107 protein-coding genes (1 of these 107 running past the window's edge) are annotated in these 113,015 nt (G+C 72.1%); 64 read left to right on the top strand and 43 right to left on the bottom strand.

Annotated features, from left to right (window positions below; translation table 11 throughout):
• From IEZ13_RS00525 to IEZ13_RS00515, 3 genes are all read left to right on the top strand, one after another.
• On the top strand, window positions 1–1,390 hold the 3' portion of the coding sequence (locus IEZ13_RS00525; RefSeq protein WP_229794374.1) for an alpha/beta fold hydrolase. 83 nt of this gene lie to the left of the window's left edge; 1,390 of the gene's 1,473 nt are visible here — the last part of the coding sequence; the start codon falls outside the window, past its left edge; the stop codon is at window positions 1,388–1,390.
• An 82-nt stretch (window positions 1,391–1,472) separates the two neighbouring features.
• Entirely contained in the window at window positions 1,473–3,269 is a 1,797-nt protein-coding gene (gene ggt / locus IEZ13_RS00520; RefSeq protein WP_183215514.1) for a gamma-glutamyltransferase, read from the top strand.
• 29 nt (window positions 3,270–3,298) lie between these two features.
• A complete protein-coding gene (locus IEZ13_RS00515) occupies window positions 3,299–3,928 on the top strand; it encodes a hypothetical protein (RefSeq protein WP_183215512.1) in 630 nt (209 codons plus the stop codon).
• A 3-nt stretch (window positions 3,929–3,931) separates the two neighbouring features.
• Here the strand turns inward: IEZ13_RS00515 and IEZ13_RS00510 are convergent, their stop codons facing one another.
• The 5 genes from IEZ13_RS00510 to IEZ13_RS00490 all read right to left on the bottom strand — a co-directional run bounded on the left by IEZ13_RS00510 (window position 3,932) and on the right by IEZ13_RS00490 (window position 10,235).
• The gene (locus IEZ13_RS00510) at window positions 3,932–5,914 is read right to left on the bottom strand and encodes a sensor histidine kinase (RefSeq protein WP_229794373.1); all 1,983 of its coding nucleotides are present in this window, start codon (window positions 5,912–5,914) and stop codon (window positions 3,932–3,934) included.
• Window positions 5,915–6,285: 371 nt separating this feature from the next.
• The gene (trmB, locus tag IEZ13_RS00505) at window positions 6,286–6,903 is read right to left on the bottom strand and encodes a tRNA (guanosine(46)-N7)-methyltransferase TrmB (protein WP_221244907.1); all 618 of its coding nucleotides are present in this window, start codon (window positions 6,901–6,903) and stop codon (window positions 6,286–6,288) included.
• A 452-nt stretch (window positions 6,904–7,355) separates the two neighbouring features.
• Window positions 7,356–8,321, bottom strand: a complete 966-nt coding sequence (locus IEZ13_RS00500; RefSeq protein WP_183215506.1) for a TolB-like translocation protein — start codon at window positions 8,319–8,321, stop codon at window positions 7,356–7,358.
• Window positions 8,322–8,447: 126 nt separating this feature from the next.
• Window positions 8,448–9,356: a DMT family transporter gene (locus IEZ13_RS00495; RefSeq protein WP_183215504.1), complete on the bottom strand. Its 909-nt coding sequence runs from the start codon at window positions 9,354–9,356 to the stop codon at window positions 8,448–8,450.
• A gap of 213 nt (window positions 9,357–9,569) precedes the next feature.
• Complete coding sequence (locus IEZ13_RS00490) at window positions 9,570–10,235, bottom strand: hypothetical protein (RefSeq protein ID WP_183215502.1); 666 nt, start codon at window positions 10,233–10,235, stop codon at window positions 9,570–9,572.
• 144 nt (window positions 10,236–10,379) lie between these two features.
• On the opposite strand from IEZ13_RS00490, the gene IEZ13_RS00485 reads away from it, so the two are divergent.
• Complete coding sequence (locus IEZ13_RS00485; protein WP_183215500.1) at window positions 10,380–10,529, top strand: hypothetical protein; 150 nt, start codon at window positions 10,380–10,382, stop codon at window positions 10,527–10,529.
• The gene (locus IEZ13_RS00480) at window positions 10,526–10,984 is read left to right on the top strand and encodes a GNAT family N-acetyltransferase (protein WP_229794372.1); all 459 of its coding nucleotides are present in this window, start codon (window positions 10,526–10,528) and stop codon (window positions 10,982–10,984) included. The genes IEZ13_RS00485 and IEZ13_RS00480 overlap by 4 nt, the downstream gene beginning before the upstream one ends.
• Before the next feature lie 8 nt (window positions 10,985–10,992).
• Here the strand turns inward: IEZ13_RS00480 and IEZ13_RS00475 are convergent, their stop codons facing one another.
• On the bottom strand, window positions 10,993–11,898 hold the full coding sequence (locus IEZ13_RS00475) for a proteasome assembly chaperone family protein (RefSeq protein ID WP_183215498.1): 906 nt from the start codon (window positions 11,896–11,898) through the stop codon (window positions 10,993–10,995).
• Between the two features lie 272 nt (window positions 11,899–12,170).
• On the opposite strand from IEZ13_RS00475, the gene IEZ13_RS00470 reads away from it, so the two are divergent.
• From IEZ13_RS00470 to IEZ13_RS00450, 5 genes are read left to right on the top strand one after another with little or no spacing between them, the layout of a single operon-like run.
• Entirely contained in the window at window positions 12,171–12,776 is a 606-nt protein-coding gene (locus tag IEZ13_RS00470) for an EcsC family protein (RefSeq protein WP_183217127.1), read from the top strand.
• Window positions 12,777–12,807: 31 nt separating this feature from the next.
• Window positions 12,808–13,410 carry a fibronectin type III domain-containing protein gene (locus IEZ13_RS00465; protein WP_183215496.1) on the top strand — a complete coding sequence of 201 codons (603 nt, stop codon included), beginning with the start codon at window positions 12,808–12,810 and terminating at the stop codon, window positions 13,408–13,410.
• Between the two features lie 34 nt (window positions 13,411–13,444).
• The gene (locus tag IEZ13_RS00460; RefSeq protein WP_183215494.1) at window positions 13,445–15,019 is read left to right on the top strand and encodes a Na+/H+ antiporter; all 1,575 of its coding nucleotides are present in this window, start codon (window positions 13,445–13,447) and stop codon (window positions 15,017–15,019) included.
• Window positions 15,016–15,279 carry a UBP-type zinc finger domain-containing protein gene (locus tag IEZ13_RS00455; RefSeq protein ID WP_183215492.1) on the top strand — a complete coding sequence of 88 codons (264 nt, stop codon included), beginning with the start codon at window positions 15,016–15,018 and terminating at the stop codon, window positions 15,277–15,279. Before IEZ13_RS00460 ends, IEZ13_RS00455 begins: the two co-directional genes overlap by 4 nt.
• Window positions 15,276–16,181 carry a ketopantoate reductase family protein gene (locus tag IEZ13_RS00450; protein WP_183215490.1) on the top strand — a complete coding sequence of 302 codons (906 nt, stop codon included), beginning with the start codon at window positions 15,276–15,278 and terminating at the stop codon, window positions 16,179–16,181. The genes IEZ13_RS00455 and IEZ13_RS00450 overlap by 4 nt, the downstream gene beginning before the upstream one ends.
• A 25-nt stretch (window positions 16,182–16,206) precedes the next feature.
• Here the strand turns inward: IEZ13_RS00450 and IEZ13_RS00445 are convergent, their stop codons facing one another.
• A complete protein-coding gene (locus IEZ13_RS00445) occupies window positions 16,207–17,460 on the bottom strand; it encodes a glycosyltransferase family 4 protein (RefSeq protein ID WP_372441821.1) in 1,254 nt (417 codons plus the stop codon).
• 14 nt (window positions 17,461–17,474) lie between these two features.
• Window positions 17,475–19,361, bottom strand: a complete 1,887-nt coding sequence (locus tag IEZ13_RS00440; protein ID WP_183215488.1) for an amylo-alpha-1,6-glucosidase — start codon at window positions 19,359–19,361, stop codon at window positions 17,475–17,477.
• A gap of 183 nt (window positions 19,362–19,544) precedes the next feature.
• Here IEZ13_RS00440 and glgX point away from each other — a divergent pair, with 183 nt between their 5' ends.
• The 8 genes from glgX to IEZ13_RS00400 all read left to right on the top strand — a co-directional run bounded on the left by glgX (window position 19,545) and on the right by IEZ13_RS00400 (window position 31,930).
• A complete protein-coding gene (gene glgX / locus IEZ13_RS00435; protein WP_183215486.1) occupies window positions 19,545–21,656 on the top strand; it encodes a glycogen debranching protein GlgX in 2,112 nt (703 codons plus the stop codon).
• Window positions 21,656–23,932, top strand: coding sequence for a malto-oligosyltrehalose synthase (gene treY / locus IEZ13_RS00430; protein ID WP_183215484.1), 2,277 nt, complete (start codon window positions 21,656–21,658; stop codon window positions 23,930–23,932). Before glgX ends, treY begins: the two co-directional genes overlap by 1 nt.
• A complete protein-coding gene (treZ, locus tag IEZ13_RS00425) occupies window positions 23,929–25,656 on the top strand; it encodes a malto-oligosyltrehalose trehalohydrolase (RefSeq protein WP_183215482.1) in 1,728 nt (575 codons plus the stop codon). The genes treY and treZ overlap by 4 nt, the downstream gene beginning before the upstream one ends.
• A 135-nt stretch (window positions 25,657–25,791) precedes the next feature.
• Window positions 25,792–26,043, top strand: a complete 252-nt coding sequence (gene yidD / locus IEZ13_RS00420) for a membrane protein insertion efficiency factor YidD (protein ID WP_183217123.1) — start codon at window positions 25,792–25,794, stop codon at window positions 26,041–26,043.
• 46 nt (window positions 26,044–26,089) lie between these two features.
• Window positions 26,090–27,256 carry a transporter substrate-binding domain-containing protein gene (locus tag IEZ13_RS00415; protein ID WP_183215480.1) on the top strand — a complete coding sequence of 389 codons (1,167 nt, stop codon included), beginning with the start codon at window positions 26,090–26,092 and terminating at the stop codon, window positions 27,254–27,256.
• Complete coding sequence (locus IEZ13_RS00410; RefSeq protein ID WP_183215479.1) at window positions 27,253–28,293, top strand: hypothetical protein; 1,041 nt, start codon at window positions 27,253–27,255, stop codon at window positions 28,291–28,293. Before IEZ13_RS00415 ends, IEZ13_RS00410 begins: the two co-directional genes overlap by 4 nt.
• 81 nt (window positions 28,294–28,374) lie before the next feature.
• Window positions 28,375–29,097, top strand: a complete 723-nt coding sequence (locus tag IEZ13_RS00405) for a PP2C family protein-serine/threonine phosphatase (RefSeq protein WP_183215477.1) — start codon at window positions 28,375–28,377, stop codon at window positions 29,095–29,097.
• Window positions 29,098–29,125: 28 nt separating this feature from the next.
• Window positions 29,126–31,930, top strand: a complete 2,805-nt coding sequence (locus tag IEZ13_RS00400) for a bifunctional diguanylate cyclase/phosphodiesterase (RefSeq protein WP_183215475.1) — start codon at window positions 29,126–29,128, stop codon at window positions 31,928–31,930.
• Between the two features lie 1,354 nt (window positions 31,931–33,284).
• On the opposite strand, the gene IEZ13_RS00395 is transcribed toward IEZ13_RS00400, so the two are convergent.
• On the bottom strand, window positions 33,285–36,005 hold the full coding sequence (locus IEZ13_RS00395) for an ATP-dependent RNA helicase (RefSeq protein ID WP_229794444.1): 2,721 nt from the start codon (window positions 36,003–36,005) through the stop codon (window positions 33,285–33,287).
• Window positions 36,006–36,264: 259 nt separating this feature from the next.
• Between IEZ13_RS00395 and uraD the strand changes: the two genes are divergently transcribed.
• The 7 genes from uraD (at window position 36,265) to IEZ13_RS46250 (ending at window position 42,838) form a co-directional block, all read left to right on the top strand.
• Entirely contained in the window at window positions 36,265–36,771 is a 507-nt protein-coding gene (gene uraD / locus IEZ13_RS00390; protein WP_183215471.1) for a 2-oxo-4-hydroxy-4-carboxy-5-ureidoimidazoline decarboxylase, read from the top strand.
• Window positions 36,761–37,120: a hydroxyisourate hydrolase gene (gene uraH, locus IEZ13_RS00385; protein WP_183215469.1), complete on the top strand. Its 360-nt coding sequence runs from the start codon at window positions 36,761–36,763 to the stop codon at window positions 37,118–37,120. Before uraD ends, uraH begins: the two co-directional genes overlap by 11 nt.
• 3 nt (window positions 37,121–37,123) lie before the next feature.
• Window positions 37,124–37,993, top strand: coding sequence for a factor-independent urate hydroxylase (pucL, locus tag IEZ13_RS00380; protein ID WP_183215467.1), 870 nt, complete (start codon window positions 37,124–37,126; stop codon window positions 37,991–37,993).
• Window positions 37,990–39,342, top strand: a complete 1,353-nt coding sequence (locus tag IEZ13_RS00375; RefSeq protein WP_183215465.1) for an 8-oxoguanine deaminase — start codon at window positions 37,990–37,992, stop codon at window positions 39,340–39,342. Before pucL ends, IEZ13_RS00375 begins: the two co-directional genes overlap by 4 nt.
• A 106-nt stretch (window positions 39,343–39,448) precedes the next feature.
• Complete coding sequence (aceB, locus tag IEZ13_RS00370) at window positions 39,449–40,996, top strand: malate synthase A (protein ID WP_183215463.1); 1,548 nt, start codon at window positions 39,449–39,451, stop codon at window positions 40,994–40,996.
• Window positions 40,997–41,253: 257 nt separating this feature from the next.
• Entirely contained in the window at window positions 41,254–42,390 is a 1,137-nt protein-coding gene (locus IEZ13_RS00365) for a DUF6986 family protein (RefSeq protein WP_183215461.1), read from the top strand.
• Between the two features lie 304 nt (window positions 42,391–42,694).
• Window positions 42,695–42,838, top strand: a complete 144-nt coding sequence (locus tag IEZ13_RS46250) for a hypothetical protein (protein WP_229794370.1) — start codon at window positions 42,695–42,697, stop codon at window positions 42,836–42,838.
• Here IEZ13_RS46250 and IEZ13_RS00355 read toward each other — a convergent pair.
• On the bottom strand, window positions 42,829–43,254 hold the full coding sequence (locus tag IEZ13_RS00355; RefSeq protein WP_183215457.1) for a glutaredoxin family protein: 426 nt from the start codon (window positions 43,252–43,254) through the stop codon (window positions 42,829–42,831). The genes IEZ13_RS46250 and IEZ13_RS00355 overlap by 10 nt on opposite strands.
• 93 nt (window positions 43,255–43,347) lie before the next feature.
• On the opposite strand from IEZ13_RS00355, the gene allB reads away from it, so the two are divergent.
• The 4 genes from allB to IEZ13_RS00335 are packed head-to-tail and all read left to right on the top strand — an operon-like array spanning window position 43,348 to window position 47,852.
• On the top strand, window positions 43,348–44,664 hold the full coding sequence (gene allB, locus IEZ13_RS00350; RefSeq protein ID WP_183215455.1) for an allantoinase AllB: 1,317 nt from the start codon (window positions 43,348–43,350) through the stop codon (window positions 44,662–44,664).
• On the top strand, window positions 44,664–45,635 hold the full coding sequence (gene alc, locus IEZ13_RS00345; protein ID WP_183215453.1) for an allantoicase: 972 nt from the start codon (window positions 44,664–44,666) through the stop codon (window positions 45,633–45,635). Before allB ends, alc begins: the two co-directional genes overlap by 1 nt.
• Window positions 45,632–46,753: a phosphotransferase gene (locus IEZ13_RS00340; protein ID WP_183215451.1), complete on the top strand. Its 1,122-nt coding sequence runs from the start codon at window positions 45,632–45,634 to the stop codon at window positions 46,751–46,753. The genes alc and IEZ13_RS00340 overlap by 4 nt, the downstream gene beginning before the upstream one ends.
• 19 nt (window positions 46,754–46,772) lie before the next feature.
• On the top strand, window positions 46,773–47,852 hold the full coding sequence (locus IEZ13_RS00335; protein WP_183215449.1) for a protein-L-isoaspartate O-methyltransferase family protein: 1,080 nt from the start codon (window positions 46,773–46,775) through the stop codon (window positions 47,850–47,852).
• Here the strand turns inward: IEZ13_RS00335 and IEZ13_RS00330 are convergent.
• The 3 genes from IEZ13_RS00330 to IEZ13_RS00320 form a co-directional block, all read right to left on the bottom strand.
• Window positions 47,828–48,475 (bottom strand): response regulator transcription factor, encoded by a 648-nt coding sequence (locus tag IEZ13_RS00330; protein ID WP_183215447.1) that lies wholly within the window; start codon window positions 48,473–48,475, stop codon window positions 47,828–47,830. The two genes, IEZ13_RS00335 and IEZ13_RS00330, sit on opposite strands and share 25 nt — an antisense overlap.
• Window positions 48,472–49,749: a sensor histidine kinase gene (locus IEZ13_RS00325; RefSeq protein WP_229794369.1), complete on the bottom strand. Its 1,278-nt coding sequence runs from the start codon at window positions 49,747–49,749 to the stop codon at window positions 48,472–48,474. The genes IEZ13_RS00330 and IEZ13_RS00325 overlap by 4 nt, the downstream gene beginning before the upstream one ends.
• Before the next feature lie 75 nt (window positions 49,750–49,824).
• Window positions 49,825–51,408, bottom strand: a complete 1,584-nt coding sequence (locus IEZ13_RS00320; RefSeq protein WP_183215445.1) for a phospholipase D family protein — start codon at window positions 51,406–51,408, stop codon at window positions 49,825–49,827.
• A 100-nt stretch (window positions 51,409–51,508) separates the two neighbouring features.
• Between IEZ13_RS00320 and IEZ13_RS47400 the strand changes: the two genes are divergently transcribed.
• A complete protein-coding gene (locus tag IEZ13_RS47400) occupies window positions 51,509–51,634 on the top strand; it encodes a hypothetical protein (protein ID WP_260178649.1) in 126 nt (41 codons plus the stop codon).
• Here IEZ13_RS47400 and IEZ13_RS00315 read toward each other — a convergent pair.
• A complete protein-coding gene (locus tag IEZ13_RS00315) occupies window positions 51,609–52,289 on the bottom strand; it encodes a class I SAM-dependent methyltransferase (protein ID WP_229794368.1) in 681 nt (226 codons plus the stop codon). The genes IEZ13_RS47400 and IEZ13_RS00315 overlap by 26 nt on opposite strands.
• The gene (locus tag IEZ13_RS00310) at window positions 52,277–53,473 is read right to left on the bottom strand and encodes an aminopeptidase (protein WP_183215443.1); all 1,197 of its coding nucleotides are present in this window, start codon (window positions 53,471–53,473) and stop codon (window positions 52,277–52,279) included. Before IEZ13_RS00310 ends, IEZ13_RS00315 begins: the two co-directional genes overlap by 13 nt.
• A 436-nt stretch (window positions 53,474–53,909) precedes the next feature.
• On the opposite strand from IEZ13_RS00310, the gene IEZ13_RS00305 reads away from it, so the two are divergent.
• Complete coding sequence (locus tag IEZ13_RS00305; protein WP_183215441.1) at window positions 53,910–55,415, top strand: sensor histidine kinase; 1,506 nt, start codon at window positions 53,910–53,912, stop codon at window positions 55,413–55,415.
• A 38-nt stretch (window positions 55,416–55,453) separates the two neighbouring features.
• Here IEZ13_RS00305 and IEZ13_RS00300 read toward each other — a convergent pair whose 3' ends face one another.
• Complete coding sequence (locus IEZ13_RS00300) at window positions 55,454–55,894, bottom strand: MarR family winged helix-turn-helix transcriptional regulator (protein ID WP_183215439.1); 441 nt, start codon at window positions 55,892–55,894, stop codon at window positions 55,454–55,456.
• Window positions 55,895–55,963: 69 nt separating this feature from the next.
• Here IEZ13_RS00300 and IEZ13_RS00295 point away from each other — a divergent pair, with 69 nt between their 5' ends.
• A complete protein-coding gene (locus IEZ13_RS00295; RefSeq protein ID WP_183215437.1) occupies window positions 55,964–56,428 on the top strand; it encodes a GNAT family N-acetyltransferase in 465 nt (154 codons plus the stop codon).
• A gap of 33 nt (window positions 56,429–56,461) precedes the next feature.
• On the opposite strand, the gene IEZ13_RS47805 is transcribed toward IEZ13_RS00295, so the two are convergent.
• The 4 genes from IEZ13_RS47805 to IEZ13_RS00275 form a co-directional block, all read right to left on the bottom strand.
• Complete coding sequence (locus tag IEZ13_RS47805) at window positions 56,462–57,076, bottom strand: Clp protease N-terminal domain-containing protein (protein ID WP_183215436.1); 615 nt, start codon at window positions 57,074–57,076, stop codon at window positions 56,462–56,464.
• Between the two features lies 1 nt (window position 57,077).
• Window positions 57,078–57,314 (bottom strand): helix-turn-helix domain-containing protein, encoded by a 237-nt coding sequence (locus IEZ13_RS00285; protein ID WP_183215434.1) that lies wholly within the window; start codon window positions 57,312–57,314, stop codon window positions 57,078–57,080.
• Window positions 57,315–57,429: 115 nt separating this feature from the next.
• Window positions 57,430–58,146: a VOC family protein gene (locus IEZ13_RS00280; RefSeq protein ID WP_229794367.1), complete on the bottom strand. Its 717-nt coding sequence runs from the start codon at window positions 58,144–58,146 to the stop codon at window positions 57,430–57,432.
• Window positions 58,147–58,531: 385 nt separating this feature from the next.
• Window positions 58,532–60,691: an ATP-binding SpoIIE family protein phosphatase gene (locus IEZ13_RS00275; protein ID WP_183215430.1), complete on the bottom strand. Its 2,160-nt coding sequence runs from the start codon at window positions 60,689–60,691 to the stop codon at window positions 58,532–58,534.
• Window positions 60,692–60,880: 189 nt separating this feature from the next.
• Between IEZ13_RS00275 and IEZ13_RS00270 the strand changes: the two genes are divergently transcribed.
• Together IEZ13_RS00270 and IEZ13_RS00265 are read left to right on the top strand one after the other, a co-directional pair.
• Complete coding sequence (locus IEZ13_RS00270; RefSeq protein ID WP_183215428.1) at window positions 60,881–61,720, top strand: cellulose binding domain-containing protein; 840 nt, start codon at window positions 60,881–60,883, stop codon at window positions 61,718–61,720.
• A 108-nt stretch (window positions 61,721–61,828) separates the two neighbouring features.
• Window positions 61,829–63,421, top strand: a complete 1,593-nt coding sequence (locus IEZ13_RS00265; RefSeq protein ID WP_183215426.1) for a mechanosensitive ion channel family protein — start codon at window positions 61,829–61,831, stop codon at window positions 63,419–63,421.
• A gap of 127 nt (window positions 63,422–63,548) precedes the next feature.
• Here IEZ13_RS00265 and IEZ13_RS00260 read toward each other — a convergent pair whose 3' ends face one another.
• Window positions 63,549–63,905 carry a DUF6401 family natural product biosynthesis protein gene (locus IEZ13_RS00260; protein ID WP_183215424.1) on the bottom strand — a complete coding sequence of 119 codons (357 nt, stop codon included), beginning with the start codon at window positions 63,903–63,905 and terminating at the stop codon, window positions 63,549–63,551.
• A gap of 110 nt (window positions 63,906–64,015) precedes the next feature.
• Here IEZ13_RS00260 and IEZ13_RS00255 point away from each other — a divergent pair, with 110 nt between their 5' ends.
• On the top strand, window positions 64,016–64,450 hold the full coding sequence (locus IEZ13_RS00255) for a hypothetical protein (RefSeq protein ID WP_229794366.1): 435 nt from the start codon (window positions 64,016–64,018) through the stop codon (window positions 64,448–64,450).
• Here IEZ13_RS00255 and IEZ13_RS00250 read toward each other — a convergent pair.
• A complete protein-coding gene (locus IEZ13_RS00250; protein WP_183215422.1) occupies window positions 64,438–64,647 on the bottom strand; it encodes a hypothetical protein in 210 nt (69 codons plus the stop codon). The genes IEZ13_RS00255 and IEZ13_RS00250 overlap by 13 nt on opposite strands.
• Window positions 64,648–64,726: 79 nt before the next feature.
• On the opposite strand from IEZ13_RS00250, the gene IEZ13_RS00245 reads away from it, so the two are divergent.
• Window positions 64,727–65,527, top strand: coding sequence for a hypothetical protein (locus IEZ13_RS00245; protein WP_183215420.1), 801 nt, complete (start codon window positions 64,727–64,729; stop codon window positions 65,525–65,527).
• 48 nt (window positions 65,528–65,575) lie between these two features.
• Here IEZ13_RS00245 and IEZ13_RS00240 read toward each other — a convergent pair whose 3' ends face one another.
• The 3 genes from IEZ13_RS00240 to IEZ13_RS00230 form a co-directional block, all read right to left on the bottom strand.
• Window positions 65,576–66,040, bottom strand: coding sequence for an SRPBCC family protein (locus IEZ13_RS00240; protein WP_183215418.1), 465 nt, complete (start codon window positions 66,038–66,040; stop codon window positions 65,576–65,578).
• Complete coding sequence (locus tag IEZ13_RS00235) at window positions 66,037–66,327, bottom strand: DUF2795 domain-containing protein (RefSeq protein WP_229794365.1); 291 nt, start codon at window positions 66,325–66,327, stop codon at window positions 66,037–66,039. The genes IEZ13_RS00240 and IEZ13_RS00235 overlap by 4 nt, the downstream gene beginning before the upstream one ends.
• 108 nt (window positions 66,328–66,435) lie before the next feature.
• Window positions 66,436–67,353 (bottom strand): YihY/virulence factor BrkB family protein, encoded by a 918-nt coding sequence (locus tag IEZ13_RS00230; protein WP_221244903.1) that lies wholly within the window; start codon window positions 67,351–67,353, stop codon window positions 66,436–66,438.
• Between the two features lie 91 nt (window positions 67,354–67,444).
• Here IEZ13_RS00230 and IEZ13_RS00225 point away from each other — a divergent pair, with 91 nt between their 5' ends.
• Window positions 67,445–69,016: a phytoene desaturase family protein gene (locus IEZ13_RS00225; RefSeq protein WP_183215412.1), complete on the top strand. Its 1,572-nt coding sequence runs from the start codon at window positions 67,445–67,447 to the stop codon at window positions 69,014–69,016.
• On the opposite strand, the gene IEZ13_RS00220 is transcribed toward IEZ13_RS00225, so the two are convergent.
• Entirely contained in the window at window positions 69,007–69,435 is a 429-nt protein-coding gene (locus tag IEZ13_RS00220) for an SRPBCC family protein (protein ID WP_306421485.1), read from the bottom strand. The two genes, IEZ13_RS00225 and IEZ13_RS00220, sit on opposite strands and share 10 nt — an antisense overlap.
• Window positions 69,436–69,557: 122 nt before the next feature.
• On the opposite strand from IEZ13_RS00220, the gene IEZ13_RS00215 reads away from it, so the two are divergent.
• From IEZ13_RS00215 to IEZ13_RS00195, 5 genes are all read left to right on the top strand, one after another.
• Entirely contained in the window at window positions 69,558–70,688 is a 1,131-nt protein-coding gene (locus IEZ13_RS00215; protein WP_372441822.1) for a glycosyltransferase, read from the top strand.
• Between the two features lie 82 nt (window positions 70,689–70,770).
• On the top strand, window positions 70,771–71,664 hold the full coding sequence (locus tag IEZ13_RS00210) for an ABC transporter ATP-binding protein (protein ID WP_183215406.1): 894 nt from the start codon (window positions 70,771–70,773) through the stop codon (window positions 71,662–71,664).
• A 5-nt stretch (window positions 71,665–71,669) separates the two neighbouring features.
• Window positions 71,670–72,410, top strand: a complete 741-nt coding sequence (locus tag IEZ13_RS00205; RefSeq protein ID WP_183215404.1) for an ABC transporter permease — start codon at window positions 71,670–71,672, stop codon at window positions 72,408–72,410.
• 15 nt (window positions 72,411–72,425) lie between these two features.
• A complete protein-coding gene (locus IEZ13_RS00200; protein WP_183215403.1) occupies window positions 72,426–73,661 on the top strand; it encodes a sensor histidine kinase in 1,236 nt (411 codons plus the stop codon).
• On the top strand, window positions 73,658–74,284 hold the full coding sequence (locus IEZ13_RS00195; RefSeq protein ID WP_183215401.1) for a response regulator: 627 nt from the start codon (window positions 73,658–73,660) through the stop codon (window positions 74,282–74,284). The genes IEZ13_RS00200 and IEZ13_RS00195 overlap by 4 nt, the downstream gene beginning before the upstream one ends.
• Before the next feature lie 101 nt (window positions 74,285–74,385).
• On the opposite strand, the gene IEZ13_RS00190 is transcribed toward IEZ13_RS00195, so the two are convergent.
• Both IEZ13_RS00190 and IEZ13_RS00185 read right to left on the bottom strand, forming a co-directional pair.
• Window positions 74,386–74,802 (bottom strand): VOC family protein, encoded by a 417-nt coding sequence (locus IEZ13_RS00190; protein WP_183215399.1) that lies wholly within the window; start codon window positions 74,800–74,802, stop codon window positions 74,386–74,388.
• Entirely contained in the window at window positions 74,795–75,676 is an 882-nt protein-coding gene (locus IEZ13_RS00185) for a helix-turn-helix domain-containing protein (protein ID WP_183215397.1), read from the bottom strand. The genes IEZ13_RS00190 and IEZ13_RS00185 overlap by 8 nt, the downstream gene beginning before the upstream one ends.
• Window positions 75,677–75,720: 44 nt before the next feature.
• Between IEZ13_RS00185 and IEZ13_RS00180 the strand changes: the two genes are divergently transcribed.
• Complete coding sequence (locus IEZ13_RS00180) at window positions 75,721–76,833, top strand: FAD-dependent monooxygenase (protein ID WP_183215395.1); 1,113 nt, start codon at window positions 75,721–75,723, stop codon at window positions 76,831–76,833.
• A 75-nt stretch (window positions 76,834–76,908) separates the two neighbouring features.
• Here IEZ13_RS00180 and IEZ13_RS00175 read toward each other — a convergent pair whose 3' ends face one another.
• Window positions 76,909–77,412 (bottom strand): hypothetical protein, encoded by a 504-nt coding sequence (locus IEZ13_RS00175; RefSeq protein WP_183215393.1) that lies wholly within the window; start codon window positions 77,410–77,412, stop codon window positions 76,909–76,911.
• Between the two features lie 416 nt (window positions 77,413–77,828).
• Window positions 77,829–78,884: a methyltransferase domain-containing protein gene (locus tag IEZ13_RS00170; RefSeq protein ID WP_183215391.1), complete on the bottom strand. Its 1,056-nt coding sequence runs from the start codon at window positions 78,882–78,884 to the stop codon at window positions 77,829–77,831.
• A 96-nt stretch (window positions 78,885–78,980) separates the two neighbouring features.
• Here IEZ13_RS00170 and IEZ13_RS00165 point away from each other — a divergent pair, with 96 nt between their 5' ends.
• The 3 genes from IEZ13_RS00165 (at window position 78,981) to IEZ13_RS00155 (ending at window position 83,352) form a co-directional block, all read left to right on the top strand.
• Complete coding sequence (locus IEZ13_RS00165; protein WP_183215389.1) at window positions 78,981–81,554, top strand: ATP-binding protein; 2,574 nt, start codon at window positions 78,981–78,983, stop codon at window positions 81,552–81,554.
• Window positions 81,555–81,558: 4 nt separating this feature from the next.
• Complete coding sequence (locus IEZ13_RS00160; RefSeq protein WP_229794364.1) at window positions 81,559–82,233, top strand: MBL fold metallo-hydrolase; 675 nt, start codon at window positions 81,559–81,561, stop codon at window positions 82,231–82,233.
• Between the two features lie 78 nt (window positions 82,234–82,311).
• Window positions 82,312–83,352, top strand: a complete 1,041-nt coding sequence (locus IEZ13_RS00155; RefSeq protein WP_183215387.1) for a LacI family DNA-binding transcriptional regulator — start codon at window positions 82,312–82,314, stop codon at window positions 83,350–83,352.
• Between the two features lie 38 nt (window positions 83,353–83,390).
• Here IEZ13_RS00155 and IEZ13_RS00150 read toward each other — a convergent pair whose 3' ends face one another.
• The 3 genes from IEZ13_RS00150 to IEZ13_RS47395 all read right to left on the bottom strand — a co-directional run bounded on the left by IEZ13_RS00150 (window position 83,391) and on the right by IEZ13_RS47395 (window position 86,933).
• Window positions 83,391–84,545 carry an LCP family protein gene (locus IEZ13_RS00150; protein ID WP_229794363.1) on the bottom strand — a complete coding sequence of 385 codons (1,155 nt, stop codon included), beginning with the start codon at window positions 84,543–84,545 and terminating at the stop codon, window positions 83,391–83,393.
• Between the two features lie 611 nt (window positions 84,546–85,156).
• Window positions 85,157–86,791: a RecQ family ATP-dependent DNA helicase gene (locus IEZ13_RS00145; RefSeq protein WP_183215383.1), complete on the bottom strand. Its 1,635-nt coding sequence runs from the start codon at window positions 86,789–86,791 to the stop codon at window positions 85,157–85,159.
• 16 nt (window positions 86,792–86,807) lie between these two features.
• Window positions 86,808–86,933 carry a hypothetical protein gene (locus IEZ13_RS47395; RefSeq protein WP_260178646.1) on the bottom strand — a complete coding sequence of 42 codons (126 nt, stop codon included), beginning with the start codon at window positions 86,931–86,933 and terminating at the stop codon, window positions 86,808–86,810.
• Between the two features lie 118 nt (window positions 86,934–87,051).
• On the opposite strand from IEZ13_RS47395, the gene IEZ13_RS00140 reads away from it, so the two are divergent.
• The 8 genes from IEZ13_RS00140 (at window position 87,052) to IEZ13_RS00105 (ending at window position 92,819) form a co-directional block, all read left to right on the top strand.
• Window positions 87,052–88,614 (top strand): glycoside hydrolase family 3 protein, encoded by a 1,563-nt coding sequence (locus IEZ13_RS00140; protein ID WP_183215381.1) that lies wholly within the window; start codon window positions 87,052–87,054, stop codon window positions 88,612–88,614.
• 38 nt (window positions 88,615–88,652) lie between these two features.
• Window positions 88,653–88,979, top strand: a complete 327-nt coding sequence (locus IEZ13_RS00135) for a hypothetical protein (protein ID WP_183215380.1) — start codon at window positions 88,653–88,655, stop codon at window positions 88,977–88,979.
• 44 nt (window positions 88,980–89,023) lie between these two features.
• Window positions 89,024–89,851, top strand: a complete 828-nt coding sequence (locus IEZ13_RS00130) for a DUF1206 domain-containing protein (protein WP_183215378.1) — start codon at window positions 89,024–89,026, stop codon at window positions 89,849–89,851.
• Between the two features lie 77 nt (window positions 89,852–89,928).
• On the top strand, window positions 89,929–91,098 hold the full coding sequence (locus tag IEZ13_RS00125; RefSeq protein WP_372441823.1) for a mechanosensitive ion channel family protein: 1,170 nt from the start codon (window positions 89,929–89,931) through the stop codon (window positions 91,096–91,098).
• Between the two features lie 92 nt (window positions 91,099–91,190).
• Window positions 91,191–91,601, top strand: coding sequence for a phage holin family protein (locus IEZ13_RS00120; RefSeq protein WP_183215376.1), 411 nt, complete (start codon window positions 91,191–91,193; stop codon window positions 91,599–91,601).
• Entirely contained in the window at window positions 91,598–91,990 is a 393-nt protein-coding gene (locus tag IEZ13_RS00115) for a DUF3618 domain-containing protein (protein WP_183215374.1), read from the top strand. The genes IEZ13_RS00120 and IEZ13_RS00115 overlap by 4 nt, the downstream gene beginning before the upstream one ends.
• Window positions 91,990–92,262: a DUF4235 domain-containing protein gene (locus IEZ13_RS00110; RefSeq protein WP_183215372.1), complete on the top strand. Its 273-nt coding sequence runs from the start codon at window positions 91,990–91,992 to the stop codon at window positions 92,260–92,262. The genes IEZ13_RS00115 and IEZ13_RS00110 overlap by 1 nt, the downstream gene beginning before the upstream one ends.
• A 353-nt stretch (window positions 92,263–92,615) precedes the next feature.
• The gene (locus IEZ13_RS00105) at window positions 92,616–92,819 is read left to right on the top strand and encodes a cold-shock protein (protein WP_011905669.1); all 204 of its coding nucleotides are present in this window, start codon (window positions 92,616–92,618) and stop codon (window positions 92,817–92,819) included.
• 107 nt (window positions 92,820–92,926) lie between these two features.
• Here IEZ13_RS00105 and IEZ13_RS00100 read toward each other — a convergent pair whose 3' ends face one another.
• Window positions 92,927–93,166 carry a hypothetical protein gene (locus tag IEZ13_RS00100; protein WP_183215370.1) on the bottom strand — a complete coding sequence of 80 codons (240 nt, stop codon included), beginning with the start codon at window positions 93,164–93,166 and terminating at the stop codon, window positions 92,927–92,929.
• Window positions 93,160–94,137 (bottom strand): aldo/keto reductase, encoded by a 978-nt coding sequence (locus IEZ13_RS00095; RefSeq protein ID WP_183215368.1) that lies wholly within the window; start codon window positions 94,135–94,137, stop codon window positions 93,160–93,162. The genes IEZ13_RS00100 and IEZ13_RS00095 overlap by 7 nt, the downstream gene beginning before the upstream one ends.
• A 64-nt stretch (window positions 94,138–94,201) precedes the next feature.
• On the opposite strand from IEZ13_RS00095, the gene IEZ13_RS00090 reads away from it, so the two are divergent.
• Both IEZ13_RS00090 and IEZ13_RS00085 read left to right on the top strand, forming a co-directional pair.
• On the top strand, window positions 94,202–94,942 hold the full coding sequence (locus IEZ13_RS00090; RefSeq protein WP_183215366.1) for a trans-aconitate 2-methyltransferase: 741 nt from the start codon (window positions 94,202–94,204) through the stop codon (window positions 94,940–94,942).
• A 12-nt stretch (window positions 94,943–94,954) separates the two neighbouring features.
• Entirely contained in the window at window positions 94,955–95,977 is a 1,023-nt protein-coding gene (locus IEZ13_RS00085; protein WP_183215364.1) for an adenosine deaminase, read from the top strand.
• On the opposite strand, the gene IEZ13_RS00080 is transcribed toward IEZ13_RS00085, so the two are convergent.
• The 4 genes from IEZ13_RS00080 to IEZ13_RS00065 all read right to left on the bottom strand — a co-directional run bounded on the left by IEZ13_RS00080 (window position 95,968) and on the right by IEZ13_RS00065 (window position 100,713).
• Window positions 95,968–96,114, bottom strand: a complete 147-nt coding sequence (locus IEZ13_RS00080; protein ID WP_183215361.1) for a hypothetical protein — start codon at window positions 96,112–96,114, stop codon at window positions 95,968–95,970. The genes IEZ13_RS00085 and IEZ13_RS00080 overlap by 10 nt on opposite strands.
• A gap of 26 nt (window positions 96,115–96,140) precedes the next feature.
• The gene (locus tag IEZ13_RS00075) at window positions 96,141–98,381 is read right to left on the bottom strand and encodes an RICIN domain-containing protein (RefSeq protein ID WP_183215359.1); all 2,241 of its coding nucleotides are present in this window, start codon (window positions 98,379–98,381) and stop codon (window positions 96,141–96,143) included.
• Window positions 98,382–98,599: 218 nt separating this feature from the next.
• Window positions 98,600–100,021 (bottom strand): HAMP domain-containing sensor histidine kinase, encoded by a 1,422-nt coding sequence (locus IEZ13_RS00070; RefSeq protein WP_183217111.1) that lies wholly within the window; start codon window positions 100,019–100,021, stop codon window positions 98,600–98,602.
• 2 nt (window positions 100,022–100,023) lie between these two features.
• On the bottom strand, window positions 100,024–100,713 hold the full coding sequence (locus IEZ13_RS00065) for a response regulator transcription factor (RefSeq protein WP_043525920.1): 690 nt from the start codon (window positions 100,711–100,713) through the stop codon (window positions 100,024–100,026).
• A 97-nt stretch (window positions 100,714–100,810) separates the two neighbouring features.
• Between IEZ13_RS00065 and IEZ13_RS00060 the strand changes: the two genes are divergently transcribed.
• From IEZ13_RS00060 to IEZ13_RS00050, 3 genes are all read left to right on the top strand, one after another.
• Window positions 100,811–101,728: an ADP-ribosylglycohydrolase family protein gene (locus IEZ13_RS00060; RefSeq protein ID WP_183215357.1), complete on the top strand. Its 918-nt coding sequence runs from the start codon at window positions 100,811–100,813 to the stop codon at window positions 101,726–101,728.
• A 99-nt stretch (window positions 101,729–101,827) separates the two neighbouring features.
• Window positions 101,828–103,825, top strand: a complete 1,998-nt coding sequence (thrS, locus tag IEZ13_RS00055) for a threonine--tRNA ligase (protein ID WP_183215355.1) — start codon at window positions 101,828–101,830, stop codon at window positions 103,823–103,825.
• A gap of 122 nt (window positions 103,826–103,947) precedes the next feature.
• Window positions 103,948–104,424 carry an HIT family protein gene (locus IEZ13_RS00050; protein WP_183217109.1) on the top strand — a complete coding sequence of 159 codons (477 nt, stop codon included), beginning with the start codon at window positions 103,948–103,950 and terminating at the stop codon, window positions 104,422–104,424.
• Here IEZ13_RS00050 and IEZ13_RS00045 read toward each other — a convergent pair.
• Window positions 104,395–104,976: a TetR/AcrR family transcriptional regulator gene (locus IEZ13_RS00045; RefSeq protein WP_183215353.1), complete on the bottom strand. Its 582-nt coding sequence runs from the start codon at window positions 104,974–104,976 to the stop codon at window positions 104,395–104,397. The two genes, IEZ13_RS00050 and IEZ13_RS00045, sit on opposite strands and share 30 nt — an antisense overlap.
• A gap of 54 nt (window positions 104,977–105,030) precedes the next feature.
• On the opposite strand from IEZ13_RS00045, the gene IEZ13_RS00040 reads away from it, so the two are divergent.
• On the top strand, window positions 105,031–106,200 hold the full coding sequence (locus IEZ13_RS00040; RefSeq protein ID WP_183215351.1) for an FAD-dependent monooxygenase: 1,170 nt from the start codon (window positions 105,031–105,033) through the stop codon (window positions 106,198–106,200).
• Here the strand turns inward: IEZ13_RS00040 and IEZ13_RS00035 are convergent.
• Window positions 106,193–108,355 (bottom strand): elongation factor G-like protein EF-G2, encoded by a 2,163-nt coding sequence (locus IEZ13_RS00035; RefSeq protein ID WP_183215348.1) that lies wholly within the window; start codon window positions 108,353–108,355, stop codon window positions 106,193–106,195. The two genes, IEZ13_RS00040 and IEZ13_RS00035, sit on opposite strands and share 8 nt — an antisense overlap.
• A gap of 176 nt (window positions 108,356–108,531) precedes the next feature.
• On the opposite strand from IEZ13_RS00035, the gene pgsA reads away from it, so the two are divergent.
• Genes pgsA through IEZ13_RS00015 form a run of 4 tightly spaced genes read left to right on the top strand, consistent with a single transcriptional unit; the run spans window position 108,532 to window position 111,706 of the window.
• Window positions 108,532–109,152: a phosphatidylinositol phosphate synthase gene (pgsA, locus tag IEZ13_RS00030; protein WP_183215346.1), complete on the top strand. Its 621-nt coding sequence runs from the start codon at window positions 108,532–108,534 to the stop codon at window positions 109,150–109,152.
• Complete coding sequence (locus IEZ13_RS00025; protein ID WP_183215344.1) at window positions 109,149–110,015, top strand: phosphatidylinositol mannoside acyltransferase; 867 nt, start codon at window positions 109,149–109,151, stop codon at window positions 110,013–110,015. Before pgsA ends, IEZ13_RS00025 begins: the two co-directional genes overlap by 4 nt.
• Window positions 110,016–110,023: 8 nt before the next feature.
• Window positions 110,024–111,160, top strand: coding sequence for a glycosyltransferase family 4 protein (locus IEZ13_RS00020; RefSeq protein ID WP_183215342.1), 1,137 nt, complete (start codon window positions 110,024–110,026; stop codon window positions 111,158–111,160).
• 30 nt (window positions 111,161–111,190) lie between these two features.
• Window positions 111,191–111,706 (top strand): hypothetical protein, encoded by a 516-nt coding sequence (locus tag IEZ13_RS00015; RefSeq protein ID WP_183215340.1) that lies wholly within the window; start codon window positions 111,191–111,193, stop codon window positions 111,704–111,706.
• A 202-nt stretch (window positions 111,707–111,908) separates the two neighbouring features.
• Here the strand turns inward: IEZ13_RS00015 and pdxS are convergent, their stop codons facing one another.
• Together pdxS and IEZ13_RS00005 are read right to left on the bottom strand one after the other, a co-directional pair.
• A complete protein-coding gene (gene pdxS / locus IEZ13_RS00010) occupies window positions 111,909–112,805 on the bottom strand; it encodes a pyridoxal 5'-phosphate synthase lyase subunit PdxS (RefSeq protein WP_183215338.1) in 897 nt (298 codons plus the stop codon).
• A 96-nt stretch (window positions 112,806–112,901) separates the two neighbouring features.
• Window positions 112,902–113,006, bottom strand: coding sequence for a hypothetical protein (locus tag IEZ13_RS00005; protein WP_268240069.1), 105 nt, complete (start codon window positions 113,004–113,006; stop codon window positions 112,902–112,904).
• Between the last annotated feature and the right edge of the window lie 9 nt (window positions 113,007–113,015).

Here is a 113,015-nt window from a genome sequence, read left to right as displayed (position 1 = left end):
CCGCCGGGCGCCGGGCGCCGAGGCGCCGATCGTCTGGAAACCGTGCCCCGGGGACGCCACGGTGCAGTGCGGCACCATCCGCGTACCGGTCGACTGGTCCGCGCCGTCCGGCCCCCGCCTCGACATCGCCCTGGCCCGCAGCCCGGCCACCGACCAGGCCACCCGGGTCGGGACGCTGCTGGTCAACCCCGGCGGCCCCGGCGTCTCGGCGGCCAACCTGGTCCTGGACCACGACTACTTCGGCGCCGACGTGCGCCGCCGCTTCGACATCGTCGGGGTCGACCCGCGCGGCGCCGGCCGCAGCGCCCCGATCCTCTGCGACCAGGCGCTGGTCGACCGGAAGCCGGCGCCCCTGTTCACCACCGAGGCCCAGTTCCGGCAGGCCGGCGAGTACAACCGCCGGCTGGCCGCCGACTGCGCGAGCCGCAGCGGGGCGGTCTACCGGCACGCCGACTCGATCAGCGTGGTCCACGACATGGAGGCCGTCCGGACCGCCCTCGGTGAGCAGCGGATCAGCTTCTACGGCGCCTCCTACGGCAGCCTGCTCGGCCTGCTCTACGCCGAGCGCTATCCGGACCGGCTGCGCGCGCTGGTGCTGGACAGCGTGATGGACCACAGCGCCGGGTTGGACGCCTTCCTCACTCAGACCGCGGATGCCGTGCAGGCCGCCTTCGACCAGTTCGTGGCCTGGTGCGCCCGGGACACCATGTGTGTGCTGCGCGGCCGGGACATCAAGCTGATCTGGGCGGAACTGATGCGGCGGGCCACGGCCGGCAAGCTGGTCGACCCGTACGACCCGCCGGCCCGGATCGGCGCCTGGGAACTCATCTCGGCGGCGTTCAGCGCGTTCTACGACCCGCAGTGGTACTCGTTCGCGTACTACCTGAAAGACGCGTACGAGCCCGCGCCGGCGGCCGGTGCGCCCGTCCTGGAGTCGGCCGACCTCACCCCGCACAGCTTCGGGGCGGTCATGTGCCAGGACTGGTGGCTGCCGGTCGACGGGTTCACCGCCTACCAGGGCCGGATGCGGGCGCTGGCGGTCCGGGCCCCGCAGATGCTCGCCTCGCCGCTCGCGCTGAGGGCCCTGGGCGGCTGCCTCGGCCGCGAGGCCCCGGTCAACCCGCAACGGCCGATCCCGCCCGTCCCCGGGCCGGTCCTGGTGGTCAACTCCCGGTACGACCCGGCCACCGCGTACGTCTGGGCGCAGCAGGTCACCCGGCAGCTCGGCCCGGCCGCCCGGCTGCTCACCTACCAGGGGTGGGGGCATGTGGCGTACACGCACAGCCCGTGTGTCAGCGGCGCGGTCGATCGTTACCTGATCGGGCTGACCATGCCCGCGTCCGGCGCGTCCTGCCCGGCGATCGAGCCGAAACCGTTCGGCGTCGGATGAGGAGTCGGCCGATCGGTTGTGCGCCGCGCCGATCCCCGGTAGGCAGGGATAGATGGCCGACGTTGTCCAATCTGGAGGGCCGATGCGGATCCTGCCCGCGCTGACAGCGCTGTCCCTGACCACCCTGGGGTTCGTGGTCACGTCCCCACCGGCCCTGGCCGGCGGTGGCACACCGGTCAAGGAGCCGACCGCGATCGGCTACGGAGGCGCGGTCGCCACGGTCGACGCCACCGCCACCGCGGTCGGCCTCGACGTGCTGCGGCGCGGCGGCAACGCGGTGGACGCCGCGGTCGCGGCCGCCGCCACGCTCGGCGTCACCGAGCCGTTCTCGTCCGGCATCGGCGGCGGCGGATTCTTCGTCTACTACGACGCCCGGAAACGGGCCGTGTTCACGATCGACGGGCGGGAGACCGCGCCGGCCACGGCGACCGACAAGTACTTCATCGACCCGGCGGACGGGCTGCCGTACGACTTCAACGAGGCCCGGGTGAGCGGGCTCTCCGCGGGCGCGCCCGGCACCCTGGCCACCTGGGAGGAGGCGCTGGACCGCTGGGGCACCCGCTCGCTGGCCGCCTCCCTGCGGCCCGCCGCCCGGGTCGCCGAGCAGGGCTTCGAGGTCGACGCCACGTTCCGTCAGCATGTCGCAGACAACGCCGCGGCGTTCGGCCAGTTCACCTCGAGCCGGGAGCTCTACCTGCCGGGCGGGGCGCCGCCCGCGGTCGGCACGATCCAGCGCAATCCCGACCTGGCGGCCACCTACCGGCTGATCGGGGAGTTGGGCACCGGCGTCTTCTACCGGGGCGCGGTCGCCGGCGACATCGTCGGGACGGTCCAGCACCCGCCGGTCGCGGCCGACCCGTGGGGCGCCTGGGCGTACCCGATCCGGCCCGGCGTGCTCACCAGGGCCGACCTGGCCGGCTACCGGCTGCGGTTCCCGGCTCCGACCCGCTCCGACTACCGCGGGCTCACCGTCTACGGCATGTCCACGCCGTCCAGCGGCGGCACGGCGGTCGGCGAGGCGCTCAACATCATCGAGGCCGGGCTGCCCACGTCGGCGACCGCCACCGACAGACTGCACTACTACCTGGAGGCCTCGGCGCTCGCCTTCGCCGACCGGAACCGGCACGTCGGGGCGTACACCGAAGGATCGGTCTTGAAGAAGTTGATCTCCGACCGGTGGGCCGAGCAGCGGGCCTGCGAGATCGACCGCACGACGGCCCTGGTCAAGCCGGTCGCGCCGGGCGACCTCAACGGCTCCGGCTGCGCCACCGCCACCGCGGGCGGCGCCGTCGAGGAGGGGCAGAGCACCACCAACCTGACCGTCGCCGACCGCTGGGGCAACGTCGTCGAGTACACCTTCACCATCGAGGCGACCGGCGGCAACACCATGGTCGTGCCCGGGCGCGGCTTCATCCTCAACAACGAGCTGACCGACTTCAACTTCGCGCCCACCCAGGGCACGGCGCCCGACCCCAACCTGCCCGGCCCGGGCAAGCGGCCGCGCAGTTCGATGTCGCCGACCATCGTTCTCAAAGACGGCAAGCCGTTCCTGGCGCTCGGCTCGCCCGGCGGCGCCACCATCATCACCACCGTGCTCCAGGTGCTGGTCAACCGGCTCGACCTGGGCATGACCCTGCCGGAGGCGATGGCCGCGCCGCGCGGCTCGCAGCGCAACAGCGCCGGCATCCAGGCCGAGGCGGCGTTCCGCAACCAGTACGGTCCGGTGCTCACCCCGCTCGGCCACACGTTCGCCGCGGACGTGGCCGAACTCGGGGCGGCCACCGCGATCGAGTTCACCCGGGGCGGCGGCTTCATCGCCACCGCCGAACCCACCCGCCGGGGCGGCGGCGCGGCCGCGGTGGTCCACCCGAAGCGCTGACCGGCGGAGCATGGGGGAGGATCGGCCCCATGCTCTGTGCGAAGTGCGGCGCGCCGCCGTCCCTGGACGGTGGCGCGCACCGGTGCGTCCGGGTGAACGAGGGTGAGCTGGAGACGTTCGCCGTGGCCGGCCGCCGGGTGATCCGGTTCGCGGTGACCTACATGATCGTGGCGGTGGCCACCGCCGTGCTGGCCTCGGTCGGGGCGGACGCGCTGGTGCGGGGTGCCACCGACCCGACCGGGGTGGGCCCGATGGGCTTCATGGTGGTCTTCGCCATGATCGCCGGGTTCCTCGCGCTGGTCTGCCTCATCGGACTGGTGGTCTGCACCATCGTCTGGATCGTCAGCGCCCACCGGGTCACCGACGCCGGCCCCGGCATCGCCGGCTACAGCGCCCTGTTCCTCACCCTCGCGCTGATCACCGCCAGCTACGTGCTGTCCGGGCTGCCGAACGCGTACGCCGTCACCGGTCTGCGCTTCGGCGGCCTGATCGTGCTGATCATCGGGGTGGTGCTGACCCGCAACCGGATCCGGCGGCTCACCGACATGCCGATCCCGTCCGGCAAGAAGTCGCTGATCACCGAGGAGGACTGGAAGGCGTCCGAGTGGGACCCGGAGGTCCAGCGGGAGATCGAGCGCCGGGGCCGCCCGACCGAGTAGGGCCTACTCCGTCAACGGCAGCCGGACCAGCACCGTCGTACCGGTGCCGTCGCCGGTCAACTCGACGCTGCCGTGATGCTTCTCCACCACGGCCCGGCTCAGCGTCAGGCCCAGGACACTGCCCGGCAGGGTACGGTCGTGGCCGCGCGCCGTCCGGAAGTGCCCGGTGAACATCTGCTCCCGCTCGGCCCGCGTCACGTCGGCGGCGGAGTCCGAGACGGCCAGCTCGGCGTCCCGCCCGGTGCTGCGCAGCGACACCGCCACATGACCGCCGTCCGGGCTGAACCGGACCGCGCTGCTCAGCAGGTTCTCCACGATGTGCCGCAGCCGGTCCCGGTCACCCGGCACGATCAGCTCACCCGGCAGGTCGGCGTCGATCACCACCGGCGCGCCGTCGATCGCGGTCCGGGTCCGGTCGACCACCTCCCGCACCACGGCGGCCAGATCCATCGGGACACGCCGTACGTCCGCATGCCCCGCGTTCAGCGCCGACAGCTCCAGCAGCTCGTTGATGATCTCCCGTAGCAGGTTGGTGTTCCGTTCAATCACCTCGAGCAGGCCCGGCCCGTCCCGGACCAGGGTCGCCTCGTCCGCCGACCGCAGCAGCCCGGTGTAGGTGCTGATCGACGTCAACGGCGTGCGCAGCTCGTGCCCGATCAGCGCCAGGTACTCGTTCTTGCTCCGGGTCAGCTGCCGTTGCAGGTCCTCCGCCCGGCGCCGCTCCACGAACTGCCCCAGATGCGCGGCGATCCCGGACATCAGCGCGACCAGCTCCTCCTCCGGATCCTCCACCGAGTCGGCGAAGACGGTCAGCACCCCGATCGGCCCGGTCCCGTGGTGCACCGGGATCGCCAGCGCGGTGTGCAGCAGGCCCGCCGAGGTGTCCGGCGAGATCAGGCTCTGCGGCTGGCCCACGTCCCGCATCCACAGCGGCTTGTCCACCTGCCAGGCGCGACCGGCCAGGCCCTGCCCGTACGCCAGCCGCTCCGGCACCGAGATGTCCGACGGCCGGCCCGGGGCGCTCCACCGGGCCGCCGCCCGGATCGTCCCGTCGCCGACCATCCACAGTTCGGCGTGCACCCAGTCCAGGGTGGCGACCACCGCCTCCAGCACCCGCGGCCCGGCCGCCTCGATGCTCGGCGCCTCCGCGAGAGCCGTCGTGACGGCCAGCTCACAGCTGCGGAACCGTTCCGCCCGCCGCTGCCGGGTCACGTCCTGTACCGCCTGCACCGCCCCCAGCACCCGCCCGTCCAGGCCGTGGATCGGCTGCGCGTCCATCAGGAAGTACCGGGTCCGGCGGCCCCGCCCCTGCGCGGCGATCGGAGCATCCCGCACCCGCTCCCCGCGCAGCGCCCGGAACAGCCCCAGATCGTCCCGTTGCAGCGGCACCCCCGAGATGTCGGCCAGCCCGGTGACGTCCTCGATCGGCGAATCGCCCCAGAGCCGGCGCATCCGCTCGTTCGCGAACACCACCCGGCCCTCGGCGTCGCACGCGGTCACCCCGTCGTGCAGGCTGTCCAGCACCGCGTCCAGGAACCGGTGCTGCCGCTCCAGCTCGTGGCGCGCCAGCCGCTCGCCGATCAGCAGCGTCGCCACCTCGGCCGCCTCGGCCACCGCCGTCACCTGCTCCGGCGTCCACTTCCGCGGCCGGTGGTCGTAGGCGCAGCACACCCCGAGAACCAGCCCCAGCCGGTCGTACACCGGACAGCCCAGGTAGGCGCCGTCGTCCCAGACGATCACCCCGTCCGGCACCCGCTCGTCCCGGCGGGCGTCCTCGATGATCAGGGGCTCGCCACCGCACACCACGATCCCGCCGAGCGAGTCCTCCAGCCGGGTGTCGGTCACGTCCGCCCAGTCCGTCGAGACGCCCCAACTGCCGTACAGCCTCAGCCGATCCTCTTCGATGAACTGGATGCAGGCGCTCGGCGCGTTCGCGGCCCGCGCCGTCAGGGCCGCCAGCTGATCCGCGGACCCGCTGGTCAGCACCCCCCGGTGCAGGGCGGCCGGAAAGAACTCGGCCCGGCTCCCGTCGACCGCCGGCTCCCGCGAGGGGTCAGCGGCCGCCGGCGGAGTGGAATGCCCGCCGGCGGCCGATCCCCCGATCGGCGGGTCCGGCCGCCCCTCACTCGGAACCGCCGGACACGCTGCCTGGGACGCGGTCGGTCGAGGATCGGCCGGACTCGCCCCGGGAGGTTCGGCCGCGTGCGCGAGTGCCGCAGCTTCCGCCGCCTGCGCCCTTCCGGACCGCCCGGCGCCGCCGGGGACATCTCGCCGCATGGCCGACCTCCACCCTCAGCGTAGATGCGCGAAAGGGTTGAAACCGGCAAATCCTCACCGGCCGCGAGCAGAGCGCCGGTTCAGCTCCGCTCGTACCGGAGATCGCTGATAGGCCGGCCCGCGACGGCCCCGCGCCTCTCGAACTTGGTCTCCGGCCGCCCGTGCGGCATGGCCGCGAGGCGCCGCAACCCCGGATCCGCGTCGAGCGTCTCCGCCATGGCCACCGCGTACTCGGGCCAGTCGGTGGCGCAGTGGAACACCCCACCCGGCCGGAGCCGCTCCCGGAGCAAGGCGACGTTCCCCGGCTGGATCAGCCGTCGCTTGTGATGCCGCGCCTTGGGCCACGGATCCGGGAAGAACACGTGCACCGCATCCAGCGTCCCCGGCGCGATCCGGTGCACCAACTGCATGGCGTCACCGCACGCCACCCGGACGTTGGTCAGCCCGAGATCACGGCTGAGCGCCAGCAGGTTCCCGATCCCCGGCGTGTGCACCTCGACCCCGAGATAGCCCCGCCCCGGATCCGCCGCCGCCATGGCCGCGGTGGCATCCCCCATCCCGAACCCGATCTCCAGCACCACCGGAATCTCCCGCCCGAACAGCGCGACGAGATCCAGCGGAGACCGGTCCCCGTCCTCGACGGTCATCCCGTACCGCGGCCACAGAGCCGCATGCGCGTCCGCGTGACGGCTGCTCATCCGCTCACGGCGCGGATGAAAGGTGCGAATCGGCCTGGCTGCGTCGGTCCCGGTCTCACTCATGGCGGCCCACGATAAAACGCCGACCCCGCCAACCCGAAATCAAACCTGACCGGGCGGCTGGCGCCGCACGGTCCACCGGGGCGGGCTCGCGGGCGCCGCGGTTCACCGGGCCGTCACGCGGCTCCGGCGGGTGCGCTCTGCTCGCCGGCCGGCCGGGGTTGGCCTGGCGAGCGCGCACGAAACAGCGTTTGTGTGCGGCGACTGACGCTATGACGCGGGTGCGGCCGCACCCGGGGGTCGCTGTGTGCGGCCGGCGGGGTGCCGGTGAGAGCGAGTGGGCAGCTCAGCCCGGCGGGCGCGGCACCTGCCTGCGTGGCAGGTGCTCGCGCGGTGCCGCGGTTCTCCCGGAAGTGCGGTTGGGGTGGGCTTTCGGCGTACGGATGAACGGGTCAGCGGGGCAGCGGCTGGACGCTGGGCTGGGAGCCGGTGCGGATCGGGGTTCGGGCGCCGGTGGCCAGGCCGAGGAGGGTGACCCAGGAGCCGCCGTTGGTCTGGCTGGTGATGACGGCGCGGGCGCTGTCGATGTAGGCGAGCTCCCGGTCCATGGCGCTGCCGACGGTGCGCTTGGCGCCGGTGGCGGTGTCGTATTCGATGACGTGGACCGGCTTGCTCTCGGCGGGGGTCTCGCCTTCCTGGTAGGCGGTCCAGGAGAGCTTCGCGCCGTCCGCGCGCCAGCTCGGCACGACGGCGAAGCCGCTGTTCTGGAGGCTGCCGCCACCGTAGGCCGCGACCGTCTTCTCGTCGCCGCCGGCGACCGTGCCGATGGTGAGGCAGGAGTCGTAGACGGACTCGCAGTCACCGCCGCGGAAGGCGACCCGGGTTCCGTCGGGTGACCAGGCGACCGCGTCGTCGGTGCGGAGCCGTTCGTTCAGGGAGCCGGTGGCCCTCGTGGTGGCGGTGGGCTCGGCCGGCAGATCCTCGGTACGGCAGTCGCGCGGGAACAGCACCTCGGGCTTGGCGGCCGCGGCGCCGGCGGCGATCCGGTACACGCCGGGGCCGCCGGAGCAGGACAGCGACGCGAAGGCGATCCACCTACCGTCCGGCGACCAGGACGGGCCGGCCGCCGGGCGGGTGGTGAGGCGGCGCTGCCCGGTGCCGTCCGCCTTCATGGTCCAGAGCCGGCCGCTCTTCAGGTAGGCGAGCTGCTGCCCGTTCGGCGACCAGCGGGGCCGGGCGTGACCGCCGCCGGTGGTGAGCCGCTTCTCGGTGGCGCCCTTGCTGACGTAGACGTCGCCGCCGCGCACGTAGGCGACCAGGCTCGGCAGTGTCGTCGCCGCCTCCGCCGCCACGGGCTGGAAGAGCGAGCCGCCCAGTCCGATCGCCGCCGCCAGCGCCACGCTTCCGAGCTTCTTCATGGCCGAACGTCCCCCCGAGATCCGCCAGTTTCCGCTTACACCAGGGGTAATCGTCGCAACCGGGCTGCACCTAAGCGGTTACCGCGCGGATACCTGGAAAAATTTTGCCCGATCTGGTGGAACCCGTCAGTCCGCGTCGAGGTAGAGGGTGGCCACCGCGCCGAGCAGCAGCAGCCCGCCCACGATGGTGGCGCCGCCGAGCGGCTCGTCGATCAGGACGACGGCGAGCAGTGCGGCGGTGAGCGGCTCGAGCAGGGTGACCACCACGGCCACGCTGCCGGCGATGCGGCGCAGCCCGGTGTAGAACAGCGCGTACGCCAGTGCCGTGGTGACCGCCCCGGCGTAGACGAGCAGCGCGACCGGGGTGGCCCGCGGGGTGAAGGACAGCCCTTCGACCGCGGCGAGCGGCAGCAGGCTGATCGCGCCGATCACGCAGGACAGGGTGGTGAGGGTCAGCGGCTCGACGCCCTGGGTGGTGTGCCGGCTGACGGCGGTGGACGCCGCGTAGACGACGCCGGACCCGATCGCGGCGAGAAGCCCGTAACCGGCCGCGGTGGCGGCGCCCGGTTCGACGGTGGCGCCGGCGATCAGCACGAGGCCGGCGATCGCGGCCACCGAGGCGCCGAGGGCGGCGGCGCCGGGCCGCTGCCGGGTGCGCAATGTCTCCCATGCGCTCAGCAGCACGGGAGCGATCCCGAGGCTGACCACGGTGGCGATGCTGACCCCGCCGAGACGGACGGCCACGAAGTAGAGGGCCTGATAGGCGGCGAGCCCGACCCCGGCCACGGTGATCGCGAGCGGCGCCGCCCGGAACGCGGCCACGATCCGGTGGCGGCCCGCCAGGCCGATGAGCAGCAGGACGGCGGCCGCGACGGCGAGCCGGTAGAAGCCGATGGCCAGGGCGCCGAGGCCGGTGCGCTCGGCGACGACCTGGACGACGACGCCGGTGGTGCCCCAGAGGACGCCGGCGGCGGAGACCTGCAACAGGCTCAGCCGGGCACCCGGGACGCGGGACGAGAGAGTGGTGGTGAACACATGCGCTCCGTGCGGAAGTGAGTCGTCAAGGGCCGGCGACGGAGCGCAAGGCGAGACAGCCGGTCAAGCAGGACTTGACCGGCGTGGCGGCGCTCCGGTCAGGAGCGCGGCGGCGGTAGGACGCCGGGGAAGGGACTCACGCCCGGCAGCCTAACGCCACATCGGCGGGCGCCGTTGCCCGGTGTGGGGGAGCACACCGGGCAACGGCACCGGTCAGGCGGCCGGAGCGGCGGTGGCGGCCCACATCGCGGTGAAGGCGGCCGCCTCGCCGGCGAGCCAGCTCTCGACGTCGGCCGGACGGGCCGCCGCGTCGATGCGGTGGGCGACACCCCGTCGCAGATCGACCAGGACCGGCTCGGCGTTGGGCAGGATCTGGTCCATGTGGCGGGCCATGAGGTGCAGCATCGCGGTCGCGGCCTCCGCGCTCGGCGGCTCCTCGTCGAAGTGCAGCCGGACGGCCTCGCGCCGGCCGTCGGCATAGCGCAGGCCGAAATGTGGGTTGATCTTCACGGCCAGGGGCCCGACCGTGGCGATGGCGTCGCGGGTCTGCGCCAGATCGACCCGCTCCGGGTCGCCGAGCGACGCCAGGTAGGTGCGGGCGCCGGCGCGCAACGCCTCGTAGAGCGGCTTCCAGCGGTCCTTCACCACGTCGACGACGCCGCCGAGGTAGCTGCCGCCGGTGCGGAACGCGATGTCCGCCTTCAGTGCCTTGACGAGCTGGCCGTGCGGGTTGAAACCGCTCCGCCGCTCCCGCTGCCGGCGCAGGCCGCCGACGAAGGTGGCCTTCGCCGGGCCGGTGCGGGAGACATAGCGCGTGAAGCCGAGCATCGTCGCATAGGGAGGGATCACGGGCACGGGGGTGGTGGTCGAGATCGTCATGTCGTCTCCTCACTCGCGCTGCGGAAATCCGCCGAAGATCCGCAGCTCAGGTCCCCTCTTTCGTGCATACATTCTAATCGACGGGTACGACATTCCCAACGCGGAAGGACGACGATGGACCACTCTGGAGCACGGGTTCGAGAGATGCGCCGAAGGCTGCGCGAGAAGGGTCCGGAGTGGACCCGCGGGCCGGACGTCGCGGGCCCACCGCGCTGCCGGGCGGTCCGGCTCCCCGCCGAACCGGTCGAGCCGGACTTCGACGCCTTCCAGCCGTTCAGCGAGGAGGACCGGTGATCCGGCTCCGTCGGCCGGCGGACCTGAAGCGCTGCGTGGCCGCCCTGCGCGCGGTTCACGAGGCGGACCGCTATCCGCTGAACTGGCCGGCCGATCCGCTCCGCTGGCTGGCCCCGGAGATCGAGCTGTGCTCGTGGGTGGCGACCGGCGCGGACGGCGAGGTGCTGGGTCACGTGGCCGTCCACCGGGAGGCCGAGCTCTCCCGGCTCTTCGTCGTCCCGGCCGCCCGCCGCCGTTCGCTGGCCGGGCGGTTGGTCGGCGCCGTCCGGGAGTGGGCCGCCGGCAACGGGCGCACGCTCACGCTGAACGTTCTGGAGGACGAGCGGCGAACCGGGCCGGCCGCCTTCTACGAGGCGACCGGTTGGCGTCACACCCACACCACCGTCGCGGACTGGACCGGACCCGACGGCCACCCGGTTCGGCTGCGGCACTACGTGATCGGGCCCGATCGGTGATCCGCCGGTCAGTTGTCGTCGCGGCCCTGCTCGGCGAGGAAGCGTTCCAGCTCCGCGCCGAGTTCCTCCGCGGTCGGCAGCGGCGTGTCCGAGCCGGCCAGCAGATTGCCCTGACGGCCGCGGACGAAGGCGTCGTACTGTGCCTCCAGCGAGGCGACCAGACGGGTGGCCTGCTCGTCGTCGGCGATCTGCTTGTCCACCTCGACGCGGACCAGCTTGGCGGACTCCCGCAGCTCACCGGTCGGCAGGGCCAGGCCGGTGTTCGCCGACACCGAGTCGAGCAGCAGCTCCGCGGCCGCCGGATAGGTGGTCTGGGCCAGATAGTGCGGGACGTGGGCGGCGTAGCCCAGCGCGTCGTGGCCGGAGTTGCCGAGCCGGAACTCGAGAAGGTTGCCGACACTGGCCGGCACCTGGACCCGCTGCAACCACGACTCGTGCTCGCCGAGCAGGCGCTTGTCGGTGGCGTGCGCCGTGACGCCGACCGGGCGGGTGTGCGGGACGGCCATCGGGATGGCGTTGAGGCCGACCGTGACCTTGACGCCGAGACGGTCGATCAGGCCGGTCACCGCGGCGATGAAACGCTCCCACTGGAGGTCCGGCTCGGGGCCCGCGAGCATCAGGAACGGTGTGCCCAACCGGTCCTTGACCAGGTGCAGGGCGAGGACCGGGTCGTCGTAGCTGGTGAAGTGGTCGGCCTCGAAGATCATCGGAGGGCGCCGGGACCGGTAGTCCAGCAGCTGGTCCAGGTCGAACGTGGCGACGACCTCGCTCTCCAGCTGCTCCAGCAGATTGTCGCGGGCCAGCTGGATGGCGCTGCCCGCGTCGACGAAACCGGTGAGCGCCTGGATGAGCACCGGGCCGTCCAGAGCCGGCAGGTCACCGGTCACCTCATAGAGCCCGTGTGGGTCGAGCACGCTGCGATCCTCTCTCGAAGCACGCGCCCGCTGACGCGGGCTTCTCCCTGCCAACCTCGGGCCGGCGTTTCTCATTCCGGCCCCTCGCATCATCTCGTACGCCGTACGCGCGCCGCACAGCTGTGACGGTGAACACCCGCACCGCGGGGGGACGTGCACGCACCCCGCACAATGGGTCCCCAGATCCCTTCCTCGCCCCCCTCGGAGTGATCTTGACTCGACCGCAGTCCTCCCCCTCGACCACCACCCCGCCCGGGACCCTGTGGACCCGGATGAAGGCCGACCCGCAGTACGCGCCCGAGCATCTCGCCCTGGAGGCGATCCGCCGGCTCGGCCCGGAGGCCGCCGACTGGCACGCCCGGATGCGCGCCGACCGCCCCGAGCTGGAGCCGGAGCAACTGGCCGGGCTCGCCGTCCGGCACTTCACCAACCTGGCCCGCGTCTCCGGGGCGGTGTCCGGCGCTACCGGCCTGCCCGGAGCGGTCCTCGACGTCGGTGTGCTCGCCTGGACCCAGGCCCGGATGGTGCTGCACATCGCGGCCGCCTACGGCGCCGACCCGGCGGCCCCGGAGCGCGCCACCGACCTGCTCGTGCTCCAGCGGGTGCACCGGCTGGCCGAGACCGCCCGGACCGCGCTCGGCGTCGCGGCCGGACGGGAGCGCGCCAGCCGGATCTTCACCGGTGACTCCGGGCGGCCGCTCGCCGGCGTACTGGTCACCCTGGGCGTGAAACTCGCCCGGATGGCCGGGCTCAAGGCCGCGAAGCGGCTGTTCGCCAAGATGATCCCGGGCGCCGGCATGATCCTCGGCACGTGGGTGAACTCGGCGGCCACCAAGGACCTGGCCCGGCGCGCGGGGGAGTATTACCGCAAGCCCTAAGGTTCTGCTCCGGCGGCCCGAAAGTGCTGTCGTGCTGGGATACCGGAAGTCCGCCGTCGCCCTGTCCACCGTCGTGCTGCCGCTGCTGATCGCGGGATGCTCCGCCTCGTCGGGCAAGCGGGCCGGGGCGGACGAGACGACCTCCGGGGTCGGCACCAGCTGGATCCTGGTGGACCAGGGCCAGGCGACGCCGGCGCCGAGCACCACGCCCGGCACGGCCTCGCCGACCCCGTCGGCCACCCTGCCGCCGCTGCCCACGGCGTCGCCGAGCGCGAGCGGCAGCGCCACACCGGGCTGTACGCCGCGGAACCACTCCACCCCGATCGAGGGGCTGGCCGTCACGCCGTCCAGCACCAGCGCGGTGGTCACCTGGTACCACCCGGGCGGCTCGAACATCGTCGACTACCGGGTCACCGCGATCAGCCAGGACCTGGTCAGCGGCGTGCAGCCGGAGATCGGCTGGACCCGCAGCGCCCCGGCGAAGTGCGGTGAGGTCAGCGCCACGGTGACCGGCCTGCAGCCGAAGAGCCACTACGTCTTCTCGGTCGACGCGGTGCTGAGGGCGGACGACCTGCAGCGGGAGGGCACCTACACCCGGACGGTCGCCCGTTCCTACGTGGTCACCACCACGTAGGGGCGCTGGCCGGTGACTCTCTAAGCTTCCCGGCATGGAGAGCATCGTCGACACGGTCGTCCTGGTGGCGATCTCGGTGGTCGGTGCGGCCCTGGCCCGCCGGCTGGGCTTCGTGGCGCCGCTGGTCCTGCTGGTCGCCGGGCTGGGCCTGTCCTACGTGCCCGGCTTCCCGGACGCGCACCTGGAACCGGAGCTGGTGCTGATCGGGATCCTGCCCCCGCTGCTGTACGTGGCGGCGCTGCAGACCTCGGTCCCCGCGTTCCGGCTGGCGCTGCGGCCGATCCTGCTGCTCGCGGTCGGTCTCGTGGTCGTGACCGCGCTGGTGGTGGGCTTCCTCGTACATCTGCTTCTGCCCGCCGTGCCGCTCGCCGCGTGCGTCGCGCTCGGGGCGATCGTCGCCCCGCCGGACGCGGTCTCCGCGACCGCGATCGCCCGCCGGGTCGGCCTGCCACGCCCGGTCGTCACCATCCTCGAGGGCGAGAGCCTGCTCAACGACGCGACCGCGCTCGTCATGGTGCGGGTCTCGGTCGGCGCGCTGATGGGCACCGCGATCGGGTTCTGGGAGATCACCGCCGCGGTGAGCCGCGCGGCCGGCGGCGGGCTGCTGATCGGCCTGGCGTTCGCGGTGGCGGCGGCCTGGCTGCACCGGAAGGTCGAGGACGCGCTGCTCGACGACGCGGTGGCGCTGCTCACCCCGTTCGTCGTGGTGATCGTCGCGGAGAGGCTGCACACGTCCAGCGTGGTGGCCGTCGTCGTCGCCGGGCTCTACCTCGGGCACCGCATCCCCTACCTGCTGTCGCCCACCTCACGATTGCAGATGGACGCGGTCTGGCGGCTGATCGTCTTCCTGCTGGAGGGCGTGGTCTTCCTCCTGGTCGGCCTGCAACTGCGCGACGTGCTCAGCGCCATCGAGACCGACACGGCCACCACCGTCAAGGTCACCGCCGTGGTGTTCGGGGCGCTGCTGGTGATCCGCTTCCTGTGGATCTACCCGGCCACCTATCTGGCCCGGCTCATCCCACGGATCCGCAACCGGGAGGACCGGCCGCCGGCGACCGTGCCCACCGTGATCGCCTGGGCCGGGATGCGCGGCGTGGTGACCCTGGCCGCCGCCCAGACGCTGCCGGAGCCGGGCGTCGACGACGTTCCGGTCTACCCACGTGAGCTGTTCGTCTTCGTGGCCTTCGCGATCATCGTGCTCACCCTGCTGGTGCAGGGCACCACCCTGCCGTGGCTGGCCCGCCGCCTCGGCGTCCGGGAGGACAGCAGCGCCGAGGACGCGCTGGCCGAGGCCGGCGTGCAGCACGCGGCCGGGCGGGCCGCGCTGGAGGCGCTGGAGGAACACGCCGACGGCGCGCCCGAGTCGGTGGTGGAGCGGCTGCGCGGGCTGGTGGAGAACCGTGGCAACAACGCGTGGGAGCGGCTCGGCAGCCAGGAGCGGGAAACCCCGTCGGCGGCGTACGGTCGGCTGCGGCGAGAGATGATCAGTGCCGAGCGGCACGTCTTCAAGACCGCCCGGAACGAGGGGCGGATCCCCGAGGAGGTGCTGGTCCGCGCCCAGCGTGAGCTCGACCTGGAAGAGTCCCAGCTGCAACGGAGTGACGATTGACCTGCCAGCATCTCAAGGAGGCGGTGGAACCCGCACCGCTCAGCGGCTATCCGGACGGCTGTCCCCAGTGCGTGGCCGCCGGCTTCCAGAACTGGGTGCACCTGCGGCTCTGCCTGGGCTGCGGGATGGTCGCCTGCTGTGACTCGTCGCCGCGGCGGCACATGTCGGCGCACCACGCCGCCGAGGGCCATCCGGTGATGCGGTCCTTCGAGCCCGGCGAGTCCTGGCGCTGGTGCTACGAGGACGAGCAGCTCGGATGAGGATCCTGGTCGTCGGCGCCGGGGCCACCGGCGGCTACTTCGGCGGCCGGCTCGCGCAGGCCGGACGGGACGTCACCTTCCTGGTCCGGCCGGGCCGTGCCGGGCGGCTGGCCGGGCGCGGCCTGCGGATCAAGGACCCGGACGGCGAGACGGTCCTGCACCCGCGGGCCGTCACCGCGCCGGACGGCGTCTACGACCTGGTCCTTGTCGCGGTCAAGAGCTACTCGCTGGACCTCGCCCTGTCCGGCGCCGCGCCCGGCATCGGCCGGCACACCGTGATCGTGCCGCTGCTCAACGGCATGCGGCACATCGGCGCCCTGGTCCAGCGCTTCGGCGCCGACCGCGCCTGGGGCGGTGTCTGCATGATCCACGCGACGCTCGACGAGGACGGCGACGTGGTCCGGATGAACGGGCCGCACCGGCTGTCGTTCGGGCCGCTGGACGGCGACGACGAGCGCGTCCCGGCGGTCACCGGCGTCCTCACCGGCGCCGGCTTCGACGCCCGGGCGTCAGCCACGATCGTGGCTGAGCTGTGGGAGAAGTGGGTCCTGCTGGCCACTCTCGGGGCGGCCACCACCCTGCTGCGCGGCTCGATCGGGGCGATCAACACGGCCCCCGGCGGGCGCGCCTTCCTGACCGCGCTGGCCGCCGAGACGGCCGCTGTCGCGGCGGCCGCCGGGCACCCGCTGCGGCCCCGGGCGGTCGCCATGCTGGAGGCCGTCATCGCCACGACCGAGCCGACCACCTCGTCGATGTACCGCGACCTGATCCAGGGCCTGCCGGTCGAGGGCGACGCCATCGTCGGTGACCTGGTCGCCGAGGCGGAGCGGCACGGCGGGCCGGTGCCGCTGCTCGCCGCCGCGCACACCGGTCTCGCCGTCTACACGGCCGCCCACCGCTGACCTCCGGCCGGGAGCCGGGCGGGGCTCAGCTGTGGGAGTGGGCGGCGGTGGGGGAGGGGATGCGGGCCAGCACGGACTCCGCCTCGCGGGTCACCTGGCCGGCGTCCTGGATGCGGGCCAGCTCGTAGACGTCCACGGTGCGGGCCGCGATGGAGGGCCAGTTGAAGTCCTCGTGGACCCGCTCGTGGGCGCGGAGCGCCAGGGCCCGGGCGTACTCGCGGTCGGCCAGCACCGAGCCGGCCGCCCAGGCCAGAGCGGCCGGGTCGTTCGGGGCGAACTTCACCCCGGTCACGCCGTGCTCGACGATCTCGGCGAGGCCACCGGTGTCGGCGGCCGCGACCGGGGTGCCGGCGGCGGCCGCCTCCAGGGCCACCATCCCGAACGGCTCGTAGATGCTCGGCACCACGTAGCAGTCGGAGGCGCCCATCAGCGCGGTCAGCTCGTGCCCGTCGAGGAAGCCGGCGAACGTCACCTCCGGATGGTCGGCGGCGAGATCCTCCAGCTCGGCCCGGTACGGCCCGTCGCCGGCGATCACCACCCGCAGGCCGGGGAACCGGTCCCGTAGCTCGGGCACGGCGGACAGCAGGTGCTGCACGCCCTTCTCGTAGACCAGCCGGCCGGCGCAGCTGACCAGCGGTCCGGAGCCGGCGTACCGGGCGCGGGCGGCGGCCACCGCGCGCGGCCGGGCCCGCCAGCGCAGCGCGTCGACCCCGTTGAAGACCACGTCGGTACGGTCCGGGTTCACCCCGAACAGGCGGCCGACCTCACGTTTCATGTACGCCGAGCAGACGATCGCCCGGGCCGCGCCGGTCGCCAGCCAGCGTTCGATGTCGTCGATGGTGTGGTTGTGGGCCTCCGGGAGCCAGCCCTGGTGACGGCCCGACTCGGTGGCGTGGACGGTGGCGACCAGCGGCACGTCCAGGTGGTCGCTCACGGTCATCGCGGCGTGCGTCACCAGCCAGTCGTGGGCGTGCACCACGTCGTACCGGCCGGTGCGGGTGGCGCGCAGCGCGGACCGGGTCAGCGTGTGGTTGAAGGCGACCGCCCAGGCCAGCGGGTTCCCGTCGACCACCTCGAAGCCCGGCGGGTCGTCCGGGGCGCGGACCACGCGGACGCCCTCGGCGTACTCCTCCAGGAGCGTGCCCGGCGTGTGCCGGGTGACGACCGTGACCTCGTGCCCGGCCCGGACCAGCGTGGTGGCGAGCGCGTGCACGTGCCGGCCCAGCCCACCCACCAACAGTGGCGGGTACTCCCAGCTCAGCATCATGATCCGAAGCACCGGTGCCACCTCCCTCACATCAGGTACCGCTGTTTCACTCGTAGCACCTCGGCGACCGATCGCGCGGAGAAAAGGCAGCCGGTGGCCCGGTGGGGCGAGTCCCCTTCGGCGGTGTCGCCGAGCGAGCCGACGCCCGTCTCGCGGAGATGCGCGGCGAGCCCGGTCAGCAGGCCCTCGACCGGCTGGCCGGTGGCCGCGCAGGCGTCCGCGTACGGGCCGATCAGCCATGTCCAGACGGCGCCCTGGTGGTAGGCCGGGTCGGGTTCGGCGGGCGGGCTGCTCTGGTAGCCGTACTCGGACGGGGCGAGGGTGCGCAGGCCGAGCGGGGTGAGCAGGGCCTCGCCCACGGCCTGGACCGCGCCGCCGGGACGGCCGCGCATCGGGGCGTACGGCAACGACCAGGCGAGCAGCTGGTACGGCCGCAGCGACGGGTCGTCGTGGTAGGCGCCCGCGCCGAGCGGGTAGGTGGTGGCCGGGCCCTCGATCACGTCGTACAACCAGCCCTCGGGCGCCGGGAAGCGGGCCTGGAACGACTCGCGCGCCAGCCGCAGCCGGGCCCGCGGCTCGGCGTCGTCGCGGCCGGTCTCGCCGAGCAGCTCGCACATCGCGGCCAGGGCGTTCACCCACAGCGCGTTGATCTCCACGGGCTTGCCGACCCGCGGTACGGCCGGGAGGTCGCCGGGGGCGCCGGGCGGGGCGGTGAGTCGCAGCAGCCCGTCGGCCGGGTCGAGGCTGAGCGGGCCGGACCCGTCCAGGCGGTGCCGCAGGAGCCGGCCGAGCGGGATGGCCAGCTTGGCGGCCAGCGCCCCGTCGCCGGTCCGCGAGACGTGCCGGTCCACCGCGTGCACCAGCCACAGCGGGGCGTCCAGCGGGTCGTGCCGTAGCCACGGGGCGGCCGGGCCGGACGGCTCGCCGACCGCCGCCCGGGTGCGGGAGATCAGCAGCTCACGGCCCTCGTCGACCCGGCCGGTGTCGAGGAACAGCCCCTCGTAGGCGATCATCGTGTCGCCGGCCCAGCGGCCCTGCCCCGGGTAGCCGGCGACCACGTCGGGCCCGTCCGGGGTGCGGATCACGAAGCGGTCGGCGGCGAGGACCAGCGCTTCCCCGTACCCCTCGGCCTTGGAGAGGGTGACCAGGCGATGGGCGCGCTCGCGCTCCGCGGCGATGACCGCCGGCACGGGTGGCGGTGTCTCGCCGAGCGTGCCGGCCCACACCGAGATCTCCACCGTCTGGCCCGGCCCGGCCTGCTGGAAGAAGCTGCCGGCGTGCCAGAGGTCGTCGTCCGCGCCGTCCGCACGGGTGTGCACGTCGACGTGCCAGAACCCGGCGGGTTGCCAGCCGGGACCGTGCAGCCGGTAGGCGCCTTCCACGATCACGCCGTCGGCGACCGGATCCACGGACAGCGCCGGACCGCTCGCCCGGCGGGAGGTGCCCTCGGTCCGCCAGGTGCACATCGCGGCGACCGCCAGACCGATCGGGCCGGGCGCGCTGACCACCCGGTGCGTCACGGCGAGCGACGGATGGCCGTGCCGCATCGCCAGCTCCCGTTCGACCACCACGTCGCCGATCCGCCAGCGCCACCGCGGCAGCCCGTCGACCAGCCGGAACACCTCCAGGTGGGTGTGCCCGGCCGGGTCGATCGCCCCGGACGCCCACTCGTGGGTGTACAGCGGGATCTTGACCCCGGAGGGCAGCGTCACGGTGAGATCGAGCGAGGTGAGCGCGACATGACCGGAGGTCACCAGCAGGGCGTGCCGGCGGCGGGTGCGCAGACCGCTGATCGTGCCCGCCGCGTAGCCGCCGAGGCCGTCGGTGACGAGCCATTCCCGGCCGCCACCGGCCTCGGCGGAGACGGACCCGCAGACCTGCGGCCCGAACGTGATCTGATCGTTGCGCGGCACGATGACCCAAACCCCCGGATGGGGAGATATCAGTGGCTAACCGGACAGTCGGGCCGACGTTAGCAGTGAAGTCCGCGAGAATGACCTCTGACGCGGCCGCGCAGGGTTAGCCGGTCCCACGGATGGGCATGCATTCGCCCGCCGACCGCGATCATACGGACGGCCGAGGGGCGGGAGCACGATATGCAGGTCTGGCCTGGTCACCGGTACCCGCTGGGCGCTACTTACGACGGGACGGGCACGAATTTCGCGATCTTCTCCGAGGTGGCCGAGGCGGTCGAGCTCTGCCTGTTCGACCCCGCCGGCAACGAGCGGAAGGTCCAACTCCACGAGCAGGACGCGTTCGTCTGGCACGCGTACCTGCCCGGGGTGGAGCCGGGGCAGCGGTACGGCTACCGCGTCTACGGACCTTACGAGCCACATCGTGGGCTCCGGTGCAATCCGCACAAACTGCTGATCGACCCGTACGCGCGGGCGGTGGACTCGGACATCGACTGGCATCCGTCGCTGTACGCGTACGACTTCGACAACCCGGACCAGATGTCGGACCTGGACTCGGCGCCGTACATGCCCAAGGGCGTGGTGGTGAACCCGTACTTCGACTGGGGCAACGACCGGCGGCCGGACATCCCGTACCACCACTCGGTCATCTACGAGACCCACGTCAAGGGGCTCACCCAGGCGCACCCGGACATCCCGCGGGACATGCGCGGCACCTACTCGGCGATCGGCCACCCGGCGATCATCGAGCACCTGAAGAGCCTCGGCGTGACCGCGGTCGAGCTGATGCCGGTCCACCAGTTCGTGCACGACAACCGGCTGCACGACCTGCGGCTGCGCAACTACTGGGGTTACAACACGCTCGGGTTCTTCGCGCCGTACCACGGCTATTCGGCGATGGGCTCGCTCGGGCAGCAGACCCAGGAGTTCCGCGGCATGGTGAAGGCGCTGCACGCGGCCGGCATGGAGGTCATCCTCGACGTCGTCTACAACCACACGGCCGAGGGCAACCACCTGGGCCCGACGCTCTCGCTGAAAGGCATCGACAACCGGACCTATTACCGGCTGGTGGACGATCAACCCCAGTTCTACATGGACTACACCGGTACGGGTAACAGCCTGAACGTGCGCAGCCCGCAGAGTCTCCAGCTGATCATGGACTCGTTGCGGTACTGGGTCACCGAGATGCATGTCGACGGCTTCCGGTTCGACCTCGCCTCGACGCTGGCCCGTGAGTTCTACGACGTCGACCGGCTGTCGACGTTCTTCGAGGTGGTGCAGCAGGATCCGGTGGTCGGCCAGGTGAAGCTGATCGCCGAGCCGTGGGACGTCGGGCCGGGCGGCTACCAGGTGGGCAACTTCCCGCCGAACTGGACCGAGTGGAACGGAAAGTACCGGGACACGGTCCGCGACTTCTGGCGAGGCGAGCCGGCCACCCTGGCCGAGTTCGCGTCCCGGATCACCGGCTCGGCCGACCTCTACCAGGACGACGGCCGCAAACCCTTCCACTCGATCAACTTCGTGACGGCGCACGATGGGTTCACCCTCAACGACCTGGTGACCTACAACGACAAGCACAACCAGGCCAACGGCGAGGACAACCGGGACGGCGAGAGCCACAACCGGTCCTGGAACTGCGGCATCGAGGGCCCCACCAGGGACGAGAACGTTTTGGCGCTGCGGGCCCGGCAACGGCGCAACTTCCTGGCCACGCTGATGCTCAGCCAGGGCGTGCCGATGATCTCGCACGGCGACGAGATGGGCCGCACCCAGCAGGGCAACAACAACGCGTACTGCCAGGATACCGAGCTGAGCTGGATCGACTGGCAGAACGCCGACGAACAGCTCCTGGAGTTCGCCCGCAAGGTGACCGCGTTCCGGCACCGGCACCAGGTCTTCCAGCGCCGCCGGTTCTTCACCGGCCTGCCGGTGACCGCCCGCGGCGGCGGCGACCCGCTGCCCGACCTGGAGTGGTTCACCCCGGACGGCCGGCAGATGGCCGGCGACGACTGGGGCAACGACTTCGGCCGGGCGGTGGCGCTCTTCGTCAACGGCGAGGGCATCCGCGAGCGCGGCCAGTACGGCCAGCGTCACGTGGACAGCTCGTTCCTGCTCTTCTTCAACGCGCACGACGCGCCGCTCGAGTTCACCACTCCTCCCGCCGAGTACGGGGAGAAGTGGGAGAAGGTCATCGAAACCGCTGATCCGTCCCCGCACCGCCCGGCCATCGTGGAGGCTGGGCACAAGATCTGGGTGCCGGATCGGTCCCTCATCGTGCTGGACAGGACGGTGTGATGCCCGACAACAGGCCGAGCAGTACCTATCGCGTTCAGGTCCGCCCCGACTTCCCCCTGCATGTCACCGCCGAGCTCGTCGACTACCTCGCCGATCTCGGGGTGAGCCACCTCTACTCGGCCCCGTTGCTGACGGCGGCGCCCGGCTCCGAACACGGCTACGACGTGGTCGACCACCTGTCGGTGAACCCCGCCCTGGGCGGCGCGGACGGGCTCCTGCATCTCAGCCGCGCGCTGAAGGCGGCCGGCCTCGGCCTGGTCGTCGACATCGTGCCCAACCACGCCGGGATCGCCGTCCCGCATCTGAACCCCACGTGGTGGGACATCCTTCGCCGCGGGCAGAAGTCGGACTACGCCCACTTCTACGACATCGACTGGTCGCGTGGCCGGCTGCTCGTTCCGGTGCTGGCCGACTCCCCGGACGCCCTCGACGACCTGCGCGCCGAGGACGGCGAGCTGCGGTACTTCGACAAGCGGTTCCCGATCGCCGACGACACCGGCGACGGCACGCCACGGGAGATCCACGACCGGCAGTACTACGAGCTGGTCAACTGGACCCGCGGCGACACCGAGCTGAACTACCGCCGCTTCTTCGCCATCACCGACCTGGCCGGCCTGCGCGTCGACGATCCGGAGGTCTTCGACGCCACCCACGCCGAGATCCTGCGCTGGTACCGGGAGGGCATCGCGCAGGGCATCCGGGTCGACCACCCGGACGGGCTGCGGGACCCCGCCGGATACTTCGCCCGGCTGCGGGAGGCCGCCCCGGACGCCTGGATCGTGGTGGAGAAGATCCTCGAGCCGGGCGAGCGGCTCCCCGCCTGGCCGGTCGACGGCAGCACCGGCTACGACGCGATGTGCCTGCTGAACGGCGTCTTCGTGGACACCGGCACGGAGGCCTTCTTCGACACCCTGGACCACCACCTGACCGGTGTCACCACCTCCTGGCAGGACCTGGTCCACCAGGCCAAGTACACGGTCGCCACCGGGTGCCTGGCCGCCGAGCTGACCCGTCTGGCCGATCTGGCGCCGACCGTCGAGGACGCTCCCCGGGCCCTCGCCGAGCTGGCCGCCTGCTTCCCGGTCTACCGCTCCTACCTGCCGGCCGGGTCCCGGTACCTGGCCCAGGCCCGGTCCGAGGCGGGCCGTCGCCGGCCACACCTGATCAGCGCGCTCGACCAGCTCACCGCACGCCTGCGCAACCCCACCGACGAACTCGCCATCCGGTTCCAGCAGTTCACCGGTGCGGTGATGGCCAAGGGCGTGGAGGACAACGCGTTCTACCGATGGACCCGGTTCGTGGCCCGGAACGAGGTGGGCAGCGATCCGGCCAGGTTCGGCACCACCCCCGACGAGTTCCACGAGGCCGCCCTGGAGCGTGGGCAGGAGTGGCCCGGCTCGATGACCGCGCTGGCCACCCACGACACCAAACGCGGCGAGGACGTCCGGGCCCGCCTCGCGGTCCTCGCCGAGGTGCCCGGTGACTGGACCGAGGTGGTGCGCCGGTGGACCCGGTTCGCTCCGCTCCCGGACCCGTCGCTGGCCCATCTGATCTGGCAGGTCACGGTGGGCGCCTGGCCGATCTCCCGGGAGAGGCTCCAGGCGTACGCCCGGAAAGCCGCCCGCGAAGCCGGGACCGGAACCTCCTGGCTGCGCCCCGACGAGTCCTTCGAGACCGCCCTGCGGCAGATGGTCGACCGGATCTACGACGATCCGGCCCTGCACCGTGAGGTCACCGACTTCGCCGCCTCCATCACCCCGCCCGGCTGGTCCAACTCGCTCGGTCAGAAGCTCCTCCAGCTCACCATGCCCGGCGTGCCGGACGTCTACCAGGGCACCGAGCTGTGGGACCACTCGCTGGTCGACCCGGACAACCGGCGGCCGGTCGACTTCGCCGAGCGCCGCGCCCTGCTCAACCGCATCGACGACGGTTGGCTGCCGCCGGTGGACGCGACCGGAGCGGCCAAGCTGCTGGTCGCCAGTCGGGTGCTGCGGCTGCGACGGCAGCGGCCCGAGCTGTTCGGCTCCTACCGGCCGGTCTACGCGGAAGGGCGGGCCGGACACCACGCGGTCGCCTTCGACCGCGGCGGCGTGGTCGCGGTGGCCACCCGGCTGCCGATCGGATTGTCACGGCACGGCAGCTGGGGGGATACCAGCCTGTCACTGGACGGTCACAGTTGGACGGAAGTGTTCACGAATACCAGCTACGGTGGCAATCGACTGCCGGTGGCCGAGCTGCTGCACACCTATCCCGTCGCTCTCCTGGTGAAGGAATGACTGTCTTCGAGGTATGGGCTCCGGGCAAGCAGGTCAGGCTGCGTCTCGGCGACCATGACCACGCCATGGAGGCCGGTGTGGACGGTTGGTGGCGGGCCGACCTGCCGGCCCCCGCCGACGCCGCCTACGGATTCCTCCTGGAGGGCCGGGAGCAGCCGCTGCCGGACCCGCGGTCGCCCTGGCAGCCGGACGGGGTGCACGGCCTGAGCCGGCTCTACGACCACTCCGCCTTCGCCTGGACCGACCAGGCGTGGACCGGCCGGCAGCTGCCCGGCTCGGTGCTCTACGAGCTGCACGTCGGCACGTTCACGCCGGAGGGCACGTTCGACGCGGCGATCGAGCGGCTGGACCACCTCACCGACCTCGGCGTCGACCTGGTCGAACTGCTGCCGGTCAACGCCTTCAACGGCACCCGCAACTGGGGCTACGACGGGGTCTGCTGGTTCGCGCCGCACGAGGCGTACGGGGGACCCGACGGCCTGAAACGCTTCGTCGACGCCGCGCACGCCCGGGGCCTCGGCGTCGTGCTGGACGTCGTCTACAACCACTTCGGGCCCTCCGGGGCGTACGCGCCGATGTTCGCCCCCTATCTGAGCAGCGGCAGCAACCCCTGGGGCAGCGCGGTCAACCTGGACGGCCCGGGTTCCGGCCACGTGCGCCGCTACATCATCGACAGCGTCCTGATGTGGCTGCGCGACTACCACGTCGACGGCCTGCGGCTGGACGCCGTGCACGCGCTGCACGACGAGGGCGCCGTGCACCTGCTCGAGGAGATGGCGGTCGAGGTCGAGACGCTCGCCACCGAGCTGCGGCGGCCGCTGTCGCTGATCGCCGAGTCCGACCTCAACGACCCCAAGCTGATCACCCCGCGCGAGGCGGGCGGGTTCGGCCTGCACGCGCAGTGGGACGACGACGTGCACCACGCGCTGCACACCCTGCTCACCGGCGAGCGCCAGGGCTACTACGGGGACTTCGGATCGCTCGACTGTTTGCGGACAGTGCTGGAAGGCGCGTTCTTCCACGCCGGCACCTGGTCGTCCTTCCGCGGCCGCCGGCACGGCCGCCCGGTCGACCGCCAGCGCACCCCCGGGCACCGGTTCGTCGCCTTCCTCCAGAACCACGACCAGATCGGCAACCGGGCGATCGGCGACCGGCTCACCGCCACCCTCTCGCCCGGCCTGCTGAGGGTGGCCGCCACGCTGCTGCTCACCTCACCGTTCACGCCGATGCTCTTCATGGGCGAGGAGTGGGCGGCCAGCAGCCCCTGGCAGTACTTCACCAGCCACCCGGAGCCCGACCTGGCCGCCGCCGTGCAGAACGGGCGACGCAAGGAGTTCGCCCGGCACGGCTGGGCCGAGGCCGACGTGCCCGACCCGCAGGACCCGGCCACCTTCGAGCGCTCCAAACTCGACTGGTCCGAGCTGGGAAAACCCGGCCACGCCGAGATCCTGGAGCTGTACCGGAAGCTGATCCGGCTGCGCCGGAGCACCCCCGGCCTCACCGACCCGTGGCTGCACCGGGTCGAGGTCCGGCACGGCGACCGGCACGTGGTGATCCGCCGCGGGCCCAGCGTGGTGGCCGCCAACCTGGCCGACACGCCCCAGACGGTCAGCGTGCCGGCGCTGCCCCGATCGGTGCTGCTGGCCACCTCGCCCGGCGTGGTCGTCGAGCGGGACCGGCTGGTCCTGCCGGCGGAGAGCGCAGCCGTCGTCGCGGTTCGCTGACGTGCCACGATCCGCCATCATGTGCTCGTGAGCGTGCGGAAATCGCGGAAGAAGAAGAAATCCCACTGGTGGGACTCGTGCAACCCGGCCTGTGACTGTGACATCCCCGGCTGTGACTGCTTCTCGCTGAGCACCATGGTGCGGTTGTCCTCGGTGCTCTTCTTCGAAAAGAGCCGGTCCGAGCGCGTCGTGGTCGGCGCGATCCACGGCTACCGGAAGGTCTCGCCGAAGCTGCCCACCCGCTGCCGGTACACGCCCACGTGCAGCGCCTACGCGTTGCAGGCGATCGACCGGCACGGGCTGCGGGCCGGGCTGCGGCTCACCGCGGGCCGGCTCGCCCGGTGCCGTCCCGGTGTCCCGTACGGGACCGGGGACCCCGTTCCCTGACACCGTCGTGCACCATGACTCGTCAGGAGCGTGAAGGGACGGGTCGATGGGGGACACGGAGAGACCGCCGGGCCAGCAGTGGCGGCTGCCCCGGCAGTTGCAGATGGCGCCGGAGCTGGTCCGGCAGCTGCTGCGCACCCCGCCGCCCCCGGCGCCGGGGCAGCCGGAGCCGACCGCCGAGGAGATCGCCTCGCAGACGCTCGCCCAGCAGGAGGTGATCGAGGAGGTCATCACCGAGGTTCAGAACGCCATCGTGGTGGACCGGGAGTACCGGTTCAAGGTGTGGCGGCTGGCCGGGCTCGGGCTGCTCATCGTGATCACCATCGCGGTGGTGCTGGGGCGGCTGTTCGTGGGCGGGCCGCCGTCGGTGGCCGAGCTGCGTGCGCAGGCCGGCGTCGACAGCTGGACCGAGTTGAAGATCGGGGTCAAGGACGACCAGTTCGGTACGGCCTACTACAACCCGGTCACGAAGCAGTGGTCCGGTTTCGACATCGACGTGGCGTACATGATCGCGGAGGATCTCGGGTTCCGCCGGGAGGACGTGCGGTTCTACGGCCTGGAGAGCGAGGACCGGGCCCGGATGCAGGCCAACGATCCGGTCTCCGGCGAGCGCGTGTCGGTGCAGATGGTGATCGCCAGCTACAGCATCACCAAGGAGCGCGAAGAGCGGGCCGGCGTCACGTTCTCCCAGGGTTACCTCGACACGGAGCAGTCCGTCGTGACCCTGAAGGATCATTCGCCGGTCTCCGCGCTGGAGGATCTGACGGGCAAGAACGTCTGCAGTCTGTCCACCTCGACGAGCCAGTCGGTGCTCGACGGTGTTAGGGCCGTCGTGGTCCGTAAGAACCGGGTTCGGGAGTGTTTCGCGCTGCTCGACACCCGGCAGGTCGAGGCGGTCAGCACCGACGCCGCGATCCTCGCCGGCTGGAAGAACCAGTATCCCGACAAATACTCGCACTTCGACCTCGGACTGGACACCACCGAGCGCTGGGGCGTCAACGTCGGAGAGAACCCGGCCCTGAAGGAACTCGTCGACCTCACCCTCTACCGCTCCTGGGCGGATCCCAAGGACAGCCGCTGGGAGGAGGCCTTCGACCGCAACTTCCAGGTCGAGGTGGAGGCGAACGGCGACACCCCGATCGCGGTGGCCCACCAGCCCCGGGCCGAGCGGCCCGACGTGCGCTGGCTGCCGTGGGAGGACCCGCTCGGATGAGCGAGATCGAGATCCACACCGGCGCCGTCAGCAAGGAGCGGCCGCTGCCCCGGCAGAGCTACCGCGCCGAGCTGAACTGGCTGCTCGCCGTCCTGCCCGGCTTCCCGCTGCTGCTGCTCGTGCTGCGGTTGTGGTACCTCAGCCGGCAGGACCTGCCCACCATGCTGCTGCTCGTGCAGTACATCAACCCGCTCGGCATGCTCGGCGCGCTCTTCATCACCCTGAGCTGGACCATCCCGGCCGCCATCCTGCTGGTCCGGGTGCTCGGCGGCATCCTGCTGGTCAGCGTCCCGGGGCGGACCGCCAACTCGTTCCTCGCGGTGACCGCCCTGCGGATGCCCGGCTGGGTGGTGGTGATCGCCACCGGGATCGCTGCCTTCACCTGGCAACTGCGGATGCTGCCGCTGCTCATGATGCTGATCGTCGCCATCCTCGGGCTCACCGCGGTGCAGGGGGCGCCGGGGGAGCCGTGGCTGATGTGGTGGCTCACCCTCGGTGTGCCGGTCCTCACCGGGATCCTGGTCTGGCTCTTCGTCTGGCCGGGGGTGGTGGCGGCGGTCCGTGCCGGGGAGTGGGCGACCGCGGTGCTCCTCGCCGTACCCCCGCTGTTCGGTCCTCTCCTGACCGGCCCGGTGCCGGAGCGATGGGCCCGGATCGCCACCCACTGGCCCGCCGTGGCGGCGGCCTTCGCCATGCCGTTCGTGGTCGGCGTCGTCTTCCTGCGCGCCCCCGTGCTGCCGGACAGCGCCGTCGAGGTGGCGACCGAAGGCGAGGCGGTCCGGGTCGTCCGCGGCCAGCTCATCGCGGTCGACGACACCTCCACCACCATGCTCCAGCCCACCGGCGAGGTGATCTTCATCCCGAACGGCGAGGTCCGCTCCAAGACCCTCTGCCCGCAGGCGGTACAGCCGCCGGAGAGCGGCGTCACCGTCCGGGGATGGCCGGTCGAGGCGTCCGCACTCCAGTGGATCGCACCGACACGCACCGTCACCGAAATCGATCCACGGTGCCTCGGGCGCCCGCTTGAGCGGGGTTGAGTGTATTTTCAGCAACGACATGTGCGACATGCCGCCCACCACGTGCAGACAGGCTGGCGCCGACCTGGCAGGCTGCACGCCATGACCTTGCACCTCCGGTGGGCGGCCGTGACCGACCAAGGACACGTCCGGAGCAACAACGAGGACTGTCACTACGCCGGTGATCGGCTTCTCGTCGTCGCGGACGGCATGGGCGGCATGGCCGCCGGCGATCTGGCCAGCCGGATCGCCATCGAAGCCATGGTCTCGCTCGACATCCCGATCGACACCGAGCATCAGATGGACGCCCTGCACCGTGGGCTGGAGTTGGCCAACGGCCGGATCGCCGAACAGGTGGCCGCCGACCCCTCCCTCGCCGGCATGGGCACCACGCTGACGGCGGTCCTCTTCAACGGCGAACGGGCCGCCATGGCCCACGTCGGAGACTCCCGGGCGTACCTGTTGCGCGAAGGCCGCCTCAACCAGCTCACCAAGGACGACACGTACGTCCAGATGCTCGTCGACCAGGGACTGATCAAGCCGGAGGAGGCGGCCGCCCATCCGCGGCGGGCCGTCGTCACCCGGGTCCTCCAAGGGGAACCGGTGACCCCGGCCTACGTCATCGTCGAGCCGCAGGCGGGCGACCGCTGGCTGCTGTGCAGCGACGGGCTCACCGGTGTGGTGCCGGACCCGGTCCTCGAGGAGGAGCTGCGCACTGTCCAGGATCCCAAGTCATGCGCAGAGCGTCTCATCGATCTCGCGCTCCGTGGCGGCGGGCCGGACAATGTGACGGTGGTAGTCGCCGACGTGACAGCCGGGGACTGACCCGCTCCCCTGTCAGAAGGTGGCTCTCGTGGCAGTCATCACCACGGCGCTGATCCTGGCCCTGGTCGCGTTCGGTGAACTCGTCCTCGGCACCCCGCGCCACTTCACCGCCACGGCGCAGCTGACCGCCGGGGTCGTCGCGGCCACCGTGTGCATCGCCGTCGGCCGCGGCCGGACCGGCTTCCCGCGGCAGTGGCGACTGTTCGCCGCGGCCGGCCTGGCCGTCTGGACGCTCACCCGGGTGTGGTGGGCGCTCGGCGACCCGCCGCCGGCCGTGTACGGCCTCGGCTACCTGGTGCTGCCCGCCTGCATGCTGCTCGGCCTGCTCGGCGCCGTGCGCACCCGGCCACGGCCGGTGCCGATGTCGCCGCTGCGCGACCAGATCGCCCTCGTCATCGACAGCGCGCTGATCACCGGCTCGGTGCTCGCCCTGGTCTGGTCGGTGATCCCCGGCGACCCGCTCGGCGACCTGACCGGGACGGCCCTGCTCGGCTACGTCATCGCCGACCTGATTCTGCTCACCATGGTGGCGCTGCTGCTCACCACCCGGCCCGACTCGCCCGCCGGGCGGCGGCCGCTGCGGCTCGTCGGTGTGGCGCTCGTCGCCTTCGGCGTGGCCGACACGATCCGGCTCCTCGACGGTGGCTCAGCCTGGCTTCTCGGGTTGGAGAACACCGGGCATCTGATGGGGCCGGCGTTCATCGCGCTGGCCGCGCTCAGCCCGAGCCGTCCGGCGCTCACCCAGCCGGCCGCCGAACTGCTCCAGCGGGACTGGTTCCGCCTGCTTCTCCCCTACGGGCCGGTGCTGGTGACCGGGGCGGTGCTGGTGGCGGGAACGGTGGCGGGCAACGCGCTCACGCCGTTCGAGGCCTACCTCGGCTGGCTCGGGCTGGCCCTCGTGGTGACCCGGCAGATGCTCACCATCGTGGACAACACCGTCCTGTTCGACCGGGTCGCGGAAACCCAGCGGCGGTTGCACCATCAGGCGTACCACGACCCGCTCACCGGCCTGGCCAACCGCGCGCTGTTCCGGGAACGCCTGGTGCTCGCCATCGACGCCCACCACCAGCACGGGGTGCCGGTCGCCGTCCTCTTCGCCGACCTCGACGACTTCAAACTCATCAACGACACGTTCGGGCACGCCATGGGCGACCGGGTGCTGCACGCCATCGGCGAGCGGATGCGGGCCTGCGTGCGCCCGCAGGACCTGGTGGCCCGGCTGGGCGGCGACGAATTCGCGGTCGTGCTCGACCAGGCGCCCCCGCCCGCGCCCGCGCCGCGACGCCGTCTCCGGTCCCGCTGGGGGGCGGCGGCGCGAGGCCGTCGCTACATCCTCTCCGCCGCGGGGGTACGGGTGACGAGCGGCCCCGGCGCTCCCGGTCAGCCGCTCGGCCGTTCCGTGGACGGGCCCTCGCGCGCCACCGAGCCCGTCCTGCCGCACGTCCCGTCATCTCGCCGGCCCGCCTCCCACCAGCCGAACGGCGGGCCGCCGGCCGGCTCGGTGCCGGTCGTTTCCGCGTTCGTTCCCCCATCCACCGGCGCTTCCACGCCCGCGCCCGGTTCCGCGCCGCCCTCCCCGCATGCGCCCTCCCCGTCACTGCCTTTCACGCCCGCGCCTGGTTCTGTGCCGCCGTCTTCGTCTGCGCCTTTCATGGCCGCGCCTGGTTCCGTGCCGCCGTCTCCGTCCGCGCCATTTACGGCCGCGCCCGGTTCCGTGCCGGTTGCTGAGGCCGTGCCGGCTTCCGGGGCCGCGACCCTTTCCCCCGGGGCCGGGGCGGTGTCCTCGGCGGATGAGGCCGGGCCGGTGGGGGAGAGCTGGGCCGCGGAGGCCGAGGCGATCGGGCAACGGCTGCTGGCAGCGCTGCGGGAGCCGTACATCATCGATGGCCGCTCGGTCGGGGTCGGCGTCAGCATCGGCCTGGTCGCGGCGGAGCCGGGCGACCGGCTCTCCGCCGACCTGCTGCTGCGCCGCGCCGACGCCGCGATGTACGCGGTCAAGCGCCGCGGCAAGGGCGCCCTCATCCGCTACACCGGCCGCCGCGACTCCGGCCCCAACGCCGACCTGCCCCAACTGCTGGCGGGCGCCCTCGCCGACGGCGGCAGCCCGGCCGAAGCCGGGTTCGAGGTCCACTACCAGCCGATCGTGCGGCTCGGCGACCGCGCGACCGTCGCGGTGGAGGCCCTCGCCCGCTGGACCGACCCGGTGGCCGGCCCGGTCCACCCCGACGTCTTCGTCACGATGGCCGAACGCACCGGCCTGGTCGCCGCCATCGACGACTTCGTCCTCGACCGGGCGTGCGCCGACGCCGCGGTCCTGGCCGAACGCTTCGGCCGCCCGATCGACCTGCACGTCAACGTCTCCGCAGGCCGGCTGGGCCAGCAGGGCCTGGAGGACGCGGTGGCCGCCGCGCTGGCCCGGCACGGAGTGCCGGCCGCCCGCCTGGTCATCGAGATCACCGAGACGCTGCGCATCCCCGACCTGCCCCGCGCGGCCGCCGTCGTGGGCAGGCTCAGAGCCTTGGGCGTACGGGTGGCACTGGACGACTTCGGCAGCGGCTTCAACGCCCTCGCCCAGCTCCACGCCATCCCGGTCGACATCGTCAAACTCGACTCCACCCTGACCGACGTCTCCAGCGCCTCGGACCGTTCCGGCGCCCTGTGCCGCTCGGTGCTGTCCATTTGCGCCGAACTCGGCATCACCGTGGTGGCCGAGGGCCTGGAAACCCCCGAGCGTTCCGCGACCCTGGAGGAACTGGGCTGCCCGCTGGGCCAGGGCTACCTCTTCGGGGCTCCCGCCCCACTCGCCCAGCTGGGCCCCTCGCCCACCGACTAGAGATCGTTCGCGGTCGAGGTCCGCGTTTCGTTCCCGCTCGCTGCCGTTGCGCTGGTCGCTCGGGGTGGGTGGTCGCGCTTGCCCAAGGGCGGGTGGGTGCACACGGCTGCAGTGTCGTGGTCGCCTACGTGGCCTGTCGCCGCGATGGCCGCCCACGTGGCGGCTTTCGTGTGCGTTCACCTTCGAAACCCCTGCCGGCCGGCACTCCGCGTGAGCGAGGAACCCGGTTCACCGGCTCATGTGGAATATCGAGGCAGCCAGGGAGCCTTGTGGGTACCCGCGATGTCGAGTCGCGCATGCGGATGGCTGCGGTGTCACCCCGACTCGCCAACGATCTGAGGCATTGGTGGCTTTCGGGTCGATCTTGATTCCTGGTTGCTGTCCGGTGGTCAATCATCGCTCATGATCTCTCCCCGCTGGAGGATCTTGGCTGATCGGACGCATCCGGGAGCCTCTTTCTTGGCTGTCCGCGCCCATTTCCGCAGTCCCTCAACCGAGGGAAGGGCGGCGGGGTTGATCTTGGTGAGTTGACCACCTCCGGAGGTGGTCAACTCACCAAGATCGCGAAAAGTTGCCGGGCAAAGCGCGCGAAGCGGACTCGATGAGATGCTGACCGCGAGGATGAAAAGGTCCTTTCGGCGTGATGTGGCCCGTATTGCCTCCGCGGCGGTTCACCCGATGCGGTGCTTGACCTCAGATCGCGGTCAGCCAAGCAAGAGACTCCCGGCTGGCCGCGATCGCGCAAGATCGAGCCGTTCGACGACGATGGCTCAAGGTATACATCGATGTTTGCGAATGGCCTGAACGGCCGGCGGTGACCGGCCGGATCTCGCGGCGAAGGCGGGGAACAAGCGAACAGGCGACTTGACATCGACGCCAGGCGACGATCGAGAAAGAGACTCCAGAACTTCACCGATCTACCGCGCGCCCGCACACACTCACCATCGCGGTCATGGTGAGTGACTTCCGGGCAGGTTTTCCATGGCGCGACCGGCATCAAGCGCCACCACCCGCCTGGCGCGAGTGGCGTGACGGCTGGGGACACCGCCCGGTTGCCTGGCGACCATCACCGCGACCACCCACTCAGCGCGAGCGGCAGCTCATGCGGGAGTGTCCAACCGATCCAACTCGAAAGTAGACCTACTTCCTCCCGATTAGGGCCGCTTCGCGCAGCGGAGCGGCAGGGACTCAGCCCGGCGGGCGCGGCACAGGCCGGAGCGGGCAGCAAGCGCGCGCCGACCGGACGGGACGGCCCTGATCAGATGGGGACGAGGACACTCGTACCGGAAAAGAAGCTGGAAGCGAGACGCGGAGACCTCGACCACAAAGACATCCCAGGTGCTCATGCGCCGAGTCACCGTGCGCGCGGGTTGGTGCGACGGGTGGGCTCCGCCGTGGTCGGATCCTCCGGCCACGGGTGTCGCGGGTAGCGGCCACGCATCTCGGCCCGCACCTGCGGATAGCCCTGCACCCAGAACGAGCCGAGATCGCGGGTGACCGCCACCGGACGCCCGGCTGGGGACAGCAGATGCAGCAGAACCGGAACCCGGCCGTCGGCCAGCCGTGGCGCCTCCCGCCAGCCGAACGCCTCCTGCACCTTCACCGCCAGCACCGGCGCCGCCGGATCCCGGTAGTCGACCCGCACCTGCGAGCCGCTGGGCACCGGCAGCCGTTCCGGGGCTACCTCGTCCAGGCGGCCCGCCACCCGCCACGGCACGAGACGTCGCAGGGCGGCGGCGACGTCCAGCTTCGCCAGGTCGGCCCGGCGCCGGGCGGAACCGAGATCCAGCCAGTCCTCCAGGCTCGCGAGCAGCGCGGCATCGGACACGTCCGGCCACGGATCACCGAGTGCCGCGTGCGCGAAGGCCAACCGTTGCCGCAACTCCTCGGTGTTGCGGCTCCAGGTCAGCAACCCGAGCCCCGACTCCCGCAGCCCGGTGATCAGGGCCTCCCGGACGAGCACTTGGTCGGGATCGCTCAGCCGACCGGAGACCAGCGTGATCGCCCCCAGCCGCTGGACCCGCCGGGCCACCACGTCCCCGTCGATCCAGCCGATCTCGGTGGCGTCGGTGAGCAGCGGCGCGGCCACCTCCCGAGCGGTCTCCTCGTCGATCGGCGCGGCACTGCGGATCCGCGCCACCCGTGCCCCGGCCGGCCGATCGGCGCTCGCGACGGCGAGCCACGGTGTGCCGGCGAGCGAACTCCCAGCCGGGAGTTCGGCCGCGGTGCCGCCGGCCATGAGGTACGCCCGCCCGCCCGGCTCCCGGGCCCGCGCCACCCGCTCCGGGAACGCCAGCCCCACCACCAGCCCGGCCGCCAGGTCGTCCCCCACCGCCGGGCCGTTGGGTGGGACGACCCGTTCACTCGGGGCGGGCACCCGCGCGTGTGCGTCGTGGCGGGTGGAGGCGGCCGGCTCGCCCGTGGTGGGTGCCTGGGCGGCCGTGTCGCGGTGGGGTCGGCCGGCGCGTTCACCCGGGCTGGAGGGCTGGGCAGGCGTGTCGCGGTCGGATCGGGTGGCTTGCAGTCCCGGGGCGGGCGTCGCGGTCTGGGCGGGTGTGTCGCGGGGGGATGGGGACTCCGGGGGCGGTGGCTGGGTGGCTCGGTCGATGGCGTGGGTCAGCCGGCGGACCTCGGCCCGCCATGCGGCGTCGTTCGTGGCTCGGGAGCGGCGCCACGCGGCGACCACGTCGTCGGTGGTCGCCCGGTCGTCGTCGAGGACGGCGACCAGTTCGGCGGCGCGCCGGGCTCCGATCGTGGCGGCGCCGTCGAGGAGGGCGCGGGCCCAGCGCGGGTGGAGGCCGGCGCCGGCCAGGGCGCGGCCGCGTGAGGTGACCCGGCCGTCGGAATCGAGGGCGCCGAGATCGTGCAGCACGGCGGTGGCGGCGCGGAGGGCGCCGGCCGGTGGCGGGTCGGGCAGGGCGAGCCCGGCGCCGTCGGGATGCCCCCAGAGAGCCAGGTCAAGGGCGAAACCGGTGAGGTCGGCGGCCGCGATCTCCGGCTCGGGCTGGGCGGGCAGCCGGTCGTGCAGGGCCGGTGACCAGCACCGGTAGACGCGGCCCGGCGCCTCGCGGCCGGCTCGCCCGGCGCGCTGGTCGGCGCTGGAGCGGGAGACCGGCACGGTGGCCAGGGCGCCGAGGCCGCGGGCGTGATCCATTCGGGGCACCCGGCTGAGCCCGGCGTCGACCACCGCGCGGACCCCCGGGACCGTGAGGCTGCTCTCGGCGACCGCCGTGGCCAGCACCACCCGGCGCCGTGGGCCGGCGCGCAACGCCGTGTCCTGAGCCGAGCCGGATTGGCGGCCGTGCAGGGTGACCACGTCGGCGTCCAGATCGCGGAGGCGGCCGGCGACCGTCTCGATCTCCCGCGCTCCGGGCAGGAAGACCAGGACGTCACCGTCGCCTTCGGACAGTGCACGTCGCGTCGTCACGGCCACGTGGTCGAGCAGGAGCGGGTCGACGCGCAGGCCGTGCGGTGGCGTCACCGGGCCGGCCGGGGGAGCCCAGACCACCTCGACCGGATGGGCCTTGGCGTGTGCCGTGACCACCGGCGCCGGAGTGCCCGGCTCACCGATGACCGTGGCGAGGCGGTCGGCGTCCGCGGTGGCCGAGGTGGCGAGCAGGCGCAGGTCGGGGCGGAGCGCGGCGCGGACCTCGACCAGGAAGGCGAGCGCCAGATCGGAGTCGAGATGCCGCTCGTGGCACTCGTCGAGAATCACCGTGCCGGTGCCGGCGAGCTCCGGATCGGCCTGCAGGCGCCGGACCAGAAGACCGGTGGTGACGACCTCGACCACGGTCTCGCGGGACACCTGACGCTCGCCGCGCACCGCGTAACCCACCCGGCCACCGGGGCGCTCACCGAGCAGCGACGCCATCCGGCGGGCGGCCGCCCGCGCGGCGACCCGCCGTGGCTCGGCCACGATGACCCGGCCGCCGGTGGCGAGCGCCAGCGGGACCAGCGTGGTCTTGCCGGTGCCGGGTGGGGCGACCAGGACCGCGGCGCCGGAGTCGGCGAGGGTGGTGGCGACCCGGGGCAGCACGGGGCGGACCGGGAGGTCGGGAAGCGCGTCGGCGGCGATGAGCACGGGCCCAGTCTGGCCCATCCCTGTGACACTTCCGCGGTTGTCCACAGGCTGCCCACCGCCTACCACATTCCCGGCGCGAACGGGCGTTGTCCACAGAAGCCGTTAGGCCCACCGGCGTTGTCCACAGGCGAGATTTTCTTGCGTGTTTCGTGGCAGGGTGGCGGACGAACGAGCCCTGTTAATTCTTCGGTCCGCCGGTGCGCACGGCGGGCCGTGCCTGATTGACTGGCCAAGATCGACGAGGGGGTGACCGATGGGTGTGGTCGATGTCTTCAACGCTCTGCCCACGGAGCGTCTGGAGGAGGAGCTGCTCGCCTGCTGCGCGGCGCCCGCCTGGGGCGGCCGGATAGCCGCGGGCCGGCCCTATGCCGACCGGGCCGCGATCCTCGCCACCGCCGACGCCGCGTCACGGGCGCTGAGCTGGTCCGATGTGCTGCTCGGGCTGTCCGCTCACCCACGCATCGGCGAGCGCGCCGCCGGGGAGTCCAAGGAGGCCGCCTGGTCCCGGGCGGAGCAGTCGGCCGCGGCGGTCAGCGCTGACGAGGAGACCAAGGCCGCCCTCATCCTGGCGAACAAGGAGTATGAGGCCCGGTTCGGGCACGTGTTCCTGATCTTTGCGAGCGGTCGCACGCAGGCCGAGATCCTCGCTGTGGCACGGGAGCGCCTCGGCAACGACGACGCGGGAGAGCGGGCGATCGTGTCCGGCGAGCTGCGCCGGATCGCGCGGCTGCGGCTGGAGCGGGTGCTCGATGCCCTCTGACGGCGTGACGGCCGAGTTCCACGCCCGGATCTCGACCCACATCCTGGACACGGTGACCGGTGAGCCGGCCCGGGACGTCTACGTCCGGCTGGAGCGCCGCGACGCCGACGGCTGGGGCACCATCGCCGAGGGCCGCACCGACGACGACGGCCGCCTGCGCTACGAGGTGCCGATGCACGCCTGGCAGGCCGGCGGTTACCGCCTCTTCTTCTACGTGGAGCCCTACCTGGGCGGCGACTGCTTCTTCCCGGAGATCACGATCGCCTTCCACGTGCACGACCCGAATCGTCACTACCACGTGCCGTTGCTGCTGAGCCGGTACGGCTACACCACCTACCGAGGGAGCTGACCGTTGGCGATCGTTCTCGGACCGAACCGTTACGGCAAGGCGGAGACCCGTCTCGTCCGGGTGCACCGCGACGGGGAGACGCACGGCCTGGTCGACTTCAACGTCAGCGCCGCGCTCTCCGGTGATCTGACCGCCACCCACCTGACCGGGGACAACTCCGGCGTCCTGCCGACCGACACGATGAAGAACACGGCGTACGCGTTCGCCAGGAAACACGGGGTCGGCGAGCCCGAGGCGTTCGCCCTGCTCCTGGCGCGGCATTTCGTCGCCACCCAGCCCCAGGTGCACGGGGCGAAGGTGTCGATCGAGTCGTTCGCGTGGGACCGGCTCGGCCCGCACTCGTTCCGGCGGCGCGGTGACCACACCCGCACCACCGTGGTCACCGTGACCGAGGAGGCCACCCAGGTGGTCTCCGGCGTCACCGGCCTGGTGCTGCTGAACTCGACGGATTCCGAGTTCCACGGTTTCGTGCAGGACGAGTTCACCACCCTGCCACCGGCCACCGACCGGATCCTGGCGACCGCGGTGGACGCCCGCTGGCGGCACCGCGACGACGGTGGTGACAGTGCCGACTGGGCGAAATCGTTCGAGGGCGCGCTGGACGCGCTGGTCGGCGCCTTCGTCGGCACCTACAGCTATTCGCTGCAACAGACGCTGTATGCGATGGGCAGCCGGCTCCTGGAGGCCCGGCCCGAGGTGGCGGAGGTGCGACTGGCGCTGCCGAACAAGCATCACTATCTGGCCGACCTGTCGCCGTTCGGGCTGGACAATCCGAACGAGGTGTTCATCGCCGGCGACCGGCCGTACGGGTTGATCGAGGGCAGCGTGACCCGCGACGACGCGCCGCCGGCGACCGCGGGATGGTGGCTGTGATCCTCGTCGAGAACGCGGCGGTCGCCACCGTCGACCCGGCCGGGCGGGAGCACACCACCGGCTACGTGCTGGTCGGCTACGACGGGCGGATCGCGGCCGTCGGGGCGGGCCGGGCGACCGCAGTGCCCGAGGGCACCCGCCGTGTCGACGGTTCCGGTTGCCTGGTCACGCCCGGTCTGGTGAACACACATCACCACCTGTACCAGTGGGCGACCCGCGGCCTGGCGCTGGACGAGACGCTGTTCGGCTGGCTGACCACGCTCTACCCGATCTGGGGCCGGCTGGACGCCGAGATCGTCGGTGCGGCGGCCGGGGCGGGCCTCGGCTGGCTGGCGTTGTCCGGCTGCACCACGAGCATGGACCATCACTACGTCTTCCCACGCGACGGCGGCGACGTGCTGGCCGCGGAGATCGAGGCGGCGCGGTCGATCGGCGTGCGGTTCCATCCGACCCGCGGCTCGATGGACCTGAGCCGCAAGGACGGCGGCCTTCCACCCGACCACGTCGTCGAGGACACCGACGAGGCGCTCGCCGCCACCGAGGCGGCCGTCGACCGCTGGCACGACCCGTCGCCGGACTCGATGCTGCGGATCGCGGTGGCCCCCTGCTCGCCGTTCTCGGTGACGACCCGGCTCATGGAGGAGGCCGCGACGCTGGCCCGGCGCAAGGGGGTGCGCCTGCACACCCACCTGGCCGAGACCGACGACGAGGAGGAGTTCTGCCGGAAACAGTTCGGCTGCACCCCGGTGGAGTACGCGGAACGCGTCGGCTGGCTCGGTGACGACGTCTGGCTGGCACACGGCGTGCACCTGGACGACTCGGCGATCGCCAGACTGGGCGCCACCGGCACCGGCGTCGCGCACTGCCCCAGTTCGAACGCACGGCTCGGCGCCGGCATGGCCCGGGTTCGCGAACTGCTCGACCACGGCGTCCCGGTGGGGCTGGGCGTCGACGGGTCCGCCTCACAGGAGGTCTCGCATCTGGGGGCCGAGTTGCGGCAGGCGCTCTACACGGCCCGGTCGCGCGGCGGTCCGAAGGCGATGGACGCGCGGGAGGCGCTGCGGCTCGGCACCATCGGCGGCGCCCGGTGCCTCGGCCGGGCGGACGATCTCGGTTCGCTGGAGGTCGGCAAGCTGGCCGATCTGGTGATGTGGCGGCTCGACGGGCTGGCACACGACGGCATCGACGACAAGGTCGCGGCGCTGGTCTTCGGCCCACCGGCGCGGGTCGACCTGGCGCTGGTCGGCGGCCGTCCGGTGGTCGAGCGCGGCGAACTGGTCAACGCCGACGCCGACACCCTCACCGAGCGGGCCCGGCGGGCGCATCGGCGACTCATGGACGCCGGATAGAGAAGTAAGCCACAGCGGCCGGGGGGTGGTAGACCGGTGGGAAGGACCATGAATAATGCTCGATTACGGTACGGGGGAGTAACCACACTGAGAGGAATCGTCAACGATGACCGAGATCCTGTCCGACGAGGCCGTGGCATTTGTCGCCGACCTGAACCGGCGCTTCCGGCCTCGCCGTAACGAACTCCTCCAGGCGCGTGCCGTGCGCCGAGCGGAGATCGCGGCCGGGGCCACGCTGGGCTTCCTTGCCGAGACCGCGGACATCCGCGCGGCTGAATGGACGGCGCCGCCCGCGCCGGCCGATCTCCAGGACCGGCGGGTCGAGATCACCGGGCCCACCGAGCGGAAGATGACGATCAACGCGCTCAACTCAGGGGCCAAGGTGTGGTTGGCGGACCTGGAGGACGCGAACACCCCACACTGGTCGAACGTCGTCGACGGCCAGCAGAACCTCTACGACGCCATCCGGCGCACGATCACGCTCGAGACCGAGAAGAAGACGTACGAGCTGAACGGTGGGCCGTACCCGACGATCGTGATGCGCCCCCGCGGCTGGCACCTCGACGAGCGGCACCTGCCGGTCGACGGTGAGCCGGCGGTCGGCGCGCTGGTCGACTTCGGGCTCTACTTCTTCCACAACGCCAAGGAGTTGCTGGAGCGCGGCAGCGGGCCGTACTTCTACCTGCCCAAGATGGAGTCCCACAAGGAGGCGGCGCTCTGGAACGACGTCTTCACCTACGCGCAGGAGGCACTCGGCATCCCGGTCGGCACGATCCGCGCGACCGTGCTGATCGAGACCATCCCGGCCGCGTTCGAGATGGAGGAGATTCTCTACAGCCTCCGGCCGCACATCTCCGGGCTCAACGCCGGTCGCTGGGACTACCTGTTCAGCATCATCAAGTACTTCCGCGACAACCCGAACATGATCCTGCCGGACCGTGCGGCGGTGACGATGACCGCGCCGTTCATGCGGGCGTACACCGAACTGCTCGTCTCCACCTGCCACAAGCGGGGGGCGTTCGCCATGGGTGGCATGGCCGCCTTCATCCCGAGCCGTCGTGACCCGCAGGTCAACGAGGTCGCCCTGACCAAGGTGCGGGAGGACAAGGAGCGCGAGGCCGGCGACGGGTTCGACGGCTCGTGGGTGGCCCACCCCGACCTGGTCCCGGTCTGCAAGGAGATCTTCGACCGGGTGCTCGGCGACAAGCCCAACCAACTCGCCAAGAAGCGGCCCGACGTCGCGGTCGACGCCGCGGACCTGCTGCACGTGGCCGGCACCGGCGGGGCGGTCACCCGGGCGGGGCTGCACAACAACGTCAACGTGGCCCTGCAGTACCTGGAGGCGTGGCTGCGCGGGAACGGCGCGGTCGCGATCCACAACCTGATGGAGGACGCCGCCACCGCGGAGATCTCCCGCTCGCAGGTCTGGCAGTGGATTCACAACGGGGTGAAGCTCGAGGACGGTACGCCGATCACCGCGGAGCTGGTCGGGCGGATCGAGGACGAGGAACTCGCGAAGATCCGCGAGACGGTCGGTGACGAGGCCTGGGCGGCCGGGCGCTACGACGACGCCCGCAAGCTGTTCGAGCTGGTCGCCCTCGCCGACGACTTCGCCGACTTCCTCACCAGCGCCGCCTACGACTCCATCGACTGACGCGCCGCCGCAGCGGTGGGCGCCGCGTGACGGCAGAGCAAGACGGGCGCGATCAGCGTTCGTGGTGACGGCAGGGCAAGGCGGGCGCGATCAGCGCTCGTGGGTAGCCCCGGAGGGGCGCTGCTGTGCGGCGGCGTCACTCCGGGGTGGCCGTGCCGGGGGTGGAAGCCGTTCCCGCCGGTCGCGGCCGACGGGGGTGGGCCACAAACCGGCACGCGGAAGCGGAATCGGGCCGAGATCGACCGGGGGAGGCCGTGATGCGCCTGTGTGGACAGGACTACGACGAGATCGACGCGGGTCTCGCCGGGCACGACGCGTTCCTCCGGGCCCGCTATCCGGGTGAGCGGGCCGGGCGGCAGCCCGTCCACACCGTGTACGTGCCCGCCGACCGCCTCGACGACTTCCGTGACTGGGGCGCCATCGCGCTCCGGGCCATGGACGAGCACGACTTCCCCTGGCCCGACCCCGCGGTCCGGGCCAAGCTCGCCCGCGAGCCGATCGAGGACCTGCGCGTCGATTTCGAGGACGGCTACGGGGTCCGCGACGACGATCAGGAGGACGCGGCCGTCCGCCGGGCCGCCGCGATTCTCGCCGCCGGGCCGCGGCCACCGTTCCTCGGCATCCGGATCAAGTCGCTGGAGGCGGCCACCCGGCGCCGCTCGCTGCGCACCCTGGATCTCTTCCTCGACACCTATCAGGATCTGTTCACCGTCACGCTGCCCAAGGTCAGCGGTCCGGACCAGGTCACCGCGATGGTCACCCTCTGCGAGAAGCTGGAGAAGGCGTACGGGCTGAGCGCCGGCGCCGTCACCTTCGAGATCCAGGTGGAGCTGCCGTCGGCGGTGCTCGCCGCGGACGGGACCGTCACCGTCGCCCGGCTGATCACGGCGGCCGGCGGGCGGTGCACGGGGCTGCACTACGGCACCTACGACTACAGCGCGGCCGCCGGGGTGGCTGCCGCCTACCAGTCGATGGAGCACCCGGTCGCCGACTACGCCAAAGCGGTCATGCAGGCGGCGGCCGCGCAGACCGGGGTGCGGCTCTCCGACGGCTCCACCAACATCCTCCCGGTCGGCGGCACGGCCCAGGTGCGCGAGGCCTGGGAGCTGCACCGCCGTCTGGTCCGCCGTTCCCTGGAGCGGGGCTACTACCAGGGCTGGGACCTGCATCCCGCCCAGTTGCCGACACGGTACGCGGCCACCTACGAGTTCTTCCGCGACGGCCGGGACACGGCCGTGACCAGGCTGCGCCGCTACCTGGACCGGCAGGACAGCGGCATCGCCGACGAACCGGCCACCGCCCGCGCGCTGGCCGGCTACCTGCTGCGCGGCCTGGACTGCGGCGCCCTCGACGACGCCAGCTTCCCCCGCGCCGAACTCACCGCGCTCACCTGAGCCGAAACGACGCCGACGGCGAGGCCCGGCGACCGCGGTGCAGGGGGCGAGGGACGGCGACCGCTGTCGAGTCAGACCACAGTGGCACGCCGAATCCGGTGGGGTTCGAACTTTTCGGCGGCGGTGCGAGTACTACAGGGCGGCATCACGCCGAATGCGGGGAGGACACACCGTGCACGACCGCCTGACGAGGACCGTCCGTGTCACCGGGACGGAGCCACCGGACCACATCTGTGAGCGACCGTCCTGGAGTTGCCGCGCCTGCGGTCAGCCGTGGCCGTGCCCGCCCGCACGGGTGTCGCTCATGGACGGCGCCGACCGGGTCATGCTCGCCATGTACATGTGGGCGCACCTGGACCGGGCGATGACCGACCTGCCGCCCCGCTCACCGGCCGAGTTCTACGACCGTTTCCTGAGCTGGACGGGTGCGGATCTGGTTCAGGCCTGAGGGGCCGCGGGCGCGATCTGCTCCCGCAGCCAGGACGGGTCGGGGTTGACGTGCCCCCGGCCGCCGATGACCACCGTGGGTACGGTCTCGTCACCGCCAGTGATCTCCCGGACCGCGGCCGCCGCATCGGGGTCCTGCCAGATGTCGACCCAGCGCAGCCGGGCCGCCTCGGGGCCGAGCCGGGCCCGCAGTCGCAGGCAGTAGGGGCAGCCGGGCCGCCAGTAGACGACCGGCCGATCGTCGCCGGCCCCGCCCGACGTGCGCGGGAAGGCGAGCGGCGACAGCACGAAGGCGAACGCGAGGAACACGGCGAGTAGCAGCCCCGCCGATCCGGGCGCGCCGTCACCGATCTTCACCGCGGCGATGAGCACACCGCAGAGGGCTGTCAGGAGTGCCAGGCTCCACCGTCGCACCATGGACCGGGAGGGTACTCCGCTACCGCCGGTAACGAAATGACTGACCGGCCGGGATGGGCGCGGGCCGAAACAAAGCGCCGATAGAGTCCGATCATGGCTGATCTGGTGGTCCGGTCCCGGCGCGTGGTCACACCCGAGGGCGAGCGGGCGGCGGCGGTCCTGGTCGGGGAGGGGCGGATCACGGCGGTTCTGCCCTACGGCGCCGGCGCCGGGACGGCCGAGGACGTGGATCTCGGGGACACCGCCCTGCTGCCCGGCCTGGTGGACACGCACGTGCACGTCAACGAGCCGGGCCGGACCGAGTGGGAGGGTTTCGCCACGGCGACCCGGGCGGCCGCGGCCGGCGGTGTCACCACGATCATCGACATGCCGCTGAACAGCCTGCCGCCGACCGTGACCGGCGAGGCGCTGCGGATCAAGCGGGCGGCCGCGGCCGGGCAGTGTCACGTCGACGTCGGCTTCTGGGGTGGCGCGATCCCGGGCAACGCGGCGGATCTTCCCGGCCTGCACGCGGCCGGTGTCTTCGGTTTCAAGGCGTTCCTGGCCGATTCCGGGGTGCCCGAGTTCCCGCCGGTCGACGCGGACCAGCTGGCCACCGCCATGAACGCGGTGGACGCCCTGTTCGTCGTCCACGCCGAGGATCCGGATCATCTGCGCGACGCGGCGAGCTCGCCCGCGTACGCCGACTTTCTGGCCTCCCGGCCGGAGGGCGCCGAGCACGCCGCGGTGGCCACGGCCATCGCGGTGGCCCGCGCGGCGGGCCGCCGCGTGCACATCCTGCATCTCTCCGCGGCCACCGCGCTGCCGTTGATCGCCCAGGCCAGAGCAGAGGGGGTACGGGTGACGGCGGAGACCTGCCCGCACTATCTGACGCTGGACGCGGCCGGGATCCCGGACGGCGCCACCGAGTTCAAGTGCTGCCCGCCGATCCGGGACACGGCGAACGCCGACCGGCTGTGGGAGGCGCTGGCCGACGGCCTGATCACGTGTGTGGTCAGCGACCACTCCCCGTGCACCCCGGACCTGAAGCGGCGGGACACCGGTGACTTCGCGGCGGCCTGGGGCGGGATCGCCTCGGTGCAGCTGGGGCTTCCGGTGATCTGGACCGCGGCCCGGGATCGCGGGCACACCCTCGCGGACGTGGTGAGGTGGATGGCGCGCCGCCCCGCCGATCTGGTGGGACTGCGGAACAAGGGCCGGATCACTCCCGGCGCCGACGCGGATCTCGTCGCCTTCGAGCCGGACGCCGAGTTCGTCGTCGACGCGCACGCGCTGCATCACAAGAATCCGGTCACCCCGTACGCCGGAAAGAGGTTGCGGGGTGTAGTGCGCACGACCTGGCTGCGCGGACGCGCAGTGACCGGCGATCGGGCCGGCGGGACGTTCCTGAGCATCGACGAGGAGAGCTGATGGAGTTCAGTGCGCTGCCGGATCTGGCGTCGCGGGCGTTCGGTGGCGGTGTCGTGCACTCCAGCGACGAGTTCTTCGCCGCCGCCGACCACCTGCTCCTGCCCGATCCGCCGGGGCACGCGCCGAAGACCTTCGACCACAGGGGACAGGTCTACGACGGCTGGGAGACCCGCCGTCGCCGTACGCCGGGACACGACGTCGCGGTGGTCCGGCTCGGCGCGCCCGGCATCGTGCACGGCATCGACATCGACACCGCGTTCTTCACCGGCAACTACCCTCCGTTCGCCTCGGTGGAGGCGGTGGAGTTGCCCGGCCATCCGGGCCCGGACGAGCTGGCGGCCGCCGACTGGGTGGAGATCCTGCCGAAGTCGCCGCTCAAGGGCGACAGTCACAACCTTTACCCGGTGGCGGACCGGCGCCGTTTCACCCACGTGCGGCTCACCATCTTCCCGGACGGCGGGGTGGCCCGGCTGCGCGTGCACGGCGAGGTGGTGCCTGATCCGGAGCTGCTGCCGAAGGTGTTCGACGTGGCCGCCGCCGAGTACGGCGCGACCGTCGTGGATTGCAGCGACATGTTCTACGGCCACCCGCAGCGGATGCTGATGCCCGGCCTGGCCCGCGACATGGGCGACGGCTGGGAGACGTCCCGCCGGCGGGACGACGCGAACGACTGGGTGCTCGTGCGGCTGGCCGCCCCGGCCGTGCTGCGCTTCGCCGACCTGGACACCAGCCACTTCAAGGGCAACGCACCCGGCTGGGCGGCCCTGACCGGCATCGACGCCGGCGAGCGCACCTTCGAGCTGCTGCCGCGGACGGCGCTGCGCCCGGACACGCCGCACCGGTTCCGGCTCGCCAAGGCGCCGGAGGTGACGCACGTGCGGCTGGACATCTACCCGGACGGCGGCATGGCCCGGCTGCGGCTGCTCGGGCGGGCCGACCGTAGATTCCTGCAGAAGCGGCTTGGTCGATGACCCGGACGGTGACCCTGGTGCTCGCCGACCGGGCGGGCCGGGTGCTCGGCGCCCTGCCACCGTTTTTGGTCGGCACACCGTGGTGGCAGGAGGTCGCCGACGTGGTGGCCGGCGCCGGGATCGACGTGACCGTGCTGCGCCTGTTGCACGGCGACCGGCCGGCCCCACCCGGCGGCCACGTCACCTACCTGGCCGTCTGCGACGAGGCGCCGGCCGGGCTGCTCCCGGCCGAGGTCGACCTGTCGCCGCATCCGAACCGGGCGCCGTACGCCGAGTTCGGTGGCCCGGATCGGTCGCTGGCCTGGGCGGCCGGCGCGCTCGACCGGATCGGCCTGCACGGCGCGGTGGCCCGGCAGCAGCGGACCTGGAACCTGTCGGCGATCTGGCGGTTCGATCGCCCGGACGGGGCCTCGATGGCCTGGCTCAAGCAGGTGCCGTCGTTCTTCGGGCACGAGCCGGCCGTGTTGCGGTTGGTGGACGCGGTGGAGCCCGGCCTGGTGCCCTACCTGCTGGCCGCGGGTGACGAGGGGCGGATGCTGCTGGCCCACGTGCCGGGGGAGGACCGGTACGACGGGGGCCCGGCGCTGCGGGCGGAGATCGCGACCGCGTTCCACCCGGTGCAACGGCACTTCGCGGGCCGGGTGGATGAGCTCCGCGCGAACGGCGTTCCGGCAATGGAGCTGGATGCGCTGGTGAGCGTCGCTTCGCCGTACATCTCGGAATTGCCTGGTCTGGGGAAGTTGATCGATGATCTTCCCCGGAGGCTGGAGCAGGTGGAGAAGTGCGGTCTCCCGGACACGCTGGTGCACGGTGATCTTCATCCGGGCAACGTCCGGACCGGGGAGGAGGGTCTGACCATCGTGGACTGGGGTGACTCCTCGATCGGCAACCCGGCCCTGGACGCGCTGCGGCTGGAGGTCGACCCGGAGCACTGGGCGGCGCTCTGGCCCGACGGTGACGCCCTCCGGGCCCTGGACCTGCTGCGCCCGGTGCGGGAGTTGCGGGCGGCGGCCACCTACGCGAACTTCCTGGCCCGGATCGAACCGTCCGAACACCCTTACCACGACGCGGACGTCCCCGACCGGCTCCGCGCCGCGGTGGAGTGCGCGAGGCATTGACGGCTATACGGTGTCAGGCATGGAGGACGCCCGCCGGCACTACCTCGACCTGATCCGCGGAGACGGCGCCGAGCTCTCGCCCGCGCTGGCCCGGGCGTTCGGCACGGTGCCCCGGGAGATCTTCGTGCCGGACGGTTTCCTGAGCCGCGACGGCCGCCGTGTCCTGCCCGCCGACCCGGAGTTCCTGCCCACCGTCTACAGCAACGACGTGCTGGTCACCAAGATCAGCGACGGCCGCCCGGTCAGCTCGTCCAGCCAGCCGTCGCTGATGGCGATCATGATCGAGGCGCTCGACCCGCGGCCCGGCATGCGGATCCTGGAGATCGGCGCGGGCACCGGTTACAACGCGGCCCTGCTGGCCGCCATGGGAGCGACGGTCACCACGGTCGACGTGCAGCCCGACGTGGCCGCCCGGGCGCGCTCCGCGCTGGCCCGCGCCGGCGCCTCCGGGGTCCGGGTGGAGACCGCCGACGGTTACACGGCCGCCTTCGCGGGAGACCCGGAGCGGTATGACCGGATCATCGTGACGGTCGGCGTGGCCGGTGTCTCGCCGCACTGGCTGGACCGGCTGGACCCGGGCGGCCGGATCATCGTCCCGGTCGAGCACAGCGGCACCCACCCGGTCCTGGACGTCCGGACCGACGGCGCCGCGACAGTGGTGTGCCCGGCCGGGTTCATGAGCGCGGCCGGCCCGCTGACCGCCCGGCACCGGCGCAGTCACCCGGAGCCGGTGCTCGGCATGACCGGTCTGACCGAGACGCGACGACCGTGCTGGCGGCCGGAGCTGGCGACGCTGGCGTACCGGAATCTCTGGTACGCGGCCGGCGCGTGGCACCATCGGGTCACCCAGGCGGCGCTCCCGGACCGGCAGCAGAGCTGTCTCGCGGTGCTCGACGATTCCGGCGAGTCCGGCGCGGTGGTCCTGGCCGACGGGTCGATCCTGGCCTCCGGCGCGGAGCGGGACCGCTACACGGCGATCGGTGCGGCGCTCGCCGGACGGTGGGATGCCCTGGGCCGGCCACCGATGAGCGCCTGGGACGTCGAGTTGGTGCTGACCGGGCCGCTGTGGACGCCCTACCGGTGGACAGTCCGCAGGTAGGTGAGCACCGCCAGGACCCGCCGGTTGGTGTCGTCGGTCGGCGACAGGCCCAGCTTGGCCAGGATGTTGCCGACGTGCTTGCCGACCGCGGGTTCGCTGATGAACAGGGCCGACGCGATCGCCGAGTTGGACCGCCCCTCGGCGATCAGGGCGAGCACCTCCCGCTCCCGGCCGGACAGCCCGGCGAGCGGGTCCCGCTGGCGGCTCAGCAGCCGGCGGACCACGTCCGGGTCGACGACCGTGCCGCCGTCCACCACGGTGCGCAGCGACGCCACGAAGTCGGCGATGTCGGCGACCCGGTCCTTGAGCAGGTAACCGACGCCGTCGCCGGTGCCGATCAGGTCGGCCGCGAACTCCTGCTGCACGTACTGGCTGAGCACCACGACGGGCAGCCCGGGGTGGTCCCGCCGCAGCCGTACCGCCGCTCGCAGCCCCTCGTCGGAGAAGGTCGGCGGCATCTTGATGTCGGTGATCACCAGCCCCGGGTCGTGCTTCCCGACCGCGGTGATCAGCTCGTCGGCGTCCCCGACCGCGGCCACCACCTCGAACCCGAACCGGACCAGCACCCCGACCAGGCCCTCGCGCAGCAGCACCCCGTCCTCGGCGAGGACCACCCGGGTCACAGCTCGACCCGCAACAACGTGGGCCCACCGGCCGGGCTGGCCAGCAGGAGCCGTCCACCGGCCGCCGCCACCCGGTCGGCCAGCCCGGTGAGCCCGCTTCCGGCGGCCGGGTCGGCGCCGCCCCGCCCGTCGTCCTGGATCTCCAGCACCACCCCGTCGCCGGCACGGGTCAGGCGCACCTGGGCCGAGGTGGCGCCCGCGTGCCGGGCCACGTTGGTGAGCGCCTCGGCGGCCACGAAGTAGGCGGTCGTCTCGACCCGCTCCGGCAGCCGGCCGATGGTGTCGGGCGCCTCCACCGTCACCGGCACCGGCGAACTCGCGGCCAGCTCCCACAGCGCGGCGGCCAGGCCGACGTCGCTCAGGGTCTGCGGGCGGATCCCGTGGATCAGGTCGCGCAGCACCACCATCAGCTCCTTGGCCTGGTCGTGGGCCTGGCCGAGCGGCGCGGCGGCGGGGGAGTCCTCGGGCAGGTCCAGCCGGGCCATGCCCAGGTGCAGGGTGAGGCTGGTGAGCCGGTGCTGGGCGCCGTCGTGCAGGTCCCGTTCGATGCGGCGCCGCTCGGCGTCGAACGCGTCGGCCAGCCGGGCCCGGGACTGCGACACCTCGGTCAGCTGGTCGCGCAGGCCGTCGCCGCCGCTGCCGAGCAGCCGCCGGGCCAGCGCGCCGTGCGCCGCCGCCAGGCCGCCGATCAGGTAGAGCCAGGCCGGGATCAGGACGATCCCGAGCAGCGTGAACGGGATCGACGCGGGGCCGCCGTCGATGGTCAGGTCACCGAGATTCCACTCGGTCAGCCAGGGGCTGAACAGCAGCGTCGCCTCCAGCGTGATCAGCACCCCGGTGAGCACCAGCACCGGCGGGGCGAACAGGGCCAGCACGACGGCGTACAGGACGGCCCGCCAGGTGGACTCGTGCCCGAACAGGGTCAGCGGGTTGGTGGCGCTGATCCGGTGCGGCGCGACGAGCGGCCGGGAGTCGATCATCCGGAGCCGCTGCCGTTCCAGGGCGGCCAGCGGCAGTGCCACCAGCGGGCTGAACGTGGCGATCAGGGCGGCGCCGAGCGCCATGAGAAGGAGCACCACGAGTTCGGGCGTCGTTCCGTGGATGAGGTTGCGGCCGGCCACCAGCCACGGGATCAGCAGCAGCCAGAGGACGAAGGCGAGCGGCGTGACGATCACTCCGGTGATCGACAGGTATCCGGCCGCGCGCCACGGCCAGGTCGTCCGGAGGTAGCGGCGGTCCCGCAGGGCGGTGGCGAGATGCTCGGCGTTCAACACCAGGTCACGGTAGCCAGCGGCCTCCGGCCCGGCCCAGCCGTTCAGACACCCGGTCAGGGGTATGCCTAGGCATACCTACCAGCTTCCCGCCCGCCGATCACGCCAAGGCCGTCCGTCCGGGTCATAGATCATCCGGTACGCCGGAAGCGCCCACAAACGCTGATGCCACGGCAGCGGCCGCGTCTCGTGCGGGATGAGCCGCCCCGGCGGACGGGGCCCCACCCGCCCGCCGTCGCGCCAGTCCCGCAGCCGGTCGGCGGCCCCGGTCAGCGCCGTGATCGCGCTCTCCGGATCCAGCAGGTCCTTGTCGTCCCCGTCGTCCCGGTCGAGGTGCTCGCGCATCAGCATCAGCCGCAGGTCGCGGGCGAACCGCCGGGCGCCGTCGCCGAGCCCCGCCGGATCGGCCGGGTCCCGCCCGTCGGCGGTGTCGTCGAGGACCGCGCAGGACAGCTCGCTGTCGTGCGTCCACGAGCGGCGGTTGAAGTTGTCGCTGCCCACGCTGCACCAGACGTCGTCGATCACGCAGACCTTGGCGTGCACGTAGATCGGGGTGCCGTCGTGGTTCTCCAGGTCGAAGACGTGCACCCGGTCGGCGGCCGCCCGTCTGCACAGCTCGATGGCCTGTTCCCGGCCCACCTGGTTGGGCGGCAGCGCGAACGCGCCGTCCACGTCCGGATGGCGGGGCACCACGGCCACCAGGTGCAGCCGCGGATTGTCGCGCATCGCCTCGGCGAACAGCTGGGCCACCTCGGTGGACCACAGGTACTGGTCCTCCAGGTAGACGATCCGGCGGGCCCGCTTGATCGCCTTCGTGTAGCCGCGGGCCACGCTGCGCTCGCCCTGCCTGGCGAAGCCGTACGGCGGCCGCATCGCCGGATAGGTGCGCAACACCTGCACGGTGTGCGGGCCGCACCCCGGCGGATCGGGCGGAAGGTCCGGCAGCGGATCGGGGCGCATGTCCTCGTGGCGCAGCCGGTCGGTGACGGTGGCGATCGGGCCGTCCTGGTCGAGCGGCACCCGGTCGGTCCAGCGTTCCCGGAACGAGCGGTCGAGCGTGCCGACGACCGGGCCGCGCAACGCCAACTGCACGTCGTGCCAGGGCGGGTTCGGCCCGTACGCGGACGCCATCCGCACCGCCTGCGGATCGCCGTGGTGCCGGGCGTCGTCGCGGCGGCTGTGGCACAGGTCGATCCCGCCGGCGAAGGCGATGTCCCGTTCCGGTCGCCCCGGGTGCCGCAGCACCACGAGCTTCTGGTGGTGCGACCCGCCCCGGCGGACCCGCTGGTCGAGCAACACCTCGCCGCCGGCCGCCTCGATCTCGTCGCTCAGCGTCCGGTTCTCCTCCTCGCTGTAGGCGAGCTTGTCCAGATGGGAGCGCCAGAGCAGCCCTTTCACGACGACACCGCGCGCGGCGGCCGCCGCGAACACCTCGGCGACCGTGGGACCACCGTCGCGGACCCGCTCGTCCGGGTCGCCGCGCCAGTCGGTGAAGAACAGGTGATCGCCGGGCTCCAGCGCCCCGATTTCGGTCACCAGCCGATCGAAGTAATTTTGCCCGTGAATGAGTGGCTCGACCGTGTTTCCAGTGTTCCATATGGGTATGGAGGTGTCCGGGTTGCCGCGTTCGGCAGCGGTGAGAAGCCATTCCTGCGGCGGCACAGCAACCCCTTCGAGGTCGACGACGCCCTCACCGTAAGCCTCCCGACCGCCGCCCGCATGCGGAGCGCGACACCCCCGACCCCCGCCGAGGAGTGGAACCATGAGCAGCGAGCCCCTGACCACGACACCGGTGACCGAGGCCACCGACACCGCCGAGACCGGACTGCTCATCGCGGTCCTCCTGCTGGTGCTGCTGGGCACTACCGCGATGCTGATGATGTCCTGATCGACAGCACCGCCGGGGTCGGCGAACCGCCCTCGCCGAACCCGCGCAACTCCAGTCCCGCCGCCAGGAACGCGTTCAGCAACCCCGCCAGGGGCCAGTGACTCGCGCCAACCCTCGCCCGTACCCCCTGGTCGGTCCAGGAGGCCTTGGTCCAGTGACCGTCGAGATAACCCGGCCGAATGACCACCGCGGTCTGATCGTCGCGGTCGGCGAAGCCGCCGCAGAAAGCCGGATGCACCCCGACGTGGACGAACGTGCCGCCCGGGCGCAGCACCCGGGTCACCTCACGCAGCACCGCCGGATAAGCCGGCATGTCGGTGTGCGCCATCACCGTGATCACCGCGTCCAGCGCGGCGTCGCGGAACGGCAACCGGGCGGCGTCCGCCCGGGCCACCGGCAGCCGGCCCACGGCGTAACCGAGCATTCCCGCCGACAGATCCACCCCGAACGGCGTCCAGCCCAGCTCCCGGATCTGCGCCGCGTAGGCGCCGGTGCCGCAGCCGATCTCCAGGCACCGGCCGTGGCCCGGCCCGAGCTGCTCGGCGATCGCACGCCGGATGCCGAGCGGGTCACCGGGCGTGGTCGTCGGCAGGAACTCGGTCTCGTACCAGTCGGCGATCTCGTCGTAGGCGGCCCACATCGTCAGAGGACCCACTCGTCGCCGCGGATGATGTCGACGGTGCCCTTCGGGCCGGTGCCGGTCACCGTGATGCCCTCGCCGCCGATCACCACGTCGGTGTGCACGCCCGACGTGTTCAGGCCCAGCGCCTCCCGCCGCTCCACCGGCAGCTCCCGGGCGCCCGGCACCGAGAACGGGAAACTCGCGCCCCAGGCCACGTGACAGGCGGCGTTCTCGTCGAAGAGGGTGTTGTGGAAGACGATGCCCGCCCTGGCGATCCGGCTGTCCGAGTCCACGAGGGACACCTCGCCCAGGTAGCGGGCGCCGGCGTCGGTCTCCAGCTGGGCCTCCACAGCGTCCGCGCCGGAGTCGGCCGACACCGCCACGATCCGGCCCGCCGAGAACTCCAGCCGCAGCCCGAGCACCAGCCGCCCGTTCAGCACCAGCGGCTTCGTCACCCGCAGCACACCCTCGGCGGTCCGCCGGTCCGGGCTGGTGAACACCTCCTCGGTGGGGATGTTCGGCATGTACGGGACACCGTCGTCGTCGATCAGCCCGCCACCGGTCCAGCGGCAGCCGGGGATCAGGCCGACCGTGAGATCGGTGCCGCCTCCCGAGTACCGGATCGAGGTCAGCTCCAGAGCGTCCAGCGCGGCGCCCCGCTCGGCCAGCGTCGCGGCCCGCGCCCGCCAGGCCGCCGCCGGATCGGCGGTGTCCAGGCGCATGGCGGTGGCCACCGCGTCCCACAGCCGCTCCACATCCGGCTCGCCGAAGACCTGGGTGGCCCAGCCGGGATTCGGCGCGCCCACCGCGGTCCAGCGCAGGCGGCCCAGCACCGTCTCCCGCATCAGTGCGGTCTCCTCGGCGGGGAACGCCGCAGCCTTCACCGGGTCGGCGCCGTCGAGCACATGCGGGTCGGGGTCACCGAGCAGGGCGATCGAGGCGATGCCCTGTTCGGACCACTCCCGGATGCGCTGCAACGCCCAGCCGCGACTGGTGGTCAGTGTCTCCAGGCTGGCGTGGTCGACGGCGGACCGGCGCATCGGGCCGTCCGACCAGAGGGGTTCCACCCAGGCGGCCCCGGCGGCATACGCGGCGGCCACGACCGCCCGGGCGATCTCCAGATGTGCGGTGTCCGTACGAAGAATGACTCCCTGCCCGGGCTGGATGTTCACTCCAGCCCGGACCACGACGTCGGCGAAACGCTCGATCCGGTCCATGCCGGTCAGCCTAATCAGTCCGTGTGCGGTACGCGTGCCGCCGGAACGCCCCCGAGGCGCCCCCTTCTGGAAGTCCTCGAACGCCCGCTTCGGCTCCTCGCGGGTGACCGAACCGGCTGATGTGCCATGCGCCCCGGCTCGCCGGATGTCCGATGACAGCGCACTTGATCATGCCGAGGCCCCGGAGAGAGAACCAGCTGCACCACGGGCTGGCTGTCCATGAATTTCGGTACGTCCGGCGGCGACCCCCGGTAGCCTGGCGTGGGGCTCTGTGGCGGTTTGGGGGTCGATGGCCGTGGACCTGGGTAGCGCTGCGGGCCGGCCGGAAGAGGTCCCGATACCCCGGGTTCTGTGGGTGTGCGCGGTCGCGGTGTTCGTAGCCACCCTGCTCGTAGCGCCGATCGCCACCTACCGCCCGCCCGGTCGCCCCAACCTGGTGCTCGCGATCTTCGTCCTCATGGCCGCGGCCGATCTGCTGACCACGCATCTGCTGCTGCAGCAGTTCCTGGTCGGTGGCCGGCTGGCGACGCTGGGACTGTCCTTGGCCTACCTCTACTCCAGCCTGATGATGCTGCCCTACGTCGTCGTGTTCGCCCAGGTGCAGCGCTGGGGTCCAAGCTCGATCTGGGCCGAGGTCTGCCTACCTTGGCTGGCGGTGATCCTCTTCTTCGGGTTTCCGGTGCTGGTGGCGGTGCAACAAGGGGTCGTCGCCGCGCTACCGGCCCGGCTGGGCCGGCAGGCCCGGACCCGGCGCCGCGCCGCCGCCGCGATCGCCGCCGCCCTGATACTCGCGCTGGTGGCCGCGGTGACGGGCCTCGTCATCGGTGCCGCCGACCGGCTGCCCAGTCTTTACCAGGGCGACATGCAGACCACAGCTGGCATGTGGGCGGTGAGTGCGGGGCTCCTCGCCGTGGCCGTCAGCCTGCTGGCGGTGACCAGGGACCTGAGTCACCGGCCACCGGTGGAGCGGTGGGTAGTGGTGGCGATCAGCGCGTCCTTGGGTGCCGCAAGCCTCCACATAGTCGCTTCGCAGCGCTACACGCTCGGCTGGTACGCGGGACGGGTTGCTCTGCTGATCTCCTCCGGGGTGGTACTGGTGGCCCTGCTCGCCGAAACCGCGACTCTCTACCGCCAGCTCTCGGCAGCCCACCACGAACTGAGCCGCCGGGCCGAGCACCTCGCCGCCGCCAATCTCGAGCTGGAGGCCACAGGCACCTGGAAAAGCGACATCATCGCCACCCTCACCCACGAGATCAACCAGCCCCTGGCCGTGATCTCGGCCTACTCCGAGGAACTGACCCACGAATGGGACACCACCACCGACGACGAACGCCGCGCCGCCGTCCAGGCATTGGGCAAGCGGGTCGACCAGCTGCTCGACATGGCCGCACACCTACTCGCGCTGTGCCGCGCCGAGCCAGGCCAAATACATACCCAGCCCGTCGCGCTGCCGGTCAGACAGGCCCTGACGCGGGTCACCGACAACCTGCCCAAGAAGGCTCGTAAGCGGGTCGACGCAACCTACGGCCCACCCGCCGCGGCAGTGTGGGCCGACCCGGTACACACCCACGAAGTCCTCACCAACTTCGTCACCAACGCCGTCAAATACAGCCCCGGCGACATCCGCCTGTCAGCGGCCCTCGACGACACCGGCAACGACATCCTGTTCGCCGTCAGCGACGAGGGCGACGGAGTGCCACCGGACTTCGTCGCGCACCTGTTCGACCGCTTCACCCAGGTCGGGCAAACCGGACCACGGACCGGCGCCGGCTTCGGGCTGTACCTGTCCAAGCTGCTCGCCGAGGCGAACCACGGCCAGGTCTGGTACGAGGCCGTCGTTCCGCACGGCAGCCGGTTCGTACTGCGCCTGCCCCGCGCCCAGCAGAGCTCGCAAACGGCGGCATCGCTGGACCTGATGAACGGTGAGCCTCCCCCGCAGTGATGGGGCGCCGAACGCTTGAACCCGATGGCGGGTGTGGCTCAGACCTCTCTGATCTTGGCGAAGACGTGGCCGATCACGGCCAGTTCCTCGTCGTCCAGGTGATCGATGAAGCTCTTGCGGACGGTCTCCAGGTGGGCCGGGGCGGCCTCGCGCAGCGCGGTCAGGCCCTCGTCGGTGAGCACGGCCTCCTGGCCGCGGCCGTCGTCGGCACAGCTCTCCTTGCGCACCAGCCCTCGTTTGATCATGGAGCTGATCTGGTACGTGATCCGGCTCGGCGAGAGCACCAGACGGCTGGCCAGCTCGCCCATCCGGATCCGGCGGCCGGGCTCGTCGGCCAGGGCGACCAGCACGTGGTAGTCGTTCATGCTCAGGCCGGTGGCGGCGCGCAACTCGTCCTCGAGGCGGGTGTGCAGTGCCCACGAGCTCTCGATGAAGGTGCGCCAGTGCGCCAGCTGGGTGGCGCTCAACGGTTCGGCCATGCCCCGAACCGTACCCTTGAAATCTGAAACTTCAAATCTGAAAAACCGGGATCCGTTTAGGGTACGGATGTGAAAACGCGCCAAGCCACCCCCGACGACGCCGACGAACTGATCCTCCTGCGGGCTGTCCTGTTGCAGACCTTCGACCGGGGTGAGTGGAACGACGACTGGCGGCAGCCCGCCCGCAAATCCCTGGTCAGCCGACTGGGTGCGGCCGAGCCGTCGATGGCCGCCTTCGTCGTCGAGCGGCCGGAAGGGGGCGGTCTCGCGGCCTGCGCGGTGGGCACGATCGAGGAGCGCCTCGGCAATCCGCACAACCCGGACGGCCGGGTGGGGTACGTGTTCAGCGTCGCCACCCACCCGGACATGCGGCGCCGTGGCTACTCCCGGGCGTGCGTGGAGGCGCTGCTGCGGTGGTACCGGGACCGGGGCATCCACGCCGTGCACCTGATGGCGTCGCCGGACGGCGAGCACCTCTACACGTCGCTGGGCTTCACGCGCACGGCCGACCCCGCGATGCGGGCGCGCCTGTGACCGAGCTGCGGACCGCCCGCCCGCTCTTCGCCGCTATCCGGCCGCGGGGGACTTGAGCGCGCCGGTGAGGGTGCTGCGGAGCTCGCCGAAGTCGACGTCGAACTCGGTCAGGATTCGCATGGCCAAACCCTGACCCTCGCGGAGCAGGCCGAGCATGATGTGCTCCGGGGCGATGAAGTTGTGCTTCAGCCGGATGGCCTCGCGCAACGACAGCTCCAGCACCTTCTTGTTGCGCGGCGAGAACGGCCGGTGCCCGGTCGTCACCGAGGAGAACCGCCCGAAGATCCCCCTCTTCTTCGGGGCCGGCCGGGGCAGGCGCAGCGCACCGGCCCCGAAGTTCTCCTCGATGGCGGCGCGGACCGCCTCCAGGTCGATGCCGATCGCCTTGAGGGCGGCGGCGTCCTCGGCGTCCCGGTCCGCGACGGCGCCGGCCTCGCTGAGGTCGCCGACGTGCCGGATGATCGCGGCCCGGACCGAGGCCTGGTCGACCCCGGAGCCGGCCAGCGCCACACGGACCGTGTCGTTCTCCCCGGCGAGCAGGCTGAGCAGGGTGTGCTCGGTGCCGATGGTCTCGTGGCCCAGCTCGCGGGCCTGCTCCTGGGCGCCGACGACGACGGCGCGGGCTTCCTTGGTGAATCGCTCGAACATCTCAGCCCTCCCGTGGATCCGGCATCGGCATCAGCTTGGCGTGCTTCTTGTGCACGCCCTGGCGGGTCACCTCTAGCGCGTCGGCGATCTCCTGCCAGGACCAGCCCTTGGCGCGGGCATTCGCCACCTGTAGGCGCTCCAGGCCCTCCAGGAGACGGCGCAGCGCCACCACCGCGCGCAGCCCGGCCCGTGGGTCGGCGCTGCTCGCGGCGGCGGCGAGGTCGGTAGCCTCAGTCATGCCGTCAACTTACGTTGACACGCCAACCGTTGTCAACCGCAGTTGACGCAGCCGGCCGGAACGCGGAGAGGCCGGCCCCGAAGGGCCGGCCTCTCCCGTGTGGTTCCAGGGCGGGTCAGTCCCAGGCGGGCAGGCTGCCCAGGGAGACGGTCAGCTCGACCGGGTGGTGCACCGGCGCCGCCACCGTGAACCGGGCGCCGAACGGGTCCCGCAGCTCGGCGAAGGCGGTCAGCCCGGCCTCCGACGGCTCGGTGATGACCGCGCCGCCCAGCGTCTCGCACCGATCGGCCGCGACCTGGATGTTCTCGACCTGGAAGGCGGCACGCCACCAGGCGCCGCGGTAACCGGGCGCGAGGCCGGCGACGGCGTCGTGGGCCTGGTTGAGCCACTCGCCCGAGCCGAACTCGTGGCGCAGCAGCCAGCCGAACGCGAAGCCGTAGAAGCGGGCCGCGGCGTCCGGGTCGTCAGTGATCAGTTCCGGCCACGACATGGTGCCGGGCTCGCCGCCGGCCTGTGCGCCGGCGAAGTCCTGACCCTCCCAGAGGCCGATGATCGCGCCGGACGGGTCGGCGACGATCGCGCGCCGGCCGCCGTGCGCCTCGGCCGGGTGGCTCACGCAGTGCCCGCCGGAGAGGTCGACCTGCTCCAGCGTCTCCTCGAGGTCCGGAGTGCTGAGGTGGGTCAGCCACCCGTCCGGACGGTCGGGCTGGCTCCGGGTGAGGCCGGCGACCGCACGCCCCCCGAGCTTGAACCGATCACCCGCAGACTCCCAGCCGAACAACTCTGCGTAGAACTGTGCCGCGCGTGCGGGGTCCGCACTCGCCAGCTCCACCCAGCAAGGTGTCAAGGGTGCATAACCTCTGATCCGCATGAGCCGCTCCATGGTGGACATCCCCAGTCGCTTCAGCACTCTACGGCACTGATAACGCTTCGTCACCACCAGCCGGTTCATTGTCCGGTTTAGAACAGTATTAAACTACTGTACGTAAGCGCCTGAGTGATCCAGGTGACGCCTCTCCGGAGCTGCCACCACGCCGTGCAGCAGCACCGATACGGCGACGGCACGCTCGGCCGTCGCCCGGACGGGGTCCCTCGGCCGGGGAATCGTCATGAGTCGCTGCATACGCTACGTAATAAGGCGTGCTGACGTAACGGATACCGAGCGTGGCGATCACGCAGTGTTCCGCCCCGGGTGAAGACCACATCGGACGGTGGGGTCAGGCGCGCGCTTTGCCCGCCAGGAGCATCTCGAACCACACCGTCGATCCGCGCACCGTCGGGTCGGTGCCCCACGAATCGCTCAGCTCCTCGATCAGGCCCAGCCCGCGGCCCCGGCTGGCCAGGGCGTCGGCGCGGGCCCGGATCACACTGCCCCGGGTGCCGGTGTCGGCCACCGACACCAGCAGGCGTTCCGCGTTCAGGTCGATGTGCACCTGAGCCGGCGTGCCCGCGTGCAGCAGCGCGTTGGTGGTCAGCTCACTGGTGCAGAGGATCGCCGCGCCGATCACCGGCTCCGGCACGCCCCACTCCCGCAGCCGGGTCGTCATCCACTGCCGGACCCGGCTCGGCCCGGTCGGCTCCGCCGCCACCTGCGTGGTCGCGGACCGGCTCAGCGCCAGCGCGTGCTCCACGGCGAGCACCGCCACGTCGTCGTCGGTGGTGCCCTCGACCGCCGCGGTGGCCAGCGAGCACAGGTTCCTCGGATCGCCGCTCGGAGACGCCGCCGCGGCGGTGACCAGCGCGTCCAGCCCGTCGTTGAGCGGACGGCCGCGCCGCTCCACCACGCCGTCGCTGAACATCAGGATCGTGTCGCCCGGCTCCAGCCGCAGTGTCCCGGTCTGCCAGCGGCCGCCCAGGCCCAGCGGCGCACCCGGCGGCACCTTCACCAGCTCGGCCGTGGCCAGCTCGCCACCCTGCCCGGCCCGGCGCAGCACCGGCGGCGGGTGGCCCGCGCTGGCCAGCGTGACCGAACCGTCCGACGGGTCCAGCACCCCGTAGACGATGGTCACGAAGATCTCCTCGTTGCGCGACTCGGCGCCCAGCGAGCCGACCAGCCGGTCCAGCCCGGCCAGCACGCTCGGCGGCGCCGGATCGGTCAGCGCCAGCGCCCGCAGCGCCGCCCGGACCTGGCCCATCACCGCGGCCGCCCGCACGTCGTGCCCGGCCACGTCGCCCAGCACCATGGCGAGCCGGCCGTCGAGCAGGTGGAACGCGTCGTAGAAGTCACCGCCGGCCGCGTTGCCGTCGACGCCCACGTCATATCGTGCGGCGATCCGGAACATGTCCAGCTCGGGCAGGTGCTCGGGGAGCATGCTGCGCTGCAGCAACTGCGCGGTCCCGTGCTGGGCCTCGAAACGGCGGGCGCGCTCCGCGGCCTGCGCCACCAGCTCGGCCGCGGCCTTCAGCAGCGCCCGCTCGGCGGGCAGCCAGACATGTGCCCGGCGGAAACCGACGGTCAGCGCGCCGCGCAGCGACGGCGTCCGCAGGGGGAGCGCGGCCAGCGCGCGGACCCGTCGCTCGTGCCGGTCGGTCGCCACCGCGTTCAGCGGCTCGCCGTCGGCCACGAACGTCGCCCGCCCACTCTCCGCCGCCGCCACCGCCGGGGCCGCCGGATCGGCGCTCACGCGCCGCCACACCGGGGGGAGCCGCTCGTCGGCCTCGTCCAGCATCTCGCCGCGGATCCGGCGGACATATCGGTACGCCAGGCCGTCGTCCACCGCCAGCACGCAGTGGTCCAGGTCGAAGGAATCCATCGCGTACGCCAGGACGACGCGGGTCACATCGTCGATGGTGAGCGCGCCGGCCAACCGGGCGGTCAGCTCACCCAGGCTCTGCAGCCGGTGGATGACATGCGTGGTCTCGGCCGCCACGGTCAGCACCCCGGCCACCGCGCCCCGCGACGAGCGGATCACCGAATGGCCCCGGGTGTAGAAGGCCGGCTCGGTGTGGCCCGGGGCGAACTGCACCTGGCTCTCCGGCTCCAGGATGGCCCGCCCGGTGCGGTGCACCTGCTGGATCACGTCGCCCAGGCCGGGCTGATCCCAGGCCGGGCCGAACGCCCGTGCGGCCGGGGCGCCCAGCGCCGTCGGGTGCAGGGCGTCGAGGACCTCGGCATACGCGTCGTTATAGAGGACCAGGAAGTCGTCGCCGATGGTCAGCAGCATCGGCACCGGGGAGGCGAGCACCAGCTCGACCGCGGCGCGGACCGCCGGATCCCAGCCGGTGATCGGGCCCAGCGACGTGCCGGACCAGTCGAAGGCGTGCACCAGCGTCGCGCAGCCCAGGCCGGTGTGCTGTGTGCCGGCCGTCTGCGCGGGCAGTGTGGTGATCGGAGACGGGTGCAGACCCCCCGACCCGTACCCTCCCGAGCCGACCATGCGGAAAGCCTATCCCGACTGGTCCGTTTGTACGATGCCCCACCGGCCGTCCGTCCGGTTATTGACCGTTCCCCCGTATCGTCCGCGGACGGTGCCGACGGCGATTCACGCTCGGTGTCACCTACCGTCACCAGGTCATGGATGATTCGATCTTGGTCAACGGAACGGTCGTTCACCTATAGTCGCGGCGTGATCGAGCCACCCCGCGGTGTGATGCGCCACATCGCCGAACAGCAGCCGGACCCCGTGGACGATCACACCTCTCCCGACCTCATGGACCAGCGGTACGACGCCCTCGCGGCCTGGTCCGAGTCGGCGGAGACGATGACGATGGCCGCGGTCCGGACGGAACCGTCCCCGGCGTACGCCTCCGGGGCCGAAGCGGACGGGCCGCGCCATGCCGCGCCCTCGCACCGCGCGCGCGTCGCCGTCGTGGCCGCCGCCGGGGTCGCGGTGCTGGCCGCCGCCGCGACCGTGCCGACGTGGGGCGGGGACGAGCCGGAGACGCCCGTGGTTCCGGTCGCCGCCCCGGTCCCGGTCGAGTCCGCGGCCGAGACCGTGCCCCCGGCCGCGCCCACCCCCTCGGCGAGTGCCGTCGCCTCGCCCTCGGCCACCCCGTCGCCCTCGAAATCCCCCAGCCGCAGTGCGAAGGCCAAGCCCCGGCTCACCGTGCCGACCGGCCGGACCTCCCGGAGCACCTCGGCCGCGCCGGCCGGCGGTGGCGCCGTCCTCAGCGCCTCCTACGGCTACCAGCTCGACGACACCGGCTACCGCGGATCCGTCCGGGTCAGCAACACGGGCACCGTGGCGGCCGCCGACTGGACCGTCGCCCTCACCGTGCCCGGCGCCGAGACGGTGACCGTCACCAGCGGCGCCGTCACCGTCGGCCAGTCCGAGAGCACCGTCACCTTCCGTCCCTCCGGGGCCGGGGTGCCGGCCTCCGGCGCGGTCTCCTTCAGCTTCACGCTGGCGCCCGCGCCCACCGAGCCGCCCACCGGCTGCACCCTCGACGGGCAACCCTGCTCCTGACGCTGCGTGTCCGCTCGGGTACCGGTTGTCGGATGCGCATGGTATTCCGGAGTCCTACGGTTCGTTGAGGACCCATCGCGGCCTCGACGACGCTTGTCAGGAGGACGGATGGCCGGTGACGGGCTGAGTCGTGGCCTCAGCGAGATGTGGCGGTCGGTGGTGCTGTACCTGCCGTCGATCCTGGTTTTCCTGGTGATCCTGGTGGTCGGCTACCTGCTGGCCCGGCTCGCGCGGACGGTCACCGCCAAGACGCTGCGGCGGGCCGGGTTCGACCGGGCCGTCCAGCGCGGACCCGCCGGGCGGCTGCTGCGGCCCGGGGCGCCCAGCGCCACCGACGTCTGCGCGCGGCTCGCCTTCTTCGTGGTGCTGCTGTTCGCCCTGCAACTGGCGTTCGGCATCTTCGGCCCCAACCCGGCCAGCGACCTGATCAACGCCTTGCTCGGCTGGCTGCCACAGGTGTTCGTCGGGATCGTCATCGTGGTGGTCACCGCCGCGATCGCCGGGGCCGCCCACGACCTGATCCTGGCCGTGCTCGGGGGGCTCGGCTACGCCCGGGTGCTGGCCAAGGCGGTCGCCGCGGTGATCGTCACGCTGGGCGTGATCGCCGGGCTCGACCAGGTCGGCATCGCCACCTCGGTCACCCGGCCACTGCTGGTCACCATCCTCGCCACGGTCGCCGGCGTGATCATCGTGGGCGTCGGCGGCGGCCTGATCCGGCCGATGCAGCAGCGGTGGGAGGGCTGGCTCGACCGGGCGGCGGCGGAGTCGGCGGCCATCCGGGAACAGGCCCGCGCCTACGCCGGGGAACGAGCCCGTCAGGCCGCCGAACAACCCTCACCCGCGCCGTCGTCCCCCTCCGCCGCGGCAGAGCCTCCGGCGCCTCCAGCCGCGGCGCCGGTGTCCGCTTCCCCGGCCTCTCCCTCTCCCGCGGTGTCGTCTCCCGAGGCCTCGCCCCGTGCCGGAGCGGCCGCCACCCCCTTCGTCGGCGCGGACGACCGTTTGGCTCCGCCCGCTGCCGACGGCGCCGGCCGGACGTATTCCGGTGGCGGCGCGGCCCGGTCCGCGGATCCCGGCCGCGGCGGCGAGAATCGGCACTCTCCGGACGACACCGAGGAACTGGCCTGGGAAGCCCGATGGGCCGAGGAGGAGCGGCGGATCCGCGAGCAGGACGGCGACGAGACGCAAATGATCAGCGCTTCGCCGGCCGGCCCCGGCGACGACGAACGCACCACCGGCCCGCATCCCGACGAACGCACGACCGACCTGCACGCCGACGGGCCCACCACGGCCCTGTATTCCGGCGAGCGCACGACCGACCTGTATTCCGACGAGCGCACCACTGATCTGTACGGCGGCGAACCCACCACCGACCTGGGCACGGCGCTCGTGTCCCCACCCGCGGAGACCACGATCCTCACCCCGGGTGTCCGCCCGGGGCCGTCTCCGGCCCGGGTCGTCCCGGACGACGAGGCCACCGTGCCGGGATTCCCGGCCGGCGGACCTTCCGGCGCGGAGCCCACCACGGTCCTGACCGCCGGTCCCGGCGCGGACGAGGTGACGGTGATCCGGAGCCCGGGTCCCGAGTCCGGCCTGCAGATCGTCGACGGCGCGGGTGAGGAGCGGACCCAGGTGGTGCCGCTCCCCGCCCACGATGACGATCCCACCACGGAGACGCGGCCAGGCGGGACGGGCAGGAACTGAACGTGCCGTGCGAATGACGGAGGGCCGGCACCGGAACTCCGGTGCCGGCCCTCAGGGTCGGGTGTCGATCACTGGATGGGGCGAGCCCGACCCGGTGACCCGTGCGGCGTCGAGCCCGCCGGTCAGGTCAGCGTGCGGCGGGGAGGGTCCGTGCCAGCGTGCAGACCGCGAGGAGGCGGCGGAGGACCCAGTCGTTCTCGGTCCAGTCGATGGCCCCCTCGGGGGCGACCCAGCCGTGCTGGTAGGCGGCGTCGCGGACACCCTCGGCGTAGGCGGCGAGCAGGATCGCGGTGAGCGGGCGGTTGTCCGCGTCGAGGCTGTCCCGCACTCCGGCGGCGTGCTGGTCGATCACCGACATCAGGCCGGGGCTCTCCTGTGCTGCGGCGAGACCGCTGACCCCGACCGACGCGGTGAGGTCGGCGAGCGAGGCGAGAGCGGAGCGCTGAGCAGCGCGGGCGGCGGCGTTGCTGAACAGGCCATTCATGTGAAGAGACGTTAGGTAGCCCAGGGTGACCGACGGTTCGCTGCGAGTTGCAGGCGGGTTGAACTCGAAACCGTGGGGAACTGCCAGGATCGATCTCGGAAGGAGCAGTGGTGGGGACGCGAATCGGGGGCGACGGCCCGGACGAACGGCATCGGCGGCCGGAGGGTCTCGACGACCTGACCGTGGAGGCGCTCGGGAAGCTGAGCGAGGCGCTGGAGACGGTGGAGCGGGTGCGCGGCCACCTGTACTCGGCGCATCAGCTGACCGGCACGGCGGACTTCGCGCTGGACGCGGCGGTCTCGCTGTTCATGCAGGCCGGGCACACCGAGATGGCGGAGCGGATCCAGCGGGAGCTGATCGGCCGCAACGTCATCCCGGGGCACTGGACGTTCCAGATCGTCGAGGAGTTCGACGACGGGTACTACGCCGAGTTCCGCGAGGTGGAACGCCAGGCCCGGGAGCGGTTCGCCGGTGGGCGGCGGCACCTCTACGAGGCGGAGCTGAGGGGGCGGCGGCGAACCGCCCGCCCCGATTACTCCGAGTAGTCGGCGGGCTCGGGGCGGCGGCGCTGGGCGTCGTCGGCGATGATCACGGTGGCCACGAGCGCGGCCACGACGACGGCGAAGAACCATGAGGCGTCATCGATCAGCTTCGCGGCCAGTGGCGCCTGGAAGGCGGCGAGCAGAAAACCCAGCCAGGCGAAGCGCCGCTGACGTTCGGAGAGGAATCCGGGAGATCGCACTCGGACAGTCTGGCTCGAAATGGACGCATCGCCGTCACCCGTTCGGCCGATTATGCGTTGTCCGATGGTGCCCACCGCCTTGCGTCTTCGTCGCTCAATCGTCGTGGTCGCCAGCCTGACCGTGCTGGTCGCCGGGGGTTTGATCGCCCTTCGCGAGACGCCCGCCCCGGCGCCCGCGCCCGCTCCGCGGGCGGTGCCACGGCCGGGCGAAGCCCGGGTGGAGGTCGGGCCACTGCATCAGCGCACCGGAGCGCTACTCACTCTGAGTGATGCGGCAAGCCGGGTACGCGTACGCTTCGCCGATCTTCCGGGTCTCCTCTACCGGATCAGCGCCGCCCCGGACTCCGGTGTCGCCCCGAGGGTCGCCCGGCGCGGCGGCCGGGTGGCGGTGACGCTGGAGAACACCGGCCGGGACGGCCTGGACGAGGTGCGGATCGTGCTGAACCGGGACGTCCGATGGGATATCCGCCTGCCCGGGGGCGCCGGCGAGCAGCATCTGAACCTGCGTGACGGCCGGGTGGAGCGGGTCTACCTGGGTTCGGCCGGGCTGACCGAGCTGTGGCTGCCGGAGCCGGTCGGCACCGTACCGGTCGTGCTGGCCGGCGGGTCGGGGACGGCGATGCTGTCGGCCGGTGGCGGCGCGCCGTTCCGGGTGCGGTTCGACGAGGGCGCCGGGTCGGTGCGGACACCGTGGACCGCGAACGACGGCACCCCGGCCGGAACCGTGCTGCGGGAGCCGGGATTCCGCCGGTCCCGGGACCGTTACGCGATCCGGGCGGCCGGCGGCCTGGGCACGCTCGTGGTGCGCCGGGACCGGATCCCGACGGTACGGCGAGCCGAAACGCCGAGCTCACGCCGTACCGGAAATGGTTTTCGATAAGACCCGGAAACGACCGCCCGGAGGCGGCCGTCCCGAGAAGATGGAAGGTCACATGCCGGGGCGGTCGACCTGGCCGCGCCACGCGCCGGTCTCGATGCCGCCGCGGCTCTCGATGAACTCCTTGAAGCGATGGAGATCGCCCTTGACCTTGCGGTCGATCATGCCGAGCTTGTCACCGGCGGTCTCGAGCAGGCCCTGCGGGTCGAAGTCCATCTGAACGGTGACCCGGGTGTGGGTGTCGTCGATCCGGTGGAAGGTGACCACACCGGCCTGCTTCTCGCCGTCGGTGGAATGCCAGGCGACCCGCTCGTCCGGCAGTTGCTCGGTGATCTCGGCGTCGAACTCGCGCCGGACCCCGGCGATCTCGGTCTTCCAGTGGGTGTGGGTGTCGTCGAGCTGACGGATCTCCGTGACCCCCTCCATGAACCGGGGGAACTCCTCGAACTGGGTCCACTGGTTGTAGGCGCTACGAACCGGGACGTTGACGTCCACGAACTCGGTGACGATGCTCACGCGTTTCTCCCTTCGCTAGCTTCCCAAGCCTGTGCGGCGTTCTCGAAGATCTCCCCGTCGGGCAGCGCCGCCAGCAGTCGCATCACGTCGTCCGGGGCTTCGAGCGTGCGCGCCGAACGCTCCAGCGCGGTACGGTTCCCGGGGAATGCGGACAGGCCGATGTAGCTGCCGAACCGGCTGAACGCCTCACCCTTGGCGCTGCCGACCCCCGCGGGGACGCCACGTCCGTAACCACCGGGCGCGAACGTCACCTCCGGCTGATCCTCACCGGCCGGCTCGGGTGTCATCCAATCCTCCGCACGCCCTCCGGCCGTCCCCCGGACGTTGCCCCGGGTCTCCTGAGCCATCCTCTCGTCGAGGAGGGCACCGTGCTTCGTGTTTCCCCGTTCCATGATTCAGGGGGTGCCCGGGGTGTCCGGGGCTAAACGCGGAGCCAGCGGGGTTTCCGGATCCCGGTCGCCGGCCTGGCGCAGCCGCCCGCGCTGCACCTCGGCGTTGACCTCGACACCGAGCAGCAGGGCCAGGTTGGACAGGTAGACCCAGATGAGGAACGCCATCACCGCGCCGAGGCTGCCGTAGGTGCGGTTGTAGGAGCCGAAGTTGGCGACGTACAGCCCGAAGCCGAACGACGTGGCGGTCCACACCGCGAGGGCCGCCACCCCGCCGAGGGTGAGCCAGCGGAACCGGGGCTGCCGGACGTTCGGGGCGATCCAGAACAGCAGCGACAACAGCATGATCGCGATCCCCACGAGCATCGGCCAGCGGCCCACCGACCAGACCCGGCGGACGGTCTCGCCGGCGCCGAGGGCGTTGCCGACCGCGTCGACCAGCGGGCCGCTGATCACCATCCCGGTGCCGGCCACCGCGAGCAGCACGAGCGCCACGCCCGCGAGGAGGAGCTGGAGCAGGTGCAGGGTCCACCAGCGGCGGCCCTCACGGACGCTGTAGATGCGGTTGGAGGCGCGGGTGAAGATGGCGACGTACCCACCGGCGGACCAGATCGCCAGCGCCAGGCCGAAGCCGAGCAGCACCTTCGCCGAGGTCTGCCGGACCAGCAGCGCGTCGACCACGGCGAGCAGGCTGTCGTTGGCGACGACCGAGCCGAGCCCGATGTCACGCAGGATGCCGATCAGCGCCGGTACGGCGGTGGTCCCGTCGGTGACCAGGTTGATCAGCGCCACGATCACGACGAGGGAGGGGAGCAGTGCGGTGACGGCCTGGAAGGTGAGGGCCGCCGCATAGTCGGTGCAGTCGTCGTTGATGAAGCCCGTGATGCTGCGCCACAGGACGCCCCGCCAAGTTCGCAAACTCAAATGCCGGATCTTCGCCGGCACCGCCCCCACGGCCACGCCCGCCTATACCCGGCCGCGGTTTACGGCAAACCTCAGCGGGTAGCGTCGGCGCGTGGACACCGTGGACGCCATCGTCATCGGGGCCGGGCACAACGGGCTGGTCGCCGCCAATCTGCTCGCCGACGCCGGCTGGTCGGTACGGGTCCTGGAGGCCACCCCGCACCCGGGCGGCGCCGTCCGTTCCGGGCACGTGACCGCCCCCGGCTACCTGTCCGACCTGTTCAGCTCCTTCTATCCGCTGGGCTACGCGTCCCCGGTGATGAAGGCGCTGAACCTGGACCTGCGCTGGACGCACGCGCCGGACGTGTTCACCCACCTGCTGCCGGACGGCCGGGCCGCCACGGTGAGCCGGGAACTGGACCGGACGATGGCGTCGATGGAGGCGTTCGCGCCCGGCGACGGGGAGCGCTGGCGTACCGCGTACCGGGAATGGCGGGGTGTCTCGGACCGGATGATGGACACGCTGTTCACCCCGTTCCCGCCGGTCCGGCACGGCCTCGGCCTGGTCCGGCAGTTGCGGGTGGGCGGCTCCCTGCGGCTGGCCCGCCGCCTGGTCCTGTCGGTGCGCGAGCTGGCCTCCGAGCTGTTCGAGGGCGAGGGCGCGGCCCTGGCGCTGGCCGGCTGCGCCCTGCACACCGACCTGTCCCCCGAGGAGGCCGGCGGCGGCGTCTACGGCTGGCTGCTGGCCATGCTGGCGCAGCAGGTCGGCTGGCCGGTTCCGGTCGGCGGCGCGGGCGAGATCACCTCGGCCCTGATCCGGCGGTTCCCCGGCGAAATAAGCTGTGGGGCCCCGGTCACCCGGGTCCTGGTGGCCCGCGGCCGCGCGATGGGCGTGCGCACCGCGGACGGCCGGGACTGGCGGGCCCGGCGCGCGGTGATCGCCGACGTGCCCGCCCCGGCGCTCTTCCTGGACCTGGTCGGCGAGCGGTGGCTGCCGCCGCGGATGACCGAGGACCTGGCGCACTTCCGCTGGGACGGCGCCACCGTGAAGGTCGACTGGGCGGTGCGCACGAGGATGCCGTGGACGAACCCGGCGGCCGCCGGCTCCGGCACGGTGCACCTGGGCGCCGACCTGAACGGGCTGACCCGGTACGCCGCCCGGCTCGCCTCCGACCAACTGCCGAAGCACCCGTTCCTGCTGCTCGGGCAGACCACGACCGCTGATCCGTCCCGGTCACCGGAGGGCACCGAGTCGGTGTGGGCGTACACCCATCTGCCGCACCGGCCGTCCTGGACGGCCGACGAGATCGCCGGGCACGTGGAGCGGATGGAGGCGGTCGTCGAGGAGCACGCGCCCGGTTTCCGGCGCGAGGTGGTGGGCCGCAACGTGTTCGGCCCGGCCGACCTGGAGCGGGAGAACCCGTCCCTGGTCGGCGGCGCGCTCGGCGGTGGCACGGCGGCCGCCTTCCAGCAGCTGTTCCTGCGCCCGGTTCCCGGCCTGGGCCGCCCGGACACCCCGGTGGACCGGCTGTTCCTGGGCAGCGCGTCGGCGCATCCGGGCGGCGGGGTGCACGGCGCGCCGGGCGCGAACGCGGCCCGCGCCGCCCTGGCCCGTGACCGGCGGCTGACCGGGGCCGCCTACCGGGCCGCGATCAGCGGCGCGCACCGGGTGATCTACGCCTGACGTTCGGCGATGTCGGCGAGCCGGCGCAGCGTCTCCATGTTGCGCCGGTGCAGCAGCAGGTCGTTGAGCTTGTTGCGCACCCACCGCAGCGGGCCCTCGGTGAAGTCCTCCTCGATCACCACCCGGGTGGCGCCGCCGTCGACCGGGTCCAGGCGGATGTCCACCTCGGCGGCCCCGAGCGGCCACAGCCCGGCGTTCAGCTTCAGCTCCTTACCGGGGGTGCAGGCGAGCACCGTCGACGAGTCGTGCAGCGACAGCGGCCACGGGCCGGCCTTGTGGTGGAGCCTCGTGCCGGGGGCCGGCCAGGCCTCCTCCACGTCGCGGATGTGTACGGTCCCGACCACCCAATCGCTGTAGCTCCAGCCGTCGGCGAGGACGGCGAAGATTCGGTCGGGTGGGGCCTGAACGGTTCGTGCCACGGTTGCCACGAGATCCGAATTACCCTGCGTAGGCAGCTCGTAACGAGTGGCTCATGTTTTGCCGTTCAAGCTCCCGGGCAATGGCTCCGCGTACCCCGACCCCAGCATCTGGAGGAGACCCCGTGCGCATTGCGATGATCTCCGAACCGGCCGGCCGGGCCGATGAACTGGCCGCCGCGCTGGCCGAGCTGGGCCATGAGGTCCGCGTCTACATCCGCCGCGCGGACCCGGACTCCGCCGAGGTGGTCGTCACCCCGGCCGGTGTGCACGTGGTGAACGTGGTGGCCGGCCCGATCCGGCCGATCCCCTCCGACCTGCTGCTCCCGCACATGGGCGAGTTCGCCCGGGTGCTCGGCGAGCAGTGGCGCGACGGCTGGTCCCCGGATGTCGCGCACGCCCACTTCTGGACCAGCGGCCTGGCCGCGGTCACCGCCGCCAAGCAGATCGGGGTGCCGGTGGTGCAGTCCTTCCACGAGCTCGGCGAGTTCGACGGCGACGCGCGGGGCCCGTCCCGGTCCGGCTACGAGCGCGCGCTCGGCCGGGCGGTGGACCGGGTGGTGGCACAGACCCAGGACGAGGTGGGCGAACTGGTGCGCATCGGCGTGCCCAGGGCCCGTCTCACCGTGATCCCGTCCGGTGTGGACAGCGAACGGTTCACCCCGGACGGCCCGGCTGCCCCGCGCGACCCGGAGCTGCCCCGCATCCTGTCGGTCGGCAAGCTGGTCGAGCGCAAGGGCTTCGGCGACGTCATCCAGGCCATGCGCTACGTTCCCGGCGCCGAGGTGGTGGTCGTCGGCGGTCCGCCGCCCGAGCAGCTGCCCGCCGACCCGGGCGCCGGACTGCTGCGGTCGATGGCCGAGCAGTTCCGGGTCGCCGACCGGTTCCGGCTGGTCGGCTCGGTGCCGCAGCGGGAGCTGCCCAGCTGGTACAGGTCGGCGGACGTGCTGGTGGCCGCCCCTGGCGACGAGCGGTCGGCCCTGGAGGCGATGGCCTGCGGGCTGCCCGTGGTCGGGACCGCGGTGGGCACCCTGACCGAGACGGTGGTCGACGGGCTCACCGGCGACCTGGTGCCGGCCCGGGACCCGCGGGCGCTGGGCGGGGCACTGCGCCGGCTGATCAACGACAAGGTGCGCCGGTTCACGTACGCGACCGCCGCCCTGGACCGCGCCCGCCAGGCGTACTCGTGGAAGCGGGTGGCCGCGCAGATCGGCTCGGTCTACGCCGGCCTGCGCCGCAGCAACGCCACGGTGTAGACCGGCATCAACCGATCGGTGGACGGCGACGGCCGCCCGCTGTTCGATTCGGGCACGGCGCCCGCCACGCGACGCTGTCCGCATGACAGTCATCGAGGTCGAGAACCTGGCGAAGAGGTACGGCGAGACCGTAGCCGTCCGGGATGTGTCGTTCACCGTCGAGGCCGGCGAGATCTTCGGGATCCTCGGCCCGAACGGCGCCGGCAAGACCACCACCGTCGAGTGCATCGCCGGGCTGCGTACCGCCGACTCGGGCCGGATCACGGTGCTCGGGCGCCCGGCCGGCGACCCGGAGCTGCGCGCCCGGATCGGGGTGCAGCTCCAGGAGAGCGAACTCCAGGACAAGATCACCGTCCGCGAGGCGCTGGAGCTGTACAGCGCCTTCTACCCGAACCCGGCGGACTGGCGTGAGCTGGCCGGCGACCTGGGCCTGACCGCCAAGCTCAGGACCCGGTTCGGCAAGCTCTCCGGCGGCCAGAAGCAGCGGCTGTCCATCGCGCTGGCCCTGCTCGGCAACCCCGAGGTCGCCATCCTGGACGAGCTGACCACCGGCCTCGACCCGCAGGCCCGCCGGGACACCTGGGACCTGATCTCCGGCATCCGCGACCGCGGGGTCACCCTGCTGCTGGTCACCCACTTCATGGAGGAGGCCGAGCGCCTCTGCGACCGGATCGTGGTGATCGACAAGGGTGCGGTGGCCGCCCTCGACACCCCGGGCGGCCTGATCAACCGGGCCGGCGACGAGCAGCGGATCCGGTTCCGCCCGTCCGCGCCGTTCGCCGACGAGCTGCTCACCGCCCTGCCCGAGGTGCGCGAGCTGAGCCACCAGGGCCCGCGGATCGAGATCATCGGCTCCGGGAACCTGCTGCACGCCGTCATCTCGGTGCTCGCCCGCGACGGCATCGTCGCCGCCGAGCTGACCCTGGAACAGGCCACCCTCGACGACGCCTTCGTCCACCTCACCCGCGGGGAGTGAACACCATGTCCGTCTTCACCAAGCTGACCCTGTCCGAGTTCAAGCTCACCCTCCGCGATCCGCTCTACGTCTTCTTCACCCTGCTCTTCCCGCTCCTGCTGATCACCATCCTCGGCAACGTGCCGACCATGCAGGAGACCCCGCCGGAGCTGGGCGGTCTCCGGGTGATCGACGTCTACGCCGGAGCCGCCCTCGGGCTGGCCATCGGCATCATCGGGTTGCAGGGGATGCCCGCGGTGCTCGCCACCTACCGTGAGCGGGGGATCCTGCGCCGGTTCGCCACCACCCCGGTCCGCCCCACGCTGCTGCTGGCCGCGCAACTGACGATGAACCTGGCCACCGTGCTGGTGTCCGCCGTCCTCGTCTACACGGTCGCCCACCTGGCGTTCGACGTGCCGATCCCGGAGTCGCCGCTCACCCTGCTCCTGGCGATCCTGCTCAACTGCTCCGGCGCGTTCGCCATCGGCCTGCTGCTGGCGGCCCTGGCGCCGACCGGCAAGACGGCCAACGCGATCGGCACCTTCCTGTTCTTCCCGATGATGTTCCTCGCCGGGCTGTGGGCGCCGCGGGAGCTGATGCCCGAGGTGCTCCAGCGGATCGGTGACTTCACCCCGTTCGCGGCCGGCCAGGACCTGATGAACGGCGCCCTCACGGGACAGTCGCCGGAATGGCTCTCGATTACCGTGCTCATTGGATATCTGGTGATCTGCGGCGCCGCCGCCGTGAAGTTCTTCCGCTGGGAATGACGATCGGGAGTGACCATGGAGGACCCCACCCGGGATCTGACGCGCCCGATCCTGACCTACGGGACACTGGCCTGTTCGCTGGTGCTGGTGCTGGTGGCCTGGAACACCCCGGTCCCGCACACGGACCTTCCCACCATCCTGACCGCCACCGCGCTGACCGCCTGCTGGATCGCCTGGTGGGTGGATCTGCACCCGGGCTGGCAGCACCGGAGCGGCCTGATGGCGGTCTTCCTCACCGGCCTGATCCTTCTCGGTCTGTGGCTCGCCTGGTGCAGCCCGCTCTTCGGCATCTACACCTGGTCCGGCTACCTCTTCATCGGCTATGCGGTCCGCGGCATGTGGCCGCTGGCCGTGGTGGCGCCGGTCGCCGCGGTCAACGCCTTCGCCCAGGTCGGCGGATGGGTCACCTTCGCGGGCGACGACGGGATCGTCATCTACCTGGCGGTCCTGGTCTGCAACCTGCTGATCGCCGAGACCATGACCCTGATCGGGATCCGGGCCGACCGGCGGTCGCAGAGCCGCGAGGACCGGATCGACGCGCTCGCCGAGGCCAACGCGAAACTCGCCGCCGCCCTCAAGGAGAACGCCGGGCTGCACGCCCAACTGCTGGTCCAGGCACACGAGGCGGGCGTCCTCAACGAGCGGCAGCGGATGGCCGGCGAGATCCACGACGTCCTCGCCCAGGGCCTGACCGGCATCGTCACCCAGCTCGAGGCGGCCGAGTCGCACCCGGCCGAACGCGACCGGCACCTGGTGGCGGCGAAGCGCCTGGCCCGGGAGAGCCTCTCCGAGGCGCGCCGCTCGGTGCAGGCGCTGCGCCCGCAGCATCTGGACGCGGCCCGGCTGCCCGAGGCGCTGGACGAGGTGGTCCGGGCGTGGGCCGGCATCCACGGCGTCCGCGCCGACCTGACGGTCACCGGGACGGCCCGGCCGATGCTTCCGGACATCGAGACGACCCTGCTGCGGACCGCCCAGGAGGCGCTGGCCAACGTGGCCCGGCACGCCGCCGCCGGCCGGGTCGGCCTCACCCTGTCCTACATGGAGGACCTGATCACCCTGGACGTCCGCGACGACGGCGCCGGCTTCGACCCGGACGCGCCGCGGGAGGTCACCGAGAACGGCGGCTTCGGCCTGCACGCGATGCGGGAACGCCTCAGCCGCATCGCCGGAACCCTGGAGGTCGAGTCGGAACCCGGCGGCGGAACCGCGATCTCCGCGTGCGTTCCGGCCATCGCGATCGGAGCAGCATGATCAAGATAGTCATCGTCGACGATCACCCGGTGGTGCGCGACGGCCTGCGCGGCATGTTCACCGGCGACGGCCGGTTCACCGTCCTCGGCGAGGCCGGTGACGGCCGGGAGGCGCTCGCCCTCACCGAGGCCGTCACCCCCGACGTCGTGCTGATGGACCTGCGCATGCCGGTGATGGACGGCGTCACCACCATCCGCGAGCTCAAGGCGCGCGGCTGCACCGCCCGCGTCCTGGTCCTCACCACCTACGACACCGACAGCGACGTGCTTCCCGCGATCAAGGCGGGCGCCACCGGCTACCTGCTCAAGGACACCCCGCGCGAGGAGCTCTTCCGGGCCGTGCTGGCGGCGCACCGCGGCGAGTCGGTGCTCTCCCCGGCCGTCGCCGGCCGTCTCATGGGCCAGCTCCGGTCACCCGCCAAGGAGCCGCTCAGCCAGCGCGAGCTGGAGGTGCTCGGCCTGATCGCCCGGGGCTGCACCAACCGGGAGACGGCCAAGCGCCTGTTCATCAGCGAGGCCACCGTCAAGACACACCTGCTGCACGCCTACGCCAAGCTCGGCGTCCGGGACCGGGCCTCCGCGGTGGCCACGGCGATCGGTCAGGGCCTTCTCCGCGGCGATTGAAAACCCATTTCCGGTACGGGACACGCGAACCGCCGTTGCCATACCCGCGATCGTCTGCCGGGCCGGGCCCGGCGGCGCGCCCGCCGGGCTGAGCTGCCCACTCACCCTCTTCTCGGCGCGCCCCGGTACGTGCCGAACGACCACAGGTTGCCCTCCGGGTCACGAGCCGTGAAGTCCCGCGAACCGTAGCCGGTGTCGGCCGGCTTCCGCAGGATCTCCGCCCCGGCGGCGGCCGCCCGCGCGTACAGGCCGTCGACGTCGTCGGTCACCACATACCCTCCGAAACTCCCCGGTGCCAGGTCGTTCCACGGGTTGCCGGGGTCGTCGCGCACCGAACCGAGCATGACGCCGCCACCGGGCGGCCAGCTGAGCTCGGCGTGGTCGACCGTGTCGCCCTCGCCGTGGACCACGGTCTCCTCGAAACCGAACGCCTCGACCAGGAACCGGATCAGCGCCCGGGCGTCGTTCGCCTTCAGGGTCGGCCACACCTGCGGGGCCGGTGCTTGCGAATCAGTCATACCGTCCATCGTCGTCGCCGGGTCCCGCATGCGCTTGGACGAAACCGAAGTCACCCGCCAGCTCCACGGGCGCCTGGAACAGACCGGAACTCCCGAATTCGTCGGCCAGCCAGCGGGACGGCGCGCACCCCGCGAACGCCCGGAAGTCCCGGACCAGATGCGACTGGTCGGCGTACCCGTGTGCGGCCGCCACATCGGCCAGCCGCACCCCGGGCCGCATCGCCCGCCGGGCCCGGTCGAAGCGTGCCACCCGGGCCGCCTCCTTCGGCCGGATCCCCACCTCGGCCCGGAACCGGTCGGTCAGGTGCCGCGGACTCCAGCCCACCTCCGAGGCGAGCCCCGCGACACTGACCGGGCCGGCGCCGAACAGACGGCGTACCGCGTGCGCGGCCCACGACGGCCCGGCGTCCTCCCGGAGCAGCGCGCCCAGCATGGCGTCGAGCACCGCGAACCGGGCCGGCCAGTCCGGCGCGCACCGCAGCCGGTCCCGCGTCTCACCGACGAACCGGTCACCGAGCAGCGCGCCCGCGTCCACGTCCAGGTTGGCGAGCTCGGCCGCGGGGACCCCGAGAAGCACCCGGCAGCCCAGCGGGTGCACCGCCACCTGCACCCCGGACTGCCGGCCGTCGTGGGTGATCAGCGCGGGCGCCAGGTGCAGCCCACCGGCGAGCGACCGGTACCGGCCCGGCGCCTGACGCGGATCCGGGTGCGCGGCCATGACCAGCGGATCGTCCAGCGTGAAGATCAGCGTCAGGTACGGCGACGGCAGCCCCCGGTGCCGGGCCGGCGCCACCCCACGCTGCCGGTAGCCGGTGTAGTGCCCGATCCACGGCCGCAGCCCCGGAGCCGGGTAGGACCACGCGTACTCGTCCATGCCCGCCAGTCTCCCCGATCGGCGCGGATGCGAGGATCTGGCCCATGCGTGCGGTGGTGATCGGAGCCGGAATCGGTGGACTGGCGGCCGGGGTGGCCCTCCGGCGGCGCGGCTGGGAGGTGACCGTCCTGGAACGGGCGCCCGCCCTCGAACCGGTCGGCGCCGGGCTCGCCGTCGCCCCCAACGCGCTGCGCGTCCTCGACGCCCTCGGCGCCGGCGAGCGTATCCGCGAGCTGTCCGGACTCCAGGGCACCGCCGGGATCCGCCGCCCCGACGGCGGATGGATCACCCGGACCGACGCGTCGAAGGCGGCCGCCCGCTACGGCGAACCGGTCATCGTGGTGCACCGGGCCACCCTCGTCCGCACGCTCGCCGAGCAGCTCGCTCCCGGCGAGCTCCGCCTCGGCCTGCCGGCCGACGACGTCGATCCGGAGACCGGGCGGGTGGTCACGGCCGACGGCACGCTCACCGCCGATCTGGTGGTCGCCGCCGACGGACTTCATTCACCGGTACGCGCGAAGCTGTTCCCCACCCACCCCGGCCCGGTCTACACCGGCGTCACGAGCTGGCGCATCGTCGTGCCGCACCCCGGTGGAACCCTCGTCGCCGCCGAGACCTGGGGCGCCGGAAAGGTCTTCGGGGTGGCCGTGCTCGGTGACGGCCGCGTCTACTGCTACGCCACCGCACCCGCCGCCGAGGGTGGCCGCGCCGGCGACGAGAAGGCGGAGATGCTGCGCCTCTTCGGTGACTGGCACGAGCCCGTCCCGTCGCTGATCGCCGCCGCCACCGAGGTGGTCCGCACCGACATCCGCTGCCTCGACGAGCCGCTGCCCCGCTTCCACACCGGCCGGGTCGCGCTGCTCGGCGACGCCGCCCACGCCATGACCCCGAACCTCGGCCAGGGCGCCTGCCAGGCCCTCGAGGACGCGGTCGTCCTGGCCCGGCACGCCGACGACCTGCCCCGTTACACGGCCGAGCGGCTTCCTCGTACCACCGAGGTGGCCCGGGCCTCCCGCAGAGTGGGCCGCATGGCCAACCTCGGCCACCCACTCGCCGAGCGCCTCCGCAACGCGGGCATGGCCCTGGGCGGCAGGCTCGGCCCCGACCTGATCCTCCGCCAGATGGACCCCGTCCTCACCTGGCGCCCACCCACCTGAGCCGGCTCCCAGTCCCGCCCCCACCACACCAGGACAGCCCTGAGAGCCAGCCGCAAAGATCCAGCCGGGCGGAGATCAGCCGGCCAGGGCCTGGGCCAGGTCGTCGCGGAAGGTGCGCTCGCTCTCGGTGACGGTCTCGCCGCCGATACCGAGCAGGCCGCCGCTGGAGGCCGCGCCCACCACCTCGTCGGCGATCTCCACGAGCCAGTGCCGGTAGGTCTCGGCGTCCGCGGCCGACGCCTTCGCGGCCAGCAGCGCCGCCACCTCGGCGGCCCGGCCCACCACGTCGGCCGCGTAACCGGCCGGGTCGGCCGGCTCGATCACCGGCGCCTCCTCACCGATCTCCGGGTCGCCGGCCTCGGCCACCGCGGCCGCGGCGACGGCGGCGACCAGCGGGCTGGCCGAGGCCCTTCCGTCGGAGATGCGGTCGAGCCCGGCCGCGCTCTCGGCACGGGTCTTGCGGGCGCTGTCCGGGGTGGCGGCGCTCGCCGCGGTGAGCACCGACTGCGGAAGGCCGGTCAGCAGCCCCCACTCGGCGTCGGTGAAACCCAGTTCGGCGTAGAGCGGTCGATCCGTCACGCGTGTTTCCCTTCCGGTGAGGTGGTCGTCAGCATTCTTACCTACCCGTTCCGGCCCGCTGATCAACCCGTGTCCACGATCGTCGGCATGTCGCGCCGCACCGTCTACCCAGGACCGTTCGCGTCTGCCGGGTGTGAGGGCACACGCGAAGCGTCGTGTGTGCGCTGGCCGCTTCCATCGCAGCGGTGCCGGAACACGGAGCCCGCGTCGTGTGCGCCCACCCGTCCTGGAGCGCCGGGTGGCTCGACGGGCGGGAGCCGCGGGGGTGGCTGGAGTGGGCAACCGGTCGCGAGGGTGACCACCGGGATCAGCCCGGCGGCCGCGCTGCGGCATGGAGTGGCAGCGCGGCCGTGCGGAACCGGCGGGACGGGAAGGATGCGGTCGAGAACGCTCAGACCCGTACGATATCGGCGGTTTTAGGGTTTGGCCTCGTAGACGATGTTGAACGGGGTCTCGGCGACCCGGCGGAAGTGGGTGAAACCGGCGTCGGTGGCCAGGCGGCGGATCGGCTCCTCGCCGGCCTGGGCGCCGAGGGAGTAGCCGCCGTCCTGGGAGAGGGCGCTCGGCACGCAGAGGAACGCCGAGAAGGCGTAGTAGACGCGGCCGACCGGGTTGAGGTTGTCGGCGACCGTGGCGCCGGCGGCCGGTTCGACGATCATCCAGGCGCCGGACGGGGTGAGCTGGTCGCGGATGTGCCGGGCCGCGCCGAGCGGGTCGCCCATGTCGTGCAGCGCGTCGAACGTGGTGACCAGGTCGTACGGTCCGCCACCGAAGCCCTGCGCACCCGCCGCCTCGAAGCTGACCCGCCCGTCCAGACCGGCGTCGGCGGCCCGTTTGCGGGCCTGGTCGACCGAGCCGTGATGGTAGTCGGAGCCGGTGAAGACCGAGTTCGGGTAGGCGTGGGCCATCAGCACCGTCGACGCACCGTGACCGCAGCCGACGTCGGCGACCCGGATGCCCCCGCGCAGCCGGTCCTCGATCCCGTCCAGGGCCGGCAGCCATTCGGCGATCAGGTGGGCGCTGTAACCGGGCCGGAAGAAGCGTTCGCAGCCGGTGAACACGTCGTCGTCGTGCTGGTGCCAGCCCAGCCCGTCACCGGTACGGAACGCCGCGGTGATCCGTGGCTCCGCCTTGAGTGCTCCGAGCGCCAGCTGGAAGGCCCCGGGCGCGAAGATCGGCCCGTCCGGGTCGGTGAGCGCGAACGCCTGCTCGGGGGTGAGCGAGTAACGCCCGCTCGCCGGGTCGAACTCCACGTAGCCACCGGCTGCCTGGCCCCGCAGCCACTCCTCGACGTAGCGGGGAGCGGTGCCGGTCCGCTCGGCGAGTTCCTCCGGCAGCGCCGCGCCGGTGGCGAGGGCCCGGTACAGGCCGAGCCGGTCGCCGATCACGACGCCGCCGGCGGCCATGGTGGCGCCCAGGTCGCCGACGAACCGGTGCACGAATTCCATCAGTTTCGCTTCGTTGACTGTCATGCTTCGTTTCTATAAGTCTTCGAGGCGCCGGAACTCCGTGTCGGCTACCTGGCTCGACGGGCGTGGATACCTAGACCGGCACCTAGACTCCGCGGCATGGGCCGGGCCCTGCTGGAACGGGATCACGAGCTGAGCGAGCTGGGCCTGGTGGCCCGGCGGGCGCTGGACGGGCACGGCTCGGTCGTCCTGATCACCGGCGAGGCGGGGATCGGCAAGTCGAGCGTGGTCGACGCGATCCGGTCGGTGCTGCCGGCCGAGGGCCGGCTGCTGGTCGGCTACTGCGACGACCTGGCCACCCCACGGGTGCTGGGGCCGCTGCGCGACCTGGTCGGCAAGGTCGGCGCGGGGCTCACCGAGGCGCTGTCCTCGGGCGACCGGACCCGGGTGTTCGAGGCGTTCCGGAACGAGCTGGACTGGCCGGGCCACCCGACCGTGCTGGTCGTCGAGGACCTGCACTGGGCCGACGAGGCGACGCTGGACGTGCTGCGGTTCCTGGTGCGCCGGATCGCGGCCCTGCCGGTGGTGATGGTCGGCACCTACCGGGACGAGGAGATCGGCGCCGACCATCCGTTGCACGGCCTGCTCGGGCTGGCCGTGACCACGCCGATGCGCCGCCTGCCGCTGGCCCGGCTGTCCGCCGGAGCGGTTCGCAGCCTGGTCGGTGACCGGGGGCTCGACTCGGCCCGGGTCTTCGCGGTCACCTCCGGCAACCCGTTCTTCGTCACCGAGGTGCTCGGCACCGGCGACACCGACGGCGTCCCGGCCACGGTCACCGAGGCGGTGTACGCCCGTCTGCAATCCCTGGACCGGCCCGGCCGGGACGCCCTGGCCCTGCTCGCCGTGGTCCCGTCCGCGGTGGAGTCCTGGCTGGTGGACGCGATCGTGCCGGGCGGCCTGGAGGCGCTCGCCCCGGCCGAGCAGCGGGGCATGCTGACGGTCACCCCGTCCCGGGTGGCGTTCCGGCACGAGCTGATGCGCCGGGCGGTGGCCGCGTCGCTGCCCGCCTCCCGGCGGATCGCCGCGAACCGCGCGGTGCTGGCCGCCCTGCTGGAGCGGGGCGACGCCGACCTGTCCCGGCTGGTGCACCATGCCGCCGAGGCCGGCGACGCCGACCGGATCGTCCGGTACGCGCCGGCTGCGGCCGCCGAGGCCACCGCCGCCGGTTCGCACCGTGAGGCGGCCGCCCACTACCGGCTGGTTCTCGAACACAGGGCGGCGTTCCCGCCGGAGGAGCGGGCCGGTCTGCTGGAGGCGTACGCCGAGGAGTGCTACACCCTGGGCCTGGCCGAACCGGCCGTCACCGCCCAGCGTGAGGCGGTGGCGCTGCGCCGCGGCCTGACCGGCCCGGCCGCGCTGGGTCTCGCGCTGCGCCGCCTCTCCCGGGTCCACTGGTACGCCGGCGACCGCCCGGGCGCCGAGACGGCCGCCACCGAGGCCGTCGAGGTCCTGGAGCGGGCCGGCGACGACGCGGCCCTCGCGTTCGGACTGAGCAACCAGTCGCAGCTGCACGCCCTGGGCGGGCAGACCGGCCCGGCGGTCGTGGCGGGGGAGCGGGCGATCGCCCTGGCCCGGGCGACCGGCGCGGCCGGGGTGCTGTCGCACGCGCTGAACAACGTCGGCTACGCCCTCTGGGACCGCGGCGATCCGCGCGGCCACCGGTTGCTGACCGAGAGCCTGGCCGTGGCGCTCACCGCGGGCGAGGACGATCACGCCTGCCGGGCGTACGCCAACCTGGCCTGGCACCTGATCGACGACCTGCGCCTGCGGGAGGCGTGCGAGCTGCTCGACGAGGGGATGGCGTTCGCCGAGCGCCACGAGGTGCTGGGCTTCCTGCGCTACCTGCACGTCACCCTTTCGACGGCCCTCTTCCGGCTGAGCGAGTGGGACGAGGCGGACCGGCACGCCCGCTGGGCCGACGGCGCGCCCGCCGTGATGCGCAGCCCCGCGCTGGTGGTGCGGGGCCTGGTGCGGTTGCGCCGGGGCCGGGCGGGCGGTGAGGCGCCGATCGAGGAGGCGTGGGAGGTGGCCCGCGGCATCGGGGAGGCGCAGCGGGTCGGCCCGGCGGGCGCGGCGATGGCCGAGGCGGCCTGGCTGCGCGGTGACCCGGCCGCCGCCGACCGGCTGACGCCGGTCTTCCAGCGGGTGCTGGCCGCGGAGGGCGGCCGCCGGCTGGGCGCGTTCGGCTACTGGCTGCACCGGCTGGGCGCGGAGGTCACGGTCCCTCATCCGTACGCGCCGCTCGTCGACGGCAGCCCGCACGAGGCGGCCCGGCGGTGGGCGGAGGCCGGCTGCCGCTACGACCAGGCGCTCGCCCTGAGCCACAGCGACGAGGAGGAGGACCTGCTGTCGGCGGTCCGCATCCTCGACTCCCTGGACGCCGAACCGTTGGCCCGCCGGGTCCGGTCCCGGCTGCGTGAGCTGGGCTTCTCCCGGATTCCGCGAGGGCCGCAGCCGGCCACCCGGGACCATCCGGCGGGACTGACCGGCCGCCAGGCCGAGGTGCTGCGGCTGCTGGCCGAGGGTCTGAGCAACCCGGAGATCGCGGCGCGGCTGGTGCTCTCGGTCCGTACCGTCGACGCCCACGTGGCCGCCGTCATGGCGAAACTGACCGTCCACACCCGCCGGGAGGCCGTGTCCCGGGCCCGCGCCATCGGCCTGCTGGAAGAATGATCGGGTGCGAGAGGTGGTGGACGGGGTCTTCGAACTCCGCTCGGTCTATGTCAATGTGCACGTCGTCGTCACCGACGACGGGGTGGTGCTGGTCGACACCGGGCTGCCCGGCCGCACGCCGCTGATCGAGCGCGGCCTGCGCAAGATCCACCGATCGCTGGGCGAGGTGACCACGATCCTGGTCACCCACCACCATGCGGATCACGTCGGCGGCCTGGCCGACCTGCGGAAACGGGCCGGCGCCCGGGTGATCGCGCACGCCGCCGACGCGGTCTGGATCACCGGCCACAGCCGGCCCGCGGAACCGTCCGGCCGTCTCGCGAAGCTGGCCGAGCGCCTGGTCGGCAAGGTCGAGCCCACCAAGATCGACCAGCTGATCACCGCGGACGGCTCCGAGCCGCTGCCCGGGTTCACCGCCCTGCACACCCCGGGCCACACCCGCGGCCACGTCTCCTACCTGCTGGACCGCTCGGGCGGCATCCTGTTCGCCGGGGACGCCGCCGCGAGCCGTCGCGGTCAGGTCACCGGCCCGCCGGGTGCGGTGACCGCCGATCCGGCACGGGCGGGTCAGAGTCTGGCCCGCCTCGCCGAGCTGGAGTTCGACCACGCGGTCTTCGGTCACGGCCGGGCCGTCTCCGGCAGGGCCGTGGGAGCGTTCCGCAAGGCTGTCTCCGGTTAGGGCCGGGGAGGTACGCAAGCGCTTCCGTACCCGATATGCTGGGATATTGATCTACGGCAATAGCTTGGGAGTTGTGCAGTGCCGAAACCTGGCCCCGGGCTACGCCTCATCGACGTCGCCCACCGCGCCGGCGTCTCGCTGGCCACCGCCTCCCGCGCCCTCGCCGGCCGGGAGGGCGTCAGCGAGGAGGTGGCGAACCGGGTCCGGCAGGTCGCCGACGAACTGGGGTACGTGGCCAACCCGTTCGCCCGCACCCTGGCCGGCGGCGCCAGCACCACGGTCGGGCTGATCGTGCACCAGGTCGACGACCCGTACTTCGCCGAGATCGCCGGCGGCGTCATCGGCCTCGCCGACGAGCAGCGGCTGCTCGTGCAGATCTGCCACTCCGGCCGCGACCCCGGCCACGAGCTGCGCCAGATCCGCCACCTGATCGCCCAGCGCGCCGGAATCATCATCATCGCCGGGTCCGGGTATGACGACCCGCGCGCCGAAGCCGAGGCCGAAGCCGTCCTGTCCGGATACCAGCGCGGCGGCGGCCGGGTCGCGGTCATCGGCCGGCACGCGCTCGGCGCCGACGCGGTCCTGCCCGACAACGAGGCAGGTGGCCACGCCGTCACCGCCCACCTGCTCGGACTCGGTCACCGCCGGATCGCCGTGGCCGCCGGGGCCCCCGGGCTCAACACCGTGATCGACCGGATGGCCGGGGTGGCGTCGGCGCTGCGCGAACACGGGCTGTCGCTGGACGACCTGCCGGTCGTGCACACCGACTTCGTCCGCGAGGGCGGCCGGACCGCCACCGAGCGGATCCTCGCCGAACACCCGTCCACCACGGCGATCATCGCCCTGAACGACGCCATGGCCATGGGCGTGCTGGCCATGCTGCGTGAGCGCGGCATCGGTGTGCCGACCCGGATGTCGGTGGTCGGCTTCGACGACGTCTCGGTCGCCGCCGACCTGGCGCCCAGCCTCACCACCGTCCGCCTGCCGATGATCGACATGGGCCGGATGGCGCTCGAACTGGCCCTCGAACCAGCCGGCGCCGGCCCGCGCCGCCGCCCCACCGGCCACCAGCTGATCGTCCGCGACTCCACCGGCCCGGCGCCGGATCAGTCGAGGTAGACGTCGTCCAGGTCGGACGGTCGGGTCCTCGGCGCCGGTCACTGGTCCTGGTTGACGAAACCGGGATGGTCGAGCAGGAAGGCCGCGACCCGGTCCTCGGTGACCGCCTTGAAGAAGTCGTCGACCTCCGGGTCGAATCGCTCGCCCAGGTATTCCCGGCCGTCGTAGACGCCGCCGCCCGGCAGCTTCACGGTCACCATGTCGTCGACGTTGATCGACTGCAACTCCACCGCCCAGTCGACGATGGTGTGGCCGCCGCCCGAGAAGGTCAGCGATTCGCCGCCCGCCTTCACCACCTTCAGCAGTCTGGCCGGGTCGCTGACCACGGACTTGCTCATCGCCTGCTTCGCCATCGCCCGGATGAACTGCTGCTGGTGGCGCTGCCGGTCGTAGTCGCCCATCTCCGGGCCGCCCTTGAACTTGTAACGCTGCCGGACGTAGTCGAGCGCCTCCCAGGCTTTCAGGTGCACCGGCTTGTCGCTCTTCTTGTAGAACTTCTGCGGTCCGGTGTAGGGATGCGCGCAGCGGTGATGGCCCTGGCAGGCGGAGATGCGGTCACGCGGGCTGCCGTCCGGCTTGAGGTGCTCGGACTTGACGTCCATGTCGATGACCATGTCGACGCCGCCCATCGCCTCGACGATCTTCTTGAAGCCGCCGAAGTTGATGATCGCGCCGGCGTCGAACGCCTTGATCCCGGTGCGGTTGCTCACCGTCTTGGCCAGCAGCTGGAACCCCTGCGACGGGCTGTAGCCGCCGTTCTCGAGACGGCTGCCGTACGACATCGCGGCGTTGATCTTGGTGGTGTCCGCGCCGGTGCCGGACTCCTTGAACGCCGGGATGTCCACGATCAGGTCCCGGGGCATCGAGAAGAGGTACGCGCTGTGCCTGTCCCGCGGGATGTGCGCGATCACGATCGAGTCGGAGAGCGGCGCCGTCTTGTCGTCCCGCGGGTCGATGCCGACCAGCAGCAGGTTGAGCGGCCCGTCGATGTCCACCTCACGCTTCGGTGGCGCCGCCTTCGCCGGGGCGTCGATGTCGTCGAGCAGGCTGTCGTCGGTGACCTGGTCGGTGTACTCCGACAGCAGCGTCCGCCCGGCCACCACCGCCCCGCCGCCCGGCACCAGCAGCAGAACCCCGGCGATGACACTGATCCGTGCCCACAGCGGTGCCCGGCGTTTCTTGGACTTGCCCACCCGTTCCGACCTCCCCGTTTGCGGTAACCCGCGCATGGTTGCACGCACACGCAACCGTCGGGGTCATCGATCGTGAGCGCTCCCATCGCCAGCATCGCCCAGGGTCCCGATCTCCCGCCCGGCCCTGCCCGAACTCCCAATCCGGGCCTTTGGCGACCCTTTGTGGTCGAGGTCCGCGTTTCGCTTCCAGCTCCTTTTCTTGTACGAGTGTCTTCGTTCCCGTCTCATCTGCCCTGTCCCGTCCGGTCGGCGCGATTCTGCTGCCCGCTCCAGCCTTTGCCGCACCCGCCGGGCTGAGATCGGTTGGACACTTCCGCATGTGCCGCCACCCGCGCCCGGTGCGTGGTTGCGGTGGTGCTATCCGGGGTGGTGTTCCCGGCCGTCACGCCGCTCCCGCCAGGCGGGTGGTGGCGCTTGATGGCGGTCGCGCCACGGGGAACTCGCTGCCGCCGTGTGCACCCACCCGCTCTCGGGCAAGCGCGACCACCCACTCAGCGGGACCGGCGCAACGGCCGAGAGTGGGCAATCCCCGTGTCTGGCCGGCAGCACCGCGACCACCCGCCCGGCGGGACCGAAAGCATGGGGCGGCAGCACGCCCGGTCGTGGTGAATCTAGGCCGGGGTCAGGAGGTTCTGACTGACCACGACCGGGACGGAGAGGGTTTTGTAGCCGACCGTGTCGAAGAGGACCATCATCCGGTCCTCCTCGTAGTTCATCACCATGCCGGTGCCCCACTCGTCGTGGCGGACTCGGGTGTGGACCGGGAACGGGCCTTCCGGTTCGGTGGCGGCGATCTCCTGGGCGATGCCGTCGGCGCAGTTGTCGCAGTGGCCGCACGGTTTGCGGAGGTCCTCGCCGAAGTAGGCCAGCAGCGTCTCGGTACGGCACTGCCGGGACTGGGCGAAGCCGCGCATCATGTCGGTCCGGGACCTGACGACCGCTTGCTGACGTTCGTACTCCGCCGATGCGGCCTCGGCCGCCGCGGCCGGGAGTGGCGCACGGGCCGGGACCGACAGTTTGCGTCCCGCGACGGTCCGGACGGCGCCGACCTGTTCCAGCAGGTTGAGGTACTGGCCGAGCTTGCGGGGGCCGAGCCCGGTGGCCTTCTGCAGGGCGGTCTTGCCGACCGGTCCCTTGTGCAGTTCGCCGGCCAGGTCGCGCAGTTCGCCGGGGTCGGGGGAGCCGCCCTGGAAGAAGCGCTGGATGGCCTCGTCCTCGGAGCGCCAGAGCAGCAGGGCGCGGGCCGGTTCGCCGTCGCGGCCGGCGCGGCCGATCTCCTGGAAGTAGCTGTCCGGGGAGTCGGGCAGGGCGACGTGCGCGACCCAGCGGATGTTGGGCTTGTCGATGCCCATGCCGAACGCCGAGGTCGCCACCATGATGTCGACCTTGTCGTCGGAGAAGTCGGTGTGCCGCTGTTCGCGGACGCCGGCGGCCATCCCGCCGTGGTAGAAGGTGGCCGGGTAGCCGGACGTGGTGAGGCGTTCGGCGAGTTCCTCGGCGGCCCGCCGGGTGGCCACGTAGATGATGCCGGGCCGCTGCTCCTCGTCGAGCAGGGTGGTGAGGCGGCGCCACCGGTACGCGTCGTCCGGGCAGTACGTGACCTCGAGGAACAGGTTGCGCCGGTCCAGTCCGGACACGTGGATCTCGGGTTTGCGCAGGTGCAGCCGGGTGATGATGTCCTCGCGGACCGGCGGCGACGCGGTGGCGGTGAGCGCCAGGACCGGCGGCCGGCCGAGCTGTTCGATCATGTCGCCGAGTGCCAGGTAGTCGGGCCGGAAGTCGTGGCCCCAGGCGGAGATGCAGTGCGCCTCGTCGACGGCGACCAGACCGGGCCGGAGGGAGCGTACCTCGGCCAGCCGGTCGGGGTCGCTGAGCTGCTCGGGTGTGATGAAGAGGAACTCGGCCTCGCCGCGGCGGATCGCCTCGATGGCCTCGCGCTGCTCCTTCGGCGTCTCCGCGGAGCTGACCCGGACGGCGCGGATGCCGGGATCGTCGCGTTCGTTGAGGGCGGCGATCTGGTCCTGCTGGAGGGCGAGCAGCGGGGAGATCACCACGGTCGGCCCGGGCAGCAGCACGGCCGGGATCTGGTAGATGGCCGACTTGCCGGCGCCGGTCGGGAGCACCACGAGGGTGTCCCTACGGCGGAGCACGGCGCGCATCGGCTTGAACTGGCCGGGCCGCAGCCGGGGCCAGCCGAACCGGGTGCGGGCGACGCGGCGCAGGCGTGGCCCGTAGACGGGGATCATGGCCGCCCCGATACCCCTATTTCCCGCCGAACATGCGGCGTATCGCCCAGAGCAGGAAGAGCACCGCCAGGGCGATGCCGAGGAGTCGGACGGCGTGCACCTCGGACCAGTCGACACCGGTCGCCGCGACGGTAGTGAGCACGTGCACATCCTACTGATCGGGAGCCACAGCAAATAGAAAGGTTTGTTGACTAAAGTCTGCGGGGGGTGTGAACATAGGTCCCCGACGGGGAGCGAAAGTATCGGAGGTACGGGGGCTCATGTCCATTCACGGCGAATTGCCGGAGTTGGCGGCCGCGGTCCTACAGCCGGGTTTCGTCGGTACGACCGCCCCGGACTGGGTCCGCCGGTGGCTCGGCGCCGGCCTCGGGGGAGTGGCCCTCTTCGCGCGCAACGTGGAGTCACCCGGACAGGTGGCCGCGCTGACGGCGCAACTGCGTGCCGAGCACCCGGATGTGATCGTGGCCATCGACGAGGAGGCCGGTGACGTCACCCGGTTCGAGTCGCGGCTCGGCAGCTCCCGGCCCGGCAATCTGGCGCTCGGCGCGATCGACGACGCCGATCTCACCGAGGCGGTCGCCCGCGATCTCGGCCGGGAACTGGCCGACGCCGGCATCACCCTCGACTACGCCCCGGACGCCGACGTCAACAGCAATCCCAAGAACCCGGTCATCGGGGTACGGGCATTCGGCGCCGAACCGCACCTGGTGGCCCGGCACACCGCCGCCTTCGTCCGCGGGCTCCAGGAGTCCGGGGTGGCCGGATGCGCCAAGCACTTCCCGGGGCACGGTGACACCGCCGTCGACTCGCACCACGATCTTCCGGTCATCGACCGCACCGCGGCCGAGCTGGCGGCCTGCGAGCTGGTCCCGTTCCGGGCGGCGATCGCGGCCGGCGCCAAGGCGGTGATGACCGGGCACCTGCTGGTCCCGGCGTACGACACCGAGCTGCCCGCCACGCTCAGCCCGCGCATCCTGACCGGCCTGCTGCGCGAGGAGTTCGGCTTCGACGGCCTGATCGTCACCGACGCCATCGAGATGCAGGGCGTCCGCCGCCGCTACGGGCTGGAGGGCGCCATCGTCCGCGCGCTGGCCGCCGGGGCGGACGCGGTCTGCGTGGGCGGCGAGCACGCCGACGAGCAGATCGCGATCCGGCTGCGGGACGCGATCGTCGCGGCGGTGCGGTCCGGGGAGCTCCCCGAGGAACGACTGCACGACGCGGTACACCGCGTCCGTGCCCTCGGCTCCTGGACCACCCGCGTCCAGACCGCCACCGGCGCCCGGGCGGTCGCGGACGCCGCGGCCGGCAACGAGGTGGCCGTCCTCGGCTCGACGGTCGGGTTCGAGGCCGCCCGCCGCGCGGTCCGGGTGACCGTCGCCGACGGTGGCCCCGAGCTGCCGGTGACCGGAGTCCCGCACGTGGTCGAGTTCGCGCCGGCCCGCAACATCGCGATCGGCAGCGAGACGCCGTGGGGTGTCGGCGAGCCGCTCGCCGAACTGCTGCCCGGCACCACGTCGATCCGGTTCTCCGCCGACGACCTGGAGCCGCTGGCCGACCCGGCGGCCCCGGTGCTGGCCGGCGCCGGTGGGCGCCCGCTCGTGCTGGTGGTCCGGGACGTGCACCGGCACCCGTGGATCGCCGGCACGCTGAGCCGGGTGCTGGCGGTCCGCCCGGACGCGATCGTCGTCGAGATGGGCATCCCGGTCGCGGTGACCGGCGGCGTCCACATCGCCACCCACGGCGCGACCCGGGCGCTGGGCCGCGCCGCCGCCGAACTGATCGCCGGGCTGAACGTCCCGGCACCCCAGCCGATCGCCGCCTGACGTAGGCGGGGTTGCTCGTTCCGCGTACCGTTGAAAGGGTGTTGATCTCTCAGCCCCGCCGCCGCATCGCCGCCGCTCTCGCCTCGGCCACTCTCGGCCTCGCGCTACTCACCGGATGCGGTGACGACGTGAGCTGCGGCCTCGACCAGTGCACCGTGACCATCGCCCGGGAGAACAACGCCAGCGTCGACGTCCTCGGCGTGGAGGCGAAGTTCGTCTCCGCCGACGAGAACACGGTGACCCTCGACGTCGCCGGTGAGCAGATCCAGCTCACCAAGGGACAGCAGGCGGTCGAGGCCGGCGGTCTGACCTTCACCCTGTCGAGCGTGACGCAGGACCAGATTCAGGTGGAAGTGTCGCGCTGACGCATCACGTTTGACGATCGTCGCGCTCGGTCACATTGGGGGGCATGTCCTCCACAGCCTCGAACGTCAAACACACCGCGTCACGAGCCGCCGAGAGCAAGCCCCTGGAGTTCCTGGCCCGGGGCGGCTTCATCGGGTACGGCATCATCCACCTGCTGTTCGCGTGGATCGCGTTGCAGGTGGCCTTCGGTGGCGGCTCCGGTCAGGACAGTGACCAGTCCGGAGCCCTGCAGACCATCGCCGGGCAGTCGTTCGGCAAGACGTTGCTGATCGTCATCGCCGTCGGCCTGGCCGCCATGGCGATCTGGCAGGCCTTCGAAGCGGCCGTCGGTGAGAGCGGCCCGCGGGACCGCACCGCGATGGCCGAGCGGGTGCTCTCCGGCGTCCGGGCCGTCCTGTACGCGTACCTCGCCTGGATGGCCGTCAAGATCGTGCAGGGCGCGAACGCCTCGATGGGTGACAGCTACCAGAGCAAGACCTCCGGCCTGATGTCCGCCGAGGGCGGCCGCTGGCTGGTCGCGCTGGCCGGGCTGGTGGTCCTCGGCGTCGGCGCCGGCATGGCTGTCTACGGCTACAAGCGCAAGTTCGTGAAGCACCTCAACACCCAGCAGATGCCGGCCGGCACCCGCCAGCCGATCATCCGCCTCGGTGTGGCCGGCTACATGGCCAAGGGCACGGCGTACGCGATCGCCGGTCTCCTCTTCGTCACCGCCGCCGTCAACTACGACCCGGACAAGGCCCGTGGCCTGGACGCGGCGCTCAAGACGCTGGCCGGCTACTCCTGGGGTGTGTGGCTGCTGGCCCTGATCGCCGTGGGCATCGCGGCCTTCGGCGTCTACTGCGTGGCGCAGGCCCGCTACCGGAAGATCTGACCCTCTGCGGCATCCGTCTCCGCCGGTGTGCCCGAACCCGGAGGGGGTAAGGCAACACGTCCGTGGAGGGAATACCAGTGACCAGTGTGATGACCGCTCTACCGGCCGCCGTGGGGGCGGCGGCCGTGGCGCTCCTGTTCGTCGAGACCGTCCACCGGGTGACGCTGCGGCTCGGCCGGAGGTCCCCGCTCGCCGCCGACCTGGCGCGGAAACTGCACCGGCCGTTCCTGATCAGCGTCACGCTGCTGGCGGTGCAGCAGGCGATCCGGATCTGGGCCGGCGACTTCCCCGGTCGCTCCGGGGTGATGCACGCGCTCGTGCTGTGCTGCATCGCCGGGTTCGCCTGGCTGGTCGGCGCCATGCTGCTGGTGCTGGAGGACATGACGCTGGCCCGGTGGCGTACCGACGTGCCGGACAACCGCAGGCGCCGGCGGATCAAGACCCAGGTGGTGATGTTGCGCCGGGTGACCGTGGCCGGCATCGTGGTGCTGACCGCCGGCGTCATGTTGATGACCTTCCCGGCCGTCCGCGCGCTCGGCGCCAGCGTGCTGGGTACCGCCGGGCTGATCACCGTGGTGGCGGCGCTGGCCGCGCAGAGCACCCTGGGCAACATGTTCGCCGGCATGCAACTGGCGTTCAGCGACGCGATCCGGGTCGACGACGTGGTCGTGGTGGAGCAGGAGTGGGGCCGGATCGAGGAGATCACCCTCACCTACGTGGTGGTGCAGGTCTGGGACGACCGCCGGCTGATCCTGCCTACCTCGTACTTCACCACCAAACCGTTCCAGAACTGGACGCGTACCGGGTCGGCGGTGCTCGGCACGGCCGAGATCGACGTGGACTGGTCCACCCCGGTCGAGCCGGTCCGGGGCGAGTTGCAGCGGGTCTGCGAGAGCAGCGAACTGTGGGACGGCCGGGTCTGCGTACTCCAGATCACCGAGGCGACCGACGGCCGGGTCCGGCTGCGCGCGCTGGTCAGCGCCAACGACGCGGCCGCGCTCTGGGACCTGCGCTGCCTGGTCCGGGAGCGGCTGGTCGGCTGGATCTGGCAGCACCAGCGGGCCGCGCTGCCGCGGTTGCGCGCCGAGGTGGAGGCGGTGGCGCCCGAGCCGGTCCGGGTGGGCGGCCATGCCGGTCCCGGCCCGTCGTCCGACGCGGCCCGGGTGTTCAGCGGTGGGCTGGACGGCGACACCCGCGGGGTGGTGTTCGGCGGGCCGGTTCCGGCCGCTTCGGAGCGGAAGGAGTGAAAGGGCCGGTCCCGGTTGCCCCGGACCGCGAGGATTGAGGGGGCGGGGACGAGGGCATACACCGCTCACATACGGGATGAAGGGGGGACGCGATGACCCGGTCGATCACCGAGCACTCCACCGCGGAACTGGTCCAGAGGGCCAGTGAACAGGTCAGCCGCCTGGTGCGCGACGAACTGGCGCTGGCCAAGGCGGAACTGGCGGAGAAGGGCAAGCACGCCGGGATCGGCGCCGGCCTGTTCGGCGGCGCGGGCGTGCTGGCCGGGTACGGCGTGGGCGCCCTGGTTGCGACCTCGATCATCGCACTGGCCCTGGTCCTGCCGCTCTGGTCGGCCGCGCTCATCGTGTCCGTGGTGCTCTTCGCGGTCGCCGGTGTGCTCGCGCTGCTGGGCCGCAAGCAGATGCACCGGGCCGTCCCGCCGGAACCCCTGGCCGCGATCGAGAGTGTCAAGGCCGATGTCGACGAAGTGAAACACGCGGTCAAGGAGCGAAGCCGGGCATGAGCGAGCTTGCGAGCGAATCATCCAGCAGTGAAATCAACGGTTCTGCGGCCAAGCCGGATCTGGTGGCGCTGCGGGAGGAGATCAGGCAGACCCGATCCGACCTCGGTGAGACGGTGCAGGCGCTGGCCGCACGCGTGGACGTGAAGGCCCGCGCCCGCGAGCAGGTCGCCGAGACGAAGGAGCGGGTGCGATCCCGGGCGGCCATGATGACCGGCCGGGTCCGGGAGGCGGCGAACGGCACGGCTGTCCGGATCCGGGAGGCCGATAAGCGCGATCTCGCATATCGCGCCGGTTCCCGGGTGCGCGCCAATCCCTGGCCGGCCGTGCTGACGATCGCCGGATTGGCCGCGATGGCCGGTATCGTGCTGATCGTCCGAGGGAGGCGCTGATGGCGGGAAAGCTGAAGAAGGTCGCCCTCAAGCCGGTGAACGTGGCTTTGGGTGTCGCGGCCGGAGCGCTGGCCGGCCTCCTCTTCAAGGAGGCCTGGAAACTGGTCTCCGGTGATGACGACGCCCCCGATGCCGGTGACCCGGAACGTGGCTGGGGCGAGATCCTCGCGGCCGCCGCGTTGCAGGGCGCGATCTTCGCGGTGGTGAAGGCGGCGGTCCACCGTGGCGGCGCGATCGGCACCGAGAAACTCACCGGAACCTGGCCCGACTAGATCATCTTCTGTATAGACAGGAGTCTTGCCGGCCCCCCGGTTCGTTCCCGCTTCGACGGGAAGAAGTGGGGGGCCTTTTCCATATCGGTCACCCATTATTGGATTCTTACGAGGGGGAGCTTTACCGGCCGATTTTCGGGTACAGTGTGGCCAGTTTTTGCGTACGTGGTTCGCTGCTTCCGCTTGACCGCGAGACGCCGGCCCCATCCCGGGTGGGTCGGTAGATGTCACGAGGTCGGGCGGATGGGACGTCCTCCTGAAAGGCCGCCTCGCGGTACCGCTGCTCGAAAACGGTCATCGGCCCCGCGCTGCCGCGGTTGGGCGGGCCGGCATTTTCAGAAGGAGAGTTCAGCATGGCGCAAGGAACCGTGAAGTGGTTCAACGCAGACAAGGGCTTCGGCTTCATCACCGTCGACGGCGGGGGTGCTGACGTGTTCGTCCACTTCTCGGCCATCCAGACGAGCGGCTACCGCACTCTGGAAGAGAACCAGCGGGTGGAGTTCGAGATCGCCCAGGGCCAGAAGGGCCCGCAGGCGGAGCAGGTTCGCCCGCTCTGAGACTAATCCGCCGGTCGTGAGACCGGCTCGCCGGCCGCCTGGCGGAGGCCGGCCCGACCGTGGCCCCGCACCCTCATCGAGGTTGCGGGGCCTCTTTCGTCACCGCACTACCGGACGGGCTTCTGCGCACTGGACCGCCGGCGCATCCCGACGGCGATCAGCAAAAGCCCGGCCATGATCAGGCCACCGCCGACGACGGCCCACACCGTCTGGCCGCTCATCGCGCTGTAGGGCAGCACGTCCAGCCCCTGGAGTGTCCACACTCCACCCAGCACGATCGCGACCAGGCCCAAGGACATGGCGAGCCAGCCCCGCAACCGCGGCCTCTCGGTTTCATTGTTCACCATTTGTCGTGCACCTGCGGGCGAATCAACTCATCGTAGACGGTGTTGATCATTTCTCCGGTTTCCGGCGAGAGGGCCGGGACATCCGCGGCGGCCGCGTTCGCCCGTGCCTGTTCCGGGTTGCGGGCGCCCGGGATCACCACCGTCACGGCCGGCTGATCGATGATCCAGCGGAGCGCGAATTGCGCCATCGTGACGCCGGCCGGAACCAGCGGGCGCAGTCGGCCCACCGCCTCCAGCCCGGTACGGAAGTCCACCCCGGAGAACGTCTCGCCGACGTCGAACGCCTCGCCGTGCCGGTTGTAGTTGCGGTGGTCGTCGGCGCCGAACGTGGTGCTCTCGTCGTAGCGCCCGGAGAGCAGCCCGCTGGCCAGCGGGACCCGGGCGATGATGCCCACCCCGGCCTCCGCGGCGGCCGGCAGCACCCGCTCCAGCGGCTTCAGGCGGAACGCGTTGAGGATGATCTGGACGCTGGCCACACCGGGCCGGGCGATCGCGGTGAGCGCCTCCTCGACCCGCTCGACGCTCACCCCGTACGCCGCGATGCGCTTCTCCTCGACCAGGGTGTCGAGCGCGTCGAACACCGCGTCCGAGGAGTAGACCGGAGTCGGCGGGCAGTGCAGCTGCACCAGGTCGAGGGTGTCCACGCCGAGGTTGGCGCGGGACCGGTCGGTCCAGGCCCGGAAGTTGTCCAGGTGGTAGTTGCCCGGCTCCTGCGGCAGGCGGCGGCCCATCTTGGTGAAGACGGTCAGGCCCGGGCGGTCCTTCAGGAACGAGCCGATGATCTGCTCGCTGCGGCCGTCACCGTACACATCCGCGGTGTCGATGAAGGTGACACCGGCGTCCACGGCGGCCTGCAGGGTCGCGTGCGCGTCGGCCTCGCTGACCTGGCCCCAGTCGGCTCCGAGCTGCCAGGCGCCGAGGCCGACCACGCCGACCGTGCGCCCCAGCTTGCGAAAGCTTCGATTTTCCACGTCGTGACACTACCGCTCGTCTGTTAGCGTCAAACAAGACGTACGTACGGTTTTGGAGGTCGGTATGTGGGATCCCGCTGTCTACCGCCGGTTCGGCGCCGAGCGCTCGCGCCCGTTCTTCGACCTCGTCGGGCGGATCGGCGCCGACCGCCCGCGTGCCGTCGCCGACCTCGGCTGCGGGCCCGGTGAGCTGACCCGTACGCTCGCCGAACGCTGGCCGGACGCCCGGGTCACCGGTCTCGACTCGTCACCCGAGATGATCGCCAAGGCGGCCGCCGAGCCCGGCCCGGTCGAGTTCCGGCTCGCCGACATCAGCGACTGGCGGCCCGATCCGGACACCGACGTCGTGGTCACCAACGCCGCCCTGCAGTGGGTGCCGGGACACCCGGAGATGCTCGCCCGCTGGGCGCGCGAGCTGCCGTCCGGCGCCTGGCTGGCGATGCAGGTGCCGGGCAACTTCGACAGCCCGGGCCACCGTGCGGCGCGCGAGCTGTCGCCGGTCGAGCTCCGATCAGATCCGGTCTACGACGCGGCGGGCTACGCCGAGCTGCTGACCGCCGCGGGCGCCGTCGTGGACGCCTGGGAGACCACCTACGTGCACCTGCTGCCGGCCACCCCGGAGGAGCATCCGGTGCTGCGCTGGATGGAGGGCACCGCGTTGCGGCCGGTCCGGGCCGCGCTCGACGACGCCGGCTGGGCGGCGTTCCGGGCCGCATTCTCGGAGCGGCTCATCGAGGCGTATCCGGAGCGGCACGGCCTCGTGGCCCTCCCCTTCCGCCGTATCTTCGTGGTGGCTTCTATTTAGGGGGAACCTTCCTTGACCGACCTGACGTCGTTCATCGCCGGCCTGCCCAAGGCCGAGCTGCACGTCCACCACGTCGGCTCGGCGTCGCCGCGGATCGTCGCCGAGCTGGCCGCCCGCCACGAGGGCACCTCTCCGGTCCCGGCCGACCCGGCACGGCTGGCCGAGTACTTCGAGTTCCGGGACTTCGCGCACTTCATCGAGATCTACCTGAGCGTGGTCGACCTGATCCGCGACGACGAGGACGTCCGGCTGCTCACCTACGAGATCGGGCGCGAGCTGGGCCGGCAGAACGTCCGGTACGCGGAACTGACCGTCACGCCGTACTCCAGCGTGCGGCGGGGCATCCCGGCGAAAGCGTTCTGCGAGGCGATCGAGGACGCCCGCTCCGGCGCCGCCCGGGACTTCGGAGTGGACCTGCGGTGGTGCTTCGACATCCCGGGGGAGGCCGGCCTGCCCGCGGCCGAGGAGACCCTGCGGGTCGCCCTCGACGAGCGGCCCGACGGCCTGGTCAGCTTCGGGCTGGGCGGCCCGGAGATCGGGGTGCCACGGCCGCAGTTCAAGCCGTACTTCGACCAGGCCCGCGCGGCCGGCCTGCACAGCGTGCCGCACGCCGGCGAGACCACCGGCCCGGAAACCATCTGGGACGCGCTGCGCGAGCTCGGCGCCGAACGGATCGGGCACGGCATCGCGGCCGCCCAGGACGAGCGTCTGATGGCCCACCTCGCCGAGAACGGCATCCCGCTCGAGGTCTGCCCGACCTCCAACCTGCGCACCCGGGCGGTCGCCGACCTCGACCAGCACCCGATCACCACCCTGGTGGCGGCCGGCGTGCCGGTCAGCGTGAACTCGGACGACCCGCCCATGTTCGGCACCACACTGGAGCAGGAGTACGCCACCGCCGCCCGGCTGCTCGGCCTGGACGCCGCCGGTGTGGCCGACCTGGCCCGCGCCGCGGTCCGGCACAGCTTCCGGCCCGGCGACGGGAAGGCCGCCCTGCTCGCCGAGATCGACGCCTACCAGGCGGCTCAGGGGTAGAGCGGGTCCTGCCAGCAGGCGACCATCGTCAGCGTGCCGATGGTCAGGATCGCCAGCCAGCGAACCAGCCGCCGCCGGTTGAACCGGGCCGGATCCTCCTCCGGCTCGGTCTCCGCCTTGCTCAGCACATCAGGCATCAGCCTCTCCCGTCGTCCTCCGCCGGTCAGTCGGGAACCGCCGTCCAGCTCTGGTGCCGCTGGTCGGTGTCTTTCTGCAGAACCAGCACGCGGCGCGTGCCGAAGCGCTGGGCGCCCACGCCGATCACCAGGTCACCGGTGGCAGCCCGGATGGTGAAGCCGTACGCCGAGGCACGCAGCGTCCACCGCGCCGCCGCGCCGCCGGCCTTGCAGTCGCCCTGCACCAGCGGGGCCCCGGCGACCGCGGCCCCGCCGAGCGGGACCACACAGCGGTTGCTCGCCTTGGAGACCAGCGAGTAGGCGCCGCCCTCGGCCGGCACCAGCTGCCACTGCTGCTGGGTGCCGCCCTCGTCGCTGCCGAGGACGACCGGGGTGCCGTCGGCCGTGCGGGCCGCGTACAGGTCGGCCGCGCCGCCGGTCAGCGAGTTGGTCAGCACGAACCAGGAGTTCTGCACCGGGCGGGCCGACGGCGCCGTCTCGGCGGTGCCCTTGGCGTGGTAGCCCAGCCTCCGGTTGCGGACCTCGACCCGGTACTTCGCGTCCGGCCTCAAGCCGATCAGACGGGCCCGGGTGGCGCGGGTGGTGGCCACCGGCTCGCCGTCCACCGACACTTCGTACTCGGCGTCGTCGGCGGCCGCGCTCCAGATCAGCCGGACCGAGCCGCTGGTCGCCTCGCGGATCTCCAGCACCGCCTGCACCCCGTCGCCGGTCACCTCGGACGGCGCCGCCGGGACCCCGTCGCCACCACCGGGCTGGTCGCCGGTGCCACCCTTCTTGGGCGGTTTGGTGTGGTGCGCGACCGGGGTGATCTCCACCTGCGGCAGCCCGGCGGAGACGCTGGGCTGCGGCGCCGGCCCGGTGCTCGCCGAGACGCTGGGCCCGGGCGTGGGCGTGGAGGCGCTCGGGCTCGGCTTCGCCGCGCTCGGCGCGGGAACCGGCGCGGACGGGTTCACCGGCGGGGGGCCGGCCGGCGTGCCCCGGTCCGGCACGGTGGCGCCCGGGGTGTCCGGGATGTCGTCGCCGCCGTCGCTGCGCAGCAGGAACTCGCTGAGCGCCACGTTCCAGTGCCCGTCCAGGTAGCTGCCCGGCTTCGGGTTGGTGCTGAAGTAGTCGTCGTGACCGCAGTCGAGGCGGATCTCGTTCTTCTTCGGGCACACGTCCTTCACCGGCTTGCCGGTCCGGTCCGGGGCGCACAGCAGGTCGTACTCGTCCAGGCAACCGCCCGCCCCGGTGGCGTTCGGCGAGTCGGTGAGGACCGCGCCGAGCGAGCGGGTGAGCTGGTGGGCGGCCATCGCGGCGCTCCAGCAGCCGGAGTCGACCCGGGCGTACGACGGGCCGCCGTTGTTGCGGTTGCCGCGGCCGGACCGGGTGTCGTTGACGTAGGTCGAGATGCCGCAGTACAGGTTCGTGTCGGCGAACATCAGGTACTTGCGGTCGGTGCGGTTGTAGCCGAGCCCGCGCAGCGCGTCGATGGTCGCGGTGAACGTCCGCAGCGAGCCGTCCGGCAGTTCCACCTCGGCCACGTCGGCGCGGCACTCGGGCGTCGTCACGTACCGGATGTGGCGGGAGCCGCCGGTCTCGCCCGCGCTGGCGTCGTAGATGGCGTCCACCCCGGCGGCCCAGGTCCGGAACGAGTTCAGGAACTTCGGGTACCGGCTGGCGCTGCCCGACTCGTGCAGATAGAGCAACTGCACCCGCTTGCCGGTACGGCCGTCGCCGGCGCAGGCCACGTCGTCCGGGCCGAGGATGAAGTCGGCCTGTCCGGGAGCGGCGTCCGGCACCAGCGCGGGGGCGTCCGCGGTGATCGCGCTGCCGCCCTCGTCGCGGGCGATCTCGGCGTCCCCGGGCACGTTGCCGGTCTCCCGCCGGACCGGGGTGATCTGGTCGCTGCCAGCGGTCACCGGGGCGACGTCACGGCGCACCGCGAGACCGGCCGGGGCCGGGTCCGGGCCGTGCGTGCAGACCTCCTCGTACAGCTGGTACGCCCCGGCGCAGACCGAGCCGGAGGAGGCCAGTTTGAGTCCGCTGTAGACCAGCCCCTGCTCGGGGGCGTCGCTCGGCAGCGAGGTCAGCGAGAAGTCGTCGGACGGCCCGGCGCCGATCACGCTGGGGCCGATCACACCGCCGACACCGAGCAGGGCCAGTCCGAGGGCTACCGGAAGGAGCCGGAAGGTCGCGGAGCGTGTGCGCGGCGGCTTCGGGGGGCTCGCCGCGCGGCGCCGTCCTGGCGGCGACCCGCGGAACGTCGGCCGGCGATGCGCGGACACGGCGTCTCCTCGTCGAGCTGTGTGGCGGTGGGAGGGGTCCATGGGGTGACCGCCTCCCACCGCGCGGTGGCTTCGCGGTTCGCGGCGTAGGGGACGCGCTGCGGGTTGCGATCCGGGAAGCCGGATGGGATCGAGGGGAACCCTGCCAGCCTCGCGTCCCCAGGGGAACGTTCTTAAAACAGATATAAGCCAGTGCTGTGTCGTTCGGGGGATACGGCTCATTCCCGTCCTCGTTGCCAGCGACGTCGTCCCGGATCGCGGTCGCGTGCCGGCCGGCCCCGTCCGACCAGCCCGAACCTGCTCGGCTGTTTGGGGGTGGCATCCGCGTCGGCCAGCAGCATGACCACGCTGGCGCCACCCATGGCGGCCCGGTCCAGGCTGAGCGACCCGCCGGTAGCCTGCGCCACCCGGCGGGCGATGTCCAGCCCCAGACCGGTGGAACCCTGATTGCTCTGCCCGCGCCGCAACGCCCCCTGTGGATCTCCGATGCCGGGGCCGGCGTCGTCGATCCGCAGCGCCACCCAGCCGTCGCGCCGGGACAGCCCGACCTCGAAGGCGGTGCCCTGCGGGGTGTAGCGGAAGACGTTGCCGAGCACCGCGTCCAGCGCGGCGGCCAGCTCGGCCCGGGCCACCGGCACCGGGATCCGCAGGTGCGCGCCGACCACCCGGTACTGCCGCTCCTGGTCGCCGGCGAGCGCGGACCAGAACATCATCCGCTCGCGGACCACCTCGCTGGCGTCGCACAGCCCGTCCTCGGGCGCGGCGGCCACCCGGTCGGCGACGGCCTGCCGGGTGGTGTTGATCAGGTGGTTGACCTCGTCCTCCAGGGTGGTGATCGCCTGCCGGATGCGCCGGATGCCGCGGCGGCGATCGACCTCGTCCGCGGTGAGGTCGATGATCTGGGTGTCGTCCGGGTCGAGCGCCTCGGCGTCGAGCCGCAGCGCGGTCAGCGGGGTACGCAGCCGGTGCGACAGGTCGGCGACCAGTTCGCGTTCGTCGGTCCGGGAGGTTACCAAGCGGTCGGCCATCCGGTTGAAGGCGTAGCCCGCCTCGGCGAGCTCGCGCGGCCCGGACGGGCTGATCCGTACGCCGAGGTCCCCGTCACCGACCGCGAGCGCCGCGTCGACCAGATTGCGGGCCGAGTCGACCGCGCCCCGGGCCAGCCGGTCCACCACCACGACGGCGCCACCGACCAGCATCACGGCGAGGCCGAGCAGCAGCCACCAGTCGCGGGCGGTGTTCCGGTTCAGCGCGGAGGCGGGCACGAACGCCTCGACCACCAGGATCCGGTCCCCGACGGTGACCGGTCGCAGGTGCACCACGCCGCCGTCGACGTCCTCGACGGTCGGCTCGGGCGTGGTCGCGGCCCGGTCGATCAGCGCGCCGTCGGCCCGCCCGCCGGTGGACGGGGCGAGGCCCGGGGTGTGCACCACCGGCGAGCCGCCGGCCAGCGTGGTCGCGGCGGCCAGGCCACGTTCGCCGGTTCCGGCCGCGATGGCGCCGGCCACCGTCGAGGTACGCGCGGCGGCGTCGGCGAGAGCGGCCTCCCGGTGATCGTTGCGCAGGCCCCAGCCGAGCGGGACGAGGAAGACGAGTGCGGCGACGGCGGTGGTGGCGGCGGTGGTGTACGCCAGCCGCAGCCTCAGTCCGGCGCCACCAACCGGAATCCGACCCCCCGCACGGTGCGCAGGTAGCGGGGCTTCGCCGCGGATTCGCCCAGTTTCCGGCGAAGCCAGTACAAATGCACGTCGATGGTCTGGTCCTCGCCGACCGATGGCTGTCGCCATACCTCCTCCAACAGCTCGCGACGGGAAACCACTCGGCCCGGACGGGCGGCGAGGTAGGCCAGCAGGTCGAACTCCTTGCGGGTCAGCGCCAGCGGCTGATCGCCGAGGGTGGCGCTGCGCTCGCCGACGTCCACCCGCAGCTCGCCCACCTCGTGGACGGCGGGTTGCGCGGCCCGGCTGGCCCGGCCGACGCGGCGCAGCACGGTGGCTATCCGCGCGTCCAGGTGGGCGCCGGTGAACGGCTTGACCATGTAGTCGTCGGCGCCGGCCCGCAACAGCCGCACGACGGTCTGCTCGTCGTCGCGCGCGGTGGCGATGATGATCGGCACGTCGGTGATGCCGCGCAGCATCCGCAGCGCGTCCGATCCGTCCAGATCGGGGAGTCCGAGGTCCAGCACGACGAGGTCGGGCGTCTCCGCGGCGACCCGCCGCAACGCTTCCAGGGCGGTGCCGACGGCGTGCACGGCGTGCCCTCGATCGGCGAGCGAACGGAGCATGGCGCCGCGCACGACATGGTCGTCTTCGACGAGCAACACCGTGGCCATGCGAAGACCGTAGCGTCCATGGCAAGGCAGAACCTAAAGGGTGATCGAGCGAGAGTCTTTGATGACTCTCAGTGATGGAATACGATCCGAAGTACCGATGTCTTTCACACTCTTTCCCGATACCCGCCGCACGCTCGCCCTGGAGTCCCTGGCCGGCCTGAGCGTCGGCGACGCCCTCGGCGCGCAGTACTTCGTGCCCGGCAACCGCCCCTCCGACCTCCTCGAAGCGCGCCTCCCGGAACCACCCTGGGAGTGGACCGACGACACCGAGCAGGCCTGCTGCCTGGTCGCCACCCTGGCCGAGGGCGACTTCGACCGGGACGCCTTCGCCACCCTGCTCGCCGCCCGCTTCGAGCCGTACCGGGGTTACGGTCCCGGCGCGGTGACCATGCTGCGCGAGATCCGGGACGGCCTGCCCTGGCCGATCGCCGCGGCCGCCGCCTTCAACGGCCAGGGCTCCTGCGGCAACGGCGCGGCGATGCGCGCCGCGCCGCTGGGCGCCTGGCACGCGGATTCCCTGGTCCACGCGGCCGTTCAGGGGGTCCGCGCCGCGGAGGTCACCCACGCGCACCCGGAGGGGATCGCCGGTGGCGCGGCCGTCACCGTGGCCGCCGCGGTGGCCGCCGCCGCCCGGCTCAACGGCCACCGGCCCGAGCCCGGGCAACTGCTGCGCGCCACGGCGGGGCACACCCCGGCCGGAGTGGTCCACGACGGCCTGATCGAGGCGGCCGGTCTGACCACGACGGTCGTGGAGGCGGCCCACCGGCTCGGCTCGGGCGGGCAGGCGACGGCTCAGGACACCGTGCCGTTCGCCCTGTGGGTCGCCGACCGGTTCCTGGACGACTATCCGGCGGCCGTGGCGGCGTGCGTGGTCGCCGGCGGGGACGTCGACACCACCGCGGCGATCGCCGGGGGAGTCGTGGCGGCGTACACCGGCGTGGAGGGCATCCCGGCGGCGTGGCTGTCGGCCCGCGAACCGCTTCCCGCCTGGTCGGCCGGGGCCGACGGGGAATAGCCCGGGCCGGTGGGGACTGGGGAGCCGGGCGAAACCGGGCGGATAGCATCAGGGACGGCCCGGAGCAGCCGAGGCCGACCCACACGAATGGAGATCACCGTGTCTGCACCCCGTACACCCGCTGTGGCCGACCCCCTAGTCGTCCCGGCCGGGACTACGGCGGCCGACGCGGTGGCCGCCGCGGGGCTTCCCGCGCACGGGCCGAAGGCGATCGTCGTGGTCCGTGAGGCCGACGGCCGGCTGCGCGACCTGAACTGGGCGCCGGCGGCCGACGCCGAGGTGACCCCGGTCGCCATCGACACCCCGGACGGCCTCGACGTGCTGCGCCACTCCACCGCGCACGTGCTGGCCCAGGCCGTGCAGGACGTGTTCCCGGAGGCGAAGCTGGGCATCGGCCCGCCGATCCGGGACGGGTTCTACTACGACTTCGACGTCGAGAAGCCGTTCCAGCCCGAGGACCTGACGAAGCTCGAGAAGCGGATGCAGGAGATCATCAAGGCCGGGCAGACCTTCAACCGCCGGGAGTACGGGACTCTCGACGAGGCCAAGGCCGAGCTGCACGCCGAGCCGTTCAAGCTCGAACTGGTCGACATCAAGGGTGACGTGGACGAGGAGGCCGCCGCCGTCGGTGCGGGCGAGCTGACCCACTACGACAACCTGGACAAGGACGGCAACCGCGTCTGGGGCGACCTGTGCCGCGGCCCGCACCTGCCGTCGACCCGGCTCATCCCGGCGTTCAAGCTGATGCGGTCGGCCGCCGCCTACTGGCGCGGCTCGGAGAAGAACCCGCAGCTGCAGCGCGTCTACGGGACGGCGTGGCCGTCGCGGGACGAACTCAAGGCGTACCTCAACCGTCTCGCCGAGGCCGAGCGCCGCGACCACCGCAAGCTGGGCACCGAGCTGGACCTCTTCTCCTTTCCCGACGAGATCGGGTCGGGTCTCGTGGTCTTCCACCCGAAGGGTGGGGTGATCAAGCGCGAGATGGAGGACTACGTCCGCGCCCGCCACATCGAAGAGGGCTTCCAGTACGTCGGCTCGCCGCACATCACCAAGGAAGGCCTGTTCCACACCTCGGGCCACCTGCCGTACTACAAGGACACCATGTTCCCCCCGATGGAGCTGGAGGGGGCGAACTACTACCTCAAGGCGATGAACTGCCCGATGCACAACCTGATCTTCAGGTCGCGCGGGCGGTCCTACCGTGAGCTGCCGATGCGGCTGTTCGAGTTCGGCACGGTCTACCGCTACGAGAAGTCCGGCGTGGTGCACGGCCTGACCCGGGTGCGCGGCCTGACCCAGGACGACTCGCACTCCTACGTCACCGCCGAGCAGGCCCCGGCCGAGATCAAGCACCTGCTGAACTTCGTCCGCTCGCTGCTCGACGACTTCGGCCTGGACGACTACTACCTGGAGCTGTCGACCCGAGACCCGAAGAGCGACAAGTTCATCGGTACGGACGAACAGTGGGAGAAGGCCACCAAGGTCCTGGAGGACGTGGCTACCGAGTCCGGCCTGGAGTTGGTGCTCGACCCGGGTGGCGCGGCCTTCTACGGCCCGAAGATCAGTGTCCAGGCGAAGGACGCGATCGGCCGTACGTGGCAGATGTCGACCATCCAGTACGACTTCAACCAGCCCGCCGGGTTCGGTCTGGAGTACCAGGCGGCCGACGGCACCCGGCAGGAGCCGGTGATGATCCACTCCGCGAAGTTCGGCTCGATCGAGCGGTTCTTCGGCGTGCTGGTCGAGCACTACGCGGGCGCGTTCCCGGCCTGGCTCGCGCCGGTGCAGGTGGTCGGCATCCCGATCCGCGACGACCACGCCTCGTACCTCGAGGAATTCGTCACGAAGCTTCGTAAAGCAGGCATCCGGGCGGAAGTGGACCACTCCACCGAGCGGATGCAGAAGAAGATCCGCACCGCCCAGCAGCAGAAGATCCCGTTCATGGCGATCGCCGGCGACGACGACGTCAACGGCGGCACCGTGTCGTTCCGCTACCGGGACGGCTCGCAGCGCAACGGCGTCTCCATCGACGAGGCGGTCGCGCACGTGGTCGAGGTGGTTCGCTCCCGGGTCAACACCGGGCCCTCGGCGGCCTGACCGCGGTCACCGGCCTCCACCGCCCAGCGCGATGTTCGGTGGAGGCCGGTTCCGCATAGGATGCGGACGTGGACGATCTGGGTGAGCCGGACGGGCTGGAGCGGCTCTGGACGCCGCACCGGATGACCTACATCTCGGGCGAGGACCGGCCCGAGGGTGGGTACGAGAAACCCGCCGGCTGCCCGTTCTGCCTGGCGCCCGGCCGGCCCGAGGCGGAGACGCTGGTGGTGGCGCGGGGCGAGCTGGTCTTCGCGGTGCTGAACCTGTACCCGTACAACCCGGGGCACCTGCTGATCTGCCCGTACCGGCATGTGGCCGACTACACCGACCTCACCGAGTCCGAGACGGTCGAGGTGGCCGCGTTCACCCGGACGGCGATGCGGGTGATCCGGGCGAGCAGCAGCCCGCACGGCTTCAACCTGGGGATGAACCAGGGCTCGGTGGCCGGCGCCGGGATCGCCGCCCACCTGCACCAGCACGTGGTGCCGCGGTGGGGCGGCGACGCCAACTTCATGCCGGTGGTCGGCCGGACCAAGGTGCTGCCGCAGTTGCTCTACGACACCCGGGACCTACTGGCCAAGAACTGGCCCGCCGCCTAGGGCCCGGATCCCGGCGACGACCTCCTCGGCCGACGGGGCGGTCGCCGGGTCGGTGAGCCACTGGGTCACCACCCCGGACATCAACGCCATCTGGACGGCGCCGACGGTGCGCACGGTGGCCTCCTCCAGCTCGTCCTCGGGCCGGCCGGTGACCAGCGCGGTCATGCCCTTACGGCCCTCGTGGACGCCGGCCGCGAGCTGGGCGCGCAGCGCCGGGTCGTGCTCGCTCTGGGTCAGCGCCTCGACGCTGGCGAGCCAGAGCGGCCGGTCCGCCTGGATGGAGCGGATCACCCGCCGCCAGAACCGCAGCATCGGCTCGGCGTCGCCGTCGTCGTCCGGTTCGCTCAGCGCCCGGCCGACCGCCTCGCCCCAGTCCTCCATCGAGCTGATCATCGCGGCGGTGAGCAGCGCCTTCGTCGATCCGTAGTGGTAGCCGATCGACGCCAGGTTCGTCCCGGAGGCGAACACGATGTCGCGTGCGGTGATGTTGGCGTACCCCTTCTCGTAGAGCGCTCGCTTCGCTCCTACCAGCAGGTCTTCCCGGTGGCCCATGCCGCGCATCCTAACTTCTATACAAGCGTCTAAGACGCTTGTATAGTTTTTCGCATGACCAATCGCGAGGTGTTGATTTCAGGAGCGGGTGTGGCGGGCCCGGCGCTGGCCTTCTGGCTGGTGCGGGCGGGGTGGCGGGTCACCGTCGTGGAGCGGGCGCCGGAGCTGCGGGCGGAGGGCTACAAGGTGGACGTCCGCGGTGCGGCGACCACGGTCCTGGCGCGCATGGGCCTGCACGAGGCGGCCCGCGAGCGGGACACCGGGATGCGGCGGATCACCTATGTGAAGCGGGACGGACGGCCGATCGCCAGCCTCCCGGCCGACCTGCTGATGGGCCGGCGCGGCGACGACCTGGAGATCATGCGCGGCGACCTCGGGCGGATCCTGTTCGACGCCACCGTCGGCGACGTGGACTACCGGTTCGGCGACGCGATCGCCGGCCTCGCCGACGGGCCGGACGGGGTGGAGGTCACCTTCGAGAGCGGTGCCCGGGCGGTGTTCGCGTTCGTGGTCGGCGCAGACGGCCTGCACTCGGCGACCCGGCGGCGGGTGCTGGGCGAGACTCCGCTGAATCACCTGGGCGCGTATATCTCGATCTTCTCGGCGCCCAACGACCTGGGCATCGACCGGGAGGAGATCATGTATACGGAGCCCGGCCGGCTGATCTTCGCGTATGCGATGGGCGCCGGTGAGCAGGCCTTGGTCGGCATGACCTTCGCGGCCGGCCCGCTCGACCACGACCGGCGTGACGTGGCCGGACAGAAGGACCTCGTCCGGGCGGCCTTCGCGGGCCGCGGCTGGCGCAGCGACGCGTTCCTGGCGGCGATGGACACCTCCGCCGACTTCTACTTCGACTCGATCAGTCAGGTGGAGCTGCCGAGCTGGTCGGCCGGGCGGGTGACGCTGCTCGGCGACGCGGCGTACTGTCCGTCACCGGCCTCCGGGCAGGGCACCAGCGTGGCCCTGACCGGGGCCTACGTGCTCGGCCGGCATCTCGGCACCCCGGGCGGGCTCGCCGCCTACGAGGCCGAGATGCGGCCGTACGTGGAGAAGAACATGGCCTTCGGCCGGAAGATGGCCCGGGACATGGTGCCCGGCAGCCGCCTCGCCATCGCCGTCCGCAACTACGGGATGCGGACCCTGCGCTTCCACCCGCGCAAGGAGCAGGTGATCGACAAGGTGCTCGCGCCGATGCACGAGGCGGCCAACGCCATCGTCATCTAGCCACCGCGTGCTCCTTGCGCACGGCCTCGGCCAGGTGCGGGGGCATCGGCTCGTGCCGGATGTAGTGCCGGGTGAAGGTGCCGGTGCCCGAGGTGAGCGCACGCAGCTCGACGGCGTAGCGGACCAGCTCGGTGGCCGGGACCTCGGCGCGGACCAGGCTGGCCTCGCCCTCGCCGCCGGACTCGCTGCCCATCGGGCGGCCGCGGCGGCCGGACAGGTCGCTCATCACCGCGCCGACGTAGGACTCCGGCACCCGCACCACGATCTCGTCCACCGGCTCGAGCAGGGTGATGTGGCCCTGTTCGGCGGCGGCCCGCAGCGCCAGCGCCCCGGCCGTCTGGAAGGCGGCGTCCGAGGAGTCGACACTGTGCGCCTTGCCGTCGTAGAGGGTGACCTTGACGTCCACCACCGGGCAGCCGGCGGCCAGGCCGCGCTCGAGCTGGGCGCGGACGCCCTTCTCCACCGACGGGATGTAGTTGTGCGGCACGGCGCCGCCCACCACCCGGTCGACGAACTGGAAGCCCTCGCCGCGGGGCAGCGGCTCCACCTCGATGTCGCAGACCGCGTACTGTCCGTGGCCGCCGGACTGCTTCACGTGCCGGCCGTGGCCCTTGGCCCCGCTGCCGAACGTCTCCCGCAGCGCCACCTTGACCGGCTCGGTGTCCAGCTCGACGCCGCCCGAGCGGAGCCGGTCGAGCACAACGTCCGCGTGCGACTCGCCCATGGTCCAGAGCACCAGCTGGTGGGTCTCGGCGTTGCGCTCCAGGCGCAGCGTCGGGTCACCGGCGACCAGCTTCGCCAGGTTCTTGGCGAGGGCGTCCTCGTCCGAGCGGGTCTTGGCCACCACGGCGATCGGCAGCAGCGGCTCGGGCATCCGCCACGGCTCCATGAGCAGCGGATCGTCCTTGCTGGACAGGGTGTCACCGGTCTCCGCCGAGCCCGACTTGGTGATCGCGCAGAGGTCGCCCGCCAGGCAGGAGGGCACCTCGCGGAGCTGGGCGCCGAGCGGGGAGTAGACGTGCGCCACCCGCTCGTCGGCGTCGTGGTCGGGGTGCCCGCGCTCGGCCATGCCGTGCCCCGAGACGTGCAGCGTCTGATCGGGGCGCAGGGTGCCGGAGAAGACCCGGACCAGGGAGACCCGGCCGACGTGCCGGTCGATCGTGGTGCGGACCACCTCGGCCACCAGCGGGCCGGACGGGTCGCAGGTCAGCGGCGGGCGGGGTGAGCCGTCCACCCCGGTGACGACCGGCAGATCGTGCTCCAGCGGTGACGGGAAGCCGCTGGCGATGACGTCGAGCAGCGCGTCCAGGCCGACGCCGGTGCCGGCGCAGACCGGGACGACCGGGTAGAAGTTCCCTCGCGCGACGGCCTTCTCCAGGTCCGGGATCAGGGCGTCCGTGCTGATCATCTCGCCGCCGAGGTAGCGGTCCATGAGGGTCTCGTCCTCGCTCTCCGCGATGATGCCCTCGATCAGCGTGTTCCGGTCGTCGGAGATCGGGTTCAGGTGCTCCGGTTCGGCCTCGCCCGCCCGCGGCGGGTAGCCGGCCGAGTAGTCCAGCACCCGCAGGGTGATCAGCCCGAGCAGCCCGGCGACGGCCTGCCCGTCGTCGGCGAGCATCGGCTGGTAGATCGGCATGACGTTCTCGCCGAACGCCTCCTGGCAGTCCTGCAGCGCCTGGTCGTAGTCGGCGCGCGGGTGGTCGAGGCGGGTGATGGCGACGGCGCGCGGCATGCCGACCGCGGCGCACTCCTCCCAGAGAGACACCGTGGAGTCGTCCACGCCGTCGACCGCGGAGACCACGAACAGCGCGCCGTCCGCGGCCCGCAGCCCGGCCCGCAGCTCACCGACGAAGTCGGCGTACCCCGGGGTGTCCAACAGATTGATCTTCACATCGCCGTGCATCAGCGGCGCGCAGGCCAGCGCCACCGAACGCTGCTGCCGGATCGCCGCCGGGTCGTGATCGGTCACCGTGGTGCCCTCGGTCACCCCGCCCGCCCGCGGAATCGTCCCGCTGGCCGAGAGCAGCGCCTCGACCAGGGTCGTCTTCCCGGAACCGGAGTGGCCGACGAGCACCACGTTACGAACTCTGCCGGGGTCGGTCACCGCCGGCGCACCGGCGCCGGCAAGCCCTTTCTCCGAAGTCTTCTGCGCCATGCCGAGCGCTCCCGTCGTTTCCCGTTTGTTACACCGCTGTTGTTTGAATCCCACACCCGGCGCGGTAGTGGTCGCAAGGACTTCAGGCCGGTAACTGTGCCGGATGGTGACGATCCGGCCAACCCGCGGCCTGAGCCGTACCACCGCTGGTCGCACCCCGTTATGGTGGGACGGCCATGGCAAAGATCGTTCAATCAACGGCCCGCGCCGTCGTCGCATATGTCGTCGACCCCGTCGCCCGTTTTCTTCTCCGGATCGGCGTCTCACCCGACGCGGTCACCATCGCAGGCACGGTCGGCGTGCTGTTCGGTTCGTACCTCGGTGCGCAGGGTCACCTGTTCTGGGCCACCGTGATCGTAACCGCCTGTGCCCTCACCGACGTGCTCGACGGCACAATGGCCCGGATACGGGGCGGTTCCTCCAAGTTCGGGGCGTTGCTCGACTCGTCCATGGACCGGATCGCCGACGGCGCCGTGTTCGGGGCCGTCGCCTACTACCTCGCCACCGAGGGCAACCCGTACGGCGGTGTCGTCGCGGCCCTGATCAGCCTGGTCTTCGGGCAGGTCGTGTCGTACGTCAAGGCCCGCGCCCAGAGCCTCGGCCTGAACGCCGACGTCGGCATCGCCGAGCGCCTGGAACGGCTGCTCATCGTCGGTGCGGGCGGCCTGCTCGGCGCGGCCGGCCTGGAGTGGGGCCTGCCGGCCGCGCTCTGGGTGCTGGCCGTGCTCTCCGTGATCACCGCCTTCCAGCGGCTGCTGCACGCGCGGCGCACCGAGCCGAAGGCGCCGGCCGAGTGAAGGACCGGTTGATCGAGCTCGGCTACCTGGCCGGGTGGCGGGTGGTTCGTGCGCTCCCGCTCCCGGTGGCGAAGAGGCTGTTCCGGACGGTGGCCGACCGCGCCTGGAAGGGTGACGGCCCCGGCACCCAGCGGCTGCGGCGCAACCTGCGGCAGGTCGTCGGCGAGGACATGCCGGAGACCCTGGTCCGCGACGCGCTGCGCTCCTACGCGCGGTACTGGATGGAGGCGTTCCGCCTGCCGACGCAGAACCGTGCGCAGTTCCTCGACGGGTTCTTCATGGTCCCGGAGAGCTACCAGAAGCTGAAGAAGGCGGCCACCGACGGCAACGGCGTGATCCTGGCGCTGCCGCACGTGGCGAACTGGGACGCGGCCGGCGCCTGGGTGTGCTCGCACGACTGGCCGTTGATCACGGTGGCCGAGCGGCTCAAGCCCGAGGGGGTGGCCCGGGCGTTCCTGGCGTACCGGGAGAAGCTCGGCATGAAGGTGCTCCCGCACACCGGCGGCGAGCGGTCACCCCTGGAAGTGCTCACCGAACACCTGGGGAAGGGCTGGGTGGTGGCCCTGCTCGGCGACCGGGACCTGTCCCGCTCCGGCGTCGAGGTGGAGTTCTTCGGCGGGCGCACCCGGATGCCGGGCGGGCCCGCGCTGCTCGCCATCCGCACCGGGGCGCCGATCTTCGCGGTCGACTGCTGGTACGACGAGCGGCGGGTGATGGCCCGGATGCGCGAGATCACCCCACCCGCCGACGGGCCGCTCGACGAACGGATCAAGCGGACCACCCAGCAGCTCGCGGACGCGTACGCGGCCGGCATCGCCGACCACCCGCAGGACTGGCACATGCTCCAGAAGCTCTGGCTCTAGGAGGCGCCGTGCGGATCGGGATCGTCTCGCCCTACTCGTTCGACGTCCCCGGCGGCGTGCAGAACCACATCATGGACCTGGCGGAGGCGCTGCTCGGCCTCGGTCACGTGGTGAGCGTGCTGGCGCCCGCCGACGACGACGCGGAACTGCCGGACTACCTGGTGCCCGCCGGGCGCGCGGTGGCACTGCCGTACAACGGGTCGGTGGCCCGGATCGCGTTCGGGCCGGTCTCCACGGCCCGGGTCCGGCGCTGGCTCAAGCACGGCGAGTTCGACGTGCTCCACGTGCACGAGCCGTTCTCGCCCAGCCTGTCGTTCCTGGCCGTGGTCTCCGCGCGTGGCCCGGTGGTGGCCACCTTCCACACCGCGATGACCCGGTCCCGGGCGCTCTCCGGGTTGCAGCCGTTCCTCCAGCCGGTGGCGGAGAAGATCACCGCCCGGATCGCGGTCAGCGAACTGGCCCGCAAGGTGCAGGTCGAGCATCTCGGTGGCGGCGCCGTCGAGATCCCCAACGGGGTCGCGGTGGCCAAGTTCGCCTCGGCTTCGCCATTGCCGGGATGGCCCGGCCAGGGTGGGACGCTGGGCTTCCTGGGCCGGTTCACCGAGCCGCGCAAGGGCTTCCCCCTGCTGCGTACGGCGTACGTGTCGCTGGCTCGCGAACGTCCCGGGCTGCGGCTGCTGGTGGCCGGCCCGGGCGACCGCGACGAGCTGTACGACGACATCCCCGCCGACCTGCACGACCGGGTGGAGTTCCTGGGCCTGGTCTCCGAGGCGGACAAGGCCCGGATGCTGCGCAGCGTCGACGTCTACGTGGCCCCGAACACCGGCGGCGAGAGCTTCGGCATGATCCTCACCGAGGCGATGGCGGCCGGCGCGACGATCGCGGCGAGCGACCTGGACGCGTTCCGCCGGGTGCTGGACGGCGGCCGGGCCGGCGCGCTGTTCCCCAACGGCGACCAGGCCGCGCTCACCCGGCTGCTCGGCGACCTGCTGGACGACCCGGCCCGGCGGGCCGCCCTGTCCTCCTGCGCGCGTCAGGTGGTCGGGACGTTCGACTGGCCGAGTGTGGCCAACCGGGTGCTCGAGGTGTACGCGACCGCGATCGAGGCCACCGACGGGAGGGTTTTCGACGACGAGTGGTCCTGACCACCACCACGGTGACAGACGGGCACTACGATGCCCGGCATGTGGTGGGTGGTGGGAGTCGTCGTGCTGGCCGCGATCTTCTCGGCGTACCTCGGCTGGACCGCCCAGCGGGTGGAACGCCTGCACGCGCGGGCCCGGTCGGCCGAGCGGGCGCTGGACGCGCATCTGTTGCGCCGGGCCGCGGCGGCCGCGGTGGTCGCCGAGCAGGCCGAGTCGGTGGAGCTGTACGCGGCGGCCCGGCTGGCGCTGGACGCCGACCCCGGCGAGCGGGAGACGGCGGAGAACGACCTGACCCGCCAGTTGCAGAAGGTCGTCCTGGACCCGGCCGACCCGGCGGCGCGCACCCTGGTGGCCACCAGCCGGCGTGTCGTGCTGGCCCGCCAGGTGCACACCGACCAGGTCCGGGACGCGCAGAACGCCCGCCGCCGGGTGGTCGTCCGCCTGCTCCGGCTGGCCCGCCGCTACCCGCGGCCGGAGTACTTCGACATCGTCGAGCCGGTGCTGCCCGAACTCCCCCCGGCCCCACTACCCGCCCAGGCCGTCTGATCCGCTGACCCTCTCGGGAACGGTCACTCCGCAAAACGCCGCCGGTGACGAGGCAGGTGATTTGCCGACGCCAGCGGGTTTTGCTGGCGGCGGGAAATCACCTGCCTCGTCACCGGTTACAAGGCGTTTTGCCGCGGAGCGAAGCGGAGCCAATTAGGCCCAGCGTTTTGCCGCGGAGCGAAGCGGAGCAAAGCTAGCTCAGTCACCAGCCGCGCTCGGAGAGGCGGTGGGGGACCGGCTCGTCCTCGACGTTGATGCCGACCATGGCCTCGCCCAGGCCGCGGGAGACCTTGGCGATCACGTCCGGGTCGTCGTGGAAGGTGGTGGCCTTCACGATGGCGGCGGCGCGCTGGGCCGGGTTGCCGGACTTGAAGATGCCGGAGCCGACGAAGACGCCCTCGGCGCCGAGCTGCATCATCATGGCCGCGTCGGCGGGGGTGGCGATGCCGCCCGCGGTGAACAGCACGACCGGCAGCTTGCCCAGCTCGGCGACCTCCTTGACCAGCTCGTACGGCGCCTGGAGCTCCTTGGCGGCCACGTACAGCTCGTCCTCGGGCAGGGTCTGCAACCGGCGGATCTCGGCCCGGATCTTCCGCATGTGGGTGGTGGCGTTGGAGACGTCACCGGTGCCGGCCTCACCCTTCGACCGGATCATGGCGGCGCCCTCGGTGATCCGGCGCAGCGCCTCGCCCAGGTTGGTGGCCCCGCAGACGAACGGCACGGTGAACTGCCACTTGTCGATGTGGTTGGCGAAGTCGGCGGGGGAGAGCACCTCGGACTCGTCCACGTAGTCGACGCCGAGCGCTTGGAGCACCTGGGCCTCGACGAAGTGGCCGATGCGGGCCTTGGCCATCACCGGGATGGAGACCGCGCCGATGATCCCCTCGATCATGTCGGGGTCGGACATGCGGGAGATGCCACCCTGGGCGCGGATGTCGGCCGGCACACGCTCCAGCGCCATGACCGCGACGGCGCCCGCGTCCTCGGCGATCTTCGCCTGCTCGGCGTTGACCACGTCCATGATCACGCCGCCCTTGAGCATCTCCGCCATGCCGCGCTTGACGCGGGCGGTTCCGACGGCGGGCTGGTTCTCAGACATGGGGATTCGGCTCCTCGTGCGGGTTATCGGATGAACGGGATACTACGAACGCGCAGTACGTGCTCCGATAGCCAATCGGCTCCCCGGTGGCCTGCTTTACGCGAGCAGGCTCGGCACCTTCTCGAAGAGCTCGGTGGTGAAGGTCATCATCGAGTGGAGCATCCAGTTGCCGGCCAGCAGCAGGGCCGCGCCGATCGCGATCGCCTTCGG

Origin of the sequence: Actinoplanes campanulatus, assembly GCF_014647795.1 — a bacterium.
GTDB lineage: Bacteria > Actinomycetota > Actinomycetes > Mycobacteriales > Micromonosporaceae > Actinoplanes > Actinoplanes campanulatus.
This window is presented reverse-complemented; position numbering and strand designations above follow the sequence as displayed.

What these genes read in the sequence shown, in the direction of transcription:
- ggt (WP_183215514.1), top strand. Translation starts at nt 1,473, where the DNA reads ATGCGGATCCTGCCCGCGCTGACAGCGCTGTCCCTGACCACCCTGGGG.
- IEZ13_RS00515 (WP_183215512.1), top strand. Translation starts at nt 3,299, where the DNA reads ATGCTCTGTGCGAAGTGCGGCGCGCCGCCGTCCCTGGACGGTGGCGCG.
- trmB (WP_221244907.1), bottom strand. Translation starts at nt 6,903, where the DNA reads ATGAGCAGCCGTCACGCGGACGCGCATGCGGCTCTGTGGCCGCGGTAC.
- IEZ13_RS00500 (WP_183215506.1), bottom strand. Translation starts at nt 8,321, where the DNA reads ATGAAGAAGCTCGGAAGCGTGGCGCTGGCGGCGGCGATCGGACTGGGC.
- IEZ13_RS00490 (WP_183215502.1), bottom strand. Translation starts at nt 10,235, where the DNA reads ATGACGATCTCGACCACCACCCCCGTGCCCGTGATCCCTCCCTATGCG.
- IEZ13_RS00485 (WP_183215500.1), top strand. Translation starts at nt 10,380, where the DNA reads ATGCGCCGAAGGCTGCGCGAGAAGGGTCCGGAGTGGACCCGCGGGCCG.
- IEZ13_RS00470 (WP_183217127.1), top strand. Translation starts at nt 12,171, where the DNA reads ATGAAGGCCGACCCGCAGTACGCGCCCGAGCATCTCGCCCTGGAGGCG.
- IEZ13_RS00460 (WP_183215494.1), top strand. Translation starts at nt 13,445, where the DNA reads ATGGAGAGCATCGTCGACACGGTCGTCCTGGTGGCGATCTCGGTGGTC.
- IEZ13_RS00450 (WP_183215490.1), top strand. Translation starts at nt 15,276, where the DNA reads ATGAGGATCCTGGTCGTCGGCGCCGGGGCCACCGGCGGCTACTTCGGC.
- glgX (WP_183215486.1), top strand. Translation starts at nt 19,545, where the DNA reads ATGCAGGTCTGGCCTGGTCACCGGTACCCGCTGGGCGCTACTTACGAC.
- treY (WP_183215484.1), top strand. Translation starts at nt 21,656, where the DNA reads ATGCCCGACAACAGGCCGAGCAGTACCTATCGCGTTCAGGTCCGCCCC.
- treZ (WP_183215482.1), top strand. Translation starts at nt 23,929, where the DNA reads ATGACTGTCTTCGAGGTATGGGCTCCGGGCAAGCAGGTCAGGCTGCGT.
- yidD (WP_183217123.1), top strand. Translation starts at nt 25,792, where the DNA reads ATGGTGCGGTTGTCCTCGGTGCTCTTCTTCGAAAAGAGCCGGTCCGAG.
- IEZ13_RS00415 (WP_183215480.1), top strand. Translation starts at nt 26,090, where the DNA reads ATGGGGGACACGGAGAGACCGCCGGGCCAGCAGTGGCGGCTGCCCCGG.
- IEZ13_RS00410 (WP_183215479.1), top strand. Translation starts at nt 27,253, where the DNA reads ATGAGCGAGATCGAGATCCACACCGGCGCCGTCAGCAAGGAGCGGCCG.
- IEZ13_RS00405 (WP_183215477.1), top strand. Translation starts at nt 28,375, where the DNA reads ATGACCTTGCACCTCCGGTGGGCGGCCGTGACCGACCAAGGACACGTC.
- uraD (WP_183215471.1), top strand. Translation starts at nt 36,265, where the DNA reads ATGGGTGTGGTCGATGTCTTCAACGCTCTGCCCACGGAGCGTCTGGAG.
- uraH (WP_183215469.1), top strand. Translation starts at nt 36,761, where the DNA reads ATGCCCTCTGACGGCGTGACGGCCGAGTTCCACGCCCGGATCTCGACC.
- aceB (WP_183215463.1), top strand. Translation starts at nt 39,449, where the DNA reads ATGACCGAGATCCTGTCCGACGAGGCCGTGGCATTTGTCGCCGACCTG.
- IEZ13_RS00365 (WP_183215461.1), top strand. Translation starts at nt 41,254, where the DNA reads ATGCGCCTGTGTGGACAGGACTACGACGAGATCGACGCGGGTCTCGCC.
- IEZ13_RS46250 (WP_229794370.1), top strand. Translation starts at nt 42,695, where the DNA reads ATGGACGGCGCCGACCGGGTCATGCTCGCCATGTACATGTGGGCGCAC.
- IEZ13_RS00355 (WP_183215457.1), bottom strand. Translation starts at nt 43,254, where the DNA reads ATGGTGCGACGGTGGAGCCTGGCACTCCTGACAGCCCTCTGCGGTGTG.
- allB (WP_183215455.1), top strand. Translation starts at nt 43,348, where the DNA reads ATGGCTGATCTGGTGGTCCGGTCCCGGCGCGTGGTCACACCCGAGGGC.
- alc (WP_183215453.1), top strand. Translation starts at nt 44,664, where the DNA reads ATGGAGTTCAGTGCGCTGCCGGATCTGGCGTCGCGGGCGTTCGGTGGC.
- IEZ13_RS00340 (WP_183215451.1), top strand. Translation starts at nt 45,632, where the DNA reads ATGACCCGGACGGTGACCCTGGTGCTCGCCGACCGGGCGGGCCGGGTG.
- IEZ13_RS00335 (WP_183215449.1), top strand. Translation starts at nt 46,773, where the DNA reads ATGGAGGACGCCCGCCGGCACTACCTCGACCTGATCCGCGGAGACGGC.
- IEZ13_RS47400 (WP_260178649.1), top strand. Translation starts at nt 51,509, where the DNA reads ATGAGCAGCGAGCCCCTGACCACGACACCGGTGACCGAGGCCACCGAC.
- IEZ13_RS00310 (WP_183215443.1), bottom strand. Translation starts at nt 53,473, where the DNA reads ATGGACCGGATCGAGCGTTTCGCCGACGTCGTGGTCCGGGCTGGAGTG.
- IEZ13_RS00300 (WP_183215439.1), bottom strand. Translation starts at nt 55,894, where the DNA reads ATGGCCGAACCGTTGAGCGCCACCCAGCTGGCGCACTGGCGCACCTTC.
- IEZ13_RS47805 (WP_183215436.1), bottom strand. Translation starts at nt 57,076, where the DNA reads ATGTTCGAGCGATTCACCAAGGAAGCCCGCGCCGTCGTCGTCGGCGCC.
- IEZ13_RS00285 (WP_183215434.1), bottom strand. Translation starts at nt 57,314, where the DNA reads ATGACTGAGGCTACCGACCTCGCCGCCGCCGCGAGCAGCGCCGACCCA.
- IEZ13_RS00275 (WP_183215430.1), bottom strand. Translation starts at nt 60,691, where the DNA reads ATGGTCGGCTCGGGAGGGTACGGGTCGGGGGGTCTGCACCCGTCTCCG.
- IEZ13_RS00265 (WP_183215426.1), top strand. Translation starts at nt 61,829, where the DNA reads ATGGCCGGTGACGGGCTGAGTCGTGGCCTCAGCGAGATGTGGCGGTCG.
- IEZ13_RS00260 (WP_183215424.1), bottom strand. Translation starts at nt 63,905, where the DNA reads ATGAATGGCCTGTTCAGCAACGCCGCCGCCCGCGCTGCTCAGCGCTCC.
- IEZ13_RS00235 (WP_229794365.1), bottom strand. Translation starts at nt 66,327, where the DNA reads ATGACACCCGAGCCGGCCGGTGAGGATCAGCCGGAGGTGACGTTCGCG.
- IEZ13_RS00210 (WP_183215406.1), top strand. Translation starts at nt 70,771, where the DNA reads ATGACAGTCATCGAGGTCGAGAACCTGGCGAAGAGGTACGGCGAGACC.
- IEZ13_RS00205 (WP_183215404.1), top strand. Translation starts at nt 71,670, where the DNA reads ATGTCCGTCTTCACCAAGCTGACCCTGTCCGAGTTCAAGCTCACCCTC.
- IEZ13_RS00200 (WP_183215403.1), top strand. Translation starts at nt 72,426, where the DNA reads ATGGAGGACCCCACCCGGGATCTGACGCGCCCGATCCTGACCTACGGG.
- IEZ13_RS00195 (WP_183215401.1), top strand. Translation starts at nt 73,658, where the DNA reads ATGATCAAGATAGTCATCGTCGACGATCACCCGGTGGTGCGCGACGGC.
- IEZ13_RS00190 (WP_183215399.1), bottom strand. Translation starts at nt 74,802, where the DNA reads ATGACTGATTCGCAAGCACCGGCCCCGCAGGTGTGGCCGACCCTGAAG.
- IEZ13_RS00185 (WP_183215397.1), bottom strand. Translation starts at nt 75,676, where the DNA reads ATGGACGAGTACGCGTGGTCCTACCCGGCTCCGGGGCTGCGGCCGTGG.
- IEZ13_RS00180 (WP_183215395.1), top strand. Translation starts at nt 75,721, where the DNA reads ATGCGTGCGGTGGTGATCGGAGCCGGAATCGGTGGACTGGCGGCCGGG.
- IEZ13_RS00170 (WP_183215391.1), bottom strand. Translation starts at nt 78,884, where the DNA reads ATGACAGTCAACGAAGCGAAACTGATGGAATTCGTGCACCGGTTCGTC.
- IEZ13_RS00165 (WP_183215389.1), top strand. Translation starts at nt 78,981, where the DNA reads ATGGGCCGGGCCCTGCTGGAACGGGATCACGAGCTGAGCGAGCTGGGC.
- IEZ13_RS00145 (WP_183215383.1), bottom strand. Translation starts at nt 86,791, where the DNA reads ATGATCCCCGTCTACGGGCCACGCCTGCGCCGCGTCGCCCGCACCCGG.
- IEZ13_RS00140 (WP_183215381.1), top strand. Translation starts at nt 87,052, where the DNA reads ATGTCCATTCACGGCGAATTGCCGGAGTTGGCGGCCGCGGTCCTACAG.
- IEZ13_RS00130 (WP_183215378.1), top strand. Translation starts at nt 89,024, where the DNA reads ATGTCCTCCACAGCCTCGAACGTCAAACACACCGCGTCACGAGCCGCC.
- IEZ13_RS00120 (WP_183215376.1), top strand. Translation starts at nt 91,191, where the DNA reads ATGACCCGGTCGATCACCGAGCACTCCACCGCGGAACTGGTCCAGAGG.
- IEZ13_RS00115 (WP_183215374.1), top strand. Translation starts at nt 91,598, where the DNA reads ATGAGCGAGCTTGCGAGCGAATCATCCAGCAGTGAAATCAACGGTTCT.
- IEZ13_RS00110 (WP_183215372.1), top strand. Translation starts at nt 91,990, where the DNA reads ATGGCGGGAAAGCTGAAGAAGGTCGCCCTCAAGCCGGTGAACGTGGCT.
- IEZ13_RS00105 (WP_011905669.1), top strand. Translation starts at nt 92,616, where the DNA reads ATGGCGCAAGGAACCGTGAAGTGGTTCAACGCAGACAAGGGCTTCGGC.
- IEZ13_RS00100 (WP_183215370.1), bottom strand. Translation starts at nt 93,166, where the DNA reads ATGGTGAACAATGAAACCGAGAGGCCGCGGTTGCGGGGCTGGCTCGCC.
- IEZ13_RS00090 (WP_183215366.1), top strand. Translation starts at nt 94,202, where the DNA reads ATGTGGGATCCCGCTGTCTACCGCCGGTTCGGCGCCGAGCGCTCGCGC.
- IEZ13_RS00080 (WP_183215361.1), bottom strand. Translation starts at nt 96,114, where the DNA reads ATGCCTGATGTGCTGAGCAAGGCGGAGACCGAGCCGGAGGAGGATCCG.
- IEZ13_RS00065 (WP_043525920.1), bottom strand. Translation starts at nt 100,713, where the DNA reads ATGGCCACGGTGTTGCTCGTCGAAGACGACCATGTCGTGCGCGGCGCC.
- IEZ13_RS00060 (WP_183215357.1), top strand. Translation starts at nt 100,811, where the DNA reads ATGTCTTTCACACTCTTTCCCGATACCCGCCGCACGCTCGCCCTGGAG.
- IEZ13_RS00050 (WP_183217109.1), top strand. Translation starts at nt 103,948, where the DNA reads ATGACCTACATCTCGGGCGAGGACCGGCCCGAGGGTGGGTACGAGAAA.
- IEZ13_RS00045 (WP_183215353.1), bottom strand. Translation starts at nt 104,976, where the DNA reads ATGGGCCACCGGGAAGACCTGCTGGTAGGAGCGAAGCGAGCGCTCTAC.
- IEZ13_RS00040 (WP_183215351.1), top strand. Translation starts at nt 105,031, where the DNA reads ATGACCAATCGCGAGGTGTTGATTTCAGGAGCGGGTGTGGCGGGCCCG.
- IEZ13_RS00035 (WP_183215348.1), bottom strand. Translation starts at nt 108,355, where the DNA reads ATGGCGCAGAAGACTTCGGAGAAAGGGCTTGCCGGCGCCGGTGCGCCG.
- pgsA (WP_183215346.1), top strand. Translation starts at nt 108,532, where the DNA reads ATGGCAAAGATCGTTCAATCAACGGCCCGCGCCGTCGTCGCATATGTC.
- IEZ13_RS00015 (WP_183215340.1), top strand. Translation starts at nt 111,191, where the DNA reads ATGCCCGGCATGTGGTGGGTGGTGGGAGTCGTCGTGCTGGCCGCGATC.
- pdxS (WP_183215338.1), bottom strand. Translation starts at nt 112,805, where the DNA reads ATGTCTGAGAACCAGCCCGCCGTCGGAACCGCCCGCGTCAAGCGCGGC.